Source organism: Mycobacterium sp. NPDC004974 (assembly GCF_053600815.1).
Genome location: NZ_JBSGAQ010000019.1, coordinates 1 through 115,343, shown reverse-complemented (window position 1 = coordinate 115,343; position 115,343 = coordinate 1). Strand labels below are relative to the sequence as shown.

95 protein-coding genes, 1 tRNA gene, 1 other RNA gene and 1 pseudogene (1 of these 98 running past the window's edge) are annotated in these 115,343 nt (G+C 66.1%); 42 read left to right on the top strand and 56 right to left on the bottom strand.

What is annotated here, in order from left to right:
• Positions 1-707, bottom strand: the 5' portion of a protein-coding gene (gene purU / locus ACWEFV_RS30160; RefSeq protein ID WP_450072881.1) for a formyltetrahydrofolate deformylase. It extends 184 nt beyond the left edge of the window; the window shows 707 of its 891 coding nt (coding positions 1-707); it begins with the start codon at positions 705-707; its stop codon lies off the left edge, out of view.
• 459 nt (positions 708-1,166) lie between these two features.
• Here purU and ACWEFV_RS30155 point away from each other — a divergent pair, with 459 nt between their 5' ends.
• The 3 genes from ACWEFV_RS30155 (at position 1,167) to ACWEFV_RS30145 (ending at position 5,967) form a co-directional block, all read left to right on the top strand.
• Positions 1,167-1,922 (top strand): hypothetical protein, encoded by a 756-nt coding sequence (locus ACWEFV_RS30155; RefSeq protein ID WP_450072880.1) that lies wholly within the window; start codon positions 1,167-1,169, stop codon positions 1,920-1,922.
• A 74-nt stretch (positions 1,923-1,996) separates the two neighbouring features.
• Positions 1,997-4,087: an Rv1355c family protein gene (locus tag ACWEFV_RS30150; protein WP_450072913.1), complete on the top strand. Its 2,091-nt coding sequence runs from the start codon at positions 1,997-1,999 to the stop codon at positions 4,085-4,087.
• Positions 4,088-4,167: 80 nt separating this feature from the next.
• Positions 4,168-5,967, top strand: coding sequence for a putative bifunctional diguanylate cyclase/phosphodiesterase (locus ACWEFV_RS30145; RefSeq protein WP_450072912.1), 1,800 nt, complete (start codon positions 4,168-4,170; stop codon positions 5,965-5,967).
• On the opposite strand, the gene ACWEFV_RS30140 is transcribed toward ACWEFV_RS30145, so the two are convergent.
• Complete coding sequence (locus tag ACWEFV_RS30140) at positions 5,947-6,825, bottom strand: FAD-binding protein (RefSeq protein WP_450072879.1); 879 nt, start codon at positions 6,823-6,825, stop codon at positions 5,947-5,949. The genes ACWEFV_RS30145 and ACWEFV_RS30140 overlap by 21 nt on opposite strands.
• A 372-nt stretch (positions 6,826-7,197) precedes the next feature.
• Between ACWEFV_RS30140 and ACWEFV_RS30135 the strand changes: the two genes are divergently transcribed.
• Both ACWEFV_RS30135 and ACWEFV_RS30130 read left to right on the top strand, forming a co-directional pair.
• Positions 7,198-7,908, top strand: a complete 711-nt coding sequence (locus tag ACWEFV_RS30135) for a TetR/AcrR family transcriptional regulator (protein ID WP_135453452.1) — start codon at positions 7,198-7,200, stop codon at positions 7,906-7,908.
• Position 7,909: 1 nt separating this feature from the next.
• Complete coding sequence (locus ACWEFV_RS30130) at positions 7,910-8,563, top strand: ScbR family autoregulator-binding transcription factor (RefSeq protein WP_135453451.1); 654 nt, start codon at positions 7,910-7,912, stop codon at positions 8,561-8,563.
• Between the two features lie 4 nt (positions 8,564-8,567).
• Here the strand turns inward: ACWEFV_RS30130 and ACWEFV_RS30125 are convergent, their stop codons facing one another.
• Complete coding sequence (locus tag ACWEFV_RS30125) at positions 8,568-8,969, bottom strand: PAS domain S-box protein (RefSeq protein ID WP_450072878.1); 402 nt, start codon at positions 8,967-8,969, stop codon at positions 8,568-8,570.
• A gap of 161 nt (positions 8,970-9,130) precedes the next feature.
• Here ACWEFV_RS30125 and ACWEFV_RS30120 point away from each other — a divergent pair, with 161 nt between their 5' ends.
• Complete coding sequence (locus ACWEFV_RS30120; RefSeq protein ID WP_450072877.1) at positions 9,131-10,363, top strand: acyl-CoA dehydrogenase family protein; 1,233 nt, start codon at positions 9,131-9,133, stop codon at positions 10,361-10,363.
• Positions 10,364-11,506, top strand: coding sequence for an acyl-CoA dehydrogenase family protein (locus tag ACWEFV_RS30115; RefSeq protein WP_450072876.1), 1,143 nt, complete (start codon positions 10,364-10,366; stop codon positions 11,504-11,506). It begins immediately after the preceding gene.
• A 99-nt stretch (positions 11,507-11,605) separates the two neighbouring features.
• On the opposite strand, the gene ACWEFV_RS30110 is transcribed toward ACWEFV_RS30115, so the two are convergent.
• Genes ACWEFV_RS30110 through ACWEFV_RS30095 form a run of 4 tightly spaced genes read right to left on the bottom strand, consistent with a single transcriptional unit; the run spans position 11,606 to position 16,093 of the window.
• Positions 11,606-12,637, bottom strand: coding sequence for an amidohydrolase family protein (locus ACWEFV_RS30110; protein WP_450072875.1), 1,032 nt, complete (start codon positions 12,635-12,637; stop codon positions 11,606-11,608).
• A gap of 12 nt (positions 12,638-12,649) precedes the next feature.
• Complete coding sequence (locus ACWEFV_RS30105) at positions 12,650-13,651, bottom strand: VOC family protein (protein ID WP_450072874.1); 1,002 nt, start codon at positions 13,649-13,651, stop codon at positions 12,650-12,652.
• Positions 13,644-14,519 (bottom strand): alpha/beta fold hydrolase, encoded by an 876-nt coding sequence (locus tag ACWEFV_RS30100; protein ID WP_450072873.1) that lies wholly within the window; start codon positions 14,517-14,519, stop codon positions 13,644-13,646. Before ACWEFV_RS30100 ends, ACWEFV_RS30105 begins: the two co-directional genes overlap by 8 nt.
• Positions 14,516-16,093, bottom strand: a complete 1,578-nt coding sequence (locus tag ACWEFV_RS30095; RefSeq protein ID WP_450072872.1) for a bifunctional 3-(3-hydroxy-phenyl)propionate/3-hydroxycinnamic acid hydroxylase — start codon at positions 16,091-16,093, stop codon at positions 14,516-14,518. Before ACWEFV_RS30095 ends, ACWEFV_RS30100 begins: the two co-directional genes overlap by 4 nt.
• A 97-nt stretch (positions 16,094-16,190) precedes the next feature.
• Between ACWEFV_RS30095 and ACWEFV_RS30090 the strand changes: the two genes are divergently transcribed.
• Together ACWEFV_RS30090 and ACWEFV_RS30085 are read left to right on the top strand one after the other, a co-directional pair.
• On the top strand, positions 16,191-16,823 hold the full coding sequence (locus ACWEFV_RS30090; protein ID WP_450072871.1) for a TetR/AcrR family transcriptional regulator: 633 nt from the start codon (positions 16,191-16,193) through the stop codon (positions 16,821-16,823).
• 27 nt (positions 16,824-16,850) lie between these two features.
• Positions 16,851-17,750 (top strand): DMT family transporter, encoded by a 900-nt coding sequence (locus ACWEFV_RS30085; protein ID WP_450072870.1) that lies wholly within the window; start codon positions 16,851-16,853, stop codon positions 17,748-17,750.
• Here the strand turns inward: ACWEFV_RS30085 and ACWEFV_RS30080 are convergent.
• Positions 17,728-19,329, bottom strand: a complete 1,602-nt coding sequence (locus ACWEFV_RS30080) for an FAD-dependent oxidoreductase (protein WP_450072869.1) — start codon at positions 19,327-19,329, stop codon at positions 17,728-17,730. The genes ACWEFV_RS30085 and ACWEFV_RS30080 overlap by 23 nt on opposite strands.
• 183 nt (positions 19,330-19,512) lie before the next feature.
• Between ACWEFV_RS30080 and ACWEFV_RS30075 the strand changes: the two genes are divergently transcribed.
• A complete protein-coding gene (locus ACWEFV_RS30075) occupies positions 19,513-20,091 on the top strand; it encodes a TetR family transcriptional regulator (protein ID WP_450072868.1) in 579 nt (192 codons plus the stop codon).
• An 18-nt stretch (positions 20,092-20,109) separates the two neighbouring features.
• Here the strand turns inward: ACWEFV_RS30075 and atzF are convergent, their stop codons facing one another.
• The 5 genes from atzF to ACWEFV_RS30050 are packed head-to-tail and all read right to left on the bottom strand — an operon-like array spanning position 20,110 to position 26,748.
• On the bottom strand, positions 20,110-21,771 hold the full coding sequence (gene atzF, locus ACWEFV_RS30070) for an allophanate hydrolase (protein WP_450072867.1): 1,662 nt from the start codon (positions 21,769-21,771) through the stop codon (positions 20,110-20,112).
• Positions 21,768-23,753, bottom strand: a complete 1,986-nt coding sequence (locus ACWEFV_RS30065; protein WP_450072911.1) for a 5-oxoprolinase/urea amidolyase family protein — start codon at positions 23,751-23,753, stop codon at positions 21,768-21,770. The genes atzF and ACWEFV_RS30065 overlap by 4 nt, the downstream gene beginning before the upstream one ends.
• Positions 23,754-23,758: 5 nt before the next feature.
• Positions 23,759-24,379, bottom strand: a complete 621-nt coding sequence (locus ACWEFV_RS30060) for an urea amidolyase associated protein UAAP2 (protein ID WP_450072866.1) — start codon at positions 24,377-24,379, stop codon at positions 23,759-23,761.
• On the bottom strand, positions 24,376-25,203 hold the full coding sequence (locus ACWEFV_RS30055) for an urea amidolyase associated protein UAAP1 (protein WP_450072865.1): 828 nt from the start codon (positions 25,201-25,203) through the stop codon (positions 24,376-24,378). Before ACWEFV_RS30055 ends, ACWEFV_RS30060 begins: the two co-directional genes overlap by 4 nt.
• Before the next feature lie 3 nt (positions 25,204-25,206).
• Positions 25,207-26,748, bottom strand: a complete 1,542-nt coding sequence (locus ACWEFV_RS30050) for an amino acid permease (protein WP_450072864.1) — start codon at positions 26,746-26,748, stop codon at positions 25,207-25,209.
• A gap of 171 nt (positions 26,749-26,919) precedes the next feature.
• On the opposite strand from ACWEFV_RS30050, the gene ACWEFV_RS30045 reads away from it, so the two are divergent.
• The 3 genes from ACWEFV_RS30045 to ACWEFV_RS30035 are packed head-to-tail and all read left to right on the top strand — an operon-like array spanning position 26,920 to position 29,364.
• On the top strand, positions 26,920-27,939 hold the full coding sequence (locus ACWEFV_RS30045) for a putative nucleotidyltransferase substrate binding domain-containing protein (RefSeq protein WP_450072863.1): 1,020 nt from the start codon (positions 26,920-26,922) through the stop codon (positions 27,937-27,939).
• Positions 27,933-28,739, top strand: a complete 807-nt coding sequence (locus ACWEFV_RS30040) for a Fic/DOC family protein (protein ID WP_450072862.1) — start codon at positions 27,933-27,935, stop codon at positions 28,737-28,739. Before ACWEFV_RS30045 ends, ACWEFV_RS30040 begins: the two co-directional genes overlap by 7 nt.
• A complete protein-coding gene (locus ACWEFV_RS30035; protein ID WP_450072861.1) occupies positions 28,726-29,364 on the top strand; it encodes a nucleotidyltransferase domain-containing protein in 639 nt (212 codons plus the stop codon). Before ACWEFV_RS30040 ends, ACWEFV_RS30035 begins: the two co-directional genes overlap by 14 nt.
• Here the strand turns inward: ACWEFV_RS30035 and ACWEFV_RS30030 are convergent.
• The gene (locus ACWEFV_RS30030; RefSeq protein ID WP_450072860.1) at positions 29,361-29,957 is read right to left on the bottom strand and encodes a TetR/AcrR family transcriptional regulator; all 597 of its coding nucleotides are present in this window, start codon (positions 29,955-29,957) and stop codon (positions 29,361-29,363) included. The two genes, ACWEFV_RS30035 and ACWEFV_RS30030, sit on opposite strands and share 4 nt — an antisense overlap.
• 88 nt (positions 29,958-30,045) lie before the next feature.
• Between ACWEFV_RS30030 and ACWEFV_RS30025 the strand changes: the two genes are divergently transcribed.
• From ACWEFV_RS30025 to ACWEFV_RS30015, 3 genes are all read left to right on the top strand, one after another.
• Complete coding sequence (locus tag ACWEFV_RS30025; RefSeq protein WP_450072859.1) at positions 30,046-30,558, top strand: methyltransferase family protein; 513 nt, start codon at positions 30,046-30,048, stop codon at positions 30,556-30,558.
• Between the two features lie 154 nt (positions 30,559-30,712).
• On the top strand, positions 30,713-31,873 hold the full coding sequence (locus ACWEFV_RS30020; protein WP_450072858.1) for an LLM class flavin-dependent oxidoreductase: 1,161 nt from the start codon (positions 30,713-30,715) through the stop codon (positions 31,871-31,873).
• 19 nt (positions 31,874-31,892) lie between these two features.
• On the top strand, positions 31,893-33,275 hold the full coding sequence (locus tag ACWEFV_RS30015) for an NtaA/DmoA family FMN-dependent monooxygenase (RefSeq protein ID WP_450072857.1): 1,383 nt from the start codon (positions 31,893-31,895) through the stop codon (positions 33,273-33,275).
• 3 nt (positions 33,276-33,278) lie between these two features.
• Here ACWEFV_RS30015 and ACWEFV_RS30010 read toward each other — a convergent pair whose 3' ends face one another.
• Positions 33,279-33,578: a hypothetical protein gene (locus ACWEFV_RS30010; protein ID WP_450072856.1), complete on the bottom strand. Its 300-nt coding sequence runs from the start codon at positions 33,576-33,578 to the stop codon at positions 33,279-33,281.
• A gap of 57 nt (positions 33,579-33,635) precedes the next feature.
• On the opposite strand from ACWEFV_RS30010, the gene ACWEFV_RS30005 reads away from it, so the two are divergent.
• On the top strand, positions 33,636-34,910 hold the full coding sequence (locus ACWEFV_RS30005; protein ID WP_450072855.1) for a DUF222 domain-containing protein: 1,275 nt from the start codon (positions 33,636-33,638) through the stop codon (positions 34,908-34,910).
• A 140-nt stretch (positions 34,911-35,050) separates the two neighbouring features.
• On the opposite strand, the gene ACWEFV_RS30000 is transcribed toward ACWEFV_RS30005, so the two are convergent.
• Positions 35,051-35,743 carry a potassium channel family protein gene (locus tag ACWEFV_RS30000; protein WP_450072910.1) on the bottom strand — a complete coding sequence of 231 codons (693 nt, stop codon included), beginning with the start codon at positions 35,741-35,743 and terminating at the stop codon, positions 35,051-35,053.
• Positions 35,744-35,822: 79 nt separating this feature from the next.
• Between ACWEFV_RS30000 and ACWEFV_RS29995 the strand changes: the two genes are divergently transcribed.
• Positions 35,823-37,319, top strand: coding sequence for a potassium/proton antiporter (locus ACWEFV_RS29995; protein WP_450072854.1), 1,497 nt, complete (start codon positions 35,823-35,825; stop codon positions 37,317-37,319).
• Between the two features lie 76 nt (positions 37,320-37,395).
• Here ACWEFV_RS29995 and ACWEFV_RS29990 read toward each other — a convergent pair whose 3' ends face one another.
• A complete protein-coding gene (locus ACWEFV_RS29990; RefSeq protein WP_450072853.1) occupies positions 37,396-38,049 on the bottom strand; it encodes a 3,4-dihydroxy-2-butanone-4-phosphate synthase in 654 nt (217 codons plus the stop codon).
• On the bottom strand, positions 38,046-38,288 hold the full coding sequence (locus ACWEFV_RS29985) for a hypothetical protein (RefSeq protein ID WP_450072852.1): 243 nt from the start codon (positions 38,286-38,288) through the stop codon (positions 38,046-38,048). The genes ACWEFV_RS29990 and ACWEFV_RS29985 overlap by 4 nt, the downstream gene beginning before the upstream one ends.
• Before the next feature lie 437 nt (positions 38,289-38,725).
• Between ACWEFV_RS29985 and ACWEFV_RS29980 the strand changes: the two genes are divergently transcribed.
• Complete coding sequence (locus ACWEFV_RS29980) at positions 38,726-39,325, top strand: TetR/AcrR family transcriptional regulator (protein WP_286174750.1); 600 nt, start codon at positions 38,726-38,728, stop codon at positions 39,323-39,325.
• Positions 39,326-39,338: 13 nt separating this feature from the next.
• Here the strand turns inward: ACWEFV_RS29980 and ACWEFV_RS29975 are convergent, their stop codons facing one another.
• The 6 genes from ACWEFV_RS29975 to ACWEFV_RS29950 form a co-directional block, all read right to left on the bottom strand.
• On the bottom strand, positions 39,339-40,811 hold the full coding sequence (locus tag ACWEFV_RS29975) for an APC family permease (protein WP_135453423.1): 1,473 nt from the start codon (positions 40,809-40,811) through the stop codon (positions 39,339-39,341).
• 411 nt (positions 40,812-41,222) lie between these two features.
• Entirely contained in the window at positions 41,223-41,855 is a 633-nt protein-coding gene (locus ACWEFV_RS29970; RefSeq protein ID WP_450072851.1) for an MBL fold metallo-hydrolase, read from the bottom strand.
• Positions 41,852-42,943 (bottom strand): S-(hydroxymethyl)mycothiol dehydrogenase, encoded by a 1,092-nt coding sequence (locus ACWEFV_RS29965; RefSeq protein ID WP_450072850.1) that lies wholly within the window; start codon positions 42,941-42,943, stop codon positions 41,852-41,854. The genes ACWEFV_RS29970 and ACWEFV_RS29965 overlap by 4 nt, the downstream gene beginning before the upstream one ends.
• A complete protein-coding gene (locus ACWEFV_RS29960) occupies positions 42,906-43,463 on the bottom strand; it encodes an acyl-CoA thioesterase (protein ID WP_135451341.1) in 558 nt (185 codons plus the stop codon). Before ACWEFV_RS29960 ends, ACWEFV_RS29965 begins: the two co-directional genes overlap by 38 nt.
• Positions 43,464-43,476: 13 nt before the next feature.
• Positions 43,477-44,331 carry a mycofactocin-coupled SDR family oxidoreductase gene (locus ACWEFV_RS29955; RefSeq protein WP_135451340.1) on the bottom strand — a complete coding sequence of 285 codons (855 nt, stop codon included), beginning with the start codon at positions 44,329-44,331 and terminating at the stop codon, positions 43,477-43,479.
• Between the two features lie 114 nt (positions 44,332-44,445).
• Positions 44,446-45,216: an SDR family NAD(P)-dependent oxidoreductase gene (locus ACWEFV_RS29950; protein ID WP_135451339.1), complete on the bottom strand. Its 771-nt coding sequence runs from the start codon at positions 45,214-45,216 to the stop codon at positions 44,446-44,448.
• Between the two features lie 394 nt (positions 45,217-45,610).
• Here ACWEFV_RS29950 and ACWEFV_RS29945 point away from each other — a divergent pair, with 394 nt between their 5' ends.
• From ACWEFV_RS29945 to ACWEFV_RS29930, 4 genes are all read left to right on the top strand, one after another.
• Complete coding sequence (locus ACWEFV_RS29945) at positions 45,611-46,132, top strand: flavin reductase family protein (RefSeq protein WP_450072849.1); 522 nt, start codon at positions 45,611-45,613, stop codon at positions 46,130-46,132.
• Positions 46,133-46,152: 20 nt separating this feature from the next.
• Complete coding sequence (locus tag ACWEFV_RS29940) at positions 46,153-47,241, top strand: LLM class flavin-dependent oxidoreductase (RefSeq protein WP_450072848.1); 1,089 nt, start codon at positions 46,153-46,155, stop codon at positions 47,239-47,241.
• A gap of 45 nt (positions 47,242-47,286) precedes the next feature.
• Positions 47,287-47,616: a cupin domain-containing protein gene (locus ACWEFV_RS29935; RefSeq protein ID WP_450072847.1), complete on the top strand. Its 330-nt coding sequence runs from the start codon at positions 47,287-47,289 to the stop codon at positions 47,614-47,616.
• Positions 47,617-47,846: 230 nt separating this feature from the next.
• Positions 47,847-48,272, top strand: a complete 426-nt coding sequence (locus tag ACWEFV_RS29930) for a DUF6319 family protein (protein ID WP_450072909.1) — start codon at positions 47,847-47,849, stop codon at positions 48,270-48,272.
• 16 nt (positions 48,273-48,288) lie between these two features.
• Here ACWEFV_RS29930 and ACWEFV_RS29925 read toward each other — a convergent pair whose 3' ends face one another.
• The gene (locus ACWEFV_RS29925) at positions 48,289-63,489 is read right to left on the bottom strand and encodes an amino acid adenylation domain-containing protein (protein WP_450072846.1); all 15,201 of its coding nucleotides are present in this window, start codon (positions 63,487-63,489) and stop codon (positions 48,289-48,291) included.
• A 629-nt stretch (positions 63,490-64,118) separates the two neighbouring features.
• Positions 64,119-65,369, bottom strand: coding sequence for a cytochrome P450 (locus ACWEFV_RS29920; RefSeq protein ID WP_450072845.1), 1,251 nt, complete (start codon positions 65,367-65,369; stop codon positions 64,119-64,121).
• A 188-nt stretch (positions 65,370-65,557) separates the two neighbouring features.
• Between ACWEFV_RS29920 and ACWEFV_RS29915 the strand changes: the two genes are divergently transcribed.
• Positions 65,558-66,421, top strand: a complete 864-nt coding sequence (locus ACWEFV_RS29915) for a hypothetical protein (RefSeq protein WP_135453421.1) — start codon at positions 65,558-65,560, stop codon at positions 66,419-66,421.
• 96 nt (positions 66,422-66,517) lie between these two features.
• Here ACWEFV_RS29915 and ACWEFV_RS29910 read toward each other — a convergent pair.
• The 3 genes from ACWEFV_RS29910 to pgm all read right to left on the bottom strand — a co-directional run bounded on the left by ACWEFV_RS29910 (position 66,518) and on the right by pgm (position 69,533).
• Positions 66,518-66,590, bottom strand: a tRNA-Ala gene (locus tag ACWEFV_RS29910).
• A 55-nt stretch (positions 66,591-66,645) separates the two neighbouring features.
• Positions 66,646-67,902, bottom strand: a complete 1,257-nt coding sequence (locus ACWEFV_RS29905) for an MFS transporter (RefSeq protein ID WP_450072844.1) — start codon at positions 67,900-67,902, stop codon at positions 66,646-66,648.
• Complete coding sequence (gene pgm, locus ACWEFV_RS29900; RefSeq protein WP_450072843.1) at positions 67,899-69,533, bottom strand: phosphoglucomutase (alpha-D-glucose-1,6-bisphosphate-dependent); 1,635 nt, start codon at positions 69,531-69,533, stop codon at positions 67,899-67,901. The genes ACWEFV_RS29905 and pgm overlap by 4 nt, the downstream gene beginning before the upstream one ends.
• A gap of 71 nt (positions 69,534-69,604) precedes the next feature.
• On the opposite strand from pgm, the gene crcB (ACWEFV_RS29895) reads away from it, so the two are divergent.
• Genes crcB (ACWEFV_RS29895) through mbtN form a run of 6 tightly spaced genes read left to right on the top strand, consistent with a single transcriptional unit; the run spans position 69,605 to position 74,496 of the window.
• Positions 69,605-70,000, top strand: coding sequence for a fluoride efflux transporter CrcB (gene crcB, locus ACWEFV_RS29895; protein ID WP_135453418.1), 396 nt, complete (start codon positions 69,605-69,607; stop codon positions 69,998-70,000).
• Complete coding sequence (gene crcB, locus ACWEFV_RS29890) at positions 69,997-70,362, top strand: fluoride efflux transporter CrcB (protein WP_450072842.1); 366 nt, start codon at positions 69,997-69,999, stop codon at positions 70,360-70,362. The genes crcB (ACWEFV_RS29895) and crcB (ACWEFV_RS29890) overlap by 4 nt, the downstream gene beginning before the upstream one ends.
• Positions 70,359-71,429: a DUF190 domain-containing protein gene (locus ACWEFV_RS29885; protein ID WP_450072841.1), complete on the top strand. Its 1,071-nt coding sequence runs from the start codon at positions 70,359-70,361 to the stop codon at positions 71,427-71,429. Before crcB (ACWEFV_RS29890) ends, ACWEFV_RS29885 begins: the two co-directional genes overlap by 4 nt.
• A gap of 60 nt (positions 71,430-71,489) precedes the next feature.
• Positions 71,490-71,759: an acyl carrier protein gene (locus ACWEFV_RS29880; protein WP_019348478.1), complete on the top strand. Its 270-nt coding sequence runs from the start codon at positions 71,490-71,492 to the stop codon at positions 71,757-71,759.
• A 5-nt stretch (positions 71,760-71,764) separates the two neighbouring features.
• On the top strand, positions 71,765-73,330 hold the full coding sequence (gene mbtM, locus ACWEFV_RS29875; RefSeq protein ID WP_450072908.1) for a long-chain-fatty acid--ACP ligase MbtM: 1,566 nt from the start codon (positions 71,765-71,767) through the stop codon (positions 73,328-73,330).
• Positions 73,327-74,496 carry a mycobactin biosynthesis acyl-ACP dehydrogenase MbtN gene (gene mbtN, locus ACWEFV_RS29870; protein WP_450072840.1) on the top strand — a complete coding sequence of 390 codons (1,170 nt, stop codon included), beginning with the start codon at positions 73,327-73,329 and terminating at the stop codon, positions 74,494-74,496. The genes mbtM and mbtN overlap by 4 nt, the downstream gene beginning before the upstream one ends.
• Positions 74,497-74,509: 13 nt before the next feature.
• On the opposite strand, the gene ACWEFV_RS29865 is transcribed toward mbtN, so the two are convergent.
• On the bottom strand, positions 74,510-75,160 hold the full coding sequence (locus tag ACWEFV_RS29865) for a GNAT family N-acetyltransferase (protein ID WP_450072839.1): 651 nt from the start codon (positions 75,158-75,160) through the stop codon (positions 74,510-74,512).
• A 60-nt stretch (positions 75,161-75,220) separates the two neighbouring features.
• The gene (locus ACWEFV_RS29860; RefSeq protein ID WP_450072838.1) at positions 75,221-75,580 is read right to left on the bottom strand and encodes a DUF488 domain-containing protein; all 360 of its coding nucleotides are present in this window, start codon (positions 75,578-75,580) and stop codon (positions 75,221-75,223) included.
• Positions 75,581-75,600: 20 nt separating this feature from the next.
• On the opposite strand from ACWEFV_RS29860, the gene ACWEFV_RS29855 reads away from it, so the two are divergent.
• The gene (locus ACWEFV_RS29855; RefSeq protein ID WP_135453410.1) at positions 75,601-75,810 is read left to right on the top strand and encodes a hypothetical protein; all 210 of its coding nucleotides are present in this window, start codon (positions 75,601-75,603) and stop codon (positions 75,808-75,810) included.
• On the opposite strand, the gene ACWEFV_RS29850 is transcribed toward ACWEFV_RS29855, so the two are convergent.
• The 4 genes from ACWEFV_RS29850 to ACWEFV_RS29835 form a co-directional block, all read right to left on the bottom strand.
• Complete coding sequence (locus ACWEFV_RS29850) at positions 75,811-78,519, bottom strand: LuxR C-terminal-related transcriptional regulator (RefSeq protein ID WP_450072837.1); 2,709 nt, start codon at positions 78,517-78,519, stop codon at positions 75,811-75,813.
• Between the two features lie 64 nt (positions 78,520-78,583).
• Complete coding sequence (nagA, locus tag ACWEFV_RS29845) at positions 78,584-79,729, bottom strand: N-acetylglucosamine-6-phosphate deacetylase (RefSeq protein WP_450072836.1); 1,146 nt, start codon at positions 79,727-79,729, stop codon at positions 78,584-78,586.
• Positions 79,730-80,515 carry a glucosamine-6-phosphate deaminase gene (gene nagB / locus ACWEFV_RS29840; protein WP_450072835.1) on the bottom strand — a complete coding sequence of 262 codons (786 nt, stop codon included), beginning with the start codon at positions 80,513-80,515 and terminating at the stop codon, positions 79,730-79,732.
• Complete coding sequence (locus tag ACWEFV_RS29835) at positions 80,516-80,986, bottom strand: PTS sugar transporter subunit IIA (protein ID WP_450072834.1); 471 nt, start codon at positions 80,984-80,986, stop codon at positions 80,516-80,518.
• Between the two features lie 143 nt (positions 80,987-81,129).
• Here ACWEFV_RS29835 and ACWEFV_RS29830 point away from each other — a divergent pair, with 143 nt between their 5' ends.
• A complete protein-coding gene (locus ACWEFV_RS29830) occupies positions 81,130-82,701 on the top strand; it encodes a PTS transporter subunit EIIC (protein WP_450072833.1) in 1,572 nt (523 codons plus the stop codon).
• Between the two features lie 2 nt (positions 82,702-82,703).
• On the opposite strand, the gene ACWEFV_RS29825 is transcribed toward ACWEFV_RS29830, so the two are convergent.
• The 5 genes from ACWEFV_RS29825 to ACWEFV_RS29805 all read right to left on the bottom strand — a co-directional run bounded on the left by ACWEFV_RS29825 (position 82,704) and on the right by ACWEFV_RS29805 (position 87,169).
• Positions 82,704-83,327, bottom strand: a complete 624-nt coding sequence (locus ACWEFV_RS29825; protein WP_286174746.1) for a hypothetical protein — start codon at positions 83,325-83,327, stop codon at positions 82,704-82,706.
• 72 nt (positions 83,328-83,399) lie between these two features.
• The gene (locus ACWEFV_RS29820) at positions 83,400-83,957 is read right to left on the bottom strand and encodes a chorismate mutase (protein WP_450072832.1); all 558 of its coding nucleotides are present in this window, start codon (positions 83,955-83,957) and stop codon (positions 83,400-83,402) included.
• Positions 83,957-84,997, bottom strand: a complete 1,041-nt coding sequence (locus tag ACWEFV_RS29815) for an LmeA family phospholipid-binding protein (RefSeq protein WP_450072831.1) — start codon at positions 84,995-84,997, stop codon at positions 83,957-83,959. Before ACWEFV_RS29815 ends, ACWEFV_RS29820 begins: the two co-directional genes overlap by 1 nt.
• Positions 84,998-85,059: 62 nt before the next feature.
• Positions 85,060-86,226 (bottom strand): DUF7802 domain-containing protein, encoded by a 1,167-nt coding sequence (locus tag ACWEFV_RS29810; RefSeq protein WP_450072830.1) that lies wholly within the window; start codon positions 86,224-86,226, stop codon positions 85,060-85,062.
• Positions 86,219-87,169: a metal-dependent hydrolase gene (locus tag ACWEFV_RS29805; protein ID WP_450072829.1), complete on the bottom strand. Its 951-nt coding sequence runs from the start codon at positions 87,167-87,169 to the stop codon at positions 86,219-86,221. The genes ACWEFV_RS29810 and ACWEFV_RS29805 overlap by 8 nt, the downstream gene beginning before the upstream one ends.
• A gap of 165 nt (positions 87,170-87,334) precedes the next feature.
• Between ACWEFV_RS29805 and ACWEFV_RS29800 the strand changes: the two genes are divergently transcribed.
• On the top strand, positions 87,335-87,952 hold the full coding sequence (locus tag ACWEFV_RS29800; protein WP_450072828.1) for a TetR/AcrR family transcriptional regulator: 618 nt from the start codon (positions 87,335-87,337) through the stop codon (positions 87,950-87,952).
• On the opposite strand, the gene ACWEFV_RS29795 is transcribed toward ACWEFV_RS29800, so the two are convergent.
• Positions 87,897-88,907: an alpha/beta fold hydrolase gene (locus ACWEFV_RS29795; protein WP_450072827.1), complete on the bottom strand. Its 1,011-nt coding sequence runs from the start codon at positions 88,905-88,907 to the stop codon at positions 87,897-87,899. The two genes, ACWEFV_RS29800 and ACWEFV_RS29795, sit on opposite strands and share 56 nt — an antisense overlap.
• Positions 88,908-88,910: 3 nt before the next feature.
• Positions 88,911-90,671: an N-acyl-D-amino-acid deacylase family protein gene (locus ACWEFV_RS29790; RefSeq protein WP_450072826.1), complete on the bottom strand. Its 1,761-nt coding sequence runs from the start codon at positions 90,669-90,671 to the stop codon at positions 88,911-88,913.
• Positions 90,672-90,771: 100 nt separating this feature from the next.
• On the opposite strand from ACWEFV_RS29790, the gene ACWEFV_RS29785 reads away from it, so the two are divergent.
• Together ACWEFV_RS29785 and ACWEFV_RS29780 are read left to right on the top strand one after the other, a co-directional pair.
• Complete coding sequence (locus ACWEFV_RS29785; protein WP_450072825.1) at positions 90,772-92,109, top strand: aromatic ring-hydroxylating oxygenase subunit alpha; 1,338 nt, start codon at positions 90,772-90,774, stop codon at positions 92,107-92,109.
• Positions 92,106-92,759, top strand: coding sequence for a TetR/AcrR family transcriptional regulator (locus ACWEFV_RS29780; RefSeq protein WP_450072824.1), 654 nt, complete (start codon positions 92,106-92,108; stop codon positions 92,757-92,759). Before ACWEFV_RS29785 ends, ACWEFV_RS29780 begins: the two co-directional genes overlap by 4 nt.
• Here ACWEFV_RS29780 and ACWEFV_RS29775 read toward each other — a convergent pair.
• From ACWEFV_RS29775 to ACWEFV_RS29760, 4 genes are all read right to left on the bottom strand, one after another.
• Entirely contained in the window at positions 92,731-94,140 is a 1,410-nt protein-coding gene (locus ACWEFV_RS29775) for a DUF4185 domain-containing protein (RefSeq protein WP_450072823.1), read from the bottom strand. The genes ACWEFV_RS29780 and ACWEFV_RS29775 overlap by 29 nt on opposite strands.
• Positions 94,141-94,692: 552 nt before the next feature.
• Entirely contained in the window at positions 94,693-94,965 is a 273-nt protein-coding gene (locus ACWEFV_RS29770) for a hypothetical protein (RefSeq protein ID WP_135453394.1), read from the bottom strand.
• Between the two features lie 114 nt (positions 94,966-95,079).
• On the bottom strand, positions 95,080-97,950 hold the full coding sequence (locus ACWEFV_RS29765) for an MMPL/RND family transporter (protein WP_450072822.1): 2,871 nt from the start codon (positions 97,948-97,950) through the stop codon (positions 95,080-95,082).
• 195 nt (positions 97,951-98,145) lie between these two features.
• Positions 98,146-98,916 (bottom strand): YwaF family protein, encoded by a 771-nt coding sequence (locus ACWEFV_RS29760; protein ID WP_450072821.1) that lies wholly within the window; start codon positions 98,914-98,916, stop codon positions 98,146-98,148.
• A gap of 97 nt (positions 98,917-99,013) precedes the next feature.
• Between ACWEFV_RS29760 and ACWEFV_RS29755 the strand changes: the two genes are divergently transcribed.
• The gene (locus tag ACWEFV_RS29755) at positions 99,014-100,249 is read left to right on the top strand and encodes a sensor histidine kinase (RefSeq protein ID WP_450072820.1); all 1,236 of its coding nucleotides are present in this window, start codon (positions 99,014-99,016) and stop codon (positions 100,247-100,249) included.
• Between the two features lie 10 nt (positions 100,250-100,259).
• Here the strand turns inward: ACWEFV_RS29755 and ACWEFV_RS29750 are convergent, their stop codons facing one another.
• From ACWEFV_RS29750 to ilvD, 3 genes are all read right to left on the bottom strand, one after another.
• Positions 100,260-101,210, bottom strand: a complete 951-nt coding sequence (locus ACWEFV_RS29750; protein ID WP_450072819.1) for a cutinase family protein — start codon at positions 101,208-101,210, stop codon at positions 100,260-100,262.
• Between the two features lie 129 nt (positions 101,211-101,339).
• Positions 101,340-101,708, bottom strand: a transfer-messenger RNA (tmRNA) gene (ssrA, locus tag ACWEFV_RS29745).
• A gap of 68 nt (positions 101,709-101,776) precedes the next feature.
• On the bottom strand, positions 101,777-103,654 hold the full coding sequence (ilvD, locus tag ACWEFV_RS29740; RefSeq protein WP_450072818.1) for a dihydroxy-acid dehydratase: 1,878 nt from the start codon (positions 103,652-103,654) through the stop codon (positions 101,777-101,779).
• Positions 103,655-103,730: 76 nt separating this feature from the next.
• Here ilvD and ACWEFV_RS29735 point away from each other — a divergent pair, with 76 nt between their 5' ends.
• Positions 103,731-104,552, top strand: a complete 822-nt coding sequence (locus tag ACWEFV_RS29735) for a helix-turn-helix transcriptional regulator (protein WP_450072817.1) — start codon at positions 103,731-103,733, stop codon at positions 104,550-104,552.
• A gap of 52 nt (positions 104,553-104,604) precedes the next feature.
• Here ACWEFV_RS29735 and smpB read toward each other — a convergent pair whose 3' ends face one another.
• Genes smpB through prfB form a run of 6 tightly spaced genes read right to left on the bottom strand, consistent with a single transcriptional unit; the run spans position 104,605 to position 109,339 of the window.
• Positions 104,605-105,096: an SsrA-binding protein SmpB gene (gene smpB, locus ACWEFV_RS29730; protein ID WP_036439802.1), complete on the bottom strand. Its 492-nt coding sequence runs from the start codon at positions 105,094-105,096 to the stop codon at positions 104,605-104,607.
• A gap of 10 nt (positions 105,097-105,106) precedes the next feature.
• Complete coding sequence (ftsX, locus tag ACWEFV_RS29725; protein ID WP_135453382.1) at positions 105,107-106,003, bottom strand: permease-like cell division protein FtsX; 897 nt, start codon at positions 106,001-106,003, stop codon at positions 105,107-105,109.
• A complete protein-coding gene (gene ftsE, locus ACWEFV_RS29720; protein ID WP_044517000.1) occupies positions 106,004-106,693 on the bottom strand; it encodes a cell division ATP-binding protein FtsE in 690 nt (229 codons plus the stop codon). It abuts the gene before it with no gap.
• Positions 106,694-106,738: 45 nt separating this feature from the next.
• Positions 106,739-107,266: a hypothetical protein gene (locus ACWEFV_RS29715; protein ID WP_450072816.1), complete on the bottom strand. Its 528-nt coding sequence runs from the start codon at positions 107,264-107,266 to the stop codon at positions 106,739-106,741.
• On the bottom strand, positions 107,263-108,243 hold the full coding sequence (locus ACWEFV_RS29710) for a mechanosensitive ion channel family protein (protein WP_135453380.1): 981 nt from the start codon (positions 108,241-108,243) through the stop codon (positions 107,263-107,265). The genes ACWEFV_RS29715 and ACWEFV_RS29710 overlap by 4 nt, the downstream gene beginning before the upstream one ends.
• Positions 108,230-109,339, bottom strand: coding sequence for a peptide chain release factor 2 (prfB, locus tag ACWEFV_RS29705; protein WP_450072815.1), 1,110 nt, complete (start codon positions 109,337-109,339; stop codon positions 108,230-108,232). Before prfB ends, ACWEFV_RS29710 begins: the two co-directional genes overlap by 14 nt.
• Before the next feature lie 150 nt (positions 109,340-109,489).
• Between prfB and ACWEFV_RS29700 the strand changes: the two genes are divergently transcribed.
• Complete coding sequence (locus ACWEFV_RS29700) at positions 109,490-110,860, top strand: FAD-dependent oxidoreductase (protein ID WP_450072814.1); 1,371 nt, start codon at positions 109,490-109,492, stop codon at positions 110,858-110,860.
• On the opposite strand, the gene ACWEFV_RS29695 is transcribed toward ACWEFV_RS29700, so the two are convergent.
• Positions 110,861-111,202 (bottom strand): hypothetical protein, encoded by a 342-nt coding sequence (locus ACWEFV_RS29695; protein ID WP_450072813.1) that lies wholly within the window; start codon positions 111,200-111,202, stop codon positions 110,861-110,863.
• A 24-nt stretch (positions 111,203-111,226) separates the two neighbouring features.
• On the opposite strand from ACWEFV_RS29695, the gene hisN reads away from it, so the two are divergent.
• The 4 genes and pseudogenes from hisN (at position 111,227) to ACWEFV_RS29675 (ending at position 115,231) form a co-directional block, all read left to right on the top strand.
• A complete protein-coding gene (hisN, locus tag ACWEFV_RS29690) occupies positions 111,227-112,009 on the top strand; it encodes a histidinol-phosphatase (protein ID WP_450072812.1) in 783 nt (260 codons plus the stop codon).
• Positions 112,010-112,100: 91 nt separating this feature from the next.
• Positions 112,101-112,480, top strand: a pseudogene (locus ACWEFV_RS29685) (winged helix-turn-helix transcriptional regulator).
• Between the two features lie 95 nt (positions 112,481-112,575).
• On the top strand, positions 112,576-113,973 hold the full coding sequence (locus ACWEFV_RS29680) for an acyl-CoA dehydrogenase family protein (protein ID WP_450072811.1): 1,398 nt from the start codon (positions 112,576-112,578) through the stop codon (positions 113,971-113,973).
• Between the two features lie 37 nt (positions 113,974-114,010).
• Positions 114,011-115,231 (top strand): acyl-CoA dehydrogenase family protein, encoded by a 1,221-nt coding sequence (locus ACWEFV_RS29675; RefSeq protein WP_450072810.1) that lies wholly within the window; start codon positions 114,011-114,013, stop codon positions 115,229-115,231.
• Positions 115,232-115,343: the final 112 nt, after the last annotated feature.

Here is a 115,343-nt window from a genome sequence, read left to right as displayed (position 1 = left end):
ACGTAATGCGCTGTCGCACCGACCAACTTGACCCCGCGTTCCTTTGCCCTGCGGTACGGCGCCGCACCGATGAACGCCGGCAGGAAGGAGTGATGGATGTTGATCAGCGGGCAGCCCACGGCATCGAGGAACTCGGGAGTGAGGATCTGCATGTACCGGGCCAGCACCACGAGATCGACGTTGCCGCGCAACAACTCCAGCAGGCGCTGTTCGGCTTCGACCCGGTTCCCAGGGGTCGCGGGAACGTAGAGGAACGGCACACCGAACGCACGCACCCGATCGGCAAGGTCGGGATGGTTCGAGATGACCATGACCACGGACATGTCGAGTTCACCGCGCCGGTTGCGCCACAACAGATCCAGTAGGCAGTGATCCTCGCGGGAGGCCATCAGCGCCACCCGTTTGGGTTTGGCGGCCTCGGTCAGACGGAAGTCCATCTCGAACGGTTCGGCCACCTGCCGCCGGAAGTCGCGCTCAAGTTCGTCGCGCGCCGCGGCCAACCCCGGTAGGTGGAAGATCGTCCGCTGAATGAAGGTGCCGCCGGTCTGCTCGGTGGAGTGCTGATCCAGCGACACGATGTTGGCGCCGGCGCCGGTGAGGAAGCCGCTGATCGCAGCGACCAAGCCGGGCCGGTCTGCACAACGCAGCAGCAGCCTGCCGACATCGCGAGCCGGCAGGGCGGTTGCTTTCGGATACTCCTCGGTCATCACCAACAGAATGTCACCTGGGCTGCGAGGCCCGGACACTACCCACCAATGCATCACCGGCCCGAAAGGGCCGAGCCGACGCGAAGTCGATCGCCATTCACCGTGGCGCGCTATCCCCGAAGCGCTGGCTGAGGGCCGTCACAGCAAAAGCTCGCCGCCGCACCCGGACACCACCCATTCGACATCGCCGTCAATTCAGAATTTTTGCCACCGCCATCTTCAATCGACGTATACGGGATAAATAGCGCGATCCGAATTTGCCAGAATTGCATGTACCCGTCAGTAAATCGGAGACGTCCGGACAGAATTCACCGCCCTCCTGGACAAGATTTCTCAGCTCGCTGGAATTCCCCTACGAGGCGGCGCAATACTCATCACACGTATTCGCACAACCGTGCTACACGCCAAAATCAGCCGTCCCAGTCGAAAGGCACGGCTGACCGACGAAATGGATTCCAGATGACCGCTCCCCAACTCGATGCCGCAGGCCGCCGCTGCGTGACATTGGACGAAAGCCCAAGCTGGTGGGACCCCGAAAGCGAGTGCACGATCGTCGTGGCCCGGCCGGCCGCGGAACGTGAGCTGTGGAACGAATACGTCTACGGCGCCCAGTCCAACTACCGCAAACACGGAGTGGAATGCGCGCTGGATCCGAAAACCCTAAGGACAGGCGAGGATACGGCGCTGTTCTGCGTCGGGATCAACAGTGCCGGCGACGTCGTCGGCGGCCTGCGGGCCAAGGGCCCGCACCAGCACGTCGAGGACAGCCATGCAATCGTCGAATGGAGCGGACAGCCCGCACTCGATTCGGTACGCAAGATGATCGCCGACCGCCTGCCGTTCGGAGTGGTCGAGATGAAGACCGCCTGGGTATGCGACGACCCGGAACAGAGCCGCGCACTCACCGATACGCTGGCGCGTATGCCGCTGCACGCCATGACACTGTTGGACATTCAATTTGCCATGGCAACAGCCGCGGCCTATGTGCTCAAACGCTGGTTGTCATCGGGCGGGGTGCTCGCGGCAAGAATTCCGGCGACGCCCTATCCGGACGAGCGATACCAGACGAAGATGATGTGGTGGGATAGCAGAACATTCGCCAACCACGCGGACCCGGGGCAGCTGTCGCGCTACTTCGCCGAGGCTCAGAGGATCGGCCCGCACACGGCCGCAGCCGGCTTCAACGCCCACACTCAGACCGCGGTGGGACGATGACCGACAAAAACACCCACGCAAGCATCGGGAATTCCGAATTGGGCGAACTCAACCACCCCGATCAGCATCGTGCGATGTTCATCGACGACGAATTCACCCTCGACCAGCTGCGTCGGGACCCGCGCATCACCGTCATCGATGAGTGTCACGAGCAGCGGTCCGCACTGCGCACGCTTGTTCCTGCGGTCGGCCAGGAAGTGCACGACGAGCCGACCCGGTGGGCTTACTACCCATGGCGTCGCAGCCTGGTGCATATTCTGGGGCCGGCCGCGTTCAATCGGTTGCGCCTGGACCGCAACCGCAACCTCGTCACCGCCGGCGAACAGCGACGATTGTCGGGCCTGAGGATCGGTGTCATCGGTCTCAGCGTCGGACACGCCATCGCCTACAACCTGGCCACCGAGGGGCTGTGCGGCGAGATTCGCCTCACCGACTTCGACGCACTCGAGTTGGCGAACCTCAACCGGGTCCCCGGCACCGTGTTCGATCTCGGGTTGAACAAGGCGGTGGTGGCCGCACGCCGAATCGCCGAGATCGACCCCTACATCAAGGTTCGGATCGACCGCAACGGTGCGGTGCCCGAGTCCATCGACCAGTTCCTGGAGGGGCTCGACGTCATCGTCGAGGAATGCGACTCACTGGATGCCAAAGTGCTTGTCCGCGAGGCTGCCCGGGCCCGACGACTGCCTGTGCTGATGACCACGGGTGATCGCGGGCTACTCGATGTCGAACGGTTCGACCTCGAACCCACGCGGCCGATCCTGCACGGCCTGCTCGGCGACATCGCCGCGCGCGACCTGGCCGGGCTCAGCAGCAAGGACAAAGTGCCCCACGTGCTGCGCATTCTCGACGCGGCTCAGCTCTCACCCCGGATGGCGGCCTCGCTGGTCGAAGTCGGCAAGACGTTGAGCACCTGGCCCCAACTCGCCTCCGAGGTCGTGCTCGGGGCGACGGTCGTGGCCAATGCCGTGCGGCGTATCGGCCTGGGTGAGCCGATGCCGTCGGGGCGGGTCCGCGTCGATATCGCCGACGTGCTCGACCGTATCGACGATCCGCTGGTAGCCGGGTCCGCCCCCATGCCCCCGCCCATCCCCGAGGACACCCAAGCCGAACCGGTCGGGATGGCAGACATCCTGACCGACGCGGCGACGCGCGCGCCCTCGGGCGGCAATGTCCAACCGTGGCACATCGACGCGAGTGACGACCAGATCAGCCTCCGGTTGGCGACGAAATACACCACGGCCATGGACGTCGGGTACCGCGGCAGCGCAGTGGCGCTGGGGGCGGCCGCGTTCAACGCAAGGGTGGCCGCGGCCGCACACGGTCTGACCGGGCATGTGCAGTGGTCCCGCGGCGACGAGGGCACGCCCCTGTACGGGATCGCAGAATTCTCCGCTGGCAACGCACCGGAGTTGGCTGAGCTCTACGAACCGATGCTGGCCAGAGAGACCAACCGACTCCGGGGCACGGCGACTCCGATCGCCGCCGACGTGCTCGACGGTCTGCGGGCCGCCGCCGCCAACGAGGGTGCCGAACTGACGATCCTCGACGACCGGGCCGAGATCGAAAACGCCGCGCGCCTACTCGCCGAAGCGGACCGGATCCGCTATCTGACCCCGAACCTGCACCGGGAGATGATGTCGGAGCTGCGCTGGCCCGGTGATCCAGACCCCGATACCGGTATCGAGGTGACGACGCTCGGGTTGGACCCGGCCGACATGGTGGTGCTCGACATCCTGCGCCGGCCCGAGGTGATGTCGAAGTTGTCCGACTGGGACGCCGGCTCGGCTCTCGGCGACGACACCTACGAACGGGTCACCTCGAGCTCGGCGCTGGCTGTCGTCTCGGTTCGGGGCCGCCGGCTGACCGACTACGCGCAGGCCGGATCGGCCGTCGAAGCAGTCTGGGTGGGCGCCCAACGCCACGGGCTGGCGGTTCAACCGGTGTCGCCGGTGTTCCTCTACGCCCACGATGACCGGGACCGCAGTGCACTATCTCCTGGTCACGCCGACGCGCTACGCGACCTGCAGTACGCTTTTCGCAGGTTGACCAGCACCGAGCGCGACGAATCACAGGCGCTGGTGTTGAGGTTGTCCTACGCGCCGCGGCCGACCGTACGCAGCCGGCGCCGAGCCCGGACGGGTTCGACATCGCAGTACGGCTGAGTCACGTGCCGAGGTATACGCGGAGGTATCTGGTGCCAGGCAGCCTCGAACTGCTCGTCACATCGGTTGCCACACAACTGATGGCGGTCGACGCTGCGACCTCGGTCACGGTGAGCCAGCAGGTGCTGGCAGAGCTGGTCTCGTTCTTCGACGTGGACGTCAGCTTCCTGCGTCACAACGATCACGAGGCGCATGCGACGCGGTTGGTGGCCGAGTGGCCGGCGCGCCCGCCGGACGCCCTGACCGACCCGATCGCGGTGATCCACTTCGCCGATGCCGATCCGGTGTTCGCGATGGCCGAGCACCTCAAGGAACCGGCGGTGTTCCGTCCGGAGCCGGCCACCGACGACTACCAGCGCACGATCGAGGCGGGACGGCACATCCCCAGCACCTCGATGGCATGTGTGCCGTTGTTGTCCGGGGACATCACCACCGGCGTCCTGGGGTTCGTCAAATTCGGTGATCGCGAGTGGCTACCCGCGGAGCTCAACGCGCTCAAGGCGATTGCCTCGCTGTTCGCCCAGGTGCAGGCCCGCATCGAGGCCGAGGACCGGTTGCGTTATCTGGCCGATCATGACCACCTCACCGGACTGCACAATCGCAGGGCGCTCATGGCCCATCTGCAGGCCCGGCTGGCTCCGGGACAACCCGGCCCGGTTGTGGTGATGTTCTTCGACCTGGACCGGCTCAAGGCGATCAACGACTATCTGGGTCATACCGCCGGTGACGCCTTCATCAGCATCCTGGCCGAGCGGTTGCAACGCGGTGACGACTCCCCCAAGCTCATCGCACGACTCGGCGGTGACGAGTTCGTCGTGGTCCCCGCCGCCTCGATGACGATCGAGGCCGCCACGGCACTGGCCTACCGACTCCAGTCGGTGCTGCGCGAGCGGGTGACCATCGATGGCGAGATGCTCACCCGTACCGTCAGCATCGGTCTGGCCCAAGGTATTCCGGGCCGCGACTCCACCTCCGATCTGCTCAACCGGGCCGACCACGCGGTGCTGACCGCGAAGAACTCCGGAGGCAACCGGGTCGCGGTGTTCTCCGATGAGATGGCGATGGAGATCGACTTCCGCAACGACATCGAGCTGCACCTGCAGAGCGTGATCGAGAGCGGCGCGCTGGTGTTGCACTACCTACCCGAGATCGACATGCGGACCGGCGAGGTCCTGGCCGCCGAGGCTCTGGTGCGATGGCAGCACCCGACCCGAGGCCTGCTGTCCCCCGACTCGTTCATCGGCGTGGCCGAATCGATCAACCTGGCGGGAGAGTTGGGCCGCTGGGTACTGAGAACCGCGTGCGCCGAGTTCGCCCGGTGGCGGTCCAACGGCGTCGGCCGCAACATCGTGCTGCGGATCAACGTGTCGCCGGTGCAGTTGGTGACCGACGGATTCGTCGCGTCGGTGGCCGGCATCATGAACGAATTCCGCCTGCCCCGCGGATCGGTATGCCTGGAGATCACCGAGAGCATCGTCGTGCAGGACATCGAAACCACCCGCTCGACGCTGACCGGACTCCACAAGGTGGGCGTGCAGGTGGCCATTGACGACTTCGGCACCGGTTACAGCGCGCTGTCCCTGTTGAAATCGCTCCCGGTGGACACCCTCAAGATCGACCGCAGCTTTGTCGCCGGGCTCGGATCAGACCCGGGTGACCTGCCGATCGTGCGCGCGGTGATCGCTCTGGCCGGCGCCTTCGGCCTACAGCTGGTGGCCGAAGGGGTGGAGACCGAACGGGCCGCGCTGACCCTGTTGCGGCACGGCTGCTACCGCGCACAGGGCTTCTTGCTGTCCAAGCCGATCCTCGGCCACGAGATGGCCGCGTTACTGGCCAAAGGGCGGGTACCGGTGCACTTCTCAGCCGCGCCGCGCACGTGATCGGTACGACTCACGCGGTGAGTCGTGCACTCCTCCCGACCGGCAGTAGTCCGATCGTCCGGTGTCAGGCTCGAAGTCCAGCAACTCGACCCGACCGAATCTGCTGGCGCTGTAGCCGACCAGTCCTACCTGCAGGGGCTTTCCCGGCTCGATGAGCTGCCCGGCCACCGAGGCGCCGCCTGCAGCGCGTGGTTCCGTCGAGAGTGCCACGCCATGGCGCGCCCGCAGGGCCAGCGGCCCGTCGGCGGTGTCGAATACCGCCCCGACAACCTCGCCCTCCTCGAACACGACGCGCAGCAGCGTGCCGCCGTCCAGGGTCTGGATCTGCCGGTCGTGCACCTGCGCCGACAGCCAGTCAGCGAGCACCGACGCGGCGCCGGACTCGCTCTCGGCGTCCACCGTCCCGAGCACCTTGACCTGGATCTCCTCGCCGGCGCGGGTCTTCATCGAGGTCGTCCCCCGATCCGCCAACCGGGTGTAGAGCACCCCATAGGGAGACGTCAGGCACCGCTGCGCCCATTCCTGCAGCCGAGCACCGTAGAACGGCGCGATCCGGCCGCGTCCGGAAACCGGGGTCCAGTCGCTGACCGGCCGGACGCTGGGGGCGGTGTCGTATTCGGCATCCTCGACAGGCGGCAGATCCGCCGCCAACTCGTCGAGGTAGTCACGGGTCTCGGGATCCTCGATGCCCACGCCCAACCATGGGGCCTCGGGGCTGGGCGTCACGGGTTGGGGGCTGCCGGCTACGCCTGGCCGCACGATTTGCACGTCGAGCCCGGCATCCGCTGCCGCGACCGCCGCCGCCAACGCCCCGACGCCCGAGCCGTAGCAAACGACGTCGACTTCGTCATCCCACATCGGCTAGCGACACTCCGAACGTACCGCGCGGTGCCACATCAAGATCGAATCGTCTTGGTAGACACCGGGAGATGGGGTCGCCATGGCCCGCACCGGGATTCGAGGGGGATTGCCGGTGCAGGCCATGGCAACGCTTCCAGGATAGCCCTTGGCTACTGTCGACCGCCAAAAGGGGGCGCTCATCACAGCGCCCGCGGCCGTGGCGTGCGCCACCGCCGGGCGGGCAACCCGTGACGAACCAAGAGTTATCACGCTAAGCACGATACATACCTTTAGAATGTAATGCACGTACGGCGAAGACTTTGAGTCTGCTGGTGGTGATGGCGAAATCAGACAGCGCCACCGGCCGCTCAGAGTCAGGAAGGCCCCGAGGTGACTGAGCAGCTCGACCGGCGAGCAGAGCTGACCCGCCTCCAGATCCTGCAGGCGGCAGCGCGGCAGTTCGCCCACACGCCCTACAGCCTGGTCAGCCTCGACGACATCCTGGCCGACGCCAATGTCACGAAGGGCGCGCTGTACTTCCACTTCCGGTCCAAGCACGCGCTGGCAGTCTCGATCGTCGAGCACCGGTCCGCACGGGGCAACAAGTCCGTCGAAGACGTCCTGGCCCGCAATCTGTCCGGAGCTGAGACGTTGATCGACCTCTCTTGCCTGGTCGCCGCGGAAGACATCGGTGATCCGATGGCCCGGGCAGCCCTGAACCTGGTCGAATCCATCGGCCGGACGGACGGCCTGGGGCCGCGGGTGATCGACGAATGGGTACAGGGTTTCGCCGGGATCGCCAAACGCGCCATCGGTGAGGGTGATTTCACCGCAGACAGCGACCCGGAAGCGGTCGCCCGGTTGTTGGTGTCGATCTACCTGGGTGTGCGCCAGACGAGTGACCTCGACGATCCCCCGCGGTTCCTCACCGACCTCGAGCACAGCTGGCGGCTGGCGCTACCCGGGTTCGTCGAGCCGGAGCGGCTCGCCTACCTCAGGCAGTTCATCCGGCGTCGCACCGCGGTGGGCGCCAAGAAGGTCGTGGCCCTGCGCCCCCACGCACCGGACGGCGCCTCCAACCCAGCCGTCGGGCCGGCCTGACATGGCACGCCAGGCTCGATCGGAGCTGACCCGGCAGAAGATCATCACCGCCGCGGTCGACCTGTTCAGCGAGCACGGCTATCCGGCGACCGGGCTCGGCGACATCATCGCGCGGGCCGAGATGACCAAGGGCGCGCTCTACTACCACTTCGACTCGAAGGAATCACTGGCCGAGGCGATCATCAGCGACGGCGGCACCGCGATGCTGGCCGCGTTCCGCGTCATCGCCGAATCCTCATCACCGGCGTTGGAGAACACCATCCACGGATTGTTCGTGGTGGCCGATTTCGCCCGCTCGGACAAGGTGGCGCAGATCGGGATGCAACTGCTGCGAACGTTCAGCGGCATCAATGCCGCCGCCACCGACGTGTACATGAGCTGGCTCGATGAGCTCAGGAAGCAGTTGATCCAGGCGGCCGACGAAGGCGACCTACGGGAAAGCCTGGACATCGCGGGCGCCGCCGAGGTGATCCTGGGGTCCATGCTGGGCGCCGAGGCTCTCTCGCGCGCGAACGCAACCGACACCGACTTGCGCGAACGGGTGGTCCACACCTGGGATCTTCTGCTCCCCGCGATCGTCAGCCGGGAATCGCTGGACTACTTCCACGAGTTCCTGGCCCGCGAATCGCTGCGCCGGACGCAGGCTGCCGGCTGACGTCCTACAGCTCGTCGGCCCACAACCGCTCGGTGAGGTCCTGGAACGTCGCGAGCGCCACCGGGTCGTCGCCGCGCAGCAGCGCCGACTTGCTCATCCGCGCCCGCACGATCGAACCGTCACGGTGGACGAGGTCGACCAGCAGGCCGGCGTGGGCCCGCATCACCGAGACCGCCGACTCGTCGGCCGGCAGCGAGTGGAACACCTCAGCAAACTGCATGCTCTTGACCGCATCGGTGTCGCGGCCGACCATCTCGCCGAAAGCAGTGTTGGCGAACAGGATCGTTCCGTCTTCGGCGATTGCCAACACCGGCACCGGGAACCGCTCCAGCACCACGAGCGCGGGAATGTTCTGCAGCAGTGCCATCGGAGATTCGGGGTCCTGACCGCTCTGGCGACGCTCCACGCGTCGATTATCGCCCGCGGCCCCCTGCAGGTGCCACCACCGCCCAGCAACGTGCGGCGATGACGCATCCCTGCCGGGCCGAGCCGCGGGGCCGGGGTGGCCTGCGCCACTTGACTAACTAGGTTTACTCTGTGGAGCGACACCAGCAGACAGGGGCAGGCATGGACCTGAAGTGGTCGACGAGCGACCAGGAATTCCGCGACGAGGTTCGCGACTTTCTCGCCGAGAATCTGACTCCCGAACTCCGGCAGGCCGGTCAGCTGATGACCAGCGTGTATGCCGATCACGACGCCAGCATGGCCTGGCAGAAGGTCCTCCACGAGCGTGGCTGGGCGGCCCCGGCCTGGCCGGTGGAACACGGCGGCTGCGACTGGAGCCTCACCCAGCACTACATCTTCAGCCGCGAATCGACGCTGGCCGGCGCCCCGTCGCTGTCACCCATGGGCATCCGCATGGTGGCCCACGCCATCATCAGATTCGGCACACAGGCGCAGAAGGACTACTTCCTTCCCGGGATCCTCACCGGCGAGGTGTTCTTCTGCCAGGGCTACTCCGAACCCGAGGCCGGCTCGGACCTGGCCGCGCTGTCGATGGCAGCGGTGTCCGATGGGGACGACCTGGTGTGCACCGGCAGCAAGATCTGGACCACCCACGCCCAGGAAGCCAATTGGATGTTCGCGCTGGTGCGGACCACGCGTGGGCCCAAGAAGCAGCAGGGCATCACGTTCGTGCTGATCGACATGACCTCCCCCGGCATCGAAATCCGCCCGCTGGTCATGACTTCCGGCGAAGAGGTTCAGAATCAGGTCTTCTTCGACGAAGTCCGGGTACCGAAGTCCAACGTGATCGGCACGATCGACGACGGCTGGACGGTGGCCAAATATCTGCTGGAATTCGAGCGCGGCGGCGGCGCCAACGCGCCGGCCCTGCAGGTACTCGGCGAAGAGATTGCCACGGCGGCAACCGAACAGCCCGGACCGGCCGGCGGCCGGCTGATCGATGACCCGGCCTTCAGCCGCAGGCTCGCCGACGCCCGGATCCGCACCGATGTGCTGGAAATCCTGGAGTACCAGGTACTGGCCGCGGTTGCCGAGGGCGGCCATCCGGGCACGGCGTCGTCGATGCTGAAGATCCTGAGCACCGAACTCAGCCAGACCCTGACCGAACTGTCCATGGAGGCCGCGGGTCCGCTCGCCCGCGCCTACCAACCGCACGCCACGTTCCCGGGCGGCCCGGTGGCCGAATACGAACCGCCCGCCGACGGCTATCACAGCGGAGCGCCCTGGCAGGCGGTCGCCCCGCTGCGCTACTTCAACGACCGGGCCGGTTCGATCTACGCCGGTAGCAACGAAATTCAGCGAAACATCCTCGCCAAGGCAGAACTGGGGCTCTAGATGGACTTCAACCTGACCAACGAACAGGAACTGCTGCGCGACGGGCTGACCAAGTTCCTGGCCAGTCGCTACGACCTGGCATCGAGCCGTGCCGCGGCCAAGACCGGTCCCGGCTGGCAGCCCGAGATCTGGCGCGGCTTCGCCGACGAACTGGGAATCCTGGGCGCCACCCTGCCCGAGGAGGCCGGTGGCATCGGTGGTGGCCCGGTCGAAACCATGGTCATCGCTGAGGCTTTGGGCCGCGCCCTGGCGATCGAGCCGTTCGTGGACACCGTGGTGGTTGCCGGTGGCCTGCTGCACCGGTCCGGTGACGCGGCCGCCGCAGCCCTGCTGGAGAACATCGTGGCGGGTTCGGCGATCGTCGCACTTGCGGCCACCGAGCCGACCTCCGGGGACAACTGGCGCGACGTGTCCACCAGCGCGCGCCGTGATGGCGACGAGTGGGTGCTCGACGGCGCCAAGGTGATGGTCGTCGACGCACCGCTGGCCACCCATCTGCTGGTGACCGCGCGTACCTCGGGGGAACGCGCCGATACCGACGGGATCTCCCTGTTCCTGGCCGACATCGCCTCGTTGACATCGGGATTCACCGCGCACCCGTATCGCACGGTGGACGACCGCAGGGCGTCGGACCTGACGTTCTCCGATGTGCGGTTGCCTGCCGGGGCGTTGTTGGGGACCGAGGGTCAGGCCTGGCCGTCGCTGGACCTGGCCCGGGACGAGGGAGCGGCGGCGGTGTGCGCCGAGGCGGTGGGCGGAATGCGCAAGGTACTGGCCGATACGGTCGAGTACTGCAAACAACGCCAGCAGTTCGGCCTGCCCATCGGTAGCTTCCAGGCGCTGCAGCACCGGATGGTGGATATGCACATGGAAGTCGAACAGGCTTCGGCTGCGGTCTATCTCGCCGTACTGAACCTCGACGCCGCGCCCGCGCAACGGGCCAAGGCGGTATCGGCGGCCAAGGCCACCATCGGACGGGCGGCTCGCTTCGTCGGGCAGAACTCCGTGCAGTTACACGGCGGCATGGGCATGACCGAGGAACTGGCGATCGGTCACTACTTCAAACGGCTCACCGCAGTGCAGTACGAGTTCGGCTCAACCGATTACCACGTCACCCGCTACGCGGAGCTGACGCGGGCCTGAGGGACTGCACCAAGGGACCCGCCCGAACCGAAACTGAAGCCAGGGACAGAATCAGCGCCGATTTTGTCCCTGGCTTCAGTTTCGGTATTCCAGACGGGTTCATCTGGTGTTGATGAGGCGGGCGACTCCGCGCATCACCACCCGGGTGGCCTGGTGCCGCACCTGATCCAGCGGTGACGGCGCCCGGGCCGCCGGGGCGGTGCCGAGCCGTGGGAACAGCGCCAGCGCGTTATCGCGGTTGATCGCCCGACGGGCAGCGGCATCCAGTCCGTCGTAGGTGTCCAGGCCCCCGGCGAACAGTTGACTCGCGGGCAGTGTGGCGAACGGCCAATCGGAACCGAAGGTGATGTGGCCGGGTTTGGCGAACGCGAGCAAGGTGGGCAGCGCGGCGGCGCTCGACGACAGCGCGGTGTCGAAGTAGAAACTCGCGAAGTCGTCGAGGGTGTCGGCTGGACTGCGGCCGGTATCCGCCATGATGGCCACCGCCATGCGGTGCGAGGCGTACGGGACGAACCCGCCGGCGTGGCTGAGGATGAATTTGATGTTCGGGTACTTGCGCCGTATCCCGTTACGCACCAACAGGTAAGCCGCACGAGTGGTGTCGAGCAGAAAGTCTGCGGCGAACGGAACCACGCCTGGCACCGTCGGCCCGGGCAACTCGGCCGGGTGGATGAACACCACCGCGGACCGGGCGTCGAGCGCAGCCCACAACTCGTCCTGTCCCCCTTGCCCGAGATATGTCCCGCCGTTGTTGGCCAGCAGGACGACTCCGTCGGCACCGAGGGTGTCGAGCGCGCGGATGGCCTCTGTTGTCGCGGCTTCGACGTGCGGCATCGGAAGCGTGGCGAAGAAACCGAACCGATCCGACTGCGAGGCGAACACCTCGGCTCCGTAATCGTTGAGATCGATGGCCAGAGCCGTAGCGTCGGACGCATTCGGCAGAAAGGTGGTTCCCGGCGTCGACACCGACAGAATCGCGGTGGCGATATCGAGTTCTGCCATGGTCTGCAATGAGCCCTCCGGGCTCCAGTCCGGCATTGCCCGTCCACCGGCTTCGTCGATCCCCGCTTTCTGCAACGCCTTTCCGTAGGCGGGCGGAATCATGTGGTGATGGGTATCGATTCGGTTCATGATCGTCCTTCCCTAGCTGTCGGCGATGCCGGCACCGGCCAGCGCCGCGACGCTGTCCTCGGCCCGCAGCAGCGAGCGGGCGCCGGCCTTGAACTGGGCGAGCTTGTCGATGACCGTCTGTCCTTCCGGGGTGTGGCCCCAGATGCTGATGCCCTGGTGGGTGGTGGGCTCCCAGGTCATCTCGTCGACGACCAGCGGGTTCCACCCCACCTCCCATTCAAACCCCGACGGCGTCATCGCGTAATAGGACAGTTGCCGGTCGTTGGTGTGCTGCCCGACTCCCAATGCCATATCGAAGCCGAGTTCCTTGATCCGCCGGTAGGACGTGGTCATATCGTCGAGGTCGGCGACCTGGATGTTGAGGTGCTGGACACGGGTACGGATCGGGTTGACGGGCAGGCGGTGCACTGAGGCGATGGCCACCGAGTGGTGGCGCTGATTGACCCGCAGGAACCGGATCTTGATCTTGACGCCGCCGATCGTCTCGTCGATGAAATCGGACAGCCGGGCGTCGAACACAGTGTTGTAGTAGCCCCGCATCTGGTGCGGCTTCTTCGTGGCGATCGCGACATGCCCGATGCCGCAGTCACCGGTCACGAACCCACCGCGCACGGCCATCTGCAGTGGTGCGGCGGCGGAATGGGCGCGGGTGAAGATCTCCTGCGTCAACCCGTTGGGGCCTGGGAACCGCACGAGCCGCTCCACCCCGCGCAGGGCGGCTTCTTCTAAGCTGCCTTCGGTGATCGGCACACCGTGACCCACGATGCGTCCGACGATGTCGTCGAACGTGGCATGGTCGTCGAGCTGCCATCCGAGCGCCGTGACGTCCTCGGCCGGTCCACGCCGCAGCAGGAAGCGACATTCGTGGTCGTCGAGCCGGAAGCGAAGGACATCCGACACCGCGTCGTCGACGTGCATGCCGACCCCGTCGCGGCCGAAACGCCGCCAATCGCCGAACTTCTCGGTCTCGATGACGACGTAGCCGAGGTGCACATTGCCAAATACGCTAGGCATGAGCGAGATTCGAGTTCTGTCGGAGGAACTCGGTAACAAGTTGATTGAACAACGCGGAGCGTTCCCACTGCATCCAGTGGCCGGTGTGCGAGGTCATCACGAGTTCAGCGTTCGGCATGGCGTTGAGCAGCATCGGGCCGCCGGCCGGCCGGTTCACCTTGTCGTCGCGACCCCACAGGATCAGGGTGGGCGTCTGCAGGTTCTGCAGCCGGCTGTCACGGGTGAGATCCATGCGCCACAGCGTGCGCAAGGCCTTCGGTCCCGACGGCCGGGTCAACGGCGGATCGGCGACCACCTCGGGATCGATGGATGCCCGGTACCGCAGGTCGATCAGATCATCGGGCACCGAACTGCCGTCGTAGACCAGGAAATTGCGGATAAAGGTAGCCAGCTTCTCGCGGCTCGGACCGTCGCCGGTGTAATAGGCCAGCAGGCTGTTGAGGCCCGCGGTCGGCAAGCCTCTGGTCGTCCCGATCCCGCCGGGGCCCATCAGAACCAGCTTTTCCACCCGGTGTGGGGTGTCCAGCGCCAACCGCAATGCTGCCGCGCCGCCGTATGAGTTGCCGATGAGATGCGCTGTCTCGATGCCCAGTTCGTCGAGCAGGCCGCGGATCACGTCGGCAAGGAACCCGAATGGATCGGCCTTGTCGATTCCCTTGGCCGAGCGCCCATAGCCGGGCATATCCGGCACGATCACCCGGAAATGTGCTGCGAGAGCGTCGATGTTGCGGCCGTAGTTGGACAGCCCGGTGGCCCCGGGACCGCCACCGTGCAACATCACCACGGCAGGACCGGCGCCGGCCTCGGCATAGAAGATGGATCGGCCTGCGACCGTCACGGTGTGTTCGGCAAGTTCGGTCGTGGTCATGCGCGGACTCCAGTTCTGATCGGGGTAGCCGGCGTGTAGCCGGTTGGTGGTGCGGGTAGCCGCTGCCCGGGTTCGGCTGCGGCATAGATGAATCCGTCAGGCCGTAGCACCACGGCGGCGGCCTTCTTCCGTCGCAGCCAGGCGACGAGAGTGCCGTCGATGTCGCGGACCGCACCGGGTCTGGTGCCGCTCCGAGGACCGGCCAACGCGATCGCAGGCACGCCCATGTCGGTCCACGCCTGCGCGCCGGCCGGGGCCACGCCGGTGTGAAGCACCGTCCATCGCCCAGCCACGACGTCATCGAGGCGACGCGTCACGCCGGTGTCGTCGATGACCCACGGCTGCGGGAGCTGCCAACCCACTGCCCGATTGCCGGTCCGGACGAAGAGGCCCTCGTCGTATCGCGCATCCGGGATCCAATAGAGCTTCTGGCCGCCGCCCAGCACCCCGGGAAGCCTGGTCAGTGCCCGCAGGGTGTGGTTGCGGACGGCGGCGAGAACCCGGTTGCGCTCGGTGATCACGCGGCCGACCAGACAGGCGCGGCGGGTGACTTCGACGACGTGCGGTTTGCGTTCTGCCTCATAGGAATCCAGGAGCGCATCCGGGGCCTGGCCGACCAGCACCGCGGCGAGCTTCCAGCACAGGTTGGCCGCATCGCGCACACCGGCCGACATACCCTGGCCGATCCATGGCGGCATGGCGTGCGCAGCGTCGCCGGCCAGGAAGATGCGCCCCACCCGCCAGCGGTCGGCAACCCGGACATGATGGCTGTAGACCACGGCCCGAAGTATCTCGACGTTTTCGCGAGTGATGCCCTGATCCTCCAGCACCTTCCAGATCTCGGGCTCGCTGACCAGTTTCTGCTCGTCCTCACCAGCCCGGGCCGGGTACTCCCAGCGGTGGTGCCCCAGCGGTGTCGGGCAATCGACGGTGGGACGGTCCGGATTGCAGTGGAATCGGAGCCGGTCGTGGGCATCCCATTCGGTGAGCACCTTGGTGTCGATGACAACCCATCGCTCGGCGTAAGTGTTACCCGAATACCCGATGCCCAGTTGCCCACGCGTCGGGGAGGATCCGCCGTCGGCGGCGATGACATAGGAGGCCCGCACTCGCTTGAACGTGTCGGTGCGAAGGTCGGCCAGCATCAGCTCGACGTGATCCGATTTGGCCAGCACCCGCAGACATTCGTGTTCGAGCAGCACCGCGACGGTGTCGAAGCGCTCCACGCCTTCGCGCAGGACATGGTCGACCGCGGGCTGGTAGATGAATTGCTGCGGCGGGTGGCCTGATCCTCGCGCGACGATCGTCGTCTCGATGAAGGGCACGCCCTCGGCGTCGACGAATGCCGCGGGCCGGTCGGGCAGCATGTCCTGCTGCAACCTATCCGCGAGTCCGACCGACTGCCAGATGCGCAGCACCTCTTCGTCGGTACTGATCGCCCGGGCCCTGCCATACACATCTGGATCACGCTCTACGACAAGCACTTTCAACCCTTGCGCCCCCAGCAGGTTCGCCGCAGTAGCCCCGGTGGGCCCATAGCCGATCACCGCTACGTCATAGAGGTCTGCAGTCACAGTGGCATCTCTTATCGTCCAGAACTTGTTTCCGTAGTGATCGCTACGGTAATGTAGCGATCACTACAGCGTCAAGAAGGAAATGACGGGAGTCCACATGCCCGCTGGCGAGCAGCCCAAGCCACGCCGTCGCCGCCTCGATGGCGAGCAGTCGCGGCAACGGATCCTCGACGCCGCCACTGAAATCGCCGCCGAGCGCGGATATGAAGGCACCAGCATCGCGCTGGTGAGCAAGAAGTGCGGCTTGCCGGCCAGCTCGATCTACTGGCATTTCAAGGACAAGGACGATCTGATCGCGGCAGTGATCGAGCGCAGTTTCGGAACCTGGCTGGCGGCCTGGCAGGTGCCTGACGACGGCAGCACCGAAGATCGCGCCGTAGGCCTCGGCGCACACGTAGCCAAAGCGCTGGTGGACTCCCCCGACTTCATCCGGCTGGGTCTGATGCTCGCGCTGGAACGGCGCCCCGTCGAGCCCCGGGCCCGGGCAATGTTCCTGCAGGCGCGCGCGCAGGCACTGAGCCAGTTGTCCGAGACGATCCGGAGCTGGACACCCGAACTCAGCGACGCCGACGTCTCCCACCTGGCGACCTATGCGATCGCCGGCGCCGACGGGCTGTTCATCGCCAGGGAGATCGGTGGCGATTCAGTGGATCTCATCGCGCTTTTCGAGCTGCACGCGCTGAATTTGATCGACGCGGCCCGCCGGCTGGTCAACAAGGCCGGCCCTTAGCTCCCCAGCATCCGTAATCTGGATCGGGTGAGTGTGCGGGGCTGGCTGCTGCTGGGCGCGATGAGCATCATCTGGGGCATCCCGTACCTGCTGATCAAAATCGCCGTCGACGGCGTCTCGGTACCCGTGCTGGTCCTGGCCCGCACGGCCGTCGGCGCAGCCGTGTTGTTGCCACTCGTGATGTCTCGCGCCGCGTGGGCGCCGGTGTTGCGGCATTGGCGGCCCGTGCTGGCGTTCGCGTTCTTCGAGATCATCGCGGCGTGGTTCCTGCTCTCGGATGCCGAACGCCACCTGAGCAGCTCGTTGACGGGCCTGCTGATCGCCACCGCACCGATCATCGCCGCGGTTCTCGACCGGCTGACCGGTGGAGAACGGTTGAGCGCCAAGCGAATCACCGGCCTTGGTATTGGCCTGGCCGGAGTGGCGGTGCTCGCCGGGCCGGGGCTCACCGGTGGGCACGGCTGGCCGATCGCCGAAGTGCTGCTGGTGGCAACCTGTTACGCGATCGCGCCACTGATCGCCGCGCGCTATCTGGGCGACGTACCCACCCTTCCGCTGACGGCGGCGTGTCTGACGATCGCGGCGCTGATCTACACCACCCCGGCGCTGCTGACCTGGCCCGACCAGATGCCGTCGCGGCGCGTGCTCATCGCGCTGGCCGCACTCGCCGTGATCTGCACGGCACTGGCCTTCGTGGTGTTCTTCGCGCTGATCCGCGAGGTCGGTGGCGCGCGGGCACTGGTGTTCACCTACGTCAACCCCGCAGTAGCGCTGGCCGCCGGGGTCATCGTGCTGGGTGAGCCGTTGACCGTCTACAACGTGGCCGGGCTCGCGCTGATCCTCGCCGGATCGATCTTGGCCACCCGCACTCCGCGCGATCCCGATCCGCGGATCGAGGCCGAGGTCAGCCGCGCAAGCCCGCGCTGAGCATCTCCTCGACCGACACGAACTTCACCCGGGGCCGCGCCGCTTGCACGCCGCGATCCCGCTCGGCGGCATCGATCGCGCGCCAACCCGGCCAGCCGACCGGCTCGGCTCCCCGTGCGGCCAACAGCGCATCGAGCGACTCCCGGCCCTCTACGTCACGGGCCAGCAGGCCGGCATCGAAATCCGCCCACAACTGGGCCACTGTTTGCTCGGCGCACAACCGGTTCGTACCGATCACCCCGCGCGGTCCACGTTTGATCCAACCGGTCACATAGGCACCGGGCACCGGTGCACCGTCGACGACACGTCCGGACTCGTTGGGCACGGTTCCGGAGTCCTCGTCGTAGGGCAGTCCCGCGACAGGCAGGCCGCGGTAGCCGATCGACCGCAAGATCAGTGACGTCTCGATCACCTCGGTGCCTCGTCGGTCACTCTCGATCTCCAACCCTTCGGCCCGGTCGGCACCCTGGACGGCGACCGGAATAGCACCGAAGCGGAAGACCACACGCTTGTTTCCAGCGGTCGGGGTGCGCTCGGCGTACTCCCGGGCGATGGCGAGTTTGAACGAGGCTTCGATGTCGTCATGCTCGTCGTCCCGGGGAAGGTCCGCAGGGTCGACGACGACGTCGACACCCTCGAGGTGTCCCAGGGCCAGGAACTCCCCCGCCGAGAATGCGGCGTGGCCGATGCCGCGCCGGGCCAGGATCACCACTTCCTGGATTGCGCTGCCGGCCAAGGCATCAAGGGTGTGCTGGGCGACGTCGGTGGCGGCCAGTGCGGCCCGGTCCATCAGCAGCACCCGGGCGACGTCGAGCGCCACGTTGCCGTTGCCGACGATGACCGCTCGCTGGCCCGACAGGTCGAACTGATGCCCGGCGTGGTCGGGATGCCCGTTGTACCAACCGACGAACTCGGCCGCGGCGTGATGACCCACCAAGCCCTCACCCGGAATGCCCAGTCGCCGGCTGGTGGCCGCGCCCACCGCGTAGATCACCGCGTGGTGATGGGCCAGCAGCTCATCGTGGTTGACGGTGCGGCCGACCTCGACGTTGAAATGGCTGGCGAACCGCGGGTTGGTGAACGCCCGCTCGAAGATGTCGACCACCGACTTGGTGTGTTGGTGGTCGGGCGCCACTCCCGCCCGGATCAGGCCGAACGGCGTGGGCAGCCGCTCGAACAGGTTGATCTCCACACCGTCGACATCGATCAACTCGGCGGCCGCATAGCAGGCGGCCGGCCCGGATCCGACGATGGCCACCCGGAGTGATCCCGACTCGACCCGCGCGCGGGACACCGGCGCAGGTCCGATCACCGGCTCGAGCGGATGGCGCTCGAAATAGGCGGCATTGAGGTCCTTGAACCGCTTCAGTTCGCCGGGCAGGTCCTCTTCGTAGTGGATCGCGCCGACCGGACACTCCTCGAAGCACGCTCCGCAGTCGATGCACGATTCCGGATCGATGTAGAGCATCTCGGCCGACGCGGAATCCAGCCCGCTCTCGGCCGGACGGATGCAGTCCACCGGACACACCGGCACGCAGCTGGCGTCCTTGCAGCAGTTCTGCGTGATCACGTAAGCCATCGGACCTCCCCTGTCAGATCTGGGCAGATCATACTGGACACATGTCCGATTTCGCGAGACGCAGGTGGCACCACTAGAGCTCGGGGTGGCCGAACTGGACAAAAATCACAGCCGAAAATGCGCTGATACAAGCAATTTCACTGAACAATTGCCAATCGTGCCGCGGATCTATATCTTGGACACATGTCCAGGCCAGCGGTGGCTACGGTCACTCGCCTACACGACGCACAGTGTCAGCGCATCCGCACGCAACGCCGTGTCTTCGGTGCGGCGACGCAACTTCTCGATGCAGACAACGACGTCTCGGTGCCGGCGCTGGCAGCTCGCGCGAAGATGGCGCCCGCGGCGCTCTACGCACATTTCTCATCCATCGAGGTGGTGTTCGCCGAGCTGTACCTCGACCGGGTGATTCAGCTGCCGCTCGACATCGATCCCGCGACCAGCACCACCGACCGCGTCACCCAGCAGCTCACCGCACTCACGCTGTTGATGGCCGATGAGCCTCGGTTGGCCCGCGCCTGCACCCAGGCACTGATGAGCACCGACGACGAGATGGTCGACGATGTACGTGGGCGGATCGCGGTTGAGATCACGCGCCGAATCTCGACCGCCTTGGGCGGCGGAGCATGGCCCGAGGTACTCGCCACCTTGGAATCAGTGTTCTGGGGCGCACTGCTGCAGGCGCAATCGGGAGCGATGAGTTACCGGCAGATGGCCCGCCAGCTCGAGACCATGGTCTCGCTGATCGTGCCCGGGAGCTGACACGCCACTCGTGCCGGCTTACGCCATCGCGGCCAACCAGCCCCGGTACTCGGTGATGTCGCGGCCTTGCGCGGGAGCGATGTGGTCACAGCCGAATCCGGTGATCCAGCGGCCGTCGTCGAGCTCCACCTTCCCGAGCAACATCGGCGCGGGTAACTCGGCCAGGAACTCCCCCAGTGCGGCCGGGGACAACAGCCACCGCTCACCCACGATCGGTGCCCCGCCTTCGTCGACGCGGGTCAGACCCGGCTTGGGTGGAACGGTGTCGAGCGCATACAGGCGGTAGTGCGGCGCGGTGGTGATCGGACCCGCCCAGCGCGCGCCCCGCCCGGTGAGCTGATGTTCCAGCGGCTGCCCGCGCAGATGCGCACCGAACACCGCGAGTTCGGTCAGTGGCGCGCCGCCCGACTCCGGCCAGGTCGCAGCCGACGGAACGTCGAGGAACCGAGCTGCCAGATCGGCGATGACGCCATCGTGGAATCCCGGTGCCAGCAGGGTGATTCCGAACTGCGCACCGTCGGGCACCACCCCCGCGGGAATCGCGATGGCGCACATGTCGAACAGGTTGCAGAAGTTGGTGTACCGGCCCATCCGGGAGTTCACCGCGACCGGGTCGGCCGCGACCTCGTCGATGCGGGGATGCTCGGGAGCCGTCGGGACCATGAGCGCATGACAACCGGCGAGCTGGGCCAGCGCTTTGGCTCTGAGCTCCTCGACCCGCCGCCGGTCCCGCAGCAGATCCGCCGCCGAATGCGCTCCAGCGGCGGTGATGATGGCCGACACCGTCGGGTCCAGCCTGGCATCGGGACCGGCTGCGCCGACGAACTCCCCTACCGCATCCCACCTTTCAGCCACAAGTGCGCCGCTGTAAAGAAGGTTGGCGGCGGCGAAGAAGTCGTCCAGCGGGATCGGGACCGTGTCGAATCCGGCGTCGTTCGCCTGGCGTACGGCAGCGCCGAACGCGGCCTGCCAGTCATCATCGAGCCCGGCCAATGTGTCCGGTATCGCGATTCTGGGAGTCACCGGCGCGGCGAAAGGGACGTCGGCCGGCCACTGCCGTTGCGGCGCACCGGCACTCATCACAGCCATCGCCGACTGGGCAGTGACCAGGTCAGCGGCGAAGATCGTCACACAGTCATAGCTCGCGCAAGCCGGGACCACACCCTCGGTGGAGACCAGGCCGACCGTGGCTTTGATTCCGACGATGCCCTGCAGTCCGGCCGGAACGCGACCTGACCCTGCCGTGTCGGTGCCGATGGCGATGTCGGCGAAGCCGAGCGCGACGGCCACCGCCGACCCCGAACTCGACCCGCCGGAGATGTAGTCCGGTCGGCGGGAATCCCGCACGGCGCCATAGGGACTGCGTGTCCCCACCAATCCGGTGGCGAACTGGTCGAGGTTGGTCTTCCCGATGACGACAGCACCGGCGGCCTTGAGAGCGGTCACCGCCGGTGCGTCGGCATCGGGAATATAACGGAAATCCGGGCACGCCGCAGTGGTCGGTATCCCGGCCACGTCGACGTTGTCCTTGACGGCGAGCAGCAACCCGGCCAGTGGGCCGTCACCGGCAAGCGCGGCGCGGTGTTCGTACTCCACCTCGGCTTGCGGGCGCAGGTGGATGAACACCTCGTCGCGTCCGCTCTCGGCGATGGCGCGGTAGATCTCGGCAATGCGGGTCACGCAGACTCCTTTCGTGCGAATTCTCCTGCCGCTGCCCAACGCTCGCGCTCCTCACCCCGGGCGGCTTCCATCGTCGCGCGGGTCGCCGCGATGTCCCCGGCATTGGCGGCCAGGAACCGCTCATGCTCGGCCAGTGAGAACGTTCCGTCAGTGATCTCGACCTGGCCGCGTCCGGCGGCCATGTCGGCACGCAGGTCCAGTAGCTCCTCGGCGGACACCGGATACCACTGGATGCGGTCGAAAAACCGCAACAGCCAGGGGTGTTCGGGTTCGAAGCCCTGGGCCACCAGTGGGTGCCGGTGGTTCCAGATCTGGGTGGTGCGGCCGACGAACTGGTATCCGCCCGGCCCCTCCATCCCGTAGATGCACAGGTATGCCCCACCGATACCGACCGCGTTCTCCGGGGTCCAGGTCCGCGCCGGGTTGTACTTGGTCGTCACCAGACGGTGACGCGGATCCAGCGGGGTGGCGACCGGCGCACCCAGGTAGACATCGCCGAGACCGAGCACCAGATACTCGGCGTCATAGACGATTCGGTGCACATCGTCGACCGAGGCCAGGCCGTTCATCCGGCGGATGAACTCGATGTTCCACGGGCACCACGGCGCGTCGGCGCGCACGCCGTGCATGTAGCGTTCGATCGCTTCCCGGGTCGACGGGTCGTCCCAGCTCAGCGGCAACCGCACGGTGCGACTGGGCACCACGAGATCCTGCGCGGCGGGCAACGACGCTTCGAGCTCGGTGAGCAGCGGCACCAGCTTGGCCTGCGGGAGCCGGGCCGGGTCCACCTTGACCTGCAGCGAACGGATCCCGGGTGTGAGGTCGATCAGCCCGTCCGGCCGGTGTTGTTCGAGCGCGTGGTGCAGTGCGTGGGCACGGGCCCGCAGCGCCAGGTCCAGTCGCATCTCGCCGTACTCGACCAGGACGTTGTCGTCCCCGATCCGGCGGTAGGTGACTGCCGTCGTGCCATCGGATGAGGTTGTGCCGGCGATGATTCCGTCGTCCTCGTCACCGCCGGCGGAGAACACCGCGGGGATCGAGGCGCGCCGCGCAGGACCGACCGTGGCCGGCGCGGGTGCCGCGGACGCCCGGACCGGGACGAACCGGATGGTGGCGCCGGGGGCGAGTTGACCCAGTTTCCAGCGGTCGGCAGCGGTGACGGTGACGGGGCAGACGAAACCGCCGAGGCTCGGGCCGTCCGGGCCGAGCAGGATCGGGGTGTCCCCGGTGAAGTCGAGCGAACCCACCGAATAGGCGTTGTCGTGGATATTCGACGGGTGCAATCCGGCTTCGCCGCCGTCGGGGCGGGCCCATTCCGGTTTCGGTCCGATCAACCGGACGCCGGTGCGGTCGGAGTTGAAGTGCACCTCGTAGTCATGGTTGAGCAGTGTGTCGATGTCGTTGCGCGTGAAGAACTCCGGCGCGGAGTGCGGGCCGACGGTCACCGCGATGTACCAGTGGTTGCTGATGGCCGGCTGTTCCTCGAACAGGATGCGGCGCCGTGTTCCGGTCGGCACATCCAGGGTTTCCAGCTTGTCCCCCACGGCCAGCGCCCGGCCCTCGTGGCCGCCGAACCGGCCGAGAGTGAATGTCGATGCACTGCCCAGGTATTCATCGGACTGCAGCCCGCCCGCCAGCGCGATGTAGATCCGCAGGCCCGGGCCGTCGACCATTCCCACGTCCAGGACCTGGCCGGCCTTGACCAGGACGGGCACCCACTGCGCGACCCGCGTCCCGTCGGCGGTCACCGGTGCAGGCGCACCGGTGACGCATACCCAGGTGTCGGTGTCGAACCGCAACGCCGGCCCGCCCATCGTGGCCTCGAGACCGGGCGCGCCCTCCGGATTGCCCACCGCGATATTGGCCAGCCGGAAGGACACATCGTCCATGGGGCCCGACGGCGGCACCCCGATCTGCCAGTACCCGGTCCGACCCGGCCAATCCTGGACCGTGGTGGCCATGCCGGGCCGGATGACTTCCATCGTGGTCACGGGCGCGTCACGATCATCCGCACGGCCGTCGGGTCGAATCCGTTGCACGGGTTGTTGATCTGCGGGCAGTTCGACACCAGCACCAAGGTGTCGATCTCGGCGCGCAGCGACACGGTCTTACCCGGAGCGGAGAGGCCGTCGACGATGCCCAGTGAGCCGTCGGGGTCCACCGGGACATTCATGAAGAAGTTGATGTTGCTGACGATGTCGGCCTTGGTCAGCCCCCACCGGGCACCCTCGCCGATGAAGTTCTCCACGCAGGCGTGCTGGTGTTTGGTGTGGTGCCCGTAGCGCAAGGTGTTCGATTCCTGCGAGCAGGCCCCGCCGAGGGTGTCGTGATAACCGACCTCGTCATCGACGATGGTCAGCATCGGCTCGCCGTCGCTGTCGCGCAGTACCGATCCGGTGGTCAGGAAGATGTTGCCCTGTGCCACTATCGTGGCCGGAGCGCTGTAGCGCACGGTGTGGTCCTCGGCGCCGTAGAACAGGGTGTCCACAGCTTGGTTGCCGTACAGGTCGACGATGGTGAGCACATCCCCGGCGCACACGATCTTCGACCACGGGGCGCGCGGTGCGACGATTTCATCGACAAGGGTGTTGGCGGCGGTGATCGTCATCGGGCACTCCAAACGTCTTCGGAATTCAGGTAGGCGCGTTGATATTCGGGATCGCGGTCACCGACCGTGGCGCCGATCTCGGCCAGGTCGCCGGGCGCCGACCAAGCCAGGACCTCAAGCGGGCCGACGGTGAACTGCGGTGCCGGATCCAGTGGGTGGGCGGTATTGGCGATCGCCACGATCAGCGGGAGATGGGTGACCAGTTCGACGGCGGTGCCGGCACCGGCCGATCCGGTGGACACCAGCGTGCCGTCGGCGTCCACCCGCACACCGTGGAAGAAAGACAGGCTCGGTGCCACGTCGCGACGGGTCAGGCCGTTCTTGAGCGCGGCTAGGGCGAGCAGTTCACGCCCGGCAGGGCTGGATGACTCCACCTCGCCCGCACCGTATTTGACCGCATTGCCGGTCCGGGTGGTCGTGCCGCACAACGCGTCGTGGTGCCCCGAGGTGTCCGACACCAGGGTGGCCAGCACCCGCCCCTGGTCACTGAGCAGCGGATGTCCTGTCGAAAGGTAGGCCTGCCAGGGCACTTTCACCGTGTCGGCGACGTTGAGCCGCTCCCAGGGTGCGTCGGCCCGCCACAGCAGCAGGTGAGCGCACGCGGTGCCGTCCAGATCACGCAAACGCAGCCGGGTGCCGCGGGCCAGCACCTTGCTGGTGTAGCGGCCGCCGGGAACTGTTTCAGCCCACGTCAATTGCTCAGGTGCAACGTTCTGCGGCGGCGTGGGCCACGCCGATGCTGGTACGACGGGCATCGAGTCGGTGAGGGTGCCGGCCTGGGCCCGGGCGTGGTCGCGGGCGCCTGTGGTTGTCGCGGTAGTCATCGGTCAGGCTCCGATCGTGACGGGATTGGGGTGGGTCTTGCCGCGCGGGAAGCACAGTGCGCCGAGGACGACGGCGGCCGCGATGCTCAGGGGTCCGGCCCATTGCAGGATCGGCAGTTCACCTGTGGGGTTGAAGATCTCGGCACGCGGCCACCCGAGGTTGACGATCATCACGGCGCCGTAGAGCACCGCCAGGACGTTCACGACGAGGCCGAATTTGCCGAGTGAGAACAGCGGCAACCCTTCGGCATCGACCTGATTGCGCTGGGCCGGCCAGCCTTTGAGCCGGCGATACAGCAGCGGAGCGGTCACCAGCAGATATGCCAGGTAGATCAGGATGATGCAGACGCTGGCCAGGGTCGCGAAGATCGCCGAATTGCCGACGTTGACCAGCAACACCCCGATGCACAGCAGGCCGATGAGCACCGACGGCCAGATGGGTGTTCCGGTGTGGCTGTTGACCCGGGACAGGATCGCCGACGCCGGCAGTCGCCCGTCACGTGCCATCGAGAACATCAGCCGGGAGGCGGCCGTCTGAATTGCCAAGGTACAGATCGTGATCGCAATACAGACGTCGATCAGCAGGACCGTGCCCCACGGTGAGGACAGCACGGTGTCGAGTACGTACGGCAGACCTTCGGTGGCCAGGCGTCCGTCGGTCAGGCTCGGGGCCGCCATCAGCGCGCCCAAGATCATCAGCCCGCCGCCGAGTGCCGAGACCGACAGGGCCAGACGGATGGTGCGGGGCGCGACGCGACGCGGATTGCGGGTCTCCTCGGCGAGTTCACCCGCCGAGCCGAAACCGACCATGACGTAGGCCGCCATCAGCCCGGACATGATCCAGGCCCACACGTAGCCGGGTTGGCCGCCGGCGTGGCCGGTGTCGAAAACCACCTGCGGGCCGCGCTGGGCATGGGTGAAGAACACCCCGATGACCGCGATGACACCGACGATCTCGCAGATCACGCCGGCGCTGTTGACGCGCGACATCCATTTGACACCAAGGCAATTGATCGTGGTGGTGAGCACCAGCAGGACCGTGCCGAGCAGTACCGCGTTGGCCGCCCCGCTCGGTGAGGTCAGGGCCGGGTCCTCGCCGATGATCTGGAATCCGGACCAGATCGTGGGCAGCACCACCTGCAGCGCGATCGCCGCAGCCGACGCGGTGACGATCTGCGCCAGGATCATGAACCAGCCGCCGAACCAGCCGATCACCTCGCCACCCATCCGCCGGGACCACTGATAGATGGCCCCCGAGATCGGGTAGCGCGCGGCCAACTCGGCGAAGCACAGCGCAACGAGGAACTGGCCGAGGAACACCGCGGGCCAGGTCCAGAAGAAGGCGGGACCGCCGAAGCCGAACCCGAGGCCGAACAACTGGAAGATGGTGGTCAGAATGGACACGAACGAGAAGCCCGCGGCGAACGATTCGAACTTGCCGAGCCGACGGTGCAACTGCTGGTCGTAACCAAACTCGGCCAGGTCGTCATGGTCGCCAAGACGGCCGGCCACATCTCGCTGGCTCTCGGTAGCGCTGCTGGTCATAGGCGTTTCTCTCAGGCTCGGGGGCGATGCCGCCAGCTCCTTAACTGTCACTTGACAGATAAGCCTCTCGGCGTGTCCGAGCTGTCACCCACGTGTTTCGTTCATGTAGCCAGCAGTAAGCATTGGGTTGCCGAATCCTCACCGGACCCATCGCCTGTCACAATCGCCGACATGGCTGTGGCTCCGTTGGACGATGCCCACCGGCGGATCGCGTCGGCGGACAGCGAGGGCGACCTGGTGACGGCCGCTGCCGCAGCCCACGATGCGGTGACAAAAGTGATCGACACCCGCGTCGGGGCCGCCCCGGTCGCCGAGGCGTGGTCGGCCGTGGTCCGCGCCGCGCTGTCGACCGCAGCGCGGTTGGTGACCCCCCGCCTCTACTGGTACACCTCGGGCAGCGTCGGCCGCGGCGATGCACTGCCTGGATCAGACCTGGAAACCCTGGTGGTCCGCAGCCCCGACGTGACAGTAGAGTCGGCTCTGACGCAGGCCGCGCATGTCCACGATCTACTGGCCTGTTGCGGGATCCGTGCCGACGACAACGGTGCAGTCGCCTCCCGGACGCGGTTCAACCGCACCGCCCAGGACTGGGCGGTCGGCATCGGCCGGTGGGCCGCCGACCCGGCTGCCGATCGAGGTGTGGTGATGATCGGCCTGCTGGCCGACGCCGTCCCCGTCGGTGACGGACCCGACATCCGTGATCAGGTCGGTATCGCAGCGCGGGCGCAACCCGCGGCGCTGGCCGCGATGCTGCAGGACTCCACCTTCCCCCGCGCCCACGTCCCGTCTCGGCTACGCGCGCTGACGTCCAGCGAGGGCAGCGTCGACATCAAACTCGCCGCGGTGGACCCGGTTGTCCGCATCGCACGCTGGGCCGCGCTGAGTTGCGGGTCCGACGCACTGCCCACCGCCGACCGGATCGCCGCGGCGGCCGGCACCCGCTACCTCGATGCCGACGACGCCCGGGTGCTTGCGAAATGTCACGCGATCGGGTCGAGCATCCGCTGGCGGGTGCGGGCCGCCCGCTGGCCGGCTTCCGACGGCGACTCCGCCGGTTTCGCGGAGCGGGTCGAATTGTCAGAACTCCCGCCGCAGGACCGCACCGCCCTGCGCAGCATCGGGCGTGAACTCACCGGCGTCCGACGCAAACTCGACTACCTGGCGTCGACCTCGACGTTCTCCTCGTGGTAGCCGAACTCGATGGGGCCGACCGTCATGCCCTGGCCCAGACCATCGCCGCCGAACGCCTGGAGGGCTGGCAGCCCACACCGGAGCAGATCGATTCCCTGACCGCCTTACTGTCCGGTGCGGAGACCTTCGGCGAGTACCTGGGGCGGCAACTCCCCACCTCTGCCCCACCGCCACGCCGCCGGGTGTTCGCCCGCCGCCGCCCGTATTTCATCCCGGGAACGTCGGTGCTGCGCAACAACTTCGGCGTGCAGGACGCAACGGTGCTCGCGCAGCTGGAATTCGTGGCGACCGCCGGCCGAATCCTGCAGGTGCACCTGCGCACCCAGGACACCGATCTGGACATCCGGTCACTGCATCAGCATGTGTTCGGGGATGTGTACGCGTGGGCAGGCGAGCCGCGCATCGTCGAACTCCGCAAGGGTGACAGCGCGTTCGGCCCGTGTGCCCGCATTCCACACGCCCTGGAGGCACTGCACACCGAGATCGGCAGACTCACCGACGAGGGCACCGAGATCGACGACGGCACGCTGTCCTATCGGCTGGCCCGAATCTATGCCGACTACAACCAGATCCATCCGTTCCGCGAAGGCAATGGGCGCACCGGAACGCTGCTGTTGCATCTGCTCGCCGGCCGGGCCGGTCGCCGGTTGTTCCTCGATGACATGGCCCGCTCCGAGTGGATCAGTGCATCTCGGGACTCGATGCCGTTCCGGCGCGACGGGCGCGCCGATCCGCGCCCGATCATGGCGGTGCTGCGCGGACGGCTGCGGCCACGGAGGATATTGGATGCCGATGTCTGATGACCTTCCCCCGCACGGCCTGGCAATAAGCGCCGATGAGGCCGACCAGCTTTGGGACCCATGGACTCCGGCCGAGGTGGCCCGCCGGTTGGCCGGCGTCGATACTCCGTGGTGCGTAGCCGCAGGATGGGCGATCGACCTGTACCTCGGTGATCCGCCGCGGCCACACGCCGACATCGAGATTGCCGTTCCCCGCCGAGACTTTCCGCAGATCGCCGCCGCACTGGACGGATTCGATTGGGACGTGGCAGGTGCCGGCCGGTTGTGGCCCTACTCGGACGTGAGCGATCACCCCGCCCTGCACCAAACCTGGTGCCGCGACCCGACCACCGGGCGGTATCACCTCGATGTCTTCCGCGAGCCGCACAGCGGGGATCAATGGTTGTGTCGGCGCGATCCGTCGATCACGTTGCCCTACCCGGAACTGATCGGCTTCCGCGACGGAATCCCCTACCTGGTGCCGGAAGTCGCGCTCCTATTCAAGGCGCACCGCACTGCCGCCAAAGACGAGCAGGACTTCCGCCGCGTAGCACCACGACTGACGAGCACGGGGCGAACACGGCTCCTGAGCTGGCTGACCCGGCTCTGCCCCGACCATCCCTGGTCGGCTCTATTACGCGCTTAGGGATTCGGATCCGTCAGGTAGCGCTGCACGGTCGGCCCCATCCAGGCGACGAGCTCGTCGACACCGGCCGACGCCATCGGTTCGATCTTGAGTTGATACCGCGCGAACGCCAGTCCGACGAGGTGCACGGTCACCAATTCGACTCGAAGCTCGGCATCGTCGACGCCGAACTCCGTCGCCACCCGTTGGGCCACCGGTCCGGCCAGGGAATCGTGTAAGAGCTTGCGCGCCAACGGCTGGACGCCCGCGGACCGGAACACCATCAGCAAGGGATCGAACGAGGCGGCGTCCCAGCGTTGGACGACGTCACGGACCAGACGTGCGCCGATATCCGCGGTTCCCTCGTCGAGCAACAGCGCCAACTGGTGCAACGGATGCTGCGGAGTATCGAGCACCGACGCATTGAACAAGCCCTCTTTGTTGCCGAAGAAGTAGTAGACCATCGCGACATCGACCCCGGCATCGGTGGCGATTCCGCGCACCGTCGCGCGCTCATAGCCGGCGCGCATGAAGTGCTCGCGGGCCGCATCGATGATCCGCTGTTTGTTCTGTTGACCGGTGCGCCACCGGCCGCTCCGCCGGGTCTCCGACATGGCCGGAGCTTACTTCAACACCCGTTGACCTATGCAGGAGGCGAGCGTAGCGTTTTTCTTCAACATGAGTTGAAGAAAGGAGTTCGACATGACAAATCGGCGCCTCTGGTGGCGACACCTGATCTCCGTGCTGATTGCCCCGGCCACCATGACGGTCTTCATTCCGGGCCTGATCATCTGGCTTACCGGGGTGAAAGCACCCGACCTCAGCACCCCGACAGGCCTCCTCCTCGCCCTCGTGGGAGGAACACTGATCGCGCTCGGGCTGTGGTTCCTGGTCTGGACCGAGGTGTTGTTCGACCACGTCGGCGAAGGGACATTGGGTATCGGCTCCCCGGTCCACCTGGTCCTGCGGGGACCGTATCGGCACGTCCGGAACCCGATGATGACCGCGGTGTTCTGCATCCAGCTCGGTACCGCCGTCGCTACGGCTTCCCCCTGGCTGTTCGCCTGGTTCGCCCTGTTCGCCACGATCGTCGCCATCGCCATCCCGACCATCGAGGAACCGCACCTCCTCCGGCGGTTCGGCGCGCAGTACGAGGCGTACCGCCGGCACGTGCCGCGGTGGATTCCCCGGGTGACACCCTGGGCCCAGGCCTGACCCCCGCCGACCATCACCGGTTTCGCATCACCCTGCGCCGATCTCTTCAGGCAGGTCAAACTGGGTTGGACACTCGCACCGGCACCCGCCCGGGATTACCCGGGTGTGAGCTCGCGTTGTCGCCAGAGACCGCGACTGAAAGTGAGAACCGTCGATGGGCACCCCACTGCACCTCGCCGTCGCACTCGATGGCACCGGCTGGCACCCGGCATCCTGGCGCGAGCCGCTGGCCCGCGCGGGCGAAACACTCTCGCCGCGGTACTGGACCGACCTGGTCCGCCAGGCCGAACTCGGACTACTGGATTTCGTCACGATCGAAGACGGACTCACGCTGCAGTCCGATCATCCATTCCGCCCCGACGACCGCACCGACCGAGTGCGCGGCCGCCTCGACGCCGTGCTCATCGCGGCGCGCGTCGCGCCCCGCACCCGACACATCGGGTTGGTGCCCACCGTCGTCACCACCCACACCGAGCCGTTCCACGCGTCCAAGGCCATCGCGACACTCGACTACGTGAGCACCGGCCGGGCCGGGGTACGGGTCCAGGTGTCCTCCCGCCGGGATGCCGCAGCCCACTTCGGCCGGCGCGAACTGCCCGAGGACCGCGCCACGCTCACTACCGAATTGTTTGGCGAAGCAGCGGATTACGTGGAAGTGCTGCGCCGCTTGTGGGACAGCTGGGAGGACGACGCCGAGATCCGCGACGTGGCCAGTGGACGGTTCATCGACCGAAACAAACTGCACTACATCGATTTCGAGGGCGCGACATTCTCGGTGAAGGGGCCTTCCATCACCCCGCGGCCACCGCAGGGACAACCCATCGTGGCCGCGCTCGGCCACGTCGACCCCGCCTACCAACTCATTGCGGACAACACTGACGTCGGCTTCGTCACCCCGCACAGCCCCGACGAAGTCGCCGCCCTGGTCGACTCCATCGCCGCGCTCCGCCCCACGCAGGCCCCGCCGGTGCGGGTATTCGCCGACCTGGTGGTGTTCCTCGACCACACGACCGATGCGGCGCAGGCCCGACGCGACCGCCTCGATGAGCTGGCCGGCACCGAATACCGCAGTGACGCCGAGATTTTCGTCGGGACAGCGAGCCAATTGGCCGATCTGTTGCAGGACTGGCACACCGCCGGCGCCACCGGCTTCCGGCTGCGCCCGGCATCCCTGCCACACGATCTGCAGCAGATCACCGATGCACTGGTCCCCGACCTGCAGCGCCGCGGTCTGTTCCGCGAGGCTTACGAAGCATCCACGCTGCGTGGGCTGCTCGGCCTCACCCGCCCCGCCAACCGCTATACGACCGTCTGACACGGACCAGGAAACGCCCATGAGCAAGCCTGTCAAGCAGATTCACCTGGCCGCACATTTCCCGGGGGTCAACAACACCACGGTGTGGAGCGACCCCGAATCCGGAAGCCACATCGAATTCGATTCGTTCGTCCGGTTTGCGCAGACCGCTGAACGCGGCAAGTTCGATTTCCTGTTCCTGGCCGAGGGGCTGCGACTGCGCGAACAAGGCGGCCAAATCTATGACCTCGACGTCGTCGGGCGCCCGGACACCTTCACGGTGCTGGCGGCGCTGGCCGCGGTGACCGATCGGCTCGGGCTGACCGGCACCATCAACTCGACCTTCAACGAACCCTATGAAGTGGCACGGCAATTCGCCTCGCTGGACCACCTGTCCGACGGCCGGGCCGCCTGGAACGTCGTCACCTCCTGGGATGCCTTCACCGGCGAGAACTTCCGCCGCGGCGGCTTCCTGCCCGAGAACCAGCGCTACGAGCGCGCCACGAGCTTCCTGGCCGCCACCCATACGTTGTTCGACTCCTGGCACGGTGACGAAGTCGTCGCCGACAAAGACCGGGGTGAATTCCTGTCCCATCCGGCTGCCGGTGAGTTCGCCTACCGCAACGATCATTTCGATATCAGTGGCCGGTTCAACGTCCCCCGCAGCCCGCAGGGGCGTCCGGTGATCTTCCAGGCCGGGGACTCCGATCGCGGGCGTGAGTTCGCCGCGGCGGCCGCCGATGCCATCTTCTCGCGGTACGGGACGCTCGAGGACGGTCAGAAGTTCTATGCCGACGTCAAAGGCCGCCTGGCCAAGTACGGCCGCCATCACGACCAGCTGCTGATCCTGCCCGCGGCCACCTTCGTCCTCGGGGACACCGACGACGAGGCCGCCGACCTGGCCCACGAGGTGCGTCTGGCCCAGGTGTCCCCCGCCACCGCGATCAAGTTCCTCGAACAGCTGTGGAACCGGGACCTTTCCGATCACGACCCGGACGGGCCATTACCCTCGGTCGACCCGGTGGTCGGTGAGAACACCATCGCCAAGGGCCGGGCCAGTGTGCGGATGCACCGGGACCCGATCGCGGTCGCCAACGAATGGCGCGCCAAGGCCGAGGCACAGAACCTGACCACCCGCGAGCTCATCGTCGAGGTGACGGGGCGGCAGAACTTCGTCGGGTCGGCCGCCACGATCGCCGAATCGATCGACCTTCTCGTGCAATCCGATGCCAGCGACGGATTCATCCTGGTCCCCCACGTCACCCCGGGCGGGCTCGACCCGTTCGTCGAGCGCGTCGTCCCGCTCCTGCAGGAGCGCGGCGTGTTCCGCACCGACTACAAGGGAACGACCCTGCGCGAGCATCTGGGATTGACGCTGCCCGAGCATCCGGGGCACGCGGAGCACACGGCCGCAACGGGTTAGCGGCTAATCGTCGGCCTCGTCGGCCTCGTCGGGTTCGGTGCGGTCCTTGTACTCCCAGCTCGCCCCCGCAGTCAGTGTGCCGGGCTCCAATTCGGTGCGCCCGGCGTCGCGCACGTGCACCGTCTGCGCCAGGATCTCGTCGGGCTTACCGCCGATCACGATGACCGGATGCTCGTATTCGATGCCGTAGAGCTTGAGCGCCGCATGCACCGCGTGCGCCGCGGCCTTACCGCGCGACATCTTGGCGTTCGAGTTGACCCTGATGACCAGCCGGCGTTCCGGTTCGGCGTCTTCGGCGTCCATGGCATCAGACTAAAGCTTGATCCAGAACTTGTCGTACCCCTCTGCGATGATGGGGTTATGTCCTCGGCCGCAGCCACTTTCGACGCTGAAGTGAGTCCTGCGCAGCGGTTGGAGGCGTTGTTCGAGGAGTTGGAGGAGCTGACCGGCCAACGTAACGCGATCGACGGACGCATCGTCGAGATCGTCGCCGAGATGGAACGCGACGAGTTGTGCGGTACCACCGGCGCCCGCTCGATGAAGGCGCTGGTGGCCTGGAAGACCGGCGTCAGCCCGCGCAACGCGGAGACCGTGGTGGCCGTCTCGCGGCGGCTCGAGGAGTTCCCCCGCTGCGCCGAAGGCATGCGGGAGGGTCGGCTGTCGCTGGATCAGGTCGGGGTGATCGCCGAGAAGGCTGCCGACGGATCCGATGAGCACTATGCGGAGTTGGCGGCGGTGGCGACGGTTACTCAGCTGCGCACGGCCGTACAGCTCGAGCCACGCCCCGAACCCGATGCACAGCCCGAACCCGAACGCTCGATCACCAAAACCGTCAACGACGAGTACACGACCTACCGGATCCGGTTGCCGCGGATCGAGGCGGCGAAGTTCGACGCCGCCCGGCAAGCCCATCACGATGGGCTGATCGCCGACTGGAAGCGCGATCACGACACCGACGACAACCACTCCGACGGCGACAACGGGCAGCAGCAGCCGTTTCCCGACAGCGTGGATGCATTCATGAGTGTCATCGAGGCCGGCTGGGACACCGAGGCGGCGCGTCGTCCGCATGGGCAGCACACCACGGTGGTCGTGCATGTCGACCTGGACAAGGACGGCGACAAACCGGTCGCCGCACTGCATCTAGGGCCGCTGCTGACCGACGAAGAACGACGCTACCTACTGTGCGACACCACCTACGAAGCCTGGTTCGAACGATCCGGGCAGGTGATCGGCGCCGGGCGCAGCACCCGGCAGATCAGCCGCAGGCTGCGCCGGGCCCTCGAGCACCGCGACCGCTGCTGTGCGGTGCCTGGCTGCGGGGCCACCCGCGGTCTGCACGCCCACCACATCGTGCATTGGGAGGACGGCGGATCCACCGAACTGGACAACCTGGTGCTGGTCTGCCCGTATCACCACCGGCTGCACCACCGCCGCCTCATCACGATCACCGGGCCCGCTGATCGGCTGGTGGTCACCGACAGTGCTGGCAGACCGTTGCACGGCGGGTCGCTGGCCCGTCCACCCACGACACCCCCACCGGATGTTCCACCGTGTCCCGGACCGACCGGGGAACGCGCCGAATGGTGGTGGTACCAACCCTTCCAACCCCAACCACCACCGAAAGTCGCCTAGCCCCTGGGGCCATGTCGGATGCAGCCAGCCCTGGTGGTCCAGGGCGCGCTGACCTGCCGGAAGTGTTTGCACATCAGGTGAGCTGATGGCACAGCCGACTGGATCGCGAGTGCGACCTTGTCGAGAAAGGCGACGACGACCTACGGCTCCTCGGAAACCACTTCCCTGAGGAACTGTCCACCGTGGATGGCGGCCAGCAGCGAATTCTCCGAGGTGCGGTTGGCGGTGAACAGCAGCTCGTCGCCGGCTTCGAGCACATCGTCGGGCTTGGGCAACCTGACCTTGTTGCCGCGGACCACGGTGACCAGGGCGGTGTCGACCGGCAGATCCAGGCGGTCCACCCGCTGACCGACCACGGGGTTGTCTTCGGGCAGCGTGAGTTTGGTCAGCTCCACCCGGCCCCCGCGCAGTGTCATCAACCGCACCATGTGCCCGACATCGATGGCGCCCTCGACACCGGCCACCAACGAGCCCGGCGTCGACACCGCGACATCGATGCCCCAGTCCTGACCGAACAACCATTGGTTACGGATGTCATTGATGCGGGCCACCACCCGCGGCACGCCGAACTCGGACTTGGCCAGCAACCCGACCACGAGATTGGACTTGTCATCACCGGTGGCGGCGATCAGCACGTCGCAGGTTTCGATCCCGGCCTCCTCCATCGCCGAGAGCTCGCAGGCGTCGGCCAGCAACCAGTCGGCGCCCGGCACCGTGTGCGGCTCGTATCGGCGGTGCAGCTGCTCGATCAGCAAGACCTTATGACCGTTCTCGAGCAACTCGCGCGCAACGGAACGGCCCACATTGCCCGCACCGGCAACCACCACTCGCATGTTCCGTTCCGCCACTCAGCCATTTTCGCCTATTCGCACGGCACACTCACGGCCCTTCGTCCTGATTAACTAAATCCCGATGAGCCTGAACCAGCTGTACCTGACCTTGCTCACCGGCGGCATCGTGCTCCTGGCGAGCATCATCGGCACGCGCGTGGCGACCCGGATCGGGTTCCCCAGCCTGCTGTTCTTCCTGCTCGTCGGCATGGTGCTGGGCGTCGACGGGATCGGGTTGGAGTTCAACAACGTCGAACTGGCCCGCAATGTATGCACCACCGCACTGGCGATCGTGCTGGTCGAAGGTGGTTTGACCACTCGGTTCTCCGATATCCGCGGCGTACTGGCACCCGCCTCGGTGCTGGCCACCGTCGGCGTGGTGGTCAGCACCCTCATCACCGCTTTCGGTGCGCACCTGCTGCTGGGCATGGACTGGCAACTCGCGCTGCTGCTCGGGGCGATCGTGGCCTCCACCGACGCGGCCGCGGTGTTCTCGGTGCTTCGGATCCTGCCGCTGCCGCGACGGCTGGCCGGCCTGTTGGAGGCCGAATCCGGTTTCAACGACGCGCCCGCGGTGATCCTCGTGCTGATGTTCAGCGTGGTGCCGTTCGTGTTCCACCCCGAAGGTGCCATCACCGACCTGCTCTACGAACTGGTCACCGGTTCTCTGCTGGGCTTGGGCGTGGGGTTCGCCGGTGCGTTCGCCTTGCGCCGGATCGCGCTGCCCGCCTCGGGTCTCTACCCGATCGCTACCTTCGGGCTGGGTTTCATTGCGTTCGCCGCCGCGGGCAGTGCCCACGCGAGCGGTTTCATCGCCGCGTACCTGTCCGCGGTGGTCCTCGCAAACTCGGGCCTGCCGCACAAGTCCGCCACCCGTTCCTTCGCCGAGGGGGTGGGCTGGCTGGCCCAGATCGGGCTGTTCGTGCTCCTCGGGTTGCTGGTGAACCCGCACGATCTGGCCGGCGACATCATCCCGGCGATCGTCATCGGGCTGGTGCTGCTGCTGATCGCCCGGCCGGTATCGGTCGTGCTGTCCCTGGCCGGATTCCGGATCCCGTTGCGCGAACAACTCTTTCTATCGTGGGCCGGGTTACGCGGTGCGGTGCCGATCGTGCTGGCGACCTTCCCGATCGTCGCCGGTGTGCCCGACAGCTACCGGCTGCTCAATATCGTGTTCGTCCTCGTGGTGATCTTCACCCTGGTGCAGGCGCCCAGTATTCGATTCGTGGCCAATGCATTGGGGCTGATCACCCGCGACATCACCCGCGAGATCCAGGTCGAAGCCGCACCGCTTGATGTGCTCGACGCCGAGCTGCTGACCATGACCGTACAGCCCCATTCCCGGCTCCACAACGTGACGATCCTTGAATTGCGGCTTCCTGATCCCGCGGTCATCACGTTGATCATCCGCAACGGCCGCACGTTCGTCCCGCTGCCGGACACCCGCATCGCCGTCGGCGACGAACTGCTCATCGTCACCACCAGCAAGACGCGGCACGCCGCCGAGGCGCGGATGCGTGCCGTGAGCCGGCGCGGCAAACTCGCCTACTGGTTCGACGAATACGGGCTGGAGGACTGAACGAGTATCGCCGCTGGCGATCGTCCAACGACGCACTCCGGCCTCGGCCGGAACGACGGGATAAGACCCGCGCCGACTACCGACAACCGTAGAAGGCGGCCGCGATCGTCTGCCTGTCGATGAAACTGCGGCCCAATCGCTCAGCGATGCGCCGACCTTCAACCGAAGTGGCGTTCTCCCAAGGATGTTCCACCGAAGGCAGCGCAGTGAAAGCTACGACCGCGGGCTCGATGCCGGCGAGAGACGCCAACATCAGCGCGATCTGCGGAGCCGTGGCAACCGCTCCTACGACCAGGTCGGCCGCCACCGGTAGAACATGGCCGGGGCGTCGAAAAACATCCGGTGTGCTGTCGGGGTCACTGAGCCTCCTGATGGTCGTGGCCCGATCGAATGCCGAAATGCCGGTGCTGATTCCGCTCGACGCATCCACGGCAACGTAGCTGTTTGGGCACCGAGAGCCATGATCGGCCGGCATAGGCGGGATGCGCAGGGCGTCTAGCCGTTGACTGTGCATCGCAACGAAGATCACCCCGGCTCCGTGGCGGACCAATTCGGCCGTCCCGTGGGGCGTCGCCTGGGCCCCGGCAAGGGCCATCAAACATTCGGCACCGTAGCCGATGATGATCGGGTCCCCCTGCGCATAATCGGCCACCGTTGCCTCGAAGCCCTGTGGCAGTTGAGCGACACGCGCGGGTGCGAACTCGTCGAGGCCCTGAGATGCGCTGCTCACCGCCACCGCCAGACCCCTCGCCTCAACGTCGGCCGGCCGAGCAACTCGAGGAGGTCAGCGCCACCGGGCCGCGTGGCGTTGGGCCGACCGGCGTCAACCGTCGACAACCAGCGCTCCGCACGCCCAACGAGTTCCCGTTGTGCGGTGGTCACCCGGTTGGGATGGCGATCCGTGTACTCCACGATCTGCCCGAGGCGTTCACGCAGGCGAGCGCAGCTCATCCCGAAGTTCGGGAGCACCTCTTCAGGGTCAGGCCCACCGTACCGAGCCCACCGGACCACGAAAGTGACCAAATCCCAATCGAATCCCGAGAGAGTATCGACATCACCAGGAGCTGCGGCCGCCGTGGGAACCTTCCGCGATTGCCGACTGGAAGTTTGCGCCCTTGCGCCGGAACTGGATTGGGCTGCTCGCTCGCGCACAATCGGTGCGCTGTCCTGTCCCACCATCATCTCCCACCACTGTTGATTTGGTTGAGGAAAGCCATGCGTTGCGGCATTTTCGGCGAGACTGGCCGCGAAAGCCGGATCGGCATCGTCGACCTGGTCCGACAGGACCGAGATGTGTTCGTATGAACCACTTCACCGCACCTGTCGTGCACAGGTACGCCCCGGCGCCCTGTTACTCTGAGCCATGAACATACGTTGAAAGAACGGTGCGGAAAGGCAGAGCTCAGGTGCCCCGAGACAACATCCGGTCCGAACCGACACGGGCCGCTTTGCGGCAAGCGGCTCTCGACGTGGCCAGCGAGTACGGCGTCAAGGGAGTCACCCACCGCCGCGTCGCCGCCGCGGCATCTGTTGCCCTCGGCTCGGCCAGCTATCACTACGAGAACATCGATGAACTGATGTTCGAGGCGTTTGCGGCCTGGGTGCAAACGCAGAGCGACCGCTTCATGCCGCCGTTCCGAACTGCTGTCGATGAGGACACGCTGGTAGCCGCAGTGCTCCACCTGCTCTCCGTCATGTACGGCGACGAGAAGGACCGAATCCTGCTCTTCGAGATCTACGCCCACTCCGTTCGCGATCCCGCGTATCACAAGTTGGTCGAGAACTGGTCGGCTTCCACCCGCTCGGAACTCGCGCGCCTCTACAGCAGCGAAACAGCCCAACGTCTTGAAGCGGCCTGGGAAGGTATCGGTGTCCAGTTGGTCATGGGCGGCTCGGTGAAGTCCGCGAGCGACGCCGAACCGCTGTTCCGATTGATCCTGAGCCAGGAGAAGCCGAAAGCCGGCAAGCGCAAGAACGCCTCCAGGAAAGTGGCCAAGGCCGGCTGACGGCACCGCTGGGTTAAACATCGACGCCTTCGGGTGTCGCTGCCTCGCCACCGATCCTGCTGTAGACGTCGGGGCGCGTCCGGCGCCACACCAGAGCGAGAACGAATCCGAATACTGCGAGTCCGAGAATGAACAGCTGCAGCCCCAGTCCGATGGCGAAGTTGCCACCGACGAGCAACGGGAAGTAGTAGCTGCTGATCGCCAGCATCGTGATCAGACCGGCCAGGCCCAGGCCAGGCGCGATCAGGGTATTCCACGGACGCTCCTGATGCGGCACGCGGCGGAAGTACACCAGCACGGCAAGACAGGTCAGCGCCATCAGAGTCAGGATGGCGTACGTGCCGATACCGAACATCCACGAATAGAACGTCACGGCATTCACGTCCAGGAAGACGAACGGGAGGGTAAGCGCGAGCGCGACGGTCGACACCGTTGCGGAGGCGATTGCCGGGGACCCGTGCCTCGGATGCACGCGACCCAACGCCGGCGGCAACACACCATCGCGTGCAAGTGCAAACGTGTAGCGCGCCAATGGATTATGAGCGGACAAAGTGGCAGCGAAGAGACTTGTCACCACCATGCAAGTCATGATCTCCGCGACCACGTCGCCGGCATAGAAACGCAGCCCAGCGGCGAATATTCCGGTCGAGTCCGCTCTCGCGGCATCCACCGCACCGTCGACGCCGTAGAAGGTGACCAGCGCCCACGACGAGAACACGTAGAAGAGGCCAATCAGGATGATCGCCAGGTACGTAGCACGTGGCACCGTCCGTGCGGGATCCCTGACTTCGGTCCGGTAGATCGCGGTTCCCTCGAAACCGAGGAACGTGGCACTCGCAAAGAGAATGGCTACCCCGACCGAACCAGAGGTGAACGCCGAGGGAGTGAACGACTCGAACTGCAGTCCGTGAGGTCCCCCCGTGGCGGTCAAGCTGACGTTGAAGATCAAGACGATGACGACCTCAAGAACCATCAGAACACTCAGGATGCGGCCGGACAGTTCGACGTTGAAGTGCCCCAGTGCCGACACCGCGGCCCATAGCGCGATCGCCCAGATCCACCACGGCACAAAGGCTTCCCCGAAGAGCGAGACCATCAATACCTTGGCCGAGTCGCCGAAGAAGGCGTACGTGCCCACCAGCAGAGCAAGATAACCGAGCTGAGCGAGGAAAGCGGCCGGCAAGCCGATCGGCTTACCCAGGCCGCCGGTGATGTAGGCGTAGAACGCGCCCGTGCGAGGGAAATTGCGTGCCATCGTGGTGAAACCGACGGCGAACATCAGCAAGATGAGGCCCATGACCGCGTAGGTCATCGGCGCACCGATGCCATTGCCTTCCGAAATCACCAGCGGCACAATCCCGGCGACCGCTCCCAGCGGAGCCGACATGGCAAGCACGGTGAGGATCAACTTGGTCGTGGTCAGGCGACCGACGAGCTGCTGCGGCGTCACTCCCGCACTCTCCGTCGGGTCTTGGGTGGTGGTCATCTCGATACGGTCTCCTTCTGAGACATGTCTCGCCGCGGCCTACTTTGAACAAAAGTTCAACCGATGGAAAATATAAGCGCATGTGTGATCTACGTCAATGCCTGATTGCGTCATCCGTGCTAGATGTTCGCGCAATACCGCACACAGCGCAGCCGAGCGGCTATTTCGGCGAAATACCTTGCCGCCTTGCGGTTTTAGAGATTGCGACCAGATAGTCGACAAACCAAAATCGGACCGGCCAGAGCGCAGAATGGCTGCGTTGGCCGGCCCGGGCACCGTCAATCGGTGATCGTGAACCAGTCTTGCAATGCGGCCGATTGGCCGTAGCGATGACACAACCCGGAGAGGTCGCCCCGATGTGCGTTGGTGACCTCTCCGGGTGCGGGCGAATTCACGCCCTCGGCATACCTATCAGTGGCCGCGGGCCACCCAGTCGTCGTAGTGCACGATCTCGTTGCCGATGGTGGTGGTGTCGCCGTGGCCGGTGTAGACCACCGTCTCACCGGGCAGCAGGCCCAGCCGCTTGGAGATCGATTCCAGGATGGTCGGGAAGTCCGAGAACGACCGTCCGGTGGCACCCGGCCCGCCCGCAAATAGGGTGTCGCCGGAGACCACCGCGTTCAGTTCCGGGATCGACCAGCACACCGATCCCGGCGAGTGCCCCGGAGTGTGCAACGGCCGCAGTTCGATACCAGCAGCGAACACGCCGACCCCATCGACAATCGGACGGAAATCCTCGTCCGGATGGATTGTTCGCCACAGCATCTCGTCGGCCGGGTGCAGCAGCACCGGCGCGTCGAGTGCCTTGCCCAGTTCGGGGGCGACGGTGATGTGGTCGTTGTGGCCGTGGGTGCAGACCACCGCGACGACGTTGCGCCCGCCGACGGCCTCGATGATCGGGTCCGCGGTGTGGGCGGCGTCGAACACCACCACATCGGAGTCATCGCCGACGATCCAGATGTTGTTGTCGACGTCCCAGCTGCCACCGTCGAGCTCGAACGTGCCGCTGGTGACCACGCGCTGGATCTGGGCGGGGCCGCTCATTTCTTCAACACCACGACAGAGCGCAGGACCTCGCCGGCGTGCATCTTGTGGAACGCGTCCTCGATCGCGTCCAGCTCGATGCGCTCGGAGACGAACTTGTCCAACGGCAGCCGGCCCTGACGGTACAGCGAGATCAAGGTCGGGAAGTCACGCTCGGGCAGGCAGTCGCCGTACCAGGACGACTTCAACGACCCACCACGGGAGAAGAAGTCCACCAACGGCATCTGCAGTGTCATGTCCGGGGTCGGGACACCGACCAGCACCACCGTGCCGGCCAAATCGCGCGCGTAGAACGCCTGCTCCCACGTCACAGGCCGCCCCACCGCATCGATCACCACATCAGCACCGAAGCCACCGGTCAGCTCCCGGATCGCGGTGACCACATCAACCTGAGCCGCATTCACGGTATGGGTGGCACCAAACTCACGGGCCTGGACAAGCTTCCGCTCATCAAGATCCACCGCGATGATCTTCTTGGCCCCGACCAGGGCGGCACCGGCGATCGCGGCATCACCCACCCCACCGCAGCCGATCACCGCGACGGTGTCATCGCGGGTCACCGCGCCGGTGTTGATCGCCGCACCGATGCCGGCCATCACGCCGCAGCCCAGCAGGCCGGCCACCGCCGGATCCGCCGCCGAATCGACCTTGGTGCACTGGCCTTCATGCACCAGGGTCTTGTCGGCGAAGGCGCCGATGCCCAGCGCCGGGGTCAGCTCGGTGCCGTCGGTCAGCGTCATCTTCTGTGCCGCGTTGTGGGTGTCGAAGCACAGCTGCGGGCGGCCCCGCTTGCAGGCCCGGCACTCCCCACACACCGCACGCCAGTTCAGGATCACGAAGTCACCGGGTTCGACGTGGGTGACGCCCTCACCCACCGATTCGACGGTGCCCGCGGCCTCATGGCCCAACAGGAACGGATACTCGTCGTTGATTCCGCCCTCGCGGTAAGTCAGGTCGGTATGACACACCCCGCAGGCGATGATGTCGACCACCACCTCGCCGGGACCCGGATCGGGAATGACAATGTCGACCAACTCAACGGGCTGCTTCTTACTCCGGGAGATCACACCCCGAACGGTCTGACTCATTCTTTCTTTCTCCTGTCTGGTCGCACCCGTGGGCGCTGTCGAACTGCCGGCGTTGCGCCCTACGTCGCAACCTCGCGGAGTTGAATCGCTGTGTCTCAACTGGGTTTTGCGGAACGAGGGTCGGCACGTCCACCGGCACGCCGGCATGGTCCACGGCCACCATGGTGAAGTAGCAGCTGTTGGTGTGTCTGGACGCACCGGTGAGGATGTCTGCTGTGTCGACCCGGATGCCGATCTCCATCGATGTCCGACCCGTGTAGTTCACCGACGCAGCGAAGGTGACGAGTTCCCCGACATGGATGGCATCGCGGAACAGCACCCGGTCGACAGACAACGTCACCACATAACTCTTGGCATAGCTACTCGCACACGAGTAGGCGACCTGGTCGAGTATCCGCAATATGGCACCTCCGTGCACATTTCCGGAGAAGTTGGCCATATCGGGTGTCATCAGGACCGTCATGACCAGGGACCGGCAGTCACTCGGGGGCGAGTTCGCGCTGAGTGCGGAACCGCTCATTTACGCTCGCGTCTCAGCGGACCGGGCTGTGGTTATAGCCGGTCAGTAGCATGTGCCCGGCATCTACCAACACCGTCGTACCGGTAACTTTGGCGGCCAGATCCGAGTTCAGATAGACCGCGGTGTTTGCGATCTCCATCGGGTCGAGAAGGTCAGTGCCTCTCAGAACATTGAACCGGTGACCGCCCTCGACGAGATCTTCCCGGGTACCGCCTGGATGGCCCGAGATCAGGTCATAGCCGGGCTGATTGTCGAGCATCGGGGTATCCACCGCTCCCGGATTGACCGAGTTGCAGCGCGGACCATGGGGCGCCAATTCAAGCGCCACGCTCTTCATCAATCCGATAACACCATGCTTGGCGGCGGTGTAGTGGGCGTAGATCCCGCCCGGTTCCAGGCCGTCCACCGAGGACGTCATGACGATCGAGCCCGATTGACGCTCGATCATGTGCGGTGCCACCGCTTTTGCGGATCGCCACACCCCGGTCAGGCAGACCCCGATCATGTCCGACCACTGCTCGTCTGAGAGTTCCCAGAACGGGCCCGTAGCCCAGATACCCGCGTTGGCGATCAGTGCGTCGATCTTTCCGAACTCGCTGATGGTCGCCGCTACCGCACTGTCGAGATCGGACTGCGACCGAACATCACCGGTGAAACGCAGAGCGCGCCGGCCAAACTCCTCGACGAGCGACACGGTCTGCTCGAGATCATCTGCGGTGCCCAGCGGATAACCGACGGTGTCGATATCGTGTGCGAGGTCCAGCAGGGCCACGTCGGCACCCTCACGTGCGGAGGCGACGGCATGCGCACGTCCCTGCCCCCGGGCTCCACCGGTGATGAAGACGACTTTTCCGTCCAGTAAACCCATTCTTGGAACTCCTCTTTCAGTGTCGAGTCGACATCGGGGTGCCTTCTGTCCGAGGGCACACGTTGCGCGTGGTGGGGCCGGCCGCGGAAGGACGGCCGGGTGCACCAGCGATGTTCAGCCCGCGGTGGAACCGCCGTCGATGGGATACACGCCGCCTGTGCAGTAGCGGGTGCGGTCCGACGCCAGAAACAGCACCAGCTCGCTGACCTCTTCGGGCTGGGCAATCTTTGAGATCGGCTGTGTGGCAACCCATTCGTCGAAGTCCCAGTAGGGGTTCGATGCCATGATTGCCTTTTCCTCGTCGAGCATGGGGGTATCAACGCAGCCCGGGGCGACAGCGTTCACCCGGATGTTGTCGGCGGCATAGGTCAGTGCAGCCGACTTCGTCAACCCGACGACGGCGAACTTGCTGGACACGTAGGCCGCGTAGCCCCACGATCCGACGACACCCATCATCGATGCGGTGTTCACGATCGCGCCGCCGCCGGCCCGTTTCAGCGCCGGGACTGCCGCGCGCATACCTTTGAACACTCCGGCGGCGTTCGTATCGAGCACGGTGCCCCAGGTGTCATCGCTGCACGCGTCGACCGCATCGCAGCTGACGATTCCGGCGTTGTTGATCAGGATGTCCAGGCCGCCGAATTCCTCCTCGGCGCGGGCGACGGCCTGATCCCATTGATCCGTGACTCGGACATCCAGGTGTTGATAGACAGCCCGACCACCCTTCTGCCGGATCTGCTCGGCGACGCCCTCCCCGAGCTCGTCGCGAATGTCGGAGACGACGACGTTGGCACCCTCCTCGGCGAAACGCATTGCGTGTGCGGCGCCTTGACCTCGGGCACTCCCCGAGATCAGTACCGTCTTGCCGGCGAACTCAAGAGTCACGTTCGCTACTCCATTCCTGTCAGTTGTTCGCTCTCTCCACCTGCGTGTCCGGATGCCGCACGGGCCGGCCGAGGAGGACCAGGCTTTCCAATTTGAACTTTTGTTCAACCTTGGGTGGATCCATGATCACTTCCCACCCTCGAGCTGTCAACCCCCGACCACTGGTCGACCGATCATCAAACCGATGCCACATCAAACCGGGCTGAAATGACCTTCACTGCAGCAGTTTTCAACAACCCGTTTCCGTGTTCACCAGGACGCCACATGGCCGAGTAGAAACTCCCGCACCCAAACGGTTGACGGCCGGTGGGTCTGCGAGTACCTTCATCGCAACATTGAACAAATGTTCATATATAGCGGAATGGTTGAGCACCCGGCGCAAGGATGACGTTCCATGAGCACCCCTGAGAATTCGCATGTCGATGAATCCACGATGCGGTCAGTACTCGGACACTTCCCCACTGGAGTCGTAATAATCACGGCCACAGGTGATTCCGAACCTATCGGGATGACCATCCAGTCCTTTCTCTCGTTGTCACTGAATCCTCCACTCGTGCTCCTGTCGGTTGCGAAGACATCGGTGAGCTGGCCGCGGATTGCCACTGGTGGGCGTTTCCTGGTCAACGTGCTCGCCGAGCATCAGTCCGGATTGGCCCGCCAGTTCGCACAGAGCGGCGCGGACAAGTTCGCGGGCATCGGCTACACGTCCGATGCCACTGAGGGCGGCCCTAGGCTCGACGGTGCCAGTGCCTGGATCGACTGCCGCGCCGAGACCCACTACGACGGCGGCGACCACACGATCGTGGTGGCGAAGGTCCTGGGCGCCAGCGTGTCACCGCACGAACATCACGCCATGGCGCCGTTGGTATTTCATCGGTCGGGCTTCCCCCGCCTGAACTCCTGTTGTCACATCTGAATCGAAAGGAAACTGGTGCAATGAAATTCGGAGTCTTCAACATCCCTTATGCCCTGGGATACTCGTCAGGCCGGCGGACTGCGCGCCAGGTCATCGACTGGGATCTGCAGATCACCAAGTGGGCCGACGAGTACGGATTGGACGAGGCGTTCTTCGCCGAGCACTACACGCTCGGTGACGAGCCGTCCCCTGCACCGGACCAGATGATCGCCGCCGCTTCGCAGCTCACGTCCAACATCACGCTAGGTGCAGCTGCCCACTTGCTGCCCTACCACAATCCCGTCGGCCTGGCGCATCGCATGATGTGGCTGGATCACATGACCGGCGGCCGGTACATCGCCGGTGTCGCACCGGGTGCCTACCCGAGCGATGCACAACTGTTCGGCACGGGCAAGAACAATCCGAAGATGCTCGTCGAGGCCCTCGACATCATCGAAGCGATCTGGACCCGGACCGGACCGTTCAAGATCGAAGGCGAGTTCTTCTCCGTCGATATGCCGGCATTCGATCCCAATATCGTCGGCCCCCATCTCAAACCGCTCCAGCAGCCTGGTATCCCGCTGATGATCACCGGCATGCAACCCAGTTCGCCATCCCTGACCGAGGCCGGGCGACGGGGCGCGATCCCGATGAGTCAGCAGGTGCACGAGTGGGTACTCGTTCAACACTGGGACGCCTACTCGAAAGCGGCCGCCGAGGCCGGACGCACGCCATCACGCGCTGATTGGCGCATCTGCAGGGATTACTTCGTCGCCGAGACGGACGACGAAGCCCTCGACCGCGTGTACAACGGTGCGCTGGGCAAGCTGTGGGGCGAGTACAACATCCCGACGTTCGTAAACAAGCTCCACATCGGAGATCTGATCTCGGGCGGGACGATCGCCCCCGAGGACCTGTCGATCGAGTGGATGGTAGAGAACTTCCTCATCGTCGGTTCGCCGGACACGGTTATCGGCAAGGTCGAGGAGCTATACCAGAACGTCGGAGGCTTCGGCAGCATGGTCACCTTCTGCCACGAGTACTACGACGAGCCCGACGTGTACCGCCGCAGCTTCGAACTGATGGGCACCAAGGTCCGCCCCGCCCTGGCCCATCTGACCGGCGAATAGCCGGTATCCCCAAAGAAACCCACTCAGCACGACCGAAAGAAGGATATGGCCACCATCCGCAAGTTCGACCCGGTGACGATCGACCTGGAGGACAAGCCCCGCCCCGACAGCGATGCCGCAGTGCGTTTGCAGCGGCTATACGCCAATGCCGAGGACACACAGTTCCACGGAGTCTGGCAGGCCGAACCGGGCACTCACGCGAATCTCCCCGGACAGGAGACCGTCGTCATCCTCGCCGGCAAGGCCACGGTAAGCGGCCAGAACGGCGACAGCATCGACGTCGCGGCCGGGGATCTCGTCTTCATCGACGCCGGCGAGGTCACCACCTGGAAGGTTCACGAAACCATCCGCAAGGTGTTCGTCATAAACAGCTAGACAATTGGTGCGGGGCGTCCGAAAGGGTGCCCCGCATCGCCCACCTGCGGCGTCTGCTTCGCGATGTCTTTGGGGACCAGAACATTTCACCGGGTGCCGCCATGCGACCCGTGACCCTCGTGGCCCGACACGCGCACAGGTTGACCCAAACCGTCGAACGTGTGTTCTAATACTGGACGCCGCCCATCCCGCTTACTGCGGGCGATGTTCAGAAGGAGTTTCGCGTGACGATGACTGTAGACGCTCAGGTAGCAGAAACCTCACCTACCGAGTCCGACGCTCCCGACGACTTGGTTACTCCTCTCGATGGCACACCGACGCCCGCCGCTGAAGCTCCTACCGACGAGAAGCCGAGGAAGGCTCCAGCCAAGAAGGCAGTGAGCAAGAAAGCCAAGACGATCGAGCTGACTCTCACCGTCACCGGTACCGCCGACGGCGAATGGCACGCCGAGCTCAAGCAGGGCACCACCTACCTGGCTCGCAACGTCGCGGTCGCGGCCGCTGCCGTCTCGCGTGCGGCCAAGGAATTGCACGAGGACCTCTCCACTCCGATCGACGAGGTGATCGAGGAGGCACGCTCCCAGCAGGCCGCCAAGGTCGCCGCACTCGAGGCCGAACTCGAAGCTGCCCGAAAGGCCCTCTCCGACTTGGAATGAGGGGGCTTGTGGATGCCTACCGCCATTGATCTACGCCGAGCAGTTGCAGGTCGGTGACGTATTTGACGATGATCGGCGCCGAGACGTGCGGGATGTCGTGATCGGGGCCGATTTTCGCTTCCTGCACCGCCGCACGGAACCGGTCGGTCGGCGCGTAGGACCCGCACATCGGCTCTGCAGGCTGCAAATTCGTGGCATCGCCCGACGGCAACATCTCCAGCACGGTGCGCCGGCGCTGTCGATCCGGCAAGGCCCGCAGGGCGGTCACAAACCGCGGCAACCACTCCCCGAAGTGACCGATGCGCTGGATCGGGTAACCGGCCTCGATCACCCAGTCGACGTACTCGTCGAGCCCGATGCCGTCGTCGTGCGGGTTCATCACGTGATAGCACTCAAACCCGTCGGCCACGCGGGCGCCCAGCGTGGTGATCGCTTCTGCGATGAATTCGACAGGCAGCGCGTCGAAGTGCGCGCGTTGCCGGTTGCCGTCGCCGTCAAGTTGGTAGAACGAGGCGGGCGCGATGCCAGTTGCCAACAGGCTCAGCACCATTCGGGTGAACAGGTCCGACACGTTGAGCTGACCCGCATACGTGGTGTCGGCCAGGATCAGGTCGCAACGAAACACTCCGACCGGCAGCCCGCACAGGTCATTGGCCTCGCGCAACAACACCTCGCCGGCCCACTTGCTGGTGCCGTAGCCGTTGACGAAGCTGCCGTCGATTGTGCGAGTGGAGCCGACGACCCGGATGTCGGCGTCCTCGGTGAACGCCGACGGCTCGACCTGGTCGCCTACGTTGCCTGTCGACACGTACGTGTAGGGCTTCAGCTTCGTGGTGAGCGCGAGGCGGACCAGCTCGCCGGTGCCCACGACGTTGGGCCTGAACAGCTCACGATAAGGAAGGACGCCGCTGACGAGAGCCGCGGAGTCGACGATCAGGTCGACGGTGTCGGCCAGCCGCTGCCAGGTCTGCTGGTCCAAGCCTAGGTTGACTTCGGCCTTGTCGCCGGCGAGGACCTCCAGATGATCGGCGGCCAGCTCCTGGAAATGCCGCAACAGTCCCGGGTCGCCGCTGTCGAAGGTCTTCTCCAAGCGTTGCTGCGCATCCTCATTGGACTTGGCGCGCACCAGGCAGATCAGTGTGCCGTCCACCAGGTCCATCCGCTCCAGCCATTCCAGGGCCAGGTAACGCCCGAGGAAACCGGTCGCCCCGGTCAACAGAACCGTCCGCAACTTGGCGCTCGCGCGTGGCAGCGTCGGGGCCGCGGTCAGCGTCGTGGCGTCGATGAACTTGTCCAGTGTGAGATCGCGGGCGTGCACCTCGGTGCTGTCGCAGCCATGCACGGACTCGAAGCTGGGCCCGTTGGCGGCAGCCACATCCGACGAGCTAGATTGCCTTTCCACCTGCTGGCTCAAGCTTCTTACGGATGGCGTGTCGAATACGTTGGGTACCGAAAGGTGGGCATCCAGGGCGGTGTTGGCCGCGGCGACCACCCGCATCGCCAACAACGAATCCCCACCCAAATCGAAGAATGAGTCATCGACCCCGACCCGCTCCACACCCAACACATCGGCATAGATCCCAGCCAGAATCTCCTCGACCGGGCCAGCCGGAGCACGGTAACCACCACCGCCATCCACATATTCAGGTGCCGGCAAAGCCCGAACATCCAACTTGCCGTTGACCGTCAACGGTATTGCGTCCAACACCACCACGGCGGCCGGCACCATGAACTCCGGCAACCGCTCGGCCAGCGCGCCGCGTAGCCGGGCAGGGTCAGCAGTTCCGGTGACATAACCCACCAACCGCCGATCCCCGGGACGGTCCTCACGGGCAATCACCGCCGCCTGCTCGACCCCATCCAGCCCGGCCAGCGCTGTCCGGACTTCACCCAACTCGATGCGATACCCGCGGATCTTGACCTGCTCATCCGCGCGCCCCATATACCGCAGCTGCCCATCAGCGCCCCACGACACCAGATCCCCTGTGCGGTACATCCTTTCACCCGACACCCCGAACGGACACGCCACAAACCGCGACCCGGTCAAACCAGCCCGACGCCAATACCCAACCCCCACCCCGGCGCCGGCCACATACAACTCCCCCACCACGCCGCGCGGCACCGGGCGCAACCACCCATCCAGCACGAATAACGCGGCCCCCACCACCGGCGACCCGATCGGCGGCACCCCCGACCCCGCTGTCAGCGGGGCGCTGATCGCCACACACATCGTGGTCTCGGTCGGGCCGTAGGCGTTGATCACCATCCGCCCAGGCGCCCAGCGGTCCACCACTTCGGCCGGACAGGCCTCACCTGCCATCACCAATGCCGCCGATTCCAACCCCTCCGGCGAGAGTGCCGCAATCGCAGACGGAGTCTGAGTCAACACGTTGACATGCTGACTGAGCAGCACGGCGTGGAAGTCGTCCGGTGAGCCGGCCACCGACTCAGGCACCTCCACCAGCCGCCCGCCGCGCAAAAGCGCACCGAATACCTCCCAGCCCGAGACGTCAAAGGCCAAGGAATGACACTGCGCCCACACACCTGCGCGCGGCAGGCCGGCATCCAGTGACGACAGCAGCTGGGTGATGTTGTGGTGGGTGACGACCACCCCTTTCGGGACACCGGTAGTGCCGGAGGTGTAGATGATCTGGGCAATGTCATCGGCCGCGGGCACCGGCAAGCCCGTGCACGGGTAGGTCTCGATGGCGGGGTCTTCGGCATCGATGACCGGCAGGTCACACCCGTCGAGCCGGTCGGCCAGCCCCGCAGTGGTGATCGCGGCGATCGGCCCGGCATCGGTGAGCAGGAACCTGATCCGCGTTTCCGGCATTGCGGGGTCGATCGGCAGGTACGCCGCCCCCGTTTTGAGCACCGCCAAAATCGCCACGACCGCCTCGATCGTGCGCGGCAACAGCAATGCCACCCGTTGGCCGGGACCCGCGCCACGGCCAATCAGCAAGTGCGCCAGCCGGTTCGATGCCTCATCGAGCTCGCGGTACGTCAGCGAGCGGCTCTCGTGTACCAGCGCCACCGTCTCCGGGGTGTTCGTCACGTGTTCGGCGAACAACTCCGGAACCGACACCAGAGCACCCACCGGCTCGCCCAACACGCCCCAATTACCAACCTCACCCAACCAGGCGCGCTCACCGGCAACCAACACATCGACCGACGACAACAACCGAGCCGGATCAGCAGTCAACCCCACCAACACCCGCTCCAACCGCTCGATCAGCGCCTGGATGCCGGCCGCGTCGAACACGTCGGTCCGAAATTCCACTTCCCCATAAATCCCGGCGGGCTCACCGGCATCGGTGAAGCGTTCTTTCAGGAAGAACACCAGGTCCATTTTCGCGGCCTGGGTATCCGCGAGCAGCGGCGTGACCTGTAGATCACCCAAACGCAGTCCGGTTGCGGGGACGTTGACTTGTCCGGGGAAGTTCTGCCAGCCCAGCATCACCTGAACCAGAGGGTGATGGGCCCGGCTGCGGGTGGGGTTGAGCCGTTCCACGAGTACCTCGAACGGCACATCTTGATGCTCGTAGGCGGCCAGGCTGCGCGCGCGCACCTGGTCCAAAAGTTCTGTCACAGTGGGATTACCAGTCACATCGACCCGCAGCACCAAGGTGTTGACGAAAAACCCCACCAGCTCATCCAGTGCCGGGTCGCGGCGCCCGGCGATCGCGAACCCCACCGCCACATCGCTGCTGGCGCTGAGCCTCGAAAGCAGGGCCAGCAGCGCCGCTTGTACCACCATGAAACTGGTCGCATTATGCTCGCGGGCCACCCGAGCAACCTGCTGCTGTAGCGCCGCCGGCCAATCGACCGACACCCTGGCGCCGCGCTGATCGGCCACCGGCGGGTAGGGGCGATCGGTGGGCAGCTGCAGCCGCTCAGGCATCCCGGCCAGGGCCTGCTCCCAGTACGCCAGCTGCGCAGCGATGTGGCTTTCACTGTCATCGAAATCACCGAACTGGGCGCGCTGCCACAGCGTGTAATCGACGTACTGCACCGGCAAGGGCACCCAGCCCGGGGCCTGACCCGCGCACCGGCTGGCATAGGCCACACCCAAGTCACGTACCAGCCGAGTCATCGACCAGCCATCCGCGGCGATTTCGTGCACCACAGCCACCAGCACGTGTTCATCGTCGCCAACACGGAAAATCCCTGCCCGCAAAGGGATCTCGGTTGCCAGATCGAATGTGTGGCGCACCGCCTCGTTGATGGCCTCACCCAGCCGGCTCTCCGGCCAGCCGCTGGCATCGATGATCTGCCACCCGAAGTCGGCCCGCTCGGGCGCCACCACCAACTGCTGGGGGATGCCCTCGACCGCCGGCAACTGCGTGCGCAGGGTTTCATGGCGGCCCACCACATCGGACAGCGCGGCACCGAGTGCGTCGGCATCCAGGTGCCCCTCCAGCCGCAACGCCACCGCCACGTTGTAAAGCGGTGAAGGGCCGAGCAACTGGTCGATAAACCACAACCGCTGCTGGGCAAACGACAACGGCACCACCGCCGGCCGCTCACCCGCCACCAACGGCGGCAGCCGCCCCGCATCCGCACCGACATGGGGCGCCAACTGGGCAACCGTGGGCGCCTCGAACACTGTGCGAACCGAGAGATCGGCACTCAGGGCGTTGTTGACCGCGGCGATCAAGCGCATCGCCGACATTGAATCCCCACCCAGATCGAAGAACGAGTCGTCAACACCGACCGCGTCCATCCCCAGCACCTCGGCGAACACACCGGCGATGATTTTTTCGGTCGGGGTCTGCGGCGCCCGGAAGGCCGTGGCGGCAAACACCGGTGCCGGCAAGGCCTTTCGGTCGAGCTTGCCCGATGGGGTCAACGGGAACTCGTCGAGCACCACGATGTGCGTCGGCACCATGTATTCGGGCAACCACGCACTCAACCGCTGACGCACCGCGGTGAGTTTGGAGTTGGTGCGGGGGTCGTTGGCATGGGTGCTGCGTTGGCGGGCGCCGTCGGGTGGGATGTAAAGGTCGGTCAGCGCCGGGGTGCGCTGGCGGTGGGGGTCGACGGGGATGATGAAGACGGCATCCAGGGTGCCGGGTTGGGCGCCCCAGGTGACCGCGACCTGGTATCCAATAGCTTCGCCGAGGCGGTGCAATTCTTCGGGGACAACGGCATCGGCGGCGCCGGCTTCAGCCAGTGCGTCGGCCAGGGACAGTCCATCCGCGAGGGCGTGTTCGACGTGGACGTCGCCGAGCAGTCCGGCGCGGGGGATCTCGGTGACGCGAACGGCAACGGGGCGTCGGGATGTCAACTGTTCGTGCAGCCCGCGTAGGCCTGCGCACTCGGTCCACGCCCAGCACTCTGTCGTGGCCAGCGAGCGTACGGGCGCGGGGGTCTTATGGATGGTGACGTCGTAGCGGTACCGGTTGAGTTCATTGTCGGCCACTCCGCGTTTGACTTCGATGCCGAGTCCGGCCACCGACGGGCGGTCGGCGGCCCAGGTGGTGAAAAACTCTGGGGCCAGCAGTAATTCGGTTTCGCCGAGCACCGCACGCTGGACGCGTTGGCGGATCTCGTCGGCATCGGAGGTGGCGGTGGCGCCGGCCAGTGCGACCCCGGTTTGCAGCGCGCCCTGCAGGGTGCGGTTCCGCACATCACCGAGAAACAGTCTCCCGCCGGGAGCCAGCAGATCCATGGCGTTGTCGATGACCTCGGCCAGATAGGCCGCGTTGGGGAAGTACTGGATCACCGAGTTGAGGATGATGGTGTCGAAGTAACCCTGCGGCAATCCACCGCTGACGTGGGCGGGCTGGGTCAGCAGTTGGACCCGATCACGCCACCCGATCTGCAACTGCTCCAGCGATCGGGCCAGGGCGTCGATGGCCACCGCCGAGACGTCGGTGCCGACATAATGTTCGCAGTACGGGGCGATCTGGGACAACATCAGCCCGGAGCCCGCGCCGATCTCCAACATGCGCCGCGGCTGCATGGCCAGGATGCGATCCACCGTGGCCGCCCGCCACTCCGCCATCTCCTCGAGCGGAATCGGATCGTCGGTGTAGCTGCTGTTCCAGCCTCGAAAATCCATGCCGAACGCGGGTGCCGCGACCTCGGCGCCGTACAGCTCGTCGTACATGTGGTGCCACCGGTCGACGATTTCGGCGTCCTGCTCGGCGGTGCTGGCGTGCTCCAGCGTGACGTAGGCGATGAGGTGGGAGCCGGTGGTGCCGTGGTGCACAGTGGCGGCCGCTTGTATGACTTGTGGGCAGGCCAGCAGGGTGTTTTCGATTTCGCCCAGTTCGATGCGCTGTCCGCGCAGTTTGATCTGCGTGTCGGCGCGGCCCAGGTAGTCCAGGGTGCCAACCGGGGTCCAGCGGACCAGGTCGCCGGTGCGGTACATGCGTGTCCCGGCAGCCCCAAAAGGATTGGCCACAAACCGGTCGGCGGTCAACTCCGCCCGGCCGACATAGCCGCGCGCCAACGCGGGTCCGGCCAGATAAAGCTCGCCCACTACTCCGAACGGTGCCGGGTTCAGCCGAGCATCCAACACCAACGCGCACACCCCTGGGATCGGGGCGCCGATGCTCACCGACCGGCCCGCCGGCTGCGGCGCAGTGCAGGTGGCCCAGACGGTTGTCTCGGTGGGCCCATACGCGTTGAACATCTGTCGACCCGGCGCCCAGGAGGCCACCAACTCGGCCGGGCAGGCCTCGCCCGCGGTGATCAGCGTGTCCACCCCGTCCACCTGAGCCGAATCCAGCGACGCCAGCACCGTCGGGGTCAACACGGCTGCGCTGACCTGCTGGCTCTGCAGCAGGGCGGTCAAGGCCTCCCCGGCATAGGCGTCCGGCGGGGCCATCACCGACATCGCCCCGGATCCCGCCGCCAACAACATCTCGAACACCGATGCGTCAAAGGTCGGCGCGGCCACCATCAGCACCCGCGCATCGGCGCCCAGCCCGAAGATCACTCGTTGCGCTGCGGCCATCCCCAGCAGACCCGCGTGGCTGACCGCCACCCCTTTGGGCACACCGGTGGACCCCGACGTGAAGATCACATAGGCGGCGTCATCCACCCCCAGCGCCGCCAACCGGTCGGCATCGGTGATCGCCTCCGCGCACCGCCCCGACAGGTCCAGAGCGTCGATGCGAATCACCGGACGCCCCGCGGCGCCGGCCACCATGTCGGGGCCACAGGTCAGCACACACACCGCGGCCACCGTGTCCAACACCGTGGCGATCCGCTCACCGGGATGGGTCCGATCCACCGGTACATAGACCCCACCGGCCTTGACCACAGCCCACCACGCCACCACCAGCTCGACGCACCGATCCATCGCTACACCGACGGTGCGCTCTGGACCCACCCCCATCTCAATCAGCAACCGCGCCAATCGGTTCGATGCCTCGTCAAGTTCGCGATAGGACAGCGCCCGCGCACCATCGAGCACGGCCATTGCATCCGGATCGGCGGCTACGGCCGCCTCCAGCAACTGCGGAGCCACCCCCACCGGAGCTGCCACACCCACACCAGACCACTGATCCAGCAACAGATCCCGCTCGTCACGGTCCAACAGCGCCACTTCCCCGACCACCACCGACGCATCGGCGACTACGGCCTCGACCAACCGCCCAAACCAGCCGACCAACCGCTCGATGGTGGTCCGGTCAAACAAATCCGTGGCATACGAGACCGTCCCGGTGACCATCGGCGCGGCCGGGTCCTCGGTGGACACCTCTCTCAGATCGAAATCCAGATCCCACTTTGCGGTGAGGACGGGCGCCGTCACCGGTTCGACGCTGACCCCGTCGAATGCCACCTGGGGGAGCACATTGTTCTGGAAGGCCATGCCTACCTGAAACAGCGGATGGTGCGACGTGGAGCGCGTCGGGTTGAGCTGCTCGACGAGAAGCTCGAACGACACATCCTGGTTGCTGTAGGCGTCCAGCGCTTTCCGACGCACCTGCTCAAGCACATCGCTGAACCGCTGCGCAGCATTGACACCCACCCGCAACACCCACGTGTTCACGAAGAAGCCAACCAGATCGTCGAGCGCCTCATCGACTCGTCCGGCGATCGGCGTGCCCATCGCCACGTCCTCGCCCACCCCGACCAGGTACAACAACACCGCCACCAGGGACTGCAGGACCATCGAGGCGGTCGCGTTATGCGCCGCGGCCAACCGCTTGATACCCGCCCACATCTGCGGGTCGATGAGCAACCCCACCCCATCACCGCGATAACTGGGTACCGGCGGGCGGGCCCGATCCGTCGGCAGCGACACCACCTCCGGCAGCTCGGCCAGCTCGTGCTGCCAGTACCGCAACTGCTCAGCGATCACGCTGTCCGGATCGGACTCAGCTCCCAACCACTCCTGTTGCCACAGCGTGTAGTCGACATACTGCACCGGCAGTGGCGCCCAATCGGGTTCTCGGCCCGCACACCGGCTGGCGTACGCCACGCCTACATCCCTGACCATCGGGGCCAGTGACCACCCATCAAAAGCAATGTGGTGCACCACGATTCCCACCACATACCGCTCGGTCCCTACCGAGTAGATCTGCGCACGAATCGGGATTTCGGTCGCCAACTCAAACCGGTACCCCGCCAGCGCCGTCAACTCGCTGATCACACCCGACTCCGGCAACGACACCACCGCGGCGCCCCCGCGCCGCCACATCCCGGCTTGCGCCGGCAGCACCTGCTGGAACGGCACACCGTCGATGTCGGGAAATATGGTGCGAAGCGATTCGTGGCGGGCGATGACATCATCGAGGGCCGCGCTCAGCGCCTCGATATTCAGCGCTCCGCTGATCCGATACGCGGTCGGCATGTTGTAGGTCGCCGCCCCGCCCTCGAACCGGTTGAGGAACCACAGCCGGCTCTGAGCATGCGACAACGGAACCACCGCCGGCCGCTCACCCGCCACCAACGGCTTACGCCCACCCCCATCCCCGCCGAGACGAGGCGCCAACCGGGCAACCGTGGGCGTGTCGAACAAGGTGCGCACCGCGAGGCCGGTATCCAGGACGGTCTTGATCGCGGCGACCACCCGCGTCGCCAGCAGCGAATCCCCACCCAGATCGAAGAACGAGTCATCGACCCCGACCCGCTCCAGCCCGAGTATCCGGGCGTAGATGCCGGCCAGGATCTCCTCGACCGGACTCGCCGGAGCGCGATAACCACCACCGCCACTTTGGTATTCGGGTTCCGGCAGGGCGCGGCTATCCAGTTTTCCGTTGACCGTCAACGGTATGGCGTCGATGACCACCACTGCGGCCGGCACCATGAACTCCGGTAGCCGCTCGGCCAGCGCCGCGCGGGTCTGAGCCGGGTCGGCCGTCCCGGTGATGTAGCCCACCAGACGCTTATCCCCGGGGCGGTCCTCGCGGGCGATCACCACCGCCTGCTCGACCCCGTCGAGTGCAGCCAACACCGCCTGCACCTCACCACATTCGATGCGATACCCGCGGATCTTGACCTGCTCATCGGCACGCCCCAAGTACTGCAGCTGCCCGTCAGCACCCCACGACACCAAATCCCCGGTGCGATACATCCTTTCGCCCGCTGCCCCGAACGGACACGCCACAAACCGCGACCCGGTCAACCCGGCCCGACGCCAATACCCAACTCCCACACCGGCACCGGCGATGTACAACTCCCCGACCACGCCCACCGGCACCGGGCGCAACAACTCATCGAGCACAAACAACGCCGCCCCCGGCACCGGCGAGCCGACCGGCGCCGCCCCCGACCCCGCCACCAGGGGCGCACTGACCGCCGCAAACACTGTGGTCTCGGTCGGACCGTATTGGTTGATCATCGCCCGCCCGGGCGCCCACCGATCCGCCACCTCGGCCGGGCAGGCCTCACCGCCGAACACCAACGTCGTCACCGACTCCAACCCCTGCGGCGACGAAACCGCCAGAGCCGAAGTGGTCTGGGTAAGCACGCTGACGCGTTCAGCAACCACTACCCGGCGAAAGTCCTCCGGCGAGCGGGCCACCGCTTCGGGCACCACCACCAGCCGCCCGCCACTGAGAAGTGCACCCCATATCTCGTGGACCGAGAAGTCAAAGCCATAGGAATGACACTGCGTCCATGCTCCTGCCGTCGGCAGATTCGCATACGGAGACCCCATCAGTGCGGTGACGTTTTGATGGGTGATCGCCACGCCTTTGGGGACCCCGGTGGTGCCCGAGGTGTAGATGAGGTACGCGATGTTGCCGGGGTCCGGTGCCGGCAATCCGACGCAGGGGTAGGTGGCGATGCGGGGGTCTTCGATGTCGATGACCGTCAGGTCGTGCCCGGTCAGCCGCGGGCGCAGCCCGGCGGTGGTGACGATCGCCATCGGTGCCGCGTCGGCGAGCATGAACTCGATGCGGGCCGCCGGGTGGGCCGGGTCGATCGGCAGGTAGGCCGCCCCGGTCTTGAGCACCGCCAGGATCGCCACGATCGCTTCGGCGGAGCGGGGCAACAACAGCCCCACACACTCGCCGGGGCCCACACCATGGGCGGTCAACAGGTGCGCCACGCGGTCGGCGGCCTCGTCCAGCTCGCGGTACGTCATCGAGCGGCCTTCGAAGGTCAACGCCACCGCCTCCGGTGTGCGGGCCACGTGCGCGGCGAACAACGCCGGAATCGACACCGGCGTGCCCGCAGGCAGGGTCAACACCGCCCGGTTACCGATCTCATCCAGACGAGCGTGCTCACCGGCATCGAGGAGATCCATTGACGACAGCCGCCTGCCCGGGTCGGCGGTCATCGCCACCAACACCCGCTCCAACCGCTCGATCAGCGCCTGGATGCCGGCCGCGTCGAACACGTCGGTGCGAAATTCCACGTCTCCATAAATCCCGGCGGGCTCACCGGCATCGGTGAGACGTTCGGCCAGCGTGAATGTCAGATCCACGCGGGCCGACTGGGTGTCCACCGGCATCTGCGTGACCTGCACATCGCCCAAGGCCAACCCGGCGGCAGGGTCGCTGGTGTGCCCGGGGAAGTTCTGCCAGGCCAATACCACCTGAACCAGTGGGTGATGGGCGAGGCTGCGGGTGGGGCTGAGCCGCTCGACGAGCAACTCGAAAGGCACATCTTGATGCTCGTAGGCGGCCAGGCTGCGCGCACGCACCTGGTCCAACAGTTCAGCGGTGGTGGGATCACCGGCCACATCGACCCGCAGCACCAGAGTGTTGACGAAGAACCCCACCAGCTCATCCAGCGCGGGATCGCGTCGGCCGGCGATCGCGAATCCGACGGCCACCTCGGGGCTGGCACTGAGCCTCGCCAGCAGCACCGCCAGGGCGGCCTGAATCACCATGAAGCTGGTCGCATTGTGTTCGCGGGCCACCTCGCGCACGCGCTGCTGCAGCGCGGCCGGCCAATCGACCGACACCCTGGCGCCGCGGTAATCGGCCACCGGCGGATAAGGCCGATCGGCGGGCAGCTGCAGCCGCTCAGGCATCCCGGCCAGGGCCTGCTCCCAGTACGCCAGCTGCGCAGCGATGCTGCTGCCGCTGTCTTCCAGATCACCGAACTGGGCGCGCTGCCACAGCGTGTAATCGACGTACTGCACCGGCAAGGGCGCCCAGCCCGGGGCCCGCCCCGCGCACCGGCTGGCATAGGCGACACCTAGGTCACGCACCAGCGCGGTGATCGACCAGCCATCCGCGCCGATATGGTGCACCACCGCCACCAGCACGTGTTCATCGTCAGCCACGCGGAAAAGCCATGCGCGCAAAGGGATCTCATTTTCGAGATCGAACATGTAGCACGCCGCCGAGTTGATGGCCCCACCCAGCCGGCTCTCCGGCCACCCAGTGGCATCGATGATCTGCCAACCGAAGTCGGCCCGCTCGGGCGCCACCACCAACTGCTGGGGGATGCCCTCGGGCGCCACAAACAGGGTGCGCAGGCTCTCGTGGCGGCCCACCACATCGGACAGCGCCGCTCCCAGCGCCTCGGCATCCAGGTGCCCCTCCAGCCGCAACGCCGCCGGTATGTTGTACACCGCTGAGGGCCCCTGCAACTGGTCGATAAACCACAACCGCTGCTGGGCAAACGACAACGGCACCACCGCCGGCCGCTCACCCGCCACCAACGGCTCAGGCCGACTCGAATCCGCGCCGATGCGCAGCGCCAGCCCGGTAACCGTAGGTGTGTCGAACACGGTGGGTACCGAAAGGTCAGCATTCAGTGCGGTGTTGGCCGCGGCGACCACCCGCATCGCCAGCAACGAATCCCCACCCAAATCGAAGAACGAGTCATCGACCCCGACCCGCTCCACACCCAGCCCGAGCACGTCAGCATAGATACCTGCCAAGATCTCCTCGACCGGACCAGCCGGAGCACGGTAACCACCACCGCCACTTCGATATTCAGGTGCCGGCAAAGCCCGAACATCCAGCTTTCCGTTGACCGTCAACGGTATTGCGTCCAACACCACCACCGCGACCGGCACCATGAACTCCGGCAACCGCTCGGCCAGCGCAGCGCGGATCTCGACCGGATCTACCACCCCGGTGACATAACCCACCAACCGCCGATCCCCCGGACGATCCTCACGAGCAATCACCACCGCCTGCTCAACCCCAGCCAACCCCGCCAGCGCCGTCCGAACCTCACCCAACTCAATCCGATACCCACGAATCTTGACCTGCTCATCAGCACGCCCCAGATACCGCAACTGCCCATCAGCACCCCAACACACCAAATCCCCAGTGCGATACATCCTTTCCCCCGACACCCCAAACGGACACGCCACAAACCGCGAACCCGTCAACCCAGCCCGACACCAATACCCAACCCCCACCCCCGCACCAGCGACATACAACTCCCCCACCACACCGCGCGGCACCGGACGCAACCACCCATCCAGCACAAACAACGCCGCCCCCGCCACCGGCGAACCGATCGGCGGCACCCCCGACCCCGCCACCAAAGGCGCACTGACCGCCACACACATCGTGGTCTCAGTCGGACCATAGGCATTAACCATCACCCGCCCCGGAGCCCACCGATCCACCACCTCAGCCGGACACGCCTCACCAGCCACCACCAACGCCACCGACCCCAACCCCACCGGCGAAAGCGCCACCACCGCAGACGGAGTCTGAGTCAAAACACTGACCCCCTCCGCAACCAGCACCTCAGCGAAATCCTCCGGGCAACTCACCACCGACTCGGGCACCACCACCAGCCGCCCGCCGCGCAACAACGCACCGAAGATCTCCCACACCGAAACATCGAAGGCATACGAGTGGCACTGGCTCCACACGCCCGCCGTCGGCAGCCCCACATCCAACGACACCAACAACTGGGTCACATTGCGGTGGGTGATCGCCACCCCCTTCGCAACACCGGTTGTCCCCGAGGTGTAAATCAGATACGCCACATCGTCAGAAGCCGGCGCCGGCATCGCCGCACACGAAACGGTCTGAATGCGTGGATCATCCACATCGATGACGACCACATCAAACCCATCCAACCGCGAACGCAAACCCGTGGCAGTCACCACAGCCAACGGCGCAGCATCACCGAGCATGAACCCAATCCGCTCCCGCGGATGCCCCGGATCAATCGGCAAATACGCCGCCCCCGTCTTGAGCACCGCCAAAATCGCCACGACCGCCTCAACCGACCGCGACAACAACACCCCCACACACCGACCGCAGCCCACACCATGAGAAGCCAACAAGTGCGCCAACCGATTAGCGGCCTCATCCAACTCTCGGTACGTCAAGCCGCGGCCCTCAAAACTCACCGCCACCGCCTCCGGTGAGCGAGCCACCTGTGCGGCGAACAACTCCGGAACCGACACCGGCACAAGCCCCGACCCACTCAACACCCCCCGATGACCCCACCCATCCAACCGAGCACGCTCATCGGCACCAAGCAGATTCACCGACGACAACAACCGAGTCGGATCAGCAGTCAAACCCACCAACACCCGCTCCAACCGCTGGACCAAATCGTGGGCACCACAGTCCGAAAGCCATTGCCCAGCACCCGCGGACCCACTCGCCGTCTCGCTCGGCTGCGCGCCGAGAAAAAGCCGATCATCGTCAATAAAGAAGTCCAGTCCGAACTGATCGACGAGGTTGGTATGGGTCAGGGTCCCCGTTGCCGTCGCGCCGGCGATATTCGCCAGGTGCGTGGTCGGAATGAAATTGAGAATTACGCGGTTTGGCGCCTGCGCGGAGCCGCGGAGATGTGCCTTGTTCTCGATGGCACGCACCGGGAACCGCTGATGCTGCAGCGCTTCCCGCAGTCGCGCATCGACGTGTTCACAAAAACTGGAAACCTCAGACCCCGGCGAAGCTCTCAACGCCAGTGGGACGAACCCGGTAACCATTCCGGGCACGGTCTGCGCCTCCGGACGCACACGCCTACTTACCGGAAATTCGAACACCACCTCTGAACTCTCGACGTCGCACCCAAGCACCAGCAGCGCGCACGCCGCGGTTAGCACCGATGAGCGACGCACCCCCAACGCCTCAGACAACTCCTGGATCCCGGCGACGACGACAGGGTCCAATTCAACGGGTACAGACGACTCATACGGATCACGCTCGCCCGCGGCCGCGGCCGCGGCCGCGGGCGCCAACCGATACCGTGTTTCGTTTTCCTGCGGCAGGTTCTCGGTCCAGTAGGCCCGATCATCGAGATAGTCGGCGGACGCTTCGTATTCCGACTCGCAAGCAATCAGATCTCCCAGCGACCCGAAATAAGCCGGGGGAATCGATGCGCCCGAAGCTACCGCACTGTAGACATCGCCGATCCGATGACAAACAAGAGCAAGGCCAATTCCGTCTGCCACTATGTGATGGCAGCACACGAAAAAATAGAATTCATTTACCCGCGTCTGCAACAACGCAAATTTGAACAGCGGGCCAGTAAGCGGCATCACCGTGCGCTGAATCGAGGATGCCAGCCGATGGGCTTCCCGGACGGGATCCTGCGCGCCTCTGAGGTCATGGCAGGCAAGCTCAACATCCGGGCAATCGACCGTCTTCTGGAAAACCTGGCCATCCACCTGGAAAAAGACGGCTCTAAGTGGTTCGGCCTCGCGCACCACCTGACGGACCGCCCACTCAAGCGAACCGGGGTCGACCGTGCCCTCGAGTCGCACGAGATAGCCCAGCTGCCACCTCGCAGCGAGACGATCCGTTTCCTGCGCAAGCCATATGTCCAGCTGTCCCCGCATCAGCGGAAACACACGATCAGTTAGCCGTGTTTCCATCGAGTTGTCCCATCAAGCCGACGCCTGACCCTTGTCGGTTGGTCCGCTTCCCCGTGTACGGCCAAGTCGAAAGAGCTGCCTTCGTTGTCGTCAAAAAGGTTGACGCTCATGTGTTCTCCAACCCCCGCGTCGCCGTGACCAGGGCCAAGCCCCGCTGGAGGGCAGCCGAGTCGGCGGGGTTTTCGGCGTGATTCAGACGGCCACACTTCGGTGCGCCACGCGGGTTGCCGGGAGGTCGCGCCCAGCATGGCTCGCCGCCTCTCGTCATCGGTTCGCCCGAGTCCGTGCGAGCCGCTGGGCGTCCTCGGTGACGCACCAACAGATCGGGCAGGCGGCTCGGGTGGTCCGATTCGACGATGAGTCCATTGATCAGCCGGGGCTGCCAGCGCACTAGCGATGTTCGTCGTAAGCGTCCTCCTAACAGATGTTACGAAGACCCCCGAACCTAAGTTCAAATTCCCGGGCGGGCGTTGGACCAAACATCCGGCGAGACGATGTCCCGCCCTCGGATACCCACCCAGAGGTTGAAGCGCAGCCCGGATTTGCTTGCTAGTTCACAGATCCCAGCCGTTCCGTTAGTTGACAATTGCCTACTCGACCGCGATCGTCGGTGTTCACCACGGAAATGTTCAGTGAACCGGAGTGAACTCGAGGTGCAATTCCTTGAGGCGCCTGAACAGAACGGTGCGGTCCCATTTGAATCGACGCGCGCCTGCAGAACCGTGCTCGGCCTCTGAAAGCCGAATGTCGGCCATCCGGTCAAGAATACGTTCCAAGCTCACCCGCACTTCGGCGCGTGCAATCGGAGCCCCCGGACAAGTGTGAATACCACGACCGAACGCGATGTGGTGCAATACGTTTGGACGGTCGAGGCGGAACTCTCCGGGCTCGTCGAACCGTCGCGGATCGCGGTTCGCAGCACCGTTCATCACCAGCAAACTGGTACCGGCCGGCACATCGACGTCGCCGATCTTGGTACTGCGCCGCGCCATGCGGAAGTTCGATTTGATCGGGCTTTCGAAGCGCAGCATCTCCTCGATAAAGCCGGGGATCTTTGACGTGTCCTCGCGCAGCTGCTGTTGCAAGTCCGGTCGCTCCGCCAGCATCAGCATCGCGAGACTCAGCAGGTCGATCGTCGTGCCGTGGCCGGCGGCGAACATGAACGTGGCGACACGGGCGACGTCGATGGCCTCGGGTGTCGTGCCGTCTGGAAACTTTGCCAGCGCAAGCTCAGTGAGGACGTCGTCGCGCGGCTCGCGCCGACGTTCCTCGATGTAGTCGACGAACCACTCCTCTTTCACACCAACGAAACCGCTGCGTTCGCCTTCGAGCCTGCTGGCTATCGCCGCGCGGCGGAATCGCTCACGGTCGGCCTGGGGCACGTCAAGCAGGTCGGTAATCGCGTCGAGGGTGAACGGAAAGTTGTAGTCGACGACGATCTCGCACATGCCATCCGCAACAAAATGGTCGAGTTGCTCATCGGCAAGACGCCACAAAAATTCCTCGTTGTTCTTGAGTTGCCTCGGCGTAAACAGCCGGTTCAACAGCGAGCGGTGTGCGGTGTGTCGCGGAGGATCGAACGTAATGAAGTAGTCGCCGAATGTAACCCTGTCGCGGTACCGCTCGATCAGATCCGAGACGTCATCGCTGTCGGCTGCGATCGGAATCCCCGACCATGGTCCGCTGACGATATTGCATACCGAGAAGATCTCCTCCGTGTCGCGCTGCACGGCGATGGCCTCGTCGTACCCCGACACCATCACTACGCCGTGCGCCGGCTCGCGCCGTAAAGGGCAACGGCGGAGGGCGTCGTAATAGTCGTAGGGGTTATCGACTAGCGACTTGTCGGTAAAGAAGTCGAGGTCCTCGGGTCCGCTCATTTCGCCTCCCTTGGGGCTACACAAATGCTAGGCGCTCAGCAGAGGTACGGAAAACAGCCGACATAGGGGTGGCGCAGGGCGTGCGGCGACGGTCGCGGGTCGAAGCGGCCCGCAAGGTCTTGTCCGACTTGGTGCGGCTCCTGCGGGAACGCCGCCTGCGCCACTGTTCCGAGGCAGAATTTCTCCTGATGAAGAGCGCCGCCGACCGCGCCGCCGACCAGGTGGCAACCGTCCGCGACGACCCGGCCGGACGGGTCGCCCTGATGGCCGCGCTCTACGAGGGCTCTCCGAACCGACGGGGCGACCATCTGCCTTACCGCCGCGCGGCCTTGGCGTTCATGGACTGGCAGTTCCGCCGCGGGCTGCTCAATCCCGCCCGGCCGGCCGGCGAGATTCCACCAGGAAGCCCGTGGTGGCGCGCGGTGAACGAGCGACTGCTTCACGACACCGCTGAATCCAGGGCGGTTCTGGAGGGGTACAAGAACGAGGCATCCTCACCCAGCGCACGGCTGTGCATCGAATTCGCCCGGTGCCCAACGGTTCACAATTGGTACCGCGCCCACAACGCCGCCGTGGTCGCGGCCTATCTCGACCATGAACAGCTGGCGGCGAAGGAGAACCCGATCGAGCGGTTCTTCATCAACCTGGTGCTGGTGCGGGTGCTGTTCGCTCACGCACTCGTCGCAGCGCCCCGTCTCGCGCTCGGCTGGTGCGCCCCGCTGGCCCCCTTGCTCGGCGACCCGCGCCTCGGCATGACCGGCATCTTCCTGTCCCTCTCGCGAGTTCTGCCCGACACGTACCCGCTACAGGGGAACCTCTCGGACTACGTGGACGCTGAACACAGCTTCGGCCACGTCCTCGACGTCGGGCTGATCCGCCCACGCATCGACGCACTGTTCACGTGGTCAGCCGACGAGCTCGGCGAGTCACGCGTTCCGGGCCTACTCGTCGACGGCATACCCGCCTATTCAGGGATCGACAACGCTGCCGTCTGGAACCTCTCGCCCGCTGTCCCCGCACGCCTCATCAAACGGCTTATCCCCGTTCCGTGAACGCACAGTTCGCTGTGAACATTCACTGAAAAACAGAACCCGGCAGCAAACCAAAAAAACCCGCCCTGACCGAAGTCAGAGCGGGTTTTTCAAACGTGGAGCTAAGGGGATTCGAACCCCTGACCCCCACACTGCCAGTGTGGTGCGCTACCAACTGCGCCATAGCCCCGTTTTCCGTGCTCCACGAAGTTACACCACCGCTACCCCCCATTCAAAATCGCTGGTCAGGGAACCTCTCCACCGGCCTCTGGGCCCAGCGCGCGGGCCGGGGTGTGCTCGGCAGACGGCCGTCCGCGGGTCTCCGGAGCGAAGACCCAACCCACCGCGGCCACCAGCAGGATCACCCCACTGATCACGAAGGCCCACGAGAACGACAGGTACTGCGCGATCAGCCCGACCAGCAGCGACCCGCCGACCGATCCGACGTCGGCCATCATCTGGAACGTCGCCACCGCGGTGCCGCCACGAGCTTTGTTGCCGATGATGTCGGCCACCGCGGCCTGCTGCGGTGCGGTGAAGATGCCGGTCGAGAAGCCCGCGATGTAGGCACTCACCAGGAACAGCGTCAGCCCGTCGGTGAACCCGACCATCACGGTCGAGATCCCGGCCGCGGTGAGCCCGACGATCAGCAGATGGCGTCGCCCCACCCGGTCGGACAGATACCCGCTCGGGATCACCGCGGACACGTTGCCGACGGCGAACGTGGCCAGCGCCAGCCCCGCCATCCCGGGACTGCGATGCAGCACGTCGACGATGAACAACGGCACCAAGGCAATTCGGAGCCCGAAGGCCGACCACCCGGTGGCGAAGTTCGACAACAACGCCGCCCGGTAGGCGCGGTTGTGCAGCGCCGTGCGGACGGTCACCTTGGCACCTTCATCCGGCGCGGGCGCGGCCAACGACGAGTGCCGCAGGCTGATGAACACCACCGCGGCCGCCACCAACAGAGCGGCGCCGTAGATGACGAACGGAGCGCTCAGGCCCAGACCCGCGGTCATGCTCCCCAGCACCGGCCCGCCGACCGACCCGACCAGGAACGCCGAGGAAAACATGCCGGCCACCCGGCCGCGGGCGTCCTCCGGGCTGATCCGGATCATCAGCCCCAGCGCCGACACGAAGAACATCGTCGAGCCGATACCGCCCAGCGACCGGAACAGCAGCAGCTGCCAATACGTCTGCGCGAACGCACAGGCACCGGTGGTGACGGCGACGATCAGCAGACCCCACACGTAGATCCGGCGCTCGCCCAGCCGCTGGATCAGCACACCGGTGGCCGGCGCGAAACACAGCCTCATCAGTGCGAACGCGGTGATGACGAACGTCGCGGCGCTGATGCTGACCCCGAAGTGGCGGGCGTAGGCCGGCAGCACCGGCGCCACCACGCCGTAGCCGAGCGCGATGACGGCGTTGGCGACGATCAGGACCCAGACTTCACCAGGCAGCTTCGCCTTGGTCTGACAGTCATCCTCCGTAAGGCTCACCCAATGACTGTATTAACCACGTCCTTGGCGGCCTCCTGCACCTCCGCAAGATGGTCGGGGCCGAGGAAGGACTCGGCGTAGATCTTGTAGACATCCTCGGTGCCCGACGGCCGGGCCGCGAACCAGGCGTTCTCCGTCGTGACCTTCAGCCCGCCCAGCGGCGCGCCGTTGCCCGGCGCGGAGGTCAGCTTCGCGGTGATGGGTTCACCGGCCAGCTCGGTGGCGCTGACCTGCTCGGGCGACAGTTTCGCCAGCCGCGCCTTCTGCTCGCGGTCCGCCGGCGCGTCGATGCGCGCATACGTGGGCGACCCGTAGCGTTCGGCCAGTTCGGCATACCGCTGCGACGGCGTCGACCCGGTGATCGCCAGGATCTCCGAGGCCAGCAGCGCCAGGATGATGCCGTCCTTGTCGGTGGTCCACGTCGACCCGTCCATTCGCAGGAACGACGCCCCGGCACTCTCCTCGCCGCCGAAACCGATGCCGCCGCCGATCAGCCCGTCCACGAACCACTTGAACCCGACCGGCACCTCGACCAGCTTGCGATCCAGCCCGGCCACCACCCGGTCGATGATCGAACTGCTCACCGCGGTCTTGCCCACCGCGGTGGCCGCCGGCCAGTTCGGCCGGTGGGTGTAGAGGTAGTCGATCGCCACGGCCAGATAGTGGTTGGGATTCATCAGCCCGCCGTCCGGGGTGACGATGCCGTGCCGATCGGAGTCGGCGTCGTTGCCGGTGGCGATCTGATAGGAATCCCGGTTGGCGATGAGCCCAGCCATGGCATTCGGTGAGCTGCAGTCCATCCGGATCTTGCCGTCGGTGTCCAGGGTCATGAACCGCCACGTCGCATCCACCAGCGGGTTCACCACGGTCAGGTCCAGGTCGTACCGCTCGGCGATCGCGCCCCAGTAGTCCACGCTGGCCCCGCCGAGCGGGTCGGCACCGATGCGGATGCCCGCGGCCCGGATCGCGTGCAGATCCACCACATTGGCCAGGTCCGCGACATAGGCGTCCAGGTAGTCGTGGCGCTGGGCCATCTGCAACGCCCGCGACAGCGGCATGCGTTTGACCGATTTGAAGCCCTCACGCAGGATCTCGTTGGCGCGCTTGGCAATCCACCCGGTGGCATCGGTATCGGCGGGACCGCCGTTGGGTGGGTTGTACTTGAAGCCGCCGTCGCGCGGCGGGTTGTGCGACGGGGTGACGACGATGCCGTCGGCCAGGTCGGCGTCCCGGCCGCGGTTGAACGTCAGGATGGCGTGGCTGACCGCGGGGGTCGGGGTATAGCGATCGGCCGAATCGATCATCGCCACAACATCGTTGGCGGCCAGCACCTCGAGTGCCGAGGCCCAGGCCGGTTCCGACAGGGCGTGGGTGTCGCGGCCGAGGAACAACGGGCCCGTCGTGCCCTGTGCGGCCCGGTACTCGACGATGGCCTGGGTGGTGGCCAGGATGTGGCCTTCGTTGAACGCCGTATCCAGACTGGAGCCGCGGTGCCCGGAGGTACCGAACACCACCTGCTGCGCAATGTCATCGGGGTCGGGCCGCCTGGTGTAGTAGGCGGTCACCACCGCGGCGATGTCGATCAGATCCTCGGGTTGAGCCGGTTGCCCGGCACGGGGATTGGCAGCCATGGTTCCCGATTCTGCTCCCGAACGGATGTCGGTGCCCGCCAGTCGCGCAGTTGCCGCCATACTTTTACTTCATGTTTGGCCATGACCCCCGAGAATTGGCCGCGGTCTTCGTCGGCGGCGCCCTGGGCACGCTGGCGCGCGCCGTCCTGGCGGTGCTCGCGGCACCTCAACCCGGCCATTGGCCGTGGCCGACGTTCATCGTGAACATCATCGGCGCGTTCATGCTGGGGTACTTCACCACGCGACTGCTGGAGCGGCTGCCGGTGTCGAGTTACCGACGGCCACTGCTGGGTACCGGGGTGTGCGGCGGGCTGACCACGTTCTCCACGATGCAGGTCGAGACGATCACGATGCTCGAGCACGGAAACTGGGCATTGGCCGCGGGCTACACCGCCGCCAGCATCGCCGCCGGTCTACTCGCGGTGGTCCTCGCTACCGCTCTGGTGCGCCGGGCCGCGGTGCGATGACCGCCGTCGTCTGGGCCGGGGTGATGCTGCTCGGCGGCGTCGGGGCGGTCTGCCGGTTCCTGCTCGACCGTGCGGTGTCCGCACGCCACACCCGGGGGTTCCCGTTCGGCACCCTGGCGGTGAACCTGAGCGGCGCCTTCCTGCTCGGCTTCCTCGGCGGCCTGGCCCTGGACCGGCACGCCGCGCTGCTGGCCGGCACCGCATTCGTCGGCTCCTATACGACGTTCTCCACCTGGATGCTGGAAACCCAGCGCCTGGGCGAGGAGCGCCGGATCTGGCCCGCGGTCGGCAACATCGTCGTCAGCGTGGTACTCGGCCTGGCCGCGGCGTGGCTCGGCATGTCACTGGGGAGCCGGCTGTGACCACCACCGACTACCTCAAGCTGACCGCGTACTTCGCCGAGCGGCTGCGCCACGAGCACCGCTTCGTCGCCGATGCGCTCCTGGACCTGTACGGAGCCAGCGACATCGCGATCAGCGTGATGCTGCGCGGGATCTCCAGCTTCGGTCCACACCACCACCTGCGCACCGACGAGACACTGAGTGCCTCAGAGGATCCCCCGGTCGCGATCGCCGCTGTCGATGCGGCCGACAAGATCTCCGCGCTGGCCGAGCAGACGGTGGAGCTGCTTCCCCGTGGCCTGATCACCCTGGAGCGGGCCCAGCTGGTCCGCCGCCAGTCGCCGGCCCCAACGGTTACCGACGTCTGCAAGCTGACGGTGTACGTCGGCCGTCATCGCCGGGTCGCCGGTATTCCGGCCTACCGCGCGGTGTGCGATCTGCTGCACCGGCGCGGCTTCGCCGCGACCACGGTGTTTCTCGGGGTGGACGGGACCGCCCACGGCCAGCGTCGACGCGCCGCGTTCTTCAGCCGCAATGCCGAGGTGCCGCTCATGATCATCGGGCTGGGAACCGGGGCGCAGGTGAATGCGGTGCTGGGCGAACTCACCGAGCTGCTGGAGAACCCGCTGCTCACCGTCGAACGGGCGCAACTGTGCAAGCAGGGCGGGCAGCTGCTGACCCGGCCGGCCGAGCTGCCCGGCGCCGACGCTCAGGGCCGTCCGCTGTGGCAGAAGCTGATGGTCCACACCGCCGAAACCGCACAACATGACGGGGTGCCCATCCACCGGGCCATCGTCCGCAGGCTGCTGGAGTCCAATGTGGCCGGCGGCGCGACGGTGCTGCGTGGGGTCTGGGGTTACAGCGATGACGGTAAACCCCGCGGGGACAAGCTTTTCCAGATGGGACGGCACGTCCCGGTGACGACCATCGTGGTGGACACCCCCGACCGGATCGCCGCATCGTTCGAGATCGTCGACGAAATCACCCGCGAGCACGGCGTGGTCAGCGCCGAGATGGTGCCCTCGGCAACGGTTGTCGATGCCGAACACCGGCACGGCGGGACCGATCTGGCGCGCTTCAGTTACTGACCTCACAGGCGGCCTGGTAAGGCTAGCCTATCTTTCCTCCGGCGTGTACCGTGCCACCCCATGCAGTCGACAACACCCGAAGCGGTCAGCGCCGCTCTCACCGAGATCCTTCGTGACGACATGAATGTCGATGTCCGCCGGGTGACCAGGGAATCCCGACTCATCGACGACGTCGGCCTGGACTCAGTGGCGTTCGCCGTCGGCATGGTGGCGATCGAGGACAAGCTCGGGGTCGCCCTGTCCGAAGAGGACCTGCTCAGCTGCGACACCGTCGGTGATCTCGAGGCGGCCATCCTGGCGAAAGTGCCTGCCGCGCAGAGCAGCCAGTGAGCGTGCTGGCCACGGCGCTCGCCGCGTCGCTGACCACCACCGACGCCGACCTCGTGGTCTACGACCACGAGACACGCACCTGGGCCCGCCATCCATGGGGCCAGGTGTACACGCGCGCCGAGAACGTCGCCGAACAGATCGGCCAGGACGGTTCGACCGCAGTCGGCGTGGTCGGTGAGCCCACCGTGGAGGGCATCGCAACGGTCCTCGGCGCTCTGCTGGCCGGCGCGGCACTGTCCGTACTGCCCGGCCCGATCCGGGGCGCGGACGCGAATACCTGGGCGCAGTCCACGGTGAACCGGCTCTCCGACATCGGCGCGGGCACGGTATTCAGCCACGGCGCCCACCTGGATCTACTGCGGACGGCCGAGACCTCGCTGAGGATCCACGACGACGCCGTCGTCGCCCACGCTCAACGCTCCACCACGCTGGCGCCGGGAACCGGCCCGGTCGCGGTCCTGCAGGGCACCGCCGGCTCCACCGGCACTCCTCGCACCGCCCAGCTGACGCCATCGGCGGTGCTGGCCAACCTACGTGGGCTCAGCGATCGGATCAGCTTGTCGCACAGCGACATCGGATGCTCATGGCTGCCGCTGTACCACGACATGGGACTGACCTTCCTGCTGGCCGGAGCGGTCAACGGCATCGAGGTGTGGCAGGCCCCGACAATGGCCTTCGCAGCCTCACCGTTCAGCTGGGTGCGGTGGCTCACCGAGAGCCGCGCCACCCTGACCGCCGCGCCGAACATGGCCTACGGCCTGATCGGCAAGTACTCCAGACGCCTGACCGATCTGGACCTGTCGGCCCTGCGGTTCGCGCTCAACGGCGGCGAGCCGGTGGATTGCGAGGCGACGAGCCGGTTCGGCACCGAACTGTCCCGCTTCGGCTTCAACCCCGGCGCCCTCTCACCGTCCTATGGGATGGCCGAATCATCCTGCGCGGTCACGGTTCCCGTGCCGGGGCACGGTGTGGTCCTCGACGAGATCACCGTCGCGACGGACGCCGGGTCCAATCGGCAGCAGCTCGCCGTGCTCGGTGACGCCATCGGTGGGATGGAAGTGCGCCTGCGGCCCGGCGAGGACAACGCGGGCATCGTCGACCGCGAGGTGGGCGAGATCGAGATCCGCGGCACCTCGATGATGTCGGGCTACCTCGGTCAGCCACCGCTGAAGCCTGACGACTGGTTCGCCACCGGCGATCTCGGCTACTTCGTCGACGGCGGACTGGTGGTCTGCGGGCGCACCAAGGAACTGATCACGGTGGCCGGGCGCAACATCTTCCCCACCGAGATCGAGCGAGTTGCCGCTCAGGTCAAGGGCGTTCGGGAAGGCGCCGTCGTGGCCGTGGGTGCCGACGAGAAGTCGGTCCGCTCCGGCCTGGTGATCGCGGCGGAGTTCCGTGGACCCGACGAGGCCGGGGCCCGCAGCCAGGTCATCCAACAGGTGGCATCCGAGTGCGGCATCGTGCCCGCCGACGTGGTGTTCCTGACGCCGGGGTCGCTCCCCCGCACCTCCTCGGGCAAGCTGCGCCGCCTGGAGGTCAAACGACAATTGGAGACAGCGAAGTCATGACCGCGCTCACGCCAACGCCGGCCACCACCACGGTCGAGGAGTACCGAGACCTGCTGGATCGGGTTTTCGACGATCAGGTCAAGGCCTGGACCGCCGAAGCCGAAGAGACCGAGAGCTTTCCGCGCCGGCTCATCGAACACCTCGGCCGCAACGGGGTGTTCAGCGAGAAGTGGGGTGACGGTCAACAACCCGACGTGGCCAAGCTGATCGAACTGGCCTCCGCACTGGGCCGGACCGGTTCCTCGGGTATCGGTGTGGGTGTCAGCCTGCATGATTCGGCCATCGCCCTGCTACGCCGCTTCGGCAAATCCGATCACCTGCGCACCATCTGCGAACAGGCCGTCCACGGCGAAGCCGTGCTGTGCATCGCGGCCTCCGAGGAATCCGGGGGTTCGGACCTGCAGATCGTGGAGACCGAAGTCCGCACGGCCCGAGACGGATTCGAGATCAAGGGCATCAAGAAGTTCGTGTCCCTGTCGACGATCGCCGACCACATCATGGTGGTGGCCCGAAGCGTCGACCACGATCCGACCAGCAGGCACGGCAACGTCGTCGTCATCGCGGTGCCGACGTCGGCGGTCGAGATCCAGCCGCCCTATCGCAAGGTCGGCAACGGACCGCTGGCCACTGCTGCGGTGCACATCGACACGTGGGTGCCCGCCGATCATCTGGTGGCCAGGGCCGGCACCGGGCTGGCGGCGATCTCCTGGGGGTTGGCCCACGAACGCATGTCGATCGCCGGACAGGTCGCCGCAGGTTCACAACGGATCCTCGGAATCACGTTGGCACGCATGATGAAACGCCGGCAGTTCGGCCACACCCTCTATGAGCACCAGGCGCTGCGGATGCGGATCGCCGATCTGCAGGCTCGCGTCGACCTGCTGCGTTACGCCCTGGCCGGGGCAGCCGCGCAGGGCAAGCTCGATCTCCGAGCCGCCGCCGCCTTCAAGGTGACCGCCGCACGGCTGGGCGAGGAGGTCGCGTCGGAGTGCATGCACATCTTCGGCGGCTCAGGCTATCTCGTCGACGAGACGCCGCTGGGCAAGTGGTGGCGCGACATGAAGCTGGCCCGCGTCGGTGGTGGCACCGATGAGGTGCTGTGGGAGCTGGTGGCCGCGGCCATGAAGCCCGATTACGACGGCTACGCCGAATTCGCCGGCGCCTGAACCGGTTCTCCAGTTACCCGGCGGCGCCGAGGGCGTCGTCGGGTGTGCGCGGCAGCGCATAGAGGGCCATCCGCCGGTTGGACATCTGGTGCTCGCCCAGGAATTCACACCCCGCCCATTCACACACCCGCCGAGCGCCGGTGTTGCGATGATCCGGATCGAACATGACCCGCCGGCAGTTCGGTTCGAGTTCGAACACGTTGGCCACGATGCGCGGCAACAGGATCGGGCCGATGCCGCGGTTGACGAATCTCAGATCGGCGATCGCGGCATGCATGCCGATGTCGTACGGATCGGCGGCGTAGCGGGGCGCGATGGAATCCTTGGCCGCCCGGTACAACTCGATGTACCCGACGGGCTTCCCGCGGAAGCTCGCGATGAAAGGCCGTGAGTATTCACCGTCGAGCTGAGCCTGCAGGTACCGGCGCCAGCGGTCCGGCGCCCAGTCGTACTCCCAGGCCTCCGCCAGGTGCGGGCGGTTCATCCACTCCGACACCAGCTCGGCGTCGGCACCGGCGTCGGCCGGCCGGATGTCGTACGGCTCAGCCAGGACCGGGGTGCGAGGGGCCTCGACGGCGCGCACCTCGGCGGTGATGTCGGTCAGCTCGCGCTTCAGTACGGGGGCCCCCGGCACGTCGGTCACGTCGGTATCGATATCGCTCATTTGAGCGCCGAGCCTACCGCAGCGAATGAGGGTAGGTTTACCTTCCTCCGGGCTCGAAGCTCAGGTCAGCAGCTTGGCCAGCACGGTCAGGTGGCTGAGGTCGAGTTCACGGGTGGCGGTCACCAAGGTGACCGGGCCGTCGCTGACCAACGCCCGCAACTCATCGAGAGCCGCGGCCTCCTCGCCGGACTGCAACTCCTGGGTGTAGCGCGCGACGAACTCGTCATACCGCTCCGGCTTGTGGTCGTACCAGTGACGCAACTCCGTGGACGGGGCAACCGAGCGCAGCCAACGCCCTACCCGCGGATCGGTCTTCTTCAAGCCCCGGGGCCACAATCGGTCGACCAGGACCCGCTGCCCCTCATCAGGTTCCGGTTCGGTGTACACACGGGCCACCCGCACCCGGTTTTTTGGGGCCATGACATGCCATCGTAGGAGGCATGGGCCCGGACCGGTTGGCAGATCTACAGCGCTGGGAGGATTCCGGCGCACACTGGCACGTCCTCACCCGCACCGCCGACAGCCTCACGATCGCGTTACTGCGATGCGACGGCGGTGAGGAAGTGGACCGGTTCACCTCCACAGATCCGCGTCTCCTCGAATTCGTGGGTGCCCGGAGTTCCAGTGAGGACCCCGAACACCCCACCTGATCAACTGGCCGGGCCGAAGCGCGCCAGCCGGGCCAGGTGGTCGCGGTCCTCTACGCCGAGCTTGGCGAACATGCGGTACAGATGTCCGTCGACGGTGCGCACCGACACGCACAACTTGCCGGCGATCTGGCGGTTGCTCATCCCGATACCGACGAGAGTGGCGATCTCCCACTCACGCTCGGTGAGCGGCAGCGGGTCTCCGGCGCAGCACAGGGCCGGCGTCATCGCACCACTCTGGCCCGACAGCCACAGTGCCCTGGCAGCCGATTCCAATTCACCGCCACGGCAGCCGGCCCCGGCATACTCCCTGGCCGCGTGGGCGGCCGCATCGGCGGCCAGCCCCAACGCACCGATCGCCTCGAACCGGTCCGTGGCCGCGACGAGTTGATCAGGATCATGGCGGGCGAGGCCGCGGCTGTGTGCGGCGATGGCCTCGGCCAGCCGGCCACCATGGCGGCGCGCCAGTTGCTGGATCCTGCGGTCACCCGCGGTCTGCCCGAATCGCAACGCTGTGTGCAGGGCCGTGAGCTCGACCGTGTTCATTCCGCCCGCTTTGGCGCACTGCGCCGCCCGGGCAGCGTGGTCCACGGCCGATCCCGTGTCACCGTTCGCTGCCGCCGTCCAGGCTCTGGCCAACTCCAGCTCGGGCCGGAACACCTCAAGCGGCCCGACCGCGGCAGACTCGGCCTGTAGCAACGCGGCGCCCGCGGCGGAGCCGTTACCGCGCATCCCCTCGGCTTGGGCCAGCCACGCGGCGACCACCATCAACCACCCCGGCGGGAGTACCTGCGGGGTGGTCCACACCGCGGCCTGCAGTGCTTCACCCGCCGAAGGCAGACAGCCGCGGGCCAACGCCACCCGCCCATTCAGCGCGGTGACGATGGCCTCGGCCTGCGGAGAACCGGCCGCCAACACCGCGTAGCGGTCACAGACCCGCTGCGCCCGTGCCAGATCCCCTTCGGCCGCGGCCGCCGCGACCTGTGCAAAGGCCAGCCAGTAACGCTGCGGCCCCGACTCGCAATCCTCGGCGGCCAATTCACCCGCCTGCGCCACCATGGCGACCTCACCCGGGCGACCAGACAAGGCCAGCGCACTCGAGGTGGCCAGTGCCGCCCATACGTCGGCCGTCGACCTGTTGGCCATCGACCACGCCTCAGCGCCGAGTGTTTCGATGCCCAGCGTGATCGCACCGGCAAGCTCACCGGCGAAGAACGCGAAAACCGCCTCCATCGCCACGACCAGGCTCAACGTCTGCGGGCAGTGCACCTGCCGCCGAATCATGGCGAGTGCGGAACGCGCGGCGTCAGGTCGGGCACACCCGAAGAACAGGTTGGATGCCCGCAGGCAGCCCCAACGCGCCAGCATCGGTTCGTCGTCGGCCGGTGGCACCGACCGGGCCAGTAACTCCTCGGCCTGCTCGCCGCGGCCCTGCCAGCTCATCGCGTCGGCCAGGACGATCGCCGCGGGCACCCCGGCGCCGTGATCCAGTGCGTATCGCGCCAGTTCTTCTCCCAGCGCCAGATTGGACATCGTGACCGCACTGGCCGCGGCGTCGGCGATGGCGCCCGGATCGGCCGGACCATTGCCTCCCGCCATGAATCGTGCCAGCTGTATGCGTCCCCGGACGTCAGGGAGCCGGCCGTTGTTCGGCGATTCCAGGTGCGCGCCCAGCAGGGCCGCCAACTGCGTATTGATCTGCCGGGAACGGGTTTTCGGGCACCGGCTGCGGGCCACCTCACCGATGATGGGGTGGCCGGGCTGCACGAGGGTGCAGGCCGCGTCGTTGAGCACCTGGATCGCTCCCCTGCGCTCGAGCCTGGCGATCGCGTCGAGGTCGCAGGCTCCCACCAACACGTCCCAGTCGAGCACCTCGGCGGTGGAGACCACCTCCATCACGTCGCGTTCGTCCGGTGTGAGGGTGTCGAACCGCGAATTGATCAGTGCGTGCAGATCGGCACTCGCCCGCAGCTGCCCGCGCAACCGCCAGCGTCCCTGCTCGCAGACGAACACCGCGTCGCCCAGGGCCGCGTTGAGCGAACCCCGGAGGTAGAGCGGACTTCCCGAGGAGAACCGGTGCAGTTCTCCGACCGCACGCTCGTCGACTTCGCCGCCCAACACCGCGGCAGCCAACTCAGCGGTCTGCTCCCGGGTGAAGGGTTCGAGGTCCAACCGCAGCAACAGCTGTTCTTTCCACAAGGCGGTCACCGCATCGGACGGAGCCGCGCCGTTCCCGATGGTGACGATCAGCCTCGGCGCGCCGTGCACGGCCAGTTGCTGGACCAACAGCGCCGACAACGGGTCGAGGTGCTGAGCGTCATCGACCACGATGACGAGGTCGGGATCGGTGGCCAACATCTCATGTGCCACGGCGAGCATCACCGTCGGGTCACGCGCGTCGGTCAGGGTGAGCGCGTGGCGAAATGCCCCGAGCGGCACCGCCTGCCCGGTCTCGGTGCCCAGCACATACCGGACGGCGCAACCGTCTGTCTCAAGGCCCTCAGCCAGTACGCGGGCCAGCGCCGACTTTCCCACTCCGGCCTTACCTGCCAAGACCACCCCGCGGGCGCCGCCCCGCAACGCCTGCGCGGCTTCGCGCAGTTCGGAATCCCGTGCGACAAACGGCCAGTCCGGCAAGAACGACCCCCAGATGCTCTGCGGCGTTACCCGGGTGACGGTACGCCGGTGCAAGAATTCGTAACGGCTAATCACCGCCGCAGCAACGCGAATCCTTGCCTCAGAAAACACTTCTCGGGCCCACATGCCCATTGGGCGACTACGCCGCCGGTTCCAGCTCCCACACGCCTCGGCGCATCACCGCGGCGACGGTCAGATCCGCATCCAGTGCCACGAGATCGGCTGCGGCCCCGGGGATCAGGCCGCCACCGGGAAGGCCCAGCGCCCGCGCCGGGTTGATCGACGCCTGGCGAACACCGAGCAGCAGAGCCTCGTCACTCGTCAACCCGCAATGGGCCACGGCGAATCGAACCACCCGGTCCATGGTCGCCGTGCTCCCGGCGATGGTGTCGGTGCCGCCGACGAACGCGACCCCGTCCATCACGTCGACCCGCACCGGCCCCAGGTGATAACGCCCGTCGGACATGCCGGTGGCCGCCATCGCGTCGGTGATCAGCGAAACGCGATCCGGACCGACCGAACGCGTGACGTGCCGGTAGATGGCCGGATCGATGTGGACCCCGTCGGTGATGAGTTCGACGGTGACGGCGGGGTCTTCGAGCAGGGCGATCACCGGGCCCGGTTCGCGCCGGTCGATCGGACGCATGGCGTTGAACAGATGCGTGCCCACCGTGGCACCGGCTGCGATCGCTGCGCGGGTCTGCTCGTAGGTCGCCTCGGTATGACCCACGGCCACCACCACACCGGCGCCGACGAACTGCCGGATCGCCTCAAGCGCACCGCTACGTTCGGGCGCGATCGTCACCATCCGGATCGTCCCTGCGGCGGCGCTGAGCACCCGGTCGATCTCCGCCGGATCCGGGTCGCGCATGAGCGCGGGTTGATGGGCCCCGCACCGCACGGTCGACAGCCACGGACCTTCGAGGTGGATTCCGTCGATCCGCCCGGCCCGAACGTCCTCGGCCCGCGCACCGACCTGTTGCAGCAGATCGTCCGGGCTCGCGGTGACCAGGGAGGCGATCATGGTGGTGGTGCCGTGCCGCCGGTGCAGCGCCACAGCGGCCGACGTGTCGGCCTCCGATGGGACCGAGAAACTGCCGCCGCCGCCACCGTGCGTATGGGTGTCGACGAAACCCGGCACGACGGTCACCGGGCCGAGATCACGATCGGCGGGCCGGGGTGGCGCACCCGCACCCACCGCCGTCACCCGGTCACCGGACACCTCAATCCATCCCGGCCGCAACAGATCTGCGCCCGTGATCAGCGTGCCGGCCGTCAGCAACATTCAGATGCCCTGCCAATCCGGTTTCGAGCGGTAGGTCTCACGGTAGTAGCCGATGAGCTGAAGCCGCTGTGCCGCAGCGTCATCGAGCAGCACCGTGACATGCGGGTGATGCTGCAGGATGGTCGCCGGCCACATGGCACTCACGGCACCCTCGACCAGATGGTGCACCGCTTCGGCCTTACTACGGCCGAGCGCCACCAGGATCACGTGCCGGGCCGCCATGATGGTGGCCAGGCCCTGGGTCAGGCAGTGCGTCGGCACCGCGTCCAGATCGCCTCCGAAGAACCTGGCGTTGTCGAGGCGGGTCTGCTGCGTCAGCGTCTTGATCCGGGTGCGCGACGCCAGCGAGGACCCGGGCTCATTGAAGCCGATGTGTCCATCGGTGCCGATGCCGAGGATCTGTAGGTCGACCCCACCCGCGCCGCGGATGGCGTCCTCGTATGCCGCGCATGCCGCCGGAATGTCGCTCGCCAGGCCGTCGGGGCCCAGCACCGCACCCGGGGCGAAGTCGACGCGCGAGACGAACACGGTGTCGATCACGTTGCGGTAGCGCTCAAGATGGTCGGCGGGCAGGCCGACGTACTCGTCGAGGGTGAACCCGCGGGCCTGCCGGAACGAGATCTGCCCCGCGGTACACCGCGTGACAAGCTCGTCGTAGATCGCCAGCGGTGACGAGCCGGTGGCAAGGCCCAGAACCGCGTCCGGTTTGCGGTCCAACAGCGCGCCGACCGCATCCGCGGCCACGCCGCCGATCTTCGCGGCATCGGCGAGGATGATGACTTCCATCTACTTGTTCGCCGTGAAAAGGTCCGCACCCGAGTCGATGTCGGCTCCGGCGGCCACCGGCCCGGCCACCGTCACATTGCCGGGCTCACGCTCGTCCATGACCACAACGGGGACAATCGGATTCAGGCCTTTCGCCTCGATGGCGGGCACGTCGTAGGTGATCACCACCTGGCCGGCGGTGACCTCATCCCCCTGACTCACGTGTGCTGTGAAGCCTTCGCCGTTCAGCGCGACGGTGTCCAACCCGAGGTGGACCAGGACGCCGACATTGTCGGCGGTCATGATCACGTAGGCGTGCGGCATCAGCTTCAACAACTTGCCGCTGACCGGGGCAACCGCGTCGATCACGCCCCGTGGGGGGTCCACGGCGGCGCCGTACCCCACCATGCCCGCCGAGAACACCGGGTCCGGAACATCCTGGAGTGCCACTGCGCGCCCGGCGACCGGGGCGAGTACTCGCGTGCTGCTCACTGTGCGGCTCCTTTGTGGCGGGGGCTCGTGCCCCAACAATACGAGCGTGACCGAAAGACGGCCGCGAGTTTACGGGTTCTCGTCTAAGCTTCCGCACAGCTTCGCGGCGGGTCGCGCCGGGTGGCCAGGAGGGCGAGAAGGCGATGAGCGGTACGACGAAATCTGAAGGTGCACAGGAGAAATCCGGTCTGCACATACCCGCTTTCGCGCAGCTGCAACGACTCGGCAAGAGCCTCATGTTGCCGATCGCCGTGTTGCCCGCCGCGGGCATCCTGCTGCGGCTGGGCCAACCCGACCTGCTGGGCCGGATCGACTCCCCCGTTATCGGCCCGTTCTTCAAGGCGATGAGCGCCGCCGGCGATGCCCTGTTCACCAATCTGCCCCTGCTCTTCGCGGTCGGTGTCGCGATCGGCTTCGCCCGCAAGGCCGACGGCTCGACGGCGCTGGCCGCGGTGGTCGGTTATCTGGTGATGGCCGCGGTGTTCAAGACCATGTCCCCCATCGTGCTGGCCGGCGAAGTGGACAAGGCCGGCGATCAGGCCCAGATCAACTACAGCGTGTTCGCCGGAATCGTGGTGGGTCTGGTGACGGCATGGCTGTTCGACCGCTACCACACCATCCAATTACCGTCCTATCTCGGCTTTTTCGGCGGGCGACGTTTCGTCCCGATCGTGGTGTCCCTGGCGAGTCTGTTCATCGCCTTCCTGATGAGCTACTTCTATCCGATCTTCGACGCGGGACTGACCGGGCTCGGCCGGTTCATCGGCGGCAGCGGCGCGCTGGGGGCATTCGTCTACGGATTCGCCAACCGCATGCTGATTCCCCTGGGCCTGCACCACATCCCGAACTCTTACGTGTGGTTCATCTACGGCGACTATCAGAACGCGGACGGCACGGTGGTCACCGGTGAGCTCACCCGGTTCGCGGCGGGCGACCCGACCGCGGGCATCCTCACCTCGGGGTTCTACCCGGTGCTGATGTTCGGTCTACCCGCCGCGGCGCTGGCGATGATCCTCGCCGCGAACAAGAAGCAACGCAAGGTTGCGGTCGGCATCCTCTCAGCGGCCGCCCTCACCGCGTTCCTGACCGGCGTGACCGAACCGCTCGAGTTCGCGTTCATGTTCGTGGCGTTCCCGCTCTACGTCATCCATGCGGTCCTGACCGGGCTGTCCCTGGCGATCGCCTATCTGCTCGACATCCACCTGGGCTTCTCGTTCTCGGCCGGACTCCTCGATCTGCTGCTCTACGGCGGTGCGCCCGCGGCGAAGAACATCTGGCTGCTGGTCGTGATGGGAGCGGTGTTCTCGGTCGTCTACTTCGTGATGTTCTACGTCGCGATCAAGAGGTGGAACATGCTCACACCCGGCCGCGAACCAGAGACGGAGTTCGAGGCCGAGGAACAGGCCAACCTCGGCGAGGGTGCCGATTCCGCCACCACCGTGACGACCGGCGGCACCGGCACGCTCACCGCACCTGCGCGAGCAGACACTCAGGCCGAACAGATCATCGCCGCGTTCGGCGGCCGGGAGAACCTCGTCAATGTCGACGCCTGCATCACCCGGCTCCGCATGGAAGTGGCCGACAAGACCAAGGTCGACCAAGACCGGCTGAAGGCCCTCGGCGCGGCAGGCGTCATCGAGGTCGGTAACAGCGTTCAAGCGGTGTTCGGCACAGGTTCCGAGGCGCTGAAGAACGCGATCGTCGACAGCTTGTAGCCCTACGCACCCGCCTCCTTCGGCGAATCCGTGCCGGGCTCCCCCTCGGCGCGTGTCTCGGGCTGACGGGTCTGACGGGTCGCGGGTTCAACTCCGACCAATCGCTCGAAGAGCGCGCGATAGTGGACGATCGCCTCGCGTTGCGCCTCGGTTCCGATGTCGCCCTGCTCTTGCGCCAGGTGAAGGATGTGCGCTGCCCGATAGTGCTCGACCACTTCAGGGTGATCCACGGACACATCTGCGGCACGCTGCTCGAAATCGTCTATCGGATAACCGCGTTCGCGCATCACCTCGGTCACCAGGCGATCGGCGTCACCGACCGATCTCGACGGATTGTCGACGAACCCGGTCTGCGTCACGCCCCACGCCTCGACGTATCGCGCCCGGGACTCCGGCGTCAGCTCTTTGACGTCCAACTTATCGTGCTTGCGTTCGCGCGCTCGCAGTTCCCGCTCGCCGGCACGCTGACCACCGGCTGTTTCGACGGCGTGCTCATACTCCGGCCCGAACTGATCCTTGAGCCGTTCGCTCCGCTTCTGACGCATCATCGATGCGGCAACGACCACCGCGAGCAGCACGATCACCACGGCGACTACAGCGATGACGATCCAACTCCATGTAGGCATTTCCAGACCTCCTGCGGCAAGGAGTACCCGCGCACCGTCGACAGAAACGTCAATTCCCGATTGGGTCCGACGTCAGCGGCAATAGGACCTGGTGGCGTAGTCCAGCGCCCGCCGATACAGCGGATCCAGATCTCGGGCCGCGGCCACGCCATCGACGGCGCTCGCCAGGTCGCCCGGGCATGACGGTGAGTGCAGGGTCGGCCACTGGTCGGCGATCTCGTTCACCATCGTGTGGTTGAGCGCATCGATGGCGGTTCTCGACGCCGCGAGATCGGGCGCGCTTGTGGGAGCGGTTCCCGGATCCAGCTTCCATTGCTCGAACAGACCGTGCTCCACTGCGACGGTCGCGTCGATCTGATCCCGGAACACCTGGCCCACGTAGGCCGGGTCGATGTGCCGACTGCCGGCCTCGGCCGTGGTGGCATCGATGACCTGCTGTTCACGGCGCGGGTCTTCGATCGGTCCGCCGGTGCGAAACTTGTTGGCGGCCACAGGGTCTGCGGTCTGAAGGCGCTGCGCTGCGGCGTCCACCAACGGCAGCAGCGGGCTCGGGTCCTGCGCGCGGGCGAGTGGAGCGCCGCACAGCGCCGCGAGCGTCAGCACGCCGACCGTCGCGAATCGGGCGAGCATCAGAGCTTGGAGAAGCAGGCGTCGTTGGATTCGTCGTTGGGAATGGACGCATTCTGGCTGGAGAACTTGCCCACCACGCCGGAGTCGGTCACCGAGACGCTGTCCGCATGAATCCCGAGCGGGTAGGCCTCGTTCAGCTTCGTCATGAGGCTGTCGAGCGCCGTCTGCACGGTGTCTTTCTCGAAGGGCCCGCTGACGTCGGTGATCTGCAGATCGAGGTTTCCGTTGTTCACCACCGGTTTTGCAGTCACCTTGGTGTCCCCTACCGCCTCCATGGTGATGGTGCCCGCGGACGGATCGGTGCTGACATCGGTGACCAGGGAGCCGACGCCGGGCAGGTTCTCGGCCACCGTGTTCTTGATCCCGGCAGTTGTCCAGGTCAGTGTCGCGCTCAACGATCCGATGGTGCCCTTGGAGTCCTCGGTGCCCTGTAAGCGGATGTCGGACAATGCCACGTCCGCCGTCATGCCCTTGGCGGCCTGCACCTGCTTGCCGCCGGTTTCCACCGAGATGTTGGTGTAGTGGCCGGTGATGTGCTGCCACAGGAAAGGCGGCTTGACCCCGAACGAGACCGAGGCGTTGTCCTCCACCACACATTCGGCGACGGCGACGAGAACCGAGCCGGCCTTGTGCCGGGCGTACAGTTCGGCGCCCGTCAGCCCGATCATCACAAGCGCGACGACCATGACGGCGGCCAGGATGATCGCCTGCGGGCTGCGCCACCGTGACGACGGCTTCGCCGGCTCAGGCGGCGGCCGATTGGGCTCGACCGGGGGCAGCGGCGGCGGAGGGGGTCCCCCGGGCCGGGGCGCGACCGGCGGACGGTTCTGCACGATTTTCTCGGTCGCGGGCTCTGGGGGCCTGAATTTCTCGGTCGCGGCCTCCGGCGGCTGACTGCGGGCCCGGATCTGTTCGGTCGGAGCCTCCGACCGCCCGGGACGGGGCAGCCGCCGGGTGGCCGGATCGGGCGGCGGCACAGGGCCGCGGCCTTGCATATCTCGCCGGCCTGGATCGCCGGGGCGTTGCGGCGGTGTCGGCACCTCCGCAATTCTGCCCCATCACCCACGCGGTCAGCCGTGTGGCGCGCCTGTGGGTTCGCTCCTCATTCCCGCTCGCCCGCCAGTTCCTGCGCCACCGCATCGGGCAGTTGTCGCAGGCCAGCGGGATTTACGGTAGCCGCTGCAGCGATCGACAATCCAGCGATGAGCACGCAGATCACGGTGTAGGCGAGGCTGCCGATGGGGTCGCCGTCGGCCGTGACACCGTCGACCGCGCCGAAGTAGGCCGGCAGAGCAGTCAGCCACAGCACCGTCATGACCGCCAGATATACCGCGGCGTAGCGCAGGATGAGCGGGTTCGAATAACGCACTGTTGCCGGGTCGCGGTCCCGGCGCAGGCTCGACCACTGATTGAACAGCACCGGAATCGCCACCACGGTGAGCACGACGAGTTCGGCGGCGTAGACCACCCCGCCTACCGTGGTACTGCCCGAGATCGACGCGGCGAGCGTGGCGGGCAGAGGCAGCACCGCGGTTCCGATCGACGCCAGGACGCCGACCACGATGGTGCGGCCCACGATCTGCAGGCCGGTGAACGCCTTGCCGTCCTGGACGTGGCGGCCGACGAACAGCTGCACGCAGAAGGCCAACGACATCGGCCACAATGCCGCGAACACGACGACGCTGGGCAGCGGCACCGAGGCGAAGAACGGCTGGTTCATCGGATGGTCCAGCGTCCACTCCCACCACCGCAGCTGCGGACCGATGTGGTCGAAGATCTCGTAGAACGCGTGGTGGACGAATCCGACGCAGATCGCGCCGACCAGCACACCGCGCCGGCGGAAGATCCCGAGAATCCGGACGATCTCGTATGCCACCGTGGCCATCATCGGGTAGATCGCGACGATGTACAGCGGCAGCCGGCCCCACAGGAAGTCGACGGTGAACACGTTGTGCGCGAACATCGTGTCGACGTGGTCGGCGATCCCGAACGCGCCGGGGAAATACAGTGGCGGTTCGATGATCAGCAGATAGGCGATGGCACCGAACCACAGCACCAGGTTGGTCGGATCGTTGTGACGGCGCAGCCGCACGATGGCGTACACCAGGGCCAGCACCGCGCCGACGATCACGGTGATCTCCAGCACCGGAAGCGTCCAGTTCTCCAGCCCGAACGGGTTGCGGAACTCGACCAGACCCCCGGCCGTGTCACACGAAAAGCCCAGTCGCTCAGCCAAACCCGAGAAGGTCGGGGTGCACAGATCAGACATCGGCGGTATCCACCTTCTGGCTCGGGGTCTGGTCGGCGGTGTACCACAGCGTGACGTCGTAGCCGTCCTGATAACGCTGGAACCACTCGTCGGCCAGGACCGGCAGCTTCTCGTGGGCCGGGTTGTGGCCCGGAACCTGGCTGCGGACCACCCCTACCAGGGCAGTCAGCATTTCCCGTACCGGCAGGTGGGCGAACGCGTTGTCGAATGGACCGTCATAGGGCGCCTTGGTGAACGGGAGTTTTTGCAGGATGGCCTTTTTCCGTGCCTGCATGCCGAACATCGACACCGCGTCGATCTGGCGTTCTTCCAGGGGGACGTGCTTGTTGAAGCCCTCACAGGCGATCTTGAGCACGGCCCACACGTGCTTGAAGATCGACGGGGCGACCCGCATGCGGTACCACGGGTCGTCCACCACCGCGTCGTAGATGATCAACGCCGAGCTGCGGTGCTCGACCTCTTCGACGAAGTGCCACAGGAACAGTGACGCCACCCGGTCATCCCCCGGAGCGAACAGCGTGTCGTCATGATCGAGCATCAACTTGAAGACCGGTGTGAACGTCGCCTCCAGATCGGCGGTGTATGCCAACCGGTACTTCAGCGGCGTCTCGGCGGTGAGGTCGTCGAACGCCTTGATCACCTCGTCGAGGGTCTCCTTCAGGGCCGGGTACGTCTTGATCAGTCCCTTGGCGTGCTGACGGTGGGCCATCGAGTGCTGGCCCTCCTGCCGCACGAAGGCCTGTGCCTCCTCGGCCACCGCCGGATCGGTGATGAACGGCATGGCCTCGGTGATCATGTGGCCGATCATCTTCTCGAACGCGATGGCCAGGAACGACACCGCGTTGGCCATCGACGAGAACGCCGGGTTCGTCTCGTTCCACAGGAACGGGACGCGGTGGTCCGCGAACGCGAACCTCATCTTCCGCACGATCAGATCCGTCATCGGTGCCACCTCGCCTTGTCTTGGACTCTCGAACCGCGGCTGCCTGCTGATCGAGACCAATCATACAAACAACGCCCAGTTTGTATGATTACTACACGCGGATGCGGCCCGTCAACGATGGGTGGCGATATCCTGCAGGGGTGTTGCCTGCGAGGAATCCAGACTGTGGCGCGTAGGCGTGGGTGGGACGGGCAACCGCCCGGCAGCGACGAGGAGGCCTCGGAACGGATCGTGGCCGCCGCGGTGCGGTTGATCGCCGAGACCGGCACCAGCATCAGCATCGCCGATGTCGCGGCATCGCTCGGCGTCATCCGCCAGACCGTGTACCGCTACTTCCCCACCGCAGAGGCCCTGATGCACGCGGCGGCCATCGCCACGGTCGACGGATTTCTCGACCGGCTCGCCGAGAGCGTGCGCGGCATCACCGATCCCGCCGAGGCGATGACCGAAGGCGTCATGTTCACCTTGGCGGAGGTCACCCGGATACCGCACCTGCGCATCATGCTGTCGGGGCCCCAGGCCGCAGCCAGTTCGGTCAATGTCGCATCCGACGAAGGCCAGGCGTTCGGTATGCGGATGATCACGCGCTTCGACGTCGACTGGGAGAAATACGGGTACGACGAATCGTCGCTGCGCGACCTGGTCGAATTCACCCTGCGCACGATGCTGTCGTTCTTCGTCGCACCGAACGACCCCGCCCGCAGTCCCGAGGAGCTGCGGCGCTTCGTCAGACGCTGGCTGGGCGCGTCGATTCTGGCGCAGCCTGCCGATGGTTCGCGATGACGTCGCCGAACACCGCCGGGATCAACCGGTTGAAGATGTCGGCGCGCTCCCATTGCAGGAAGTGACCGGCACCCGGAACCACCAACGGCCCAATGCGATTGAGAAACGCGCGCTCGGTGCAGGGAACGAAGTCCTCGCCGACCACATGATCGTCGGGACCGTAGAGCACCAGCGTGGGCACCTCGACCGCATCCATCAACGGGATCTCGGGCATGGCGCGGCCGTAGGCGAGTTGGTAGGACGCCCAGCCGGCCCGTAGCCGTGCCTCGTGGGCGAACGGCTCGGTCATGAAATCCACGTCGGACTGGTTGAACGCGTACGCCGAGCCCCACAACCGATTGGTGTACATCGCCGCCACCCACTGCCTGCGCGCTTCGGGCGTCGTCAGCATCGCAGCGAGCTCGTCGGGGAAAGCACCCTGCATCCACCGGTAGTCGCCGGTCGGGTCGGCCGCGCCGCCGACCGATGCCGGATGCTGGGTGCCGATTCCCGAGTAGTCGACGGCCATGGGCGGCACAGTGTTGAAAACACAGAAACCCGTGACGAATCCGGGAAACCGGTGAATCAGGTCGGTGCTGACGACAGCCCCGACATCACTCGCGGCGATCAGGCAGGAGTCGTGCCCCAGCTCGTCATGCACCAACGCATACAGATCGCGGGAGTACGTGACGATGTCGTGCTGGTCGTCGGGCGGGATCGCGCTGTCCCCCACGCCGCGCAGGTCCGGGACGATGACCTCGAAGCCGGCCGCGGCCAGGGCCGCGATGTTGCGCCACCAGATCCGCTTGGTCTCGGGATACCCGTGCACCAGCAGCAGGGGCACACCGCCGATACCCTCGCGGACGAATGCCAGCGAAACCCCTTCGGCGACAACGGCAGTGTGGATGGCGAACGCGTCAGCGGCCGGTGCCGAAGGCTGCGCCGGCCGCTGACGCGGGTCGTAGCGGAAAGACACCTATCAGCGGGTCCCGCGCACCAGACGCCCCGGGCGGGCACCTGTGTCGACACCGCGACGGCGGGTCACCGCGCCGCTCACGATTGTCGCTTCGTAGCCACTTGCGCCCTGTACCAACCGTTTTCCGCCGGCCGGCAGGTCATACGCCATCCTCGGCGCATGCAAGGTCAGCGCGTCCAGGTCGATGACGTTGATGTCGGCCTTCTTGCCCACGCCGATCACGCCGCGGTCCGACATGCCGTAGAGCTGCGCGGTGTCGTGCGACTGCTTACGGATCACGTACTCCAGTGGCAACTTCTCGCCGCGATGACGGTCGCGGGCCCAGTGCGTCAGCAGGAACGTCGGGTACGAGGCATCGCAGATCATGCTGCAGTGCGCGCCGCCGTCGGACAGGCCCAGCACACCCGCAGGATGGGTGAGCATCTCGCGGATCGCATCGTGGTTACCGTCGGAATAGTTGAACATCGGGTACATCAGCATGGCGCCGGCGTCGGCCTCGAGCATCAGGTCGTACATCGCCGTCAGCGGGTCGACGCCGCGCTGTTTGGCGATGGCCGCGACGGTACGCTCGTCGGTCGGTTCGTAGTCCGGCGGTTCCCCGATGTGGTACAGCCGATTTGCCACATTCTGCGCCAGCATGAACATGCCGTCGAACAGCTTGTTCGGGTCGATCGGCAGGTCTTCCTCAGCCAGGATCGCGGCGCGCACCTTCGGGTCCGCGAGCCGCTCCGCGAGCTCCTCGCGGGTGCATTCGGCCTGCAGGCGCCGGTAGGTCGGGCGATGGGTGAAGGCGTGGTGGCCGGGGAAGCCCAGCAGCATGCCGAACGGTCGCGCCGCCACCTGCGGGAACAACCGGCTACCGGCCTGGTGCGCCGCCGCCGACAGGTCGAGCTGGTCGCGCCACAGGTTGGGGTCGGCGTCGACCTGGATCAGGGCGAAGCTGAGCGCGCAGTCGATCTCTTCACCGAGACGGCGCATCCATTCGAGTTCCTTCTTGGGTGCGACGATGTCTTCACCGGCAGCCCCCTGCGGAGCCAGCTCGAACACCGCCGCGCCACCGGCCGCCGTGGCCCGGCCCAGGGCGAACAACTCGTCCTCGGCGGCGAAGGTGCCGGGCACCGGCTCGCCGTCCATCGCGGTGTGCGCGATGGTGCGCGACGATGAAAAACCAAGTGCCCCAGCCTCGATGGCCTCCTGCACCAGCTTCGCCATGGCCTTGATGTCATCGGGGTTCGCCGGCTCGTTGCGGGCGCCGCGCTCGCCCATCGCGTAGGCCCGAATCGCACCGTGGGCGATCTGGGTGCCCATGTCGACGGCCAGTTCGCGCTGTCCGATCACGTCCAGGTATTCGCCGAAGGTTTCCCAGCCCCAGGTGATGCCCTCGGTCAGGGCCGTACCCGGGATGTCCTCGACGCCCTCCATCAGGGAGATCAGCCACTCCTCCTGGCCGGGACGCACCGGCGCGAAGCCGACGCCGCAGTTGCCCGCCACCACGGTGGTGACGCCGTGATTGCTGGACGGCTCGAGCACGGCGTCCCAGGAGACCTGCCCGTCGTAGTGGGTGTGGATGTCGACGAATCCGGGGGCGACGATCTTGCCTGTGGCGTCGATGGTTTCGGCTGCATCGCCGCCCAGGGCCGGGTCGTTGGCGCCGCGCCGATGCACCTCGACGATCTTGCCGTCCTTGATCGCGACATCGGCGGTGAACCGGTCCGCACCGGTCCCGTCGACGACAGTGCCGCCGGTGATTTTGAGATCGAACACGTTTCTGCTCCCTTGAGGCGTTCAGGCCGCTACGGTGGCAATGTAACACCGTTACATTGCCACCGTCCCGAGTTTGTCCTTCTCAATGGGAGGCACCTCCATGGCCCTGAGTTCCACGCACACCGACGACCCGAGACGGGTGGACGCGATCGGCGACCCGCCGGCACGTCCCACGCTGGTGCCGGCCGATCGCTACATCTCACCGGCGTTCGCTCAACTCGAAGTGGAACGCATGTGGCCGCGGGTGTGGCAGCAGGCATGCACGGTCGACCATGTCGCCGAACCCGGCGATTACTTCGAATACCGTTGCGGCCCCTACTCGGTTCTCATCATCCGGGGAGACGACGGCGAGTTGCGCGCCTTCCAGAATGCCTGTCGTCACCGCGGTAACGCCCTGTGCACCGGTGCCGGCTCCTCGCTGCGGGAATTGAAATGCGGCTATCACGGCTGGACCTGGGATCTGGCCGGCGCGCTGAAGCGGATCCCGAACCGCAAAGGGTTCGGGACGGTGCACATGTCCGAGTTCCCGCTGGCTCCGGTGCAGGTGGACACCTGGGAACGACTGGTCTTCGTCAACCTCGACCCCGACGCGATGTCCCTGGCCGACTATCTGGAGGCGGTCCCCGGCGACATCGCCTGGTGCGGACTCGGCGACTTCCGTTGCTACGCAACGATGACCATCGACGTCGATGCCAACTGGAAGACCATCGCCGACGGCTACAGCGAGACTTATCACGTCCAGACCCTGCATCCCGAACTGCACCGGTGCATGGACGATGTGTACGCACCGCAGAAGATCTGGGGTCACACCGGTAAATCCGAATCCCTCTACGGAGTTCCGAGCCCGCGACTCGCGGGATCGCTGAGCGACGAGGAGGTGTGGGACGCCTACGTGTACACCCAGGGAGCCCTGATGGGTCTCGCCGAAGGTACGCCGTTCCCCCGGGACCGGCAGGCCCCTGGCCAGACGGTGGCCGACGTGATCGCCACGCAAATCAAGGAATTCGCGGCCGGACGCGGTGTCGACATCGGCTGGGCCAGCACCGACCAGGTGATGTGCCTGCACCAGTACAACGTCTTCCCCAACCTGACCCTGCTGGCCAGCGCCGACCATCTCACGGTGATGACGTCGTTGCCCGGGCCTGACCCCGACCGGGGGCAGCTCGTGATGACGCTGATGGCCCGCATGCCGGCGCAGGCACCGCGGGTCCGGCCGACGGACGTCCGCATGGGCGCCGACGAAGCTCACCCCGGCGTGGTGATGAGCCAGGACATCGCCGTACTGACCGGCCTCCAGCGCGGTCTGCACCAACCGGGGTTCACCCATCTGGTGCTGTCGGCAGAGGAGCGGAGAATCATCAACATGCACCGCAATCTCGAGCGCTACCTGGACCTGCCCGAGCCCGAACGCATCTGTCAGGCGGAAGCCGGCCGATGAGCCCGAAGGCTAAGCCGATCGACGCCGAGGTCATCCTCGACGCGGCCGCAAGTCTCATCGAATCCGATGGGGTGGAGGCGTTCTCGATGCGCGGGCTCGCCGAGCGGATCGGCGTCGCCGTGACCTCGATCTACTGGCATGTCGGGGGCCGCGACGCGCTCTTCGACAGCCTGGTCGACCGCCTGGTCGCTGAGATGGCCGGACTGCCCATGGAGGGCGAAGATCCGGTGAATCGGATCGCCGCGCTTGCCCGCAACCAGCGCAGCCTGCTGATCCGCCGCCAGCATCTGCTGGCGATCGCCCACGAGCGAGACCGGACACCGACGTTGTTCCTGCCGGTCCAGCAGAAACTCGCCGCCGAGCTGGCCGAGGCCGGCGTCACCGGAACCCACGCCGCACTGGTATTACGGGCCGTGCAGGTGCACGTGACCGCCTCTGCGGTGATGCTGTTCTCGGCGGTGCGGGGCCCTGCGCACGAGGAGGAGGACCCGTCCCTGTGGACCGCCGACTGGCCCGATCAGGCGCTCGTCGCGGCCCTGCAGTCCCCCACCGACTACGACGCGGTGTTCGAATACGGCCTCGACGCGATGTTGGCTCCGCTGGGGCACGTCAATGGTCGGGTCACGGCAGCACGGTCTTCATCAGCATGACGTTGTAGGCCGACCACAGCGACAGGTTGTAATACAGTTCCTTGCCCGTCGACCACGGATGCAGGTACGGCGCGTAGATACCGCCCGGGATCTGTGATGAGGGCGCGATCAACTGCTCAGGTCCCCACGGCCCCTGCGGGGCAGGCGCGGTACGCATCACCACATCGTTCATCCCGTTGCCGTACATGACGAGGTACTGCTTGAGATACGTGTTGTACTGCGCGGACATCTCGCTCACCGGACCCGGGATCACCGGTGTTGCCGCCGCCGGATTGCCCGGCACCCAGGCATTGTTGTCGGCGTTGAAGTACTCGTACTTCGTGAGGTCCGGGATGAAGGCCGGCGACACCCGCGCGATATAGGCCGAACCGCCGCGCCCGTTCGGCGTGCCGAACGTGTAGATGTAGGGATCACCAGGGCCAGGCTTGAGGAACGCGCCCATCTGGAAGTTCTCGTTACCTCCGCCGGGCGGACGGATGGTCCCCGGGTAGACACCCCAGTTCTCACCGTTGTCCGGCGACATCGCGATCGCCGAGAAGTTGGTCGACCACGCTCCCGGGCTGTCCCAGTTCCGGATCGACATGAAGTTCAGATACTGGTTGCGCCCGACGGCAATCCCCGCTGTCGGGATGATCCCGGTCTCCTCCGGCGCCCGGCCGATGCTGTTGATGATCTGCTTGGAGATGCCCTGCCGCCACACCGGCGAACCCGAGTATTTGTTGGCGACCACCCCGTCGGGCACAGCGACGGTCTGAGCCAGCGAACCGTCCTGGCTGCGGAACAGCGCGTTGTAGCGCCACTGCTTGCCGGGAATGCCGCAGTATCCGTTGGTATCGCCGAAGGCCATCAGTACCTGGCGGTTCACCGGATCGCCGTTGTCCCACATGATTCCGAGGTCGGTACCCGTGATGGCGAAGCGCTTGATCGTCTGGTTGGGGCTGTCGGGACCCGTCACCCACCCGACGATCGACGTTCCGGGAGGCGCCCCCGGCGCCGGCTGTGCTGCGGGAGCCGCGGCGGGCTGGGGCGCCGCCGGGACCGGAGCCGGCTGAGCCGCGTTCGGGACAGGCTGAGCACCGCCGGGATTGGGTGCCGGGACGACCGCCGCCTTCTGCCTGACCTGCCCCGTGTTCGGCATCAGCGCCTTGAGGAGGGCCAACGGCAACTGCCCGAGCTTTGGCAACGGAGCCCGATCGTTGGCCCCGGCCGGCATGTGCCCGATCGGACGGTTGAGCGGAGCGAGCCTGGAGGGCTTGGGGATCTGGAAGGCCTGGTTCGGGAGGGGTTGCGCGGCCGCAGCAGCGCCTTCACAGGGTTCAGCCGATGCCGAGGGCGCTACGCCGACGGCGACGACGAGTCCGATTGCGGCCGCCGCTGCCATCGTCGAAGCACCTCGAGGACGTCGCGACATGTCACACCTTCCCAATGCAGGGACGTCGACATGACGTCACAGTTGGCTGATGTGACGTTAGTGATCAATGTTGCCGATGTGACCAGTGATGCACTGATAGGTACCGTCCCGTGACCGTGTCGCAACAGACCCGGCGTGTCGCCTTGCCACGCGTCGCCACGGTGACCCGGCATGGCCGGCTGCATTCGGCTCGTCGTGATTCTCGCCGCCTCGTCGCGCCGATCCGCCGTGAAAGCCGGTGGCACCTGCGTGGTTCACACGGAACTCTCAGCTGTTCATCGCCGTTCGCCACGCCTGGCCTTGCGATCGTGGCTACGGTGGGCATTGGTGGATCTATCGAAACGAGCGAGAGGGATCACCATGGCTGGAACATTCGATCCGAAAAAGGGCGGCAAATTCGAGCCGACGACCAAGGCCAAGCCGCCGCCACCCCCGCGGCCTGGGGGCAACAAGAAGTAACTAAGCGAAACTGCCCATGTGCGAGAGTTTTCGGCTCGCACATGGGCAGTTTCGTTTTGCGGATCAGCTACAGACCTGCACCAGCCGGAACGGCCCCGTGGCGCATACGGACGGCGGGCCATAGCCGCCGTAACCCCAACCGGCTCCATACGCGGGAGGCGGCGGAGGCGGGCCCCACGGGCCGGGGCCGTAACCCCACCCCGGGTGCTCAGCCCAGCCGACTCCCGATCCGGCCACCGGTGCGGGGGCAGCATTGGCGACACCTGAGCCGATACCGAGGACAGCCAGGCCCAGTGCGCCGGCCGCTGCGGCGCTGATGGCGATGGACTTCAACATCTTCCAAACCCCTCTGACTTGCGGAACCCAGACTGTGGATCGCCCCGTCGGTCCAGAGTCAGCGGAAGCGGTCGTTTCCGACTTCCATCAATTACGTTAGGCCCGCTTATTAAGTCAGGGCTGTGCAGACGCTTTGTATGTGTTGTCGTGCCGCAACTCAGCCAGGCGCCGCTTGGACGCCGCCGACTGAATGACCTGCGGCCACCAGAACCACCGGCCCAGCATCGCAGCGATCGCCGGGGTCATGAACGACCGCACGATGAGGGTGTCGAACAGCAGGCCGAGTGCGATGGTGGTGCCGACCTGTGCCATGACCTTGAGATCGCTGAATGCGAACGACGCCATGGTGAAGGCGAATACGAGACCCGCGGAGGTCACCACCGAACCGGTTCCCGCCATCGCCCGGATGATGCCGGTCTTCAGGCCACCGGGGAGTTCCTCCTTGAACCGCGACACCAGCAGCAGGTTGTAGTCGGAACCGACCGCCAGCAACAGGATGACCGACATCGCCAGCACCATCCAGTGCAGTTCCAGCCCGAGCAGGTGCTGCCAGACCAGCACGGACAATCCGAATGAAGCGCCGAGGGACAGCAGCACCGTACCGACGATCACCGCCGCCGCGACCACACTGCGCGTGATGAGCAGCATGATGATGAAAATCAGTGATACCGCGGCGATTCCGGCGATCAGCAGGTCATAGAACGATCCGTCCTTCATGTCCTTGTAGGTGGCCGCGGTGCCGGCCAGGTAGATCTTGGAACCTTCCAGCGGCGTGCCCTTGAGCGCTTCCTTGGCCGCCAGCTTGATCGGGTCCACATGGCTGACGCCCTCCGGCGTCGCAGGATCACCCTCGTGACTGATGATGAACCGCACCGACTTTCCGTCGGGCGAGATGAAGTTCTTCATGCCACGCTTGAAGTCCTTGTTGTCGAAGGCTTCCGGCGGAAGATAGAACGTGTCGTCATTGCGGGCCTCGTCGAAGGCCTTGCCCATCGCGGTCGAGTTCTCCTGCAGGGCGGCCATCTGATCCTGTTGGCCGGCCTGCGTCGACCGCTGTGTCAGCATCATCGTCTTCATGGACTTCATGGTCTCGATCTGCGGGGGCATCAATGCGACCAACTGCGGCATCAACGTGTCCAGCCGCTCCATGTCGGGCAGCAGTTTCTGAATGTCATCGGTCATGGTGTCGACGCCGTCAAGGGTGTCGAACATCGACCGGATCGACCAGCACAGCGGGATGTTGGAGCAGTGCGGCTCCCAGTAGAGGTAGTTGCGCAGGGGACGCAACCAATCGTCGAAATCCGCGATGTTGTCCCGCAATTCGGCGACATCGATGGTCATCGTCTTCATCTTCGTCACCATCGAGTGCGTGGTGTCGGCCATCTGCTGGGTCAGGCGCGACATCTCCTCCATCGTGTCGATGGTCTTCTGCATCTCATCGGCCTGAACCAGCATGTCGTCCATGCGGTCCTGCTGGTACTTCCGGTTCATCGTGTTGGTCGTGCCCTGCCGGCTGAGCAGGAACGGGATGCTCGTGTGCTCGATCGGGCGGCCGTTGGGCCGGGTGATCGCCTGCACCCGGGAGACGCCGGGCACCCGGACGATGCCCTTGGCGATCTTGTCGATGACCAGGAAGTCTGCGGGGTTTCGCAAATCGTGGTCGGTCTCGATCATCAGCAGTTCGGGGTTCATCCGGGCGGCGCTGAAATGCCTTTCGGCGGCGGCGTATCCGACATTGGCCGGCAGATCGGAGGGCAGGTATTTGCGGGCGTCGTAATTGGTCTTGTAGCCCGGCAGCGTGAGCAGACCGATGAGTGCCAGGCCCAGCGTCGCGGCCAGGATCGGGCCGGGCCACCGCACCACGGCGACGCCGACGCGACGCCAGCCCCGCGACCGGATGCTGCGCTTGGGCTCGAATCGCCCGAACCGGCTTCCGATCACAATGATCGCCGGGCCCATCGTCAGCGCGGCGACCACTGCGACGAACGTGCCGACCGCACACGGAACACCCATGGTCTGGAAGTACGGCAGGCGGGTGAAACTCAGACACAACATGGCGCCGGCAATGGTCATGCCGGACCCCAGGACAACGTGAGACGTACCGCGGAACATCGTGTAGTACGCGGTTTCCCGGTCCTCACCGGCGCCGCGGGCCTCTTGGTAGCGGCCGATGGCGAAGATCGCATAGTCGGTTCCCGCCGCGATCACCATCAGAGTCAGGAGGTTCACCGCGAAGGTCGACAGCCCGATCACCCCGGTGTGGGCCAGGAACGCCACGATGCCGCGGGCAGCGCCGAGTTCCATGAACACCATCAGCAGAACCAGGATCATGGTGGCGACAGACCTGAAGACGAGCACAAGCATCACGGCGATCACCACGAGCGTGATGGTGGTGACCTTGGCGATGCTCTTGTCACCGGCATGGTGTTGGTCGTTGATCAGCGGCGCGCCGCCGGTCACGTACACCTTGATGCCCGGCGGAGGCGACGACTGGTTGACGATCTCGCGCACCGCGGCCACCGACTCGTTGGCCAGCGTCTCGCCCTGGTTGCCGCGTAGATAGACCTGGACATAGGCCGACTTGCCGTCGTTGCTCTGCGCACCCGACGCCGTCAGGGGGTCGCCCCAGAAATCGGCCACATGCTGCACATGGGCGGTGTCGGCCTCGAGCTGGTCGACGACGCCGTCGTAGTAACGGTGGGCGTCGTCGCCCAGGGGCTGCTCACCCTCGAGCACCACCATGGCGTTGCTGTCGGAATCGAACTCCTGGAAGTCGCTGCCGATCTTTCGCATGGCGATCATCGCCGGCGCGTCTTTGGCGCTGAGCCCGACGGTGTTCTCCTCGCCGACCTTCTCAAGCGGTGGGATGAGAGTGTTCGTCAGGATGGTCAGCGCGACCCAGCCGAGCACGATGGGCACCGCCAGCACGCGGATGACCCGGGCGATGCCCGATCCGTTCTGCGCGCCGTTGCTGTGGCTGCTCATCGCGTGTGCTCCCGGGTGCGAAATCCCGCGCGTGTACGTGATGCTCTGGTCTGCACAACCCGCCCCTTCGATCAGGCCACTGTCGCCCGGGTGGGACAGGTCGCAAGCGATACACATTCGCAAACGCGCGTAATATACCTAGCCCGTCAAAGTGTTGGTGTCAATAATTACTTTGCGCGTCAACTGACAGCAATTTCACAGCTGGGGCGCGGCCGTCGTCGCGCGTTGCCGCGCCCGCTCCCACGGCCAGGTCATCAGCGCCCACACGACGAGGACTATCGCGACCTCGGCCAGCAGATACACCGGCCACGGGCCCAACACGTCCAGCAGCGACGCGGTGGGAGGTTTCCGGTTGAGATAGCCGTAGTTGGCTCCCGTGACCGCGTTGAACACGAGAGTGAATGCCGCCCATGCCAAGGTCGCGATGACCGCGAATCGGTAGTCCCGCCAGCGCGGACGCATCCCTCTCCCCCACGTGAGATAGATGGCTGCCAACACGACGAGCACGTGAAGCGTGAAGAACGTGACGAAGAGGTGGTGGGGAAAGTCGGGGGCGCCCTCCTTCGGCGTACCGATATCCGGGGTGATCAACGCCTGCGAGCTCAGGACGAGGCCCCAGTAATAGGTGAGGACGAAGGCCCAATGCCGTTGCGACCACAAGGCATACGCCGCCGCGAGTTCCGCGAGGTCACACAACTGCAGCGGCACCGAGGTGTCGATGGTGGGCTCGACCAGCTTGTAGGCCAGCGCCACGACGAATGCGGCGATGAGAAGGACCGCCAGGAGGCGGCTCAGAATGCGAGCCCGCGATTCGGTCTGCTGACGGCCGATCGCCACCAGAAGCACGGCGCCCGTTGCGAACACCGCCAGCACGACCCAGTGCGACGGGCCGTACGCCGAAAACTCGCGCTGTGCAGACAACACTTCGATCAACTCCCCCGTTTCGTCGCAGGGACCGTTATCCATGATCGCAGGCGAGGTGGGAAAGTTCATTAACCCGCCTCAGGACACGATCGAATCGCCCTATACTCCTGCCGAACCCTGCGGTTGGCGGGAGTAGAGAATGGTCAGGCGCGCGGCGGCAACGACTTTGTGGCAGTACTCCCAGGGCGCAGCTTTTCGCGGGCTGCTGCTGCAATTCGCTCTGCGGGTTCTTTTGGTGGCGTTCATCTTCTTCGCGTTGTTCCTGCAACCGCCCGAAACCTATCGCTGGCCCTACGGACTGCTCTGGATCGGCTACATAGCAACGATCGCCTGTTGGAGTTTCTGGGCGATGCGGCCGTCCAATCATGCCGGGATCGAGGCCCGACGTTCGGTTGCGCTGCTCATGTTGTGCGCGGATGTCGCTGTGGTGTCGGCACTTTCGGTGGAATCAGGCCTCAGCTCGCCGAGTACCTGGACCTCCGATGTGCTCCACTACGGACTGTTTCTGATCCCCCTGATCGCGGCGGCTCAGCTTGATCCCTTCGTGAGTGCGGTGATCGCCGTGCCCACGGTCGCCGCATACGTCGTCGTGCTCTGGGTAAACCAGGCCGCCAACGGAAACGAACCATGGGGTTCGATCCTCACGACAACAGGAGTGTTGTTCGGGTTGGCCGCGGGGTCGGTCGCGCTGTCGTGGATCCAGCAATCGAAAGAGCGAACGATCGCCCGGTTGGCCCAAGAACGTAGCCAACTGCTCGAAGAGATCGTCACCCTCGAAAAGCGCGAAAGACAAACCCTGTCCGAAAGACTGCACGATGGAGCGCTGCAGTACGTCCTGGCATCACGCCGGGAGATGGAAGAGGTGCGAGAGGGATCCGCGGAATCGATGGACCGCGTTGATCTGGCGCTCGGCGAGTGCTCCCGGCTGCTTCGCGACGTGGTCCGTGAACTGCACCCCGAGGTACTGGCACGAGCCGGGCTCAGGGCCGCGATCACCTCACTGGCCGACGGCATCGCGGCGCGCACCAACCTTGCCGTCCATGTGGACTTCGAGGGCTGGCCCGATGATTTGCGAACCGACGCTGATCACCTGCTCTACAGTGCCGCGCGCGAGTTTTCGACGAATGCGATCAAGCATGCCAAGGCCGACAACCTGTGGTTCACCCTGCAGTGGTCCGCCGGGCGAGCCACCTTGTCCGTCGCCGACGACGGCGTCGGCATTCAATCGGAGCGCCTCGCGCTGAGCGTCGAAACCGGTCACATCGGCTTTGCGTCGATTCGCGCCAAGGTGTTGGCCCTCGGCGGCGTACTGGACGTTCACGACACCCGCGGCACCGAGATCGCGATCTCCCTGCCGTCGCAGACTGCGAGCTGAAACAGCCCGCTCAGACCCAACCGATTCCGGTGGACGGGGAGGCGGGCGCTGGTGTCGACGGACCAGACCCCGGCGGTTGCAGGCCGCCGTACCCTGGCGTCTCCGGGCTGTACCCCGGTTGCGGGCCGTGCACGGAGGTGTTGGGGTCATACCCCGGCGCCGACCCGTAGCCCGGGTACTGGCTGGAGCCCGGCGTCTCCGGTCCGTACCCGTAATCCGGCAGTGCCGGCCCGTACCCGGGCACCGTCTGACCCGAGCCGGCCAGCAGCTTGGAGGCGGCGAAGGCCGCCGCCTGGGTGGTGTACACGGGGACGTAGCCCTCGGTGTGTCCACTCCATTCGTTGCCCTGGCCCTCGTGACAGATCGGATCCATGGGGTTACACAGGTCGATCGCCTTGGACCCGAACAGTGCGCTCTGGGTTGATATCGATTGCTTGGTGCGGGTGCCCACGTCACCGAAGGTGGTGATCGCCGCGACGTTGTCCGCGTATTGAGGCGGGAGCGAATCGCCCCAGGTGATGCCACCCAGCGGGTTGCCGGCCACGATGTTGATCACGCTCGCACCCTGCGAATAGCCGCCTAGGACGATCTTGGTGTCGGGGCACGAGGACAGCGTGGACTTGATGTGGGAAATCGCGTCCTTGGCGCCGTCACCGCCGTGCAGCTGCAGCTTGCTGGCCTTGTAGTTCACCCCATAGGAGGTGATGTTCATGCCGGCGGCCTGCTTACGCAGCGAATCGACGAAGGCATCGCCGACCCGGCCCATACCGGCCGGCTCATCGGTGCCGCGCGCGAAGACCACCTCGGCGTCAGCACAGTCGGCGGCAGCCGCTATCGGCGGCGCGGCGAGTCCTACGAGTGGGATACCAGAGGTGAGAAGTGCAGCAGCGCCAAGCCCGACCCAGCGACCACCTGACCGCGCACTGCCCGCCTGAGGGCAATGTATGCGGCAAGAGAACATTCCTCAACCTAACCCGTATCCAGGATGAATGAACATCCTTGCCGGGCGGACTCGCGGAGGCTCCGCGTCGACGACATGGTGACAACAAAGAAAACAGGCCAGGGATTAGATCCCTGGCCTGCATCTTCTCGGTGGAGCTGCCGGGAATTGAACCCGGGTCCTACGGCACTTCCTCGAGGCTTCTCCGTGCGCAGTTCGCTTTGCCTCTACTCGGATCTCTCAGTCACGCGAACAAGCCGAGATGACGATCCCAGTCGCTGTTTGATGTCCCCACGGATCCCGCGACCGAACCCGTGGGTGGGTCCCTCTAGCTGATGCCAGGGTCCGGGCCGAGGGCGCTCCCGGTCTGACAGACACGCAGTCGCTTAGGCAGCGAGTGCGTAGTCGCGCTGATTGGAATCGGCGCTTAATTGGTTGCAACGACGCTTACGGTGGTCTCTTGCCTGCACCGGCACGCTTCCCTTGATTCGATGCGCGAAGTCGAAACCGATCAGCCCCTCGCATCCCTGCCGAATCTCGGCAGGACAATCAATGGTACGTCACGCCCAACGGCCAACGCCAAGCCATTATTCCGCGGCATTCTCGTGTCGCTCGTGGGCGCCGGCCTCCGCTACATCCCGGACCGCGCCCCGATCCGCGGACGTCGCCAACAGTGCGTAGGCGCGCAGCGCCGCCGAGACGGGGCGATCACGATCGCGCGGCCGGTAACCACCGGACGCCTCCAGCTCGACGCGTCGACGCGCGAGTTCGTCGTCGGGCACATCCAAAGTCAAGGTGCGCGAAGGAATGTCGATCAGGATGCGGTCACCGTCGTGGACCAGGGCGATGGGACCGCCCGCTGCGGCTTCCGGCGAAATGTGCCCGATCGACAGTCCCGAGCTACCTCCCGAGAACCGGCCATCGGTGATGAGCGCGCACACCTTGCCCAGCCCCCTTCCCTTCAGAAACGAAGTCGGATAGAGCATTTCCTGCATCCCCGGCCCACCCCGGGGACCTTCGTAGCGGACCACCATCACGTCGCCCGCGGTCACTCTGCCCCCGAGGATGGCGTCGACCGCTTCCTCCTGGGACTCGACGACGACCGCGGGACCGTCGAAGATCAGCACGCCGGCGTCGACACCCGCCGTCTTGACCACTCCCCCGTTGGGGGCAAGGTTGCCGGTCAGGATCGCCAGGCCGCCATCAGGTGAATAGGCATGGGCGACATCACGAATGCACCCGTGCTCGGCATCGGCGTCCAGGCTCTCCCACCGTTCGGATTGTGAGAACGCGGTGGCACTGCGGTGTCCACCCGGTGCGGCGTGAAACAGCTCAAGGGCCTCCGCGGAGGCGTTGAGCCCGCGGATGTCCCATACATCGAGCCAATCATCCAGCGTCTTGGCGTGAATCGACTGCACGTCCTTGGCCAACAGCCCGGCGCGGTGCAACTCGCCCAGGATCGCGGGAATGCCGCCGGCCCGGTGCACATCCTCCATCAGGTACGCGCCGTTGGGAGCGACCTTGCACAGACACGGGACCCGGCGAGATATCTCGTCGATCTCGGTGATCGCGAAATCCAGCTCGGCTTCATACGCCGCGGCCATCAGATGGAGCACGGTGTTGGTGGACCCGCCCATCGCGACATCCATCGCCATGGCGTTCTCGAAAGCCGACCGCGACGCGATGGCACGCGGCAGGACCGAGACGTCACCCTCGCCGTAGTAGCGGGTCGTCAGGTCGATGACGGCGGCACCGGCCTTCTCGTACAACGCGCGCCGGGCCGTATGGGTGGCCAACACCGTGCCGTTGCCCGGCAAGGCCAGGCCCAGCGCCTCAACCAGACAGTTCATCGAGTTGGCGGTGAACATGCCCGAGCACGATCCGCATGTCGGGCAGGCCGCCTCCTCGATCCGGGCCAGGTCCTCGTCCGAGATCGTCGGATCGGCGGCGCCGGCCATGGGATCGATCAGGTGCAACCCGGTACGGACCCGGCCGTCCACCAGCGTCGCGCGGCCACCCTCCATCGGGCCACCGGAGACGAACACCGTCGGGATGTTCAGCCGCAGTGCGGCCATGAGCATGCCCGGAGTGATCTTGTCGCAGTTCGAGATACACACCAGCGCGTCGGCACGGTGCGCTTCGACCATGTACTCCACCGAGTCGGCGATGAGATCGCGCGACGGCAGCGAATACAGCATCCCGGAGTGCCCCATGGCGATGCCGTCATCGACGGCGATGGTGTTGAACTCGCGCGGGATTCCCCCGGCCTGCTGGATGGCCGCGGAGACGATCCGCCCGACCGGCTGCAGGTGCGTGTGCCCGGGCACGAACTCGGTGAAGCTGTTCGCCACCGCGACGATCGGCTTGCCGAAGTCCTCGCGGGCGACTCCGGCGGCACGCAGGAGGGCGCGGGCGCCGGCCATGTTGCGGCCGTGGGTGACAGTGCGGGAACGCAGCGGGATCATGGTTCCACTGTCGGTTCTGGGCCGCACCCTGGGAAGACGGCTTCAATACTAGTAGTGGCAGTACTAGTCTTGGACGATGCCCACCGACCCCGACCGACGAGCCGAGCTCGGCGCCTTCCTGCGGTCGAGCCGCGAACGCCTGATCCGCGTCGACTTCGGTCTGCCCGCCGGCGGGAGAGGACGAACGGTCGGATTGCGCCGCGAGGAGGTGGCATACCTGTCCGGCGTGAGCGTCACCTGGTACACGTGGCTGGAACAGGGCCGCGATATCAACCCCTCGCGCCAGGTGCTCGACGCAGTCAGTCGCGCACTGCGCCTCACGGTGGCCGAGCACCGTTACGTTCTCGGCCTGGCCGGGTTCGCGCCGGTGCCCGCACCGACCGCCGACGAGGTGACGACGGTGCCGTCCCACGTGCAACGGTTACTCGACGCGATCGGCGAAAACCCCGCCTATGCCCTGACCCCGGAGTGGGGTATCGCGGGCTGGAACGCCGCTTACGAGCGGCTCTACCCGAACGTGGCGACAAAGCCGGCCACCGAGCGCAACCTGCTGTGGGTCGTCTTCACCGACCCCTCCGTCCGTGTCCTGCTCGATGACTGGCAGGTCACCAGTCAGCGCTTTCTGGCCGAGTTCCGCGCCGGAATCGGTTCGCGCATGGGCGATCCCGCGCTCGTCGATCTGATCGCCCGGCTGGCGGACGCCAGTTCCGAGTTCCGCGCCGGTTGGGAACGACACGATATCCGTGGCTTCGAATCTCGCGAGCGCATCTTCCACCACCCGGAGTTGGGCACCGTCAGCTACGAACACCACCAACTGCGGCCAGCGGATCAGCCTGAGTTTCAGATCGTCATCTACACGCCACTGGAAGATCCTCAACCATCCTCGCCAGCGGACTGACGAGACCAGCCCGTAGTCGGGCGAGGGCGAGGCAAGCCCGCGGTGCCGCTAACTAGGACATGCCCTTGGCGCGGCGGCCCAACTCGCGGGTGATCTCCCGGTCGGCGTCGCGCTTGGCCAGGTCCTGGCGTTTGTCGTGGGCCTGCTTGCCGCGGGCCAGCGCCAGTTCGACCTTGACCTTGCCGTCGGAGAAGTACATCGACAACGGCACCAGCGTGAGGTTGCCGTCGCGGATCTTGCCGATCAGGTTGTCGATCTCCCTGCGGTGCAACAGCAGCTTGCGGTTGCGCCGCGGCGCGTGATTGGTCCAGGTGCCGTGGTGGTACTCGGCGATGTGCACGTTGCGCAGCCAGATCTCGCCGTCGTCGACGGTCGCGAACGCGTCGGCCAGTGATGCCTGGCCTTCGCGCAGGCTCTTGACCTCGGTGCCCATGAGAGCGATGCCCGCCTCATAGGTATCGAGAATCATGTAGTTGTGCCGCGCCTTGCGATTGCTGGCCACAATCTGCTTATTGCCGGCGGGGCTGGACTTCTTGGTCGCCACTAGTTCACGACTACCTTCGTATGTAGAGCCGCAGCGTCACGTAGGCGGTGATTCCGGACATCGCCAGGCCGAGGAACAGCATCCACGGTGCGCTGAAGTAGAGCACGTCAGCGTAGTCGACCCGGGCGATGAGATTCGACTGATAAAACTGGTCGAGCGCCTTCTCCAGGAACACCGCGCGCACCACGATCAGCCCCACGATCGCGATCACCACACCGATCAGGGCGGCGATCATCGCCTCCACCAGGAACGGCAGCTGGGTGTACCAGCGGGTTGCACCGACCAGACGCATGATGCCGATCTCGGTGCGCCGCGTGTAGGCGGCCACCTGGACCATGTTGGCGATCAGCAGCACCGCACCGACCGCCTGCACCAGCGCCACCGCGAACGCGACGCTACTGAGACCGTCGAGCACCGCGAACAAGCGGTCGATCAGGTCCTTCTGGTTGAGCACGTTGAGCACACCGGGCTGGCCCTGCATCGCCTTGTCGAACGCCTCGTGCTGCTCGGGGTCGTTGAGCTTGACGATGAACGACGCCGGGAACGCGTCCTTGCCCGCGACATCCTTGTACTGCGGGAACTTCTTGATCGCGTCGTCGTAGGCCTGCTCGCGATTGAGGAAACTCAGCGAGCGCACATCGTCGCGGTCGTCGATCATGCGGTACAGCGCCTTGCATGCTTCGGCGTCGCAGTTGGGGTCGTTGGCCGAGATGTCGTCGGTCAGGAACACCTGGCTCTCGACCCGGTCCAGGTAGATGTCACGGGACTGGTCGGCCAGGCGCACCACCAACAGACCGCCACCGAACAGCCCGATCGAGATTGCGGTGGTCAGGATCATCGCCACCGTCATCGTGACGTTGCGACGAAGCCCGGTCAGAACTTCATTGACAAGAAAGCCGAAGCGCACTTAGCGATCCATTCCGTAGACGCCGCGCTGCTCATCACGGATCAGCCGGCCGAGTTCGAGTTCGACGACCCGCTGACGCATGGAGTCGACGATGTGATGGTCATGGGTGGCCATCAGCACCGTGGTGCCGGTGCGATTGATCCGTTCCAGCAGATCCATGATGTCCTTGCTGGTCTCAGGATCCAAGTTTCCGGTGGGCTCGTCGGCGATCAGAACCAGAGGGCGGTTGACGAAGGCCCGCGCGATGGCGACGCGCTGCTGCTCGCCACCGGACAGTTCGCTCGGCAACCGGTTGGCCTTCCCGGACAGGCCGACCATCTCCAGCACGTCCGGGACCACCCGGTTGATCACCTCGCCGCGCTTGCCGATCACCTCAAGCGCGAACGCCACGTTCTCGAACACGGTCTTCTGCTGCAGCAGGCGGAAGTCCTGGAACACACAGCCGATGACCTGACGCAGGCTCGGGACGTGCCGCCCGGGCAGCTTGTTGACGTGGAACTTGGACACTCGGATGTCACCCGAGGTAGGCGTCTCGGCCGCCAGCAGCAGCCGCATGAACGTCGACTTGCCCGAACCCGACGGGCCGATCAGGAAAACGAACTCACCCTTGTCGATTTTCAACGAGACGTCATCGAGCGCTGGGCGCGCCGAAGACTTGTAGTGCTTCGTCACGTGGTCGAGGGTGATCATCACGGCACGCCAGTGTAGCGGGGCGACAGCATCCGGCAGGTCAGGCTATCGCGGCAATGTCGGTGCCACCGGCTCCAGGCCCGGTTGCTGCTGCTCGACCGTAGGGCTCGGGGCGGGCCCTGGGAACACCGGCAACGTGATCGGCGGAATCAGTCCAGGACCGTCCGGGTCGATCACCGTCGTCCTCGGAGCCCCCGGCGGCGGCGGCGTGGTGGGACTCGTCGGCGCGCCGGGCGTGGTGGTCTCGGTGGTCTCCGGGGTCTCGGTCGGCGTCGTGGTCGTCGGGACGGTGGTCTCGGTGGTCTCCGGCGTCACCGTCGGCGTCGTCGTGCGGGGAGTCTGCAGCTTGGTGCGCGGCACCCAGGTGTAGTCCGGGTCGGGCACGAACCCGGGCGGCACCACCTGGGTTTCAGGCGACTGCGGCGCGGCCGGCTTGGGCCGGTACTCCTGCTGCACCCACGACAGCGCGATGAACACGACGATCAGCACGACCGTCGAGGTGCGAATCCGACCGACACGGCTGTGCCAGAACCTGGTCACGGCCTCGGCCACCCGCGTGAAGTCCAGTTTCACTTCTTCGGCTCCTGGGCCGATGCCGCTGGTGTGACCGTCTCGGCGACCGCGGCCTGATTCATGAAGTCCCCCGCGGCCGCGACCGACGCTTCTGACGATGTCACCACGCCGGCCCGGCGCAGTGCACGCACCACCCGCACCCGCAGCCGTCTGCCCACGTCGAATTGTTTGCCGGGCAGGGTGCGCGCGACCATCCGCAAGTTGACTGTGTCGACCCCGATGCTCTCGACGCCCATCAGCTGCGGCTTGTCGAGCAGCAGCCTGGACAGCTCACGATCTTCGGTGGCCTTCTCCGCGACGTCGTTGAGCACGTCGTTGACCAGGTTGAGGTCGACGCTCACCGGTACCGGGATGTCGATGACCGCGCGTGCCCAGTCTTTGGACAGGTTCAGCGCCTTGACGATCTGCCCGTTGGGCACGGTGTACATCTCGCCTTCGGATGACCGCAGCTTCGTGACCCGCAGCGTGACGTCCTCGACCGTGCCCTCGGCCTCATTGGCGGCCGCGATCGTCAGCCTGACCAGGTCACCGAAGCCGTATTGCTTCTCGGTGATGATGAAGAAACCGGCGAGCAGGTCCTGCACGATGCGCTGCGCACCGAAACCGAGCGCGGCACCGAGCACCGCCGCCGGGGCGACCAGGGAGGCGATCGGTACCGCGAGGGCATCGGTGACTTCGACGAGCACGATGACGAACACAAACGCCACCGACACCCACGAGATCACCGAGGCGACCGCCTGCCGGTGCTTGGCGCTCTCCGAGCGCACCAGCGCATCGCTTTCCTGATACTCGGCGTCGATCCGGCGCACCACCCGTTGCGCGGCCCAGTTGATGAAGCGCGCAGCGAGCAGGCCACCGATGAGCAGCAGCGCGATCCGCAGCCCGGTGGTCAGGATCCAGACACCGATCTCGCCGTGCCAGAAATCGTGCCAGCGGTCGGCGAGGGACAGGGTCAGCAGCGTATTAGTCGTCGTCATCTTTCCGGTTGCGCCATCTGATCCCCGCTTCCAGGAATCCGTCGATGTCTCCGTCCAGCACCGTGGCCGGGTTGCCGACCTCGTACTCGGTGCGCAGGTCCTTCACCATCTGATAGGGGTGCAACACGTAGGACCGCATCTGGTTGCCCCACGAACTGCCACCGTCGCCCTTGAGCGCATCCATTTCGGCGCGCTCCTCCAGACGCTTGCGTTCCAGGAGCCGGGCCTGCAGAACCCGCATCGCCGCGACCTTGTTCTGCAGCTGCGACTTCTCGTTCTGGCAGGTCACCACGATCCCGGTGGGGATATGGGTGAGGCGCACGGCGGAGTCGGTGGTGTTCACCGACTGCCCGCCGGGACCACTGGAGCGGTACACGTCGACGCGCAGGTCCCCTTCGGGGATCTCGATGTGGTCGGTGGTTTCCACCACCGGGAGCACCTCGACATCGGCGAACGACGTCTGCCGGCGGCTCTGGTTGTCGAACGGGCTGATGCGTACCAGCCGGTGGGTGCCCTGCTCGACCGAGAGGGTGCCGTAGGCGAACGGGGCGTGCACGGCGAAGGTCGTGCTCTTGATCCCGGCTTCCTCGGCGTAGGACGTGTCGAACACCTCGACCGGGTAGTCGTGCTTCTCGGCCCACCGGATGTACATCCGCATCAGCATCTCGGCCCAGTCCGCGGCGTCGACGCCACCGGCGCCGGAACGGATCGTGACGACGGCCTCGCGCTCGTCGTACTCACCCGACAGCAGGGTGCGGACCTCGAGGGTCTCGATCTCCTCGCGAAGCTTGGCGAGCTCGGCATCGGCCTCGGCCAGCTCGTCCTCACCGCCCTCCTCGGCCGCGAGTTCGAACAGCACCGGCAGGTCATCGACGCGCTGACGCAACTCCTGCACCCGGCGCAGTTCACTCTGCGTATGCGAGAGCTCACTGGTGACTTTCTGCGCCCGGGACTGGTCGTCCCAGAGCTTCGGGTCGGAGGCCTGCTGCTCGAGCATGTCGATCCGCTGGCGCAGGCCATCGATGTCGAGCACCCGCTCCACGGTGGTGAGGGTGGTGTCGAGTGCGGCTACGGCGGCTTGGCGGTCTGGATCCACGAATGTTCAGGGTACCCGGCGGCATTTCGGCGGCAGTTCTCTCCGACTCGCGGCAGCGCAGACGATCTGTGTTTAGCATCGGGTGGTACCCGGTCCAGCACGCCAAGGGCCGGGTAGTAACGGCTTTTCCGGCTCGTAAGAAGGCAGGGTATGCGCCCATATCACGTAGCGATCGTCGGCTCCGGCCCCTCGGGTTTCTTTGCTGCTGCATCGCTGCTGAAGTTCGCCGATTTGCCCGACTCGGATCGCGACGTGCGAGTCGACATGCTCGAGATGCTGCCGACCCCGTGGGGGTTGGTGCGTTCGGGAGTGGCGCCGGACCACCCCAAGATCAAGTCGATCAGCGCGCAGTTCGACAAGACCGCGGCCGATCCCCGGTTCCGGTTCTTCGGCAACATCAAGGTCGGCGAGCACATCACCCCGGCCGAGCTGGCGCAGCGCTATGACTCCGTGGTCTATGCCATCGGTGCGCAATCCGACCGGGCGCTGCACATCCCCGGGGAAGAGTTGCCCGGCAGCGTGGCCGCGGTCGACTTCGTCGGCTGGTACAACGCCCATCCCCATTTCGACGGCATGGCACCCAATCTGGCGGGCGGACGTGCGGTCGTCGTCGGCAACGGCAACGTCGCCCTTGACGTGGCCCGCATCCTGGTCAGCGACCCACAGGCCCTGGCCAACACCGACATCGCCGACCACGCGCTGGCCTCACTGGACACCCGCGGGGTGGAAGAGGTGGTTGTGATCGGGCGCCGCGGACCGTTGCAGGCGACGTTCACCACGCTGGAACTCCGTGAACTCGGCGACCTTGAGGGTTTGGGCGACGTCGACGTCATCCTCGATCCGGCGGATTTCGACGGCATCACCGACGAAGATCTCGAGGCGGCCGGCAAGACCGTCAAACAGAACATCAGGGTGCTCCGCAAGTACGTCGATGAGCAACCCCGCGAAGCCAAGCGGCGCATCGTATTCCGCTTCTGCACCTCCCCCATCGAGTTGCGCGGCGAGGATCGTGTCGAGTCGATTGTGCTGGGCCGCAACGAACTTGTCCGCGACGCGGACGGGCGCATGGTGGCCCAGGACACCGGCGAGCGCGAAGAGTTGCCCGTCGAGCTGGTGGTGCGGGCGGTCGGCTACCGGGGCGTGCCGACACCGGGACTGCCGTTCGACGAACGCTCCGGCACCATTCCGCACACCGGCGGACGCATCGACGGCAGCCGCAACGAATACGTGGTGGGCTGGATCAAGCGGGGACCATCCGGCGTGATCGGCAGCAACAAGAAAGACTCACAGGACACCGTCAACACCCTGCTGGAAGACCTTCGGGCCGGCGGAGTCGACGAGCGTGGGTCCGAGTACGGCCGCGAACTGGCCGAGTGGCTGCTGGAACACCAGCCCGCCCTCGTCACCGGCGAGCACTGGCAGCTGATCGACGCGCATGAGCGCGCCGCCGGGGAACCACTGGGCCGCCCCCGGGTGAAGCTGGCCAGTGTGGCCGAGCTGCTCCGGGTCGCGCACGCCTGATCAGGCGTGCGGCGGCTCCGGCGGCCCGTCCGCCGCGAAGGCCCACTTGTCCGGGTTGCTCGGCGAGTAGACGACCGGGAACAGCGCGCCCATGGTCGGCCAGTTGTCGACATCGACCGCCATGCGCTGGTACACGACGTGCTCGGTGACGGTCGGCCCGGTGATGACGCCGGTGATCGTGACGTACTGCTCCCCCGTCACGTCCGGACGCGGGCTGACCCCGGTCACCAGCAACGTGCCGTGCGCCAGTTCACCGCGAATTCCCCGGCGCCGCATGATTCGTGGCGCCAGCAGCAACACGAGCGCGCCGACAAGCAAGAGGAGTATGCCGAATTCCCACACGAGGCCCATGGTAGGACTGCAGCCATGAGTTCCGTCGCAGATGACATGGCACTGGCCCTCGAACTGGCCGACCAGGCCGACGCACTGACCATGGATCGCTTCGGCGCCCTGGATTTGCACATCGAGACCAAACCCGATCTCACCCCCGTCACCGATGCGGACCGAGGCGCCGAGGAAGCGCTGCGCGCCTCGCTGGCCGCGGCCCGCCCGGAAGACACGGTGTTCGGCGAAGAGTTCGGGGGCACAACGACATTGACCGGCCGCCAGTGGGTGATCGACCCGATCGACGGAACCAAGAACTTCGTCCGCGGCGTCCCGGTGTGGTGCACGTTGATCGCGTTGCTCGAAGACGGCGTCCCGACCATCGGCGTGGTGAGCGCGCCGGCCCTGGCGCGGCGTTGGTGGGCCGGACTCGGCCAGGGCGCGTTCGGCTCGTTCGCCGGGGCAACTCGGAAATTGTCGGTGTCGGGGGTCACGGACCTCGCGTCGGCCAGCCTGTCGTACTCGGATCTGACGACCGGGTGGGAGCACCGTCGCGACCGCTTCGTCGAACTGACCGACGCGGTGTGGCGGGTGCGCGCCTACGGCGACTTCTGGTCGTACTGCATGGTCGCCGAGGGCGCGGTAGACATCGCCTGCGAGCCCGAGGTGAAGCTGTGGGACATCGCTCCCCTGGACATTCTCATCCGTGAGGCCGGCGGCACATTCACCAGCATCGACGGCGCCACGGGCCCGCACGGAGGCAGCGCGCTGGCCACCAACGGGCCGCTGCATGCAGCGGTGTTGAACAGGCTCGCCGGCAACTGAGCTCACGGCCGGAGGACAGGCCGGCCACGTACGCAGCCATTGGCGAGCGTCCGGTGGGCATCAGCGAGCAAAGCTCGAATACGACGCCTTCCTGGCGAACCACCCCAGCCGTCAACTACTCCACCGGATCAGCGACGAGTGGGTCGCGCTGATCCTGGCGACGCTCGGTGGCGACGGCCCGCGCCCCGGAGTCGGCGGCGCGGGCGAACCGCGTCCGATGCACTGTCCCGGCGCCACGCCGGAGTCAGCCGGAAGATGCTCACCCAGCCGCTGCGATCTCTCGAAGGCGACGGGTTGCCCACCCGGACGGTGACCCCGACCGTGCCGGTCACGGTCACCTATGAGCTCACTGACCTGGGCCTTTCGCTGCACCATCCGATGGTCGGGATCACGTCGTGGGCCGAGGCCCACATAGACGTGGTGTGCGCAGACCGCGAGCGGCACGACCGCCTTTCGGCAGCGGAACCCTGATCCCCCGACGGTGTGAAGTTGGTAACAGATGCCATACCTTACTCTAGAGTAAGATACGGTCAGATGCGTCGCCCCGACCAGCAGAGGCAGCTGACATGACCAACACCCTGCCGTCCAAGAACGGCACCCCCTCCCGTCCCTCCAGCTCCGGCCAGCAAAGCGCGGTCGGGCTGCACAAGCACAAACGGACCGCGACCGACATCGGGTTGGCGCTGATCACGCCCATCGTCGGTCAGGAATTCCTGGACCGTTACGGCCTGCGCGATTCGCTCAATCGCGGTATCAAATACGGTGTCAAACACGGCTTTTCGGCTGCAGGTGCGGTCACCCGGCAATTCCAGCGGGTTCAGGGCCTGGGCAAGGCACCGACCCGGCTGAAGTCCAGCGGGGCCGACTACTTCGATCTGACCCCCGACGAAGACCAGCAGATGATCGTCGAGACGGTCTCCGAATTCGCCGCGGAGATCCTGCGCCCCGCCGCGCATGACGCCGACGAAGCCGCCGCCTACCCCGCGGATCTGATCGCCAAGGCCGCTGAACTGGGCATCACCGCCGTCAACGTGCCCGAGGACTTCGACGGCATCGCCGAACACCGCAGCACGGTGACCAATGCACTCGTCGCAGAGGCACTGGCCTACGGCGATATGGGTCTGGCCCTGCCGATCCTGGCTCCCGGTGGCGTCGCCTCGGCACTGACCCACTGGGGCAGCGCCGACCAGCAGGCCACCTATCTCAAGGACTTCGCCGGCGAGAACGTGCCGCAAGCCTGCGTGGCGATCGCCGAGCCGCACGCCCTGTTCGACCCCACCGCGCTCAAGACCACCGCGGTGCGCACCCCCAGCGGCTACCGCCTCTCCGGCGTCAAGTCGCTGGTGCCGGCCGCCGCCGATGCCGAATTGTTCATCGTGGCAGCACAATTGAACGGCAAGCCGGCGTTGTTCATCGTCGCAGCCTCATCGGCCGGGCTTACCGTCAAGGCCGACCCGAGCATGGGCATCCGTGCCGCCGCCCTCGGCCAGATCGAACTCGACAACGTGGCGGTGCCGCTCGGCAACCTCCTCGGCGAGGACGGGGCCACCGATCAGGACTACTCCGAAGCGATCGCGCTGTCCCGGCTGGGCTGGGCCGCGCTGGCCGTCGGCACCTCGCACGCGGTGCTCGACTACGTCATCCCCTACATCAAGGAACGCACCGCGTTCGGCGAGCCGATCGCCCATCGTCAGTCGGTGGCGTTCATGGCCGCCAACATCGCCATCGAGCTCGACGGCCTGCGGCTGATCACCTGGCGCGGCGCCGCTCGCGCCGAGCAGGGTCTGCCGTTCGCCCGCGAGGCCGCCCTCGCGCGCAAGCTCGGCACCGACAAGGGCATGCAGATCGGCCTGGACGGCGTGCAGCTGCTGGGCGGTCACGGTTACACCAAGGAGCACCCGGTCGAGCGCTGGTACCGCGATCTGCGGGCCATCGGCGTCGCCGAGGGTGTCGTCGTTATCTAGCCCGGTGTCATTCCTTTTCTGAGCTGAAAGACTAATCATGGCAATCAATCTGGAAATGCCCCGCAAGCTGCAGGCGGTCATCGAGAAGGGCCACCAGGGCGCCGCCGAGATGCTTCGCCCGATCTCGCGCAAGTACGACCTCGCCGAGCACGCCTACCCGGTCGAGCTGGATACGCTGGCCACGCTGTTCGAAGGCATCTCGGAAGCCAAGACGATCTCGTTCGCCGGCGCCGAGGCGTTCCGCGACGACGCCAACACCAAGGGCGACAAGGTCACGGTCAACGGCGCCAACATGTCCGCACTCGTCAACGCACTCGAGGTCAGCTGGGGCGATGTCGCCCTGCTGCTGTCAGTGCCGCGTCAGGGCCTGGGCAACGCCGCCATCTCCTCGGTGGCAACCCCCGAGCAGCTCGAGCGCCTCGGCAAGGACGTGTGGGCGGCCATGGCCATCACCGAGCCCGGCTTCGGCTCGGACTCGGCGGCGGTGACCACCACCGCGGCGCTCGACGGCGACGACTACGTGATCAACGGCGAGAAGATCTTCGTCACCGCGGGTTCGCGTGCCACCCACATCGTGGTGTGGGCGACGCTCGACAAGTCGCTGGGCCGGGCGGCGATCAAGTCGTTCATCGTGCCGCGCGAACATCCCGGCGTGACCGTCGAACGCCTGGAGCACAAGCTGGGCATCAAGGCGTCCGACACCGCGGTGATCCGCTTCGAGAACGCCCGCATCCCCAAGGACAACCTGCTGGGTGATCCGGAGATCCACGTGGAGAAGGGTTTTGCCGGGGTCATGGAGACCTTCGACAACACCCGGCCGATCGTGGCGGCCATGGCGGTCGGCATCGCCCGAGCCGCGCTGGAGGACCTGCGCGCGATCCTCACCGATGCGGGCATCGAGATCTCCTACGACAAGCCGGCCCATGCGCAGAGCGCCCCCGCGGCGGAGTTCCTGCGGATGGAGGCCGACTGGGAGGCCGGGTACCTGTTGACCGTCCGCTCCGCATGGCAGGCCGACAACAGCATCCCCAACTCCAAAGAAGCCTCGATGGGTAAGGCCAAGGCCGCCCGGGTGGCCAGCGACATCACCCTCAAGGCCGTCGAAATGGCCGGTACCACCGGCTATTCCGAACAGACCCTGCTGGAGAAGTGGGCCCGCGACTCCAAGATCCTCGACATCTTCGAAGGCACGCAGCAGATCCAGCAGCTGGTGGTCGCCCGCCGCCTGCTGGGGCTGTCCTCGGCCGAACTGAAGTAGCCCTTTTTTCTGCACGAGCAGACGCGAGAACCCCCCAAAACCATGGTTTTGGGCCGATCCGGCGCTTGCTCGCGAGGTAGCGCGGCGCGCGCAAGCCGGGGCCTATGCCGGC

Excerpts from the sequence above, each read along its gene's own strand:
- ACWEFV_RS30155 (WP_450072880.1), top strand. The coding sequence starts at position 1,167 with ATGACCGCTCCCCAACTCGATGCCGCAGGCCGCCGCTGCGTGACATTG.
- ACWEFV_RS30150 (WP_450072913.1), top strand. The coding sequence starts at position 1,997 with ATGTTCATCGACGACGAATTCACCCTCGACCAGCTGCGTCGGGACCCG.
- ACWEFV_RS30145 (WP_450072912.1), top strand. The coding sequence starts at position 4,168 with ATGGCGGTCGACGCTGCGACCTCGGTCACGGTGAGCCAGCAGGTGCTG.
- ACWEFV_RS30140 (WP_450072879.1), bottom strand. The coding sequence starts at position 6,825 with ATGTGGGATGACGAAGTCGACGTCGTTTGCTACGGCTCGGGCGTCGGG.
- ACWEFV_RS30130 (WP_135453451.1), top strand. The coding sequence starts at position 7,910 with ATGGCACGCCAGGCTCGATCGGAGCTGACCCGGCAGAAGATCATCACC.
- ACWEFV_RS30120 (WP_450072877.1), top strand. The coding sequence starts at position 9,131 with ATGGACCTGAAGTGGTCGACGAGCGACCAGGAATTCCGCGACGAGGTT.
- ACWEFV_RS30115 (WP_450072876.1), top strand. The coding sequence starts at position 10,364 with ATGGACTTCAACCTGACCAACGAACAGGAACTGCTGCGCGACGGGCTG.
- ACWEFV_RS30110 (WP_450072875.1), bottom strand. The coding sequence starts at position 12,637 with ATGAACCGAATCGATACCCATCACCACATGATTCCGCCCGCCTACGGA.
- ACWEFV_RS30105 (WP_450072874.1), bottom strand. The coding sequence starts at position 13,651 with ATGCCTAGCGTATTTGGCAATGTGCACCTCGGCTACGTCGTCATCGAG.
- ACWEFV_RS30100 (WP_450072873.1), bottom strand. The coding sequence starts at position 14,519 with ATGACCACGACCGAACTTGCCGAACACACCGTGACGGTCGCAGGCCGA.
- ACWEFV_RS30090 (WP_450072871.1), top strand. The coding sequence starts at position 16,191 with ATGCCCGCTGGCGAGCAGCCCAAGCCACGCCGTCGCCGCCTCGATGGC.
- ACWEFV_RS30080 (WP_450072869.1), bottom strand. The coding sequence starts at position 19,329 with ATGGCTTACGTGATCACGCAGAACTGCTGCAAGGACGCCAGCTGCGTG.
- ACWEFV_RS30075 (WP_450072868.1), top strand. The coding sequence starts at position 19,513 with ATGTCCAGGCCAGCGGTGGCTACGGTCACTCGCCTACACGACGCACAG.
- ACWEFV_RS30065 (WP_450072911.1), bottom strand. The coding sequence starts at position 23,753 with ATGGAAGTCATCCGGCCCGGCATGGCCACCACGGTCCAGGATTGGCCG.
- ACWEFV_RS30060 (WP_450072866.1), bottom strand. The coding sequence starts at position 24,379 with ATGACGATCACCGCCGCCAACACCCTTGTCGATGAAATCGTCGCACCG.
- ACWEFV_RS30055 (WP_450072865.1), bottom strand. The coding sequence starts at position 25,203 with ATGACTACCGCGACAACCACAGGCGCCCGCGACCACGCCCGGGCCCAG.
- ACWEFV_RS30050 (WP_450072864.1), bottom strand. The coding sequence starts at position 26,748 with ATGACCAGCAGCGCTACCGAGAGCCAGCGAGATGTGGCCGGCCGTCTT.
- ACWEFV_RS30045 (WP_450072863.1), top strand. The coding sequence starts at position 26,920 with ATGGCTGTGGCTCCGTTGGACGATGCCCACCGGCGGATCGCGTCGGCG.
- ACWEFV_RS30035 (WP_450072861.1), top strand. The coding sequence starts at position 28,726 with ATGCCGATGTCTGATGACCTTCCCCCGCACGGCCTGGCAATAAGCGCC.
- ACWEFV_RS30030 (WP_450072860.1), bottom strand. The coding sequence starts at position 29,957 with ATGTCGGAGACCCGGCGGAGCGGCCGGTGGCGCACCGGTCAACAGAAC.
- ACWEFV_RS30025 (WP_450072859.1), top strand. The coding sequence starts at position 30,046 with ATGACAAATCGGCGCCTCTGGTGGCGACACCTGATCTCCGTGCTGATT.
- ACWEFV_RS30020 (WP_450072858.1), top strand. The coding sequence starts at position 30,713 with ATGGGCACCCCACTGCACCTCGCCGTCGCACTCGATGGCACCGGCTGG.
- ACWEFV_RS30015 (WP_450072857.1), top strand. The coding sequence starts at position 31,893 with ATGAGCAAGCCTGTCAAGCAGATTCACCTGGCCGCACATTTCCCGGGG.
- ACWEFV_RS30010 (WP_450072856.1), bottom strand. The coding sequence starts at position 33,578 with ATGGACGCCGAAGACGCCGAACCGGAACGCCGGCTGGTCATCAGGGTC.
- ACWEFV_RS30005 (WP_450072855.1), top strand. The coding sequence starts at position 33,636 with ATGTCCTCGGCCGCAGCCACTTTCGACGCTGAAGTGAGTCCTGCGCAG.
- ACWEFV_RS30000 (WP_450072910.1), bottom strand. The coding sequence starts at position 35,743 with ATGCGAGTGGTGGTTGCCGGTGCGGGCAATGTGGGCCGTTCCGTTGCG.
- ACWEFV_RS29995 (WP_450072854.1), top strand. The coding sequence starts at position 35,823 with ATGAGCCTGAACCAGCTGTACCTGACCTTGCTCACCGGCGGCATCGTG.
- ACWEFV_RS29975 (WP_135453423.1), bottom strand. The coding sequence starts at position 40,811 with ATGACCACCACCCAAGACCCGACGGAGAGTGCGGGAGTGACGCCGCAG.
- ACWEFV_RS29970 (WP_450072851.1), bottom strand. The coding sequence starts at position 41,855 with ATGAGCGGCCCCGCCCAGATCCAGCGCGTGGTCACCAGCGGCACGTTC.
- ACWEFV_RS29965 (WP_450072850.1), bottom strand. The coding sequence starts at position 42,943 with ATGAGTCAGACCGTTCGGGGTGTGATCTCCCGGAGTAAGAAGCAGCCC.
- ACWEFV_RS29960 (WP_135451341.1), bottom strand. The coding sequence starts at position 43,463 with ATGAGCGGTTCCGCACTCAGCGCGAACTCGCCCCCGAGTGACTGCCGG.
- ACWEFV_RS29955 (WP_135451340.1), bottom strand. The coding sequence starts at position 44,331 with ATGGGTTTACTGGACGGAAAAGTCGTCTTCATCACCGGTGGAGCCCGG.
- ACWEFV_RS29945 (WP_450072849.1), top strand. The coding sequence starts at position 45,611 with ATGAGCACCCCTGAGAATTCGCATGTCGATGAATCCACGATGCGGTCA.
- ACWEFV_RS29940 (WP_450072848.1), top strand. The coding sequence starts at position 46,153 with ATGAAATTCGGAGTCTTCAACATCCCTTATGCCCTGGGATACTCGTCA.
- ACWEFV_RS29935 (WP_450072847.1), top strand. The coding sequence starts at position 47,287 with ATGGCCACCATCCGCAAGTTCGACCCGGTGACGATCGACCTGGAGGAC.
- ACWEFV_RS29930 (WP_450072909.1), top strand. The coding sequence starts at position 47,847 with ATGACTGTAGACGCTCAGGTAGCAGAAACCTCACCTACCGAGTCCGAC.
- ACWEFV_RS29925 (WP_450072846.1), bottom strand. The coding sequence starts at position 63,489 with ATGGAAACACGGCTAACTGATCGTGTGTTTCCGCTGATGCGGGGACAG.
- ACWEFV_RS29920 (WP_450072845.1), bottom strand. The coding sequence starts at position 65,369 with ATGAGCGGACCCGAGGACCTCGACTTCTTTACCGACAAGTCGCTAGTC.
- ACWEFV_RS29915 (WP_135453421.1), top strand. The coding sequence starts at position 65,558 with ATGAAGAGCGCCGCCGACCGCGCCGCCGACCAGGTGGCAACCGTCCGC.
- pgm (WP_450072843.1), bottom strand. The coding sequence starts at position 69,533 with ATGGCTGCCAATCCCCGTGCCGGGCAACCGGCTCAACCCGAGGATCTG.
- crcB (WP_135453418.1), top strand. The coding sequence starts at position 69,605 with ATGTTTGGCCATGACCCCCGAGAATTGGCCGCGGTCTTCGTCGGCGGC.
- crcB (WP_450072842.1), top strand. The coding sequence starts at position 69,997 with ATGACCGCCGTCGTCTGGGCCGGGGTGATGCTGCTCGGCGGCGTCGGG.
- ACWEFV_RS29880 (WP_019348478.1), top strand. The coding sequence starts at position 71,490 with ATGCAGTCGACAACACCCGAAGCGGTCAGCGCCGCTCTCACCGAGATC.
- mbtN (WP_450072840.1), top strand. The coding sequence starts at position 73,327 with ATGACCGCGCTCACGCCAACGCCGGCCACCACCACGGTCGAGGAGTAC.
- ACWEFV_RS29865 (WP_450072839.1), bottom strand. The coding sequence starts at position 75,160 with ATGAGCGATATCGATACCGACGTGACCGACGTGCCGGGGGCCCCCGTA.
- ACWEFV_RS29860 (WP_450072838.1), bottom strand. The coding sequence starts at position 75,580 with ATGGCCCCAAAAAACCGGGTGCGGGTGGCCCGTGTGTACACCGAACCG.
- ACWEFV_RS29855 (WP_135453410.1), top strand. The coding sequence starts at position 75,601 with ATGGGCCCGGACCGGTTGGCAGATCTACAGCGCTGGGAGGATTCCGGC.
- nagA (WP_450072836.1), bottom strand. The coding sequence starts at position 79,729 with ATGTTGCTGACGGCCGGCACGCTGATCACGGGCGCAGATCTGTTGCGG.
- nagB (WP_450072835.1), bottom strand. The coding sequence starts at position 80,515 with ATGGAAGTCATCATCCTCGCCGATGCCGCGAAGATCGGCGGCGTGGCC.
- ACWEFV_RS29830 (WP_450072833.1), top strand. The coding sequence starts at position 81,130 with ATGAGCGGTACGACGAAATCTGAAGGTGCACAGGAGAAATCCGGTCTG.
- ACWEFV_RS29825 (WP_286174746.1), bottom strand. The coding sequence starts at position 83,327 with ATGCCTACATGGAGTTGGATCGTCATCGCTGTAGTCGCCGTGGTGATC.
- ACWEFV_RS29820 (WP_450072832.1), bottom strand. The coding sequence starts at position 83,957 with ATGCTCGCCCGATTCGCGACGGTCGGCGTGCTGACGCTCGCGGCGCTG.
- ACWEFV_RS29810 (WP_450072830.1), bottom strand. The coding sequence starts at position 86,226 with ATGTCTGATCTGTGCACCCCGACCTTCTCGGGTTTGGCTGAGCGACTG.
- ACWEFV_RS29805 (WP_450072829.1), bottom strand. The coding sequence starts at position 87,169 with ATGACGGATCTGATCGTGCGGAAGATGAGGTTCGCGTTCGCGGACCAC.
- ACWEFV_RS29785 (WP_450072825.1), top strand. The coding sequence starts at position 90,772 with ATGGCCCTGAGTTCCACGCACACCGACGACCCGAGACGGGTGGACGCG.
- ACWEFV_RS29780 (WP_450072824.1), top strand. The coding sequence starts at position 92,106 with ATGAGCCCGAAGGCTAAGCCGATCGACGCCGAGGTCATCCTCGACGCG.
- ACWEFV_RS29775 (WP_450072823.1), bottom strand. The coding sequence starts at position 94,140 with ATGGCAGCGGCGGCCGCAATCGGACTCGTCGTCGCCGTCGGCGTAGCG.
- ACWEFV_RS29770 (WP_135453394.1), bottom strand. The coding sequence starts at position 94,965 with ATGTTGAAGTCCATCGCCATCAGCGCCGCAGCGGCCGGCGCACTGGGC.
- ACWEFV_RS29765 (WP_450072822.1), bottom strand. The coding sequence starts at position 97,950 with ATGAGCAGCCACAGCAACGGCGCGCAGAACGGATCGGGCATCGCCCGG.
- ACWEFV_RS29760 (WP_450072821.1), bottom strand. The coding sequence starts at position 98,916 with ATGGATAACGGTCCCTGCGACGAAACGGGGGAGTTGATCGAAGTGTTG.
- ACWEFV_RS29755 (WP_450072820.1), top strand. The coding sequence starts at position 99,014 with ATGGTCAGGCGCGCGGCGGCAACGACTTTGTGGCAGTACTCCCAGGGC.
- ACWEFV_RS29750 (WP_450072819.1), bottom strand. The coding sequence starts at position 101,210 with ATGTTCTCTTGCCGCATACATTGCCCTCAGGCGGGCAGTGCGCGGTCA.
- ilvD (WP_450072818.1), bottom strand. The coding sequence starts at position 103,654 with ATGATCCCGCTGCGTTCCCGCACTGTCACCCACGGCCGCAACATGGCC.
- ACWEFV_RS29735 (WP_450072817.1), top strand. The coding sequence starts at position 103,731 with ATGCCCACCGACCCCGACCGACGAGCCGAGCTCGGCGCCTTCCTGCGG.
- ftsE (WP_044517000.1), bottom strand. The coding sequence starts at position 106,693 with ATGATCACCCTCGACCACGTGACGAAGCACTACAAGTCTTCGGCGCGC.
- ACWEFV_RS29710 (WP_135453380.1), bottom strand. The coding sequence starts at position 108,243 with ATGACGACGACTAATACGCTGCTGACCCTGTCCCTCGCCGACCGCTGG.
- ACWEFV_RS29700 (WP_450072814.1), top strand. The coding sequence starts at position 109,490 with ATGCGCCCATATCACGTAGCGATCGTCGGCTCCGGCCCCTCGGGTTTC.
- hisN (WP_450072812.1), top strand. The coding sequence starts at position 111,227 with ATGAGTTCCGTCGCAGATGACATGGCACTGGCCCTCGAACTGGCCGAC.
- ACWEFV_RS29680 (WP_450072811.1), top strand. The coding sequence starts at position 112,576 with ATGACCAACACCCTGCCGTCCAAGAACGGCACCCCCTCCCGTCCCTCC.
- ACWEFV_RS29675 (WP_450072810.1), top strand. The coding sequence starts at position 114,011 with ATGGCAATCAATCTGGAAATGCCCCGCAAGCTGCAGGCGGTCATCGAG.